Origin of the sequence: Marinobacter maritimus, assembly GCF_007671675.1 — a bacterium.
In the GTDB taxonomy this organism is placed as follows: Bacteria; Pseudomonadota; Gammaproteobacteria; order Pseudomonadales; family Oleiphilaceae; genus Marinobacter; species Marinobacter maritimus.
This window is the reverse complement of sequence record NZ_VCGW01000001.1, coordinates 1,379,541-1,494,883: the sequence shown is the minus strand read 5'-3', so window position 1 is coordinate 1,494,883 and position 115,343 is coordinate 1,379,541. Positions and strand designations below refer to the sequence as shown.

Annotated in this window: 103 protein-coding genes, 5 tRNA genes, 2 pseudogenes and 1 riboswitch (2 of these 111 cut by a window edge); of the genes and pseudogenes, 67 read left to right on the top strand and 43 right to left on the bottom strand. The window is 54.3% G+C overall.

Annotated features, from left to right (window positions below; genetic code table 11):
• Window positions 1-2,100: the 5' portion of a bifunctional diguanylate cyclase/phosphodiesterase gene (locus FFI90_RS06830; RefSeq protein ID WP_144777108.1), read on the bottom strand. It extends 318 nt beyond the left edge of the window; the window shows 2,100 of its 2,418 coding nt (coding positions 1-2,100); it begins with the start codon at window positions 2,098-2,100; the stop codon falls past the left edge of the window.
• Between the two features lie 245 nt (window positions 2,101-2,345).
• On the opposite strand from FFI90_RS06830, the gene ccoM reads away from it, so the two are divergent.
• The gene (gene ccoM, locus FFI90_RS20100; RefSeq protein ID WP_186317924.1) at window positions 2,346-2,501 is read left to right on the top strand and encodes a cytochrome c oxidase subunit CcoM; all 156 of its coding nucleotides are present in this window, start codon (window positions 2,346-2,348) and stop codon (window positions 2,499-2,501) included.
• 70 nt (window positions 2,502-2,571) lie between these two features.
• Here ccoM and FFI90_RS06825 read toward each other — a convergent pair.
• From FFI90_RS06825 to FFI90_RS06815, 3 genes are all read right to left on the bottom strand, one after another.
• Window positions 2,572-2,647: transfer RNA gene (locus FFI90_RS06825), tRNA-Glu, on the bottom strand.
• Window positions 2,648-2,738: 91 nt separating this feature from the next.
• Entirely contained in the window at window positions 2,739-3,641 is a 903-nt protein-coding gene (locus FFI90_RS06820; protein ID WP_144777107.1) for a TIGR01777 family oxidoreductase, read from the bottom strand.
• 17 nt (window positions 3,642-3,658) lie between these two features.
• Window positions 3,659-4,030, bottom strand: coding sequence for a sirohydrochlorin chelatase (locus FFI90_RS06815; protein ID WP_144777106.1), 372 nt, complete (start codon window positions 4,028-4,030; stop codon window positions 3,659-3,661).
• Window positions 4,031-4,131: 101 nt separating this feature from the next.
• Between FFI90_RS06815 and FFI90_RS06810 the strand changes: the two genes are divergently transcribed.
• The 4 genes from FFI90_RS06810 to FFI90_RS06795 all read left to right on the top strand — a co-directional run bounded on the left by FFI90_RS06810 (window position 4,132) and on the right by FFI90_RS06795 (window position 7,742).
• The gene (locus FFI90_RS06810) at window positions 4,132-4,734 is read left to right on the top strand and encodes a DUF924 family protein (RefSeq protein WP_144777105.1); all 603 of its coding nucleotides are present in this window, start codon (window positions 4,132-4,134) and stop codon (window positions 4,732-4,734) included.
• Between the two features lie 78 nt (window positions 4,735-4,812).
• A tRNA-Gly gene (locus tag FFI90_RS06805) sits at window positions 4,813-4,888 on the top strand.
• A gap of 98 nt (window positions 4,889-4,986) precedes the next feature.
• Window positions 4,987-5,781, top strand: coding sequence for an MOSC domain-containing protein (locus tag FFI90_RS06800; RefSeq protein ID WP_186317923.1), 795 nt, complete (start codon window positions 4,987-4,989; stop codon window positions 5,779-5,781).
• Window positions 5,782-5,789: 8 nt separating this feature from the next.
• Window positions 5,790-7,742, top strand: a complete 1,953-nt coding sequence (locus FFI90_RS06795; RefSeq protein ID WP_144777103.1) for an ATP-binding cassette domain-containing protein — start codon at window positions 5,790-5,792, stop codon at window positions 7,740-7,742.
• Between the two features lie 85 nt (window positions 7,743-7,827).
• On the opposite strand, the gene FFI90_RS06790 is transcribed toward FFI90_RS06795, so the two are convergent.
• Complete coding sequence (locus FFI90_RS06790) at window positions 7,828-8,259, bottom strand: universal stress protein (RefSeq protein ID WP_144777102.1); 432 nt, start codon at window positions 8,257-8,259, stop codon at window positions 7,828-7,830.
• A gap of 75 nt (window positions 8,260-8,334) precedes the next feature.
• Window positions 8,335-9,150: a hypothetical protein gene (locus FFI90_RS06785; protein WP_144777101.1), complete on the bottom strand. Its 816-nt coding sequence runs from the start codon at window positions 9,148-9,150 to the stop codon at window positions 8,335-8,337.
• A gap of 425 nt (window positions 9,151-9,575) precedes the next feature.
• Between FFI90_RS06785 and fadB the strand changes: the two genes are divergently transcribed.
• The 3 genes from fadB to topA all read left to right on the top strand — a co-directional run bounded on the left by fadB (window position 9,576) and on the right by topA (window position 15,841).
• Complete coding sequence (gene fadB / locus FFI90_RS06780) at window positions 9,576-11,723, top strand: fatty acid oxidation complex subunit alpha FadB (protein WP_144777100.1); 2,148 nt, start codon at window positions 9,576-9,578, stop codon at window positions 11,721-11,723.
• 33 nt (window positions 11,724-11,756) lie between these two features.
• Window positions 11,757-12,932: an acetyl-CoA C-acyltransferase FadA gene (fadA, locus tag FFI90_RS06775; RefSeq protein ID WP_144777099.1), complete on the top strand. Its 1,176-nt coding sequence runs from the start codon at window positions 11,757-11,759 to the stop codon at window positions 12,930-12,932.
• 269 nt (window positions 12,933-13,201) lie between these two features.
• Window positions 13,202-15,841 (top strand): type I DNA topoisomerase, encoded by a 2,640-nt coding sequence (gene topA / locus FFI90_RS06770; RefSeq protein WP_144777098.1) that lies wholly within the window; start codon window positions 13,202-13,204, stop codon window positions 15,839-15,841.
• A 78-nt stretch (window positions 15,842-15,919) separates the two neighbouring features.
• On the opposite strand, the gene FFI90_RS06765 is transcribed toward topA, so the two are convergent.
• Window positions 15,920-16,792 (bottom strand): NAD(P)-dependent oxidoreductase, encoded by an 873-nt coding sequence (locus tag FFI90_RS06765; RefSeq protein ID WP_144777097.1) that lies wholly within the window; start codon window positions 16,790-16,792, stop codon window positions 15,920-15,922.
• A gap of 132 nt (window positions 16,793-16,924) precedes the next feature.
• Window positions 16,925-18,199 (bottom strand): citrate synthase, encoded by a 1,275-nt coding sequence (gene gltA / locus FFI90_RS06760; protein WP_144777096.1) that lies wholly within the window; start codon window positions 18,197-18,199, stop codon window positions 16,925-16,927.
• A 478-nt stretch (window positions 18,200-18,677) separates the two neighbouring features.
• On the opposite strand from gltA, the gene sdhC reads away from it, so the two are divergent.
• The 13 genes from sdhC to rluB all read left to right on the top strand — a co-directional run bounded on the left by sdhC (window position 18,678) and on the right by rluB (window position 33,917).
• Window positions 18,678-19,055 carry a succinate dehydrogenase, cytochrome b556 subunit gene (sdhC, locus tag FFI90_RS06755; protein ID WP_144777095.1) on the top strand — a complete coding sequence of 126 codons (378 nt, stop codon included), beginning with the start codon at window positions 18,678-18,680 and terminating at the stop codon, window positions 19,053-19,055.
• Complete coding sequence (sdhD, locus tag FFI90_RS06750) at window positions 19,046-19,393, top strand: succinate dehydrogenase, hydrophobic membrane anchor protein (RefSeq protein ID WP_246123375.1); 348 nt, start codon at window positions 19,046-19,048, stop codon at window positions 19,391-19,393. Before sdhC ends, sdhD begins: the two co-directional genes overlap by 10 nt.
• A gap of 3 nt (window positions 19,394-19,396) precedes the next feature.
• Window positions 19,397-21,169, top strand: coding sequence for a succinate dehydrogenase flavoprotein subunit (gene sdhA / locus FFI90_RS06745; protein ID WP_144777094.1), 1,773 nt, complete (start codon window positions 19,397-19,399; stop codon window positions 21,167-21,169).
• 14 nt (window positions 21,170-21,183) lie between these two features.
• A complete protein-coding gene (locus FFI90_RS06740; protein WP_144777093.1) occupies window positions 21,184-21,888 on the top strand; it encodes a succinate dehydrogenase iron-sulfur subunit in 705 nt (234 codons plus the stop codon).
• A 315-nt stretch (window positions 21,889-22,203) separates the two neighbouring features.
• Window positions 22,204-25,041: a 2-oxoglutarate dehydrogenase E1 component gene (locus FFI90_RS06735; RefSeq protein ID WP_144777092.1), complete on the top strand. Its 2,838-nt coding sequence runs from the start codon at window positions 22,204-22,206 to the stop codon at window positions 25,039-25,041.
• A 25-nt stretch (window positions 25,042-25,066) separates the two neighbouring features.
• Entirely contained in the window at window positions 25,067-26,317 is a 1,251-nt protein-coding gene (gene odhB, locus FFI90_RS06730; protein WP_144777091.1) for a 2-oxoglutarate dehydrogenase complex dihydrolipoyllysine-residue succinyltransferase, read from the top strand.
• Between the two features lie 35 nt (window positions 26,318-26,352).
• Complete coding sequence (gene lpdA, locus FFI90_RS06725; RefSeq protein WP_144777090.1) at window positions 26,353-27,795, top strand: dihydrolipoyl dehydrogenase; 1,443 nt, start codon at window positions 26,353-26,355, stop codon at window positions 27,793-27,795.
• Window positions 27,796-27,991: 196 nt separating this feature from the next.
• Entirely contained in the window at window positions 27,992-29,158 is a 1,167-nt protein-coding gene (sucC, locus tag FFI90_RS06720) for an ADP-forming succinate--CoA ligase subunit beta (RefSeq protein ID WP_144777089.1), read from the top strand.
• Complete coding sequence (sucD, locus tag FFI90_RS06715; RefSeq protein ID WP_144777088.1) at window positions 29,158-30,030, top strand: succinate--CoA ligase subunit alpha; 873 nt, start codon at window positions 29,158-29,160, stop codon at window positions 30,028-30,030. Before sucC ends, sucD begins: the two co-directional genes overlap by 1 nt.
• A 121-nt stretch (window positions 30,031-30,151) precedes the next feature.
• Entirely contained in the window at window positions 30,152-31,366 is a 1,215-nt protein-coding gene (locus tag FFI90_RS06710; protein ID WP_144777087.1) for a tryptophan--tRNA ligase, read from the top strand.
• A complete protein-coding gene (locus FFI90_RS06705; RefSeq protein ID WP_144777086.1) occupies window positions 31,359-32,159 on the top strand; it encodes a segregation and condensation protein A in 801 nt (266 codons plus the stop codon). The genes FFI90_RS06710 and FFI90_RS06705 overlap by 8 nt, the downstream gene beginning before the upstream one ends.
• 45 nt (window positions 32,160-32,204) lie before the next feature.
• A complete protein-coding gene (scpB, locus tag FFI90_RS06700) occupies window positions 32,205-32,846 on the top strand; it encodes an SMC-Scp complex subunit ScpB (protein ID WP_144777085.1) in 642 nt (213 codons plus the stop codon).
• 39 nt (window positions 32,847-32,885) lie between these two features.
• On the top strand, window positions 32,886-33,917 hold the full coding sequence (rluB, locus tag FFI90_RS06695) for a 23S rRNA pseudouridine(2605) synthase RluB (RefSeq protein WP_144777084.1): 1,032 nt from the start codon (window positions 32,886-32,888) through the stop codon (window positions 33,915-33,917).
• Between the two features lie 29 nt (window positions 33,918-33,946).
• On the opposite strand, the gene FFI90_RS06690 is transcribed toward rluB, so the two are convergent.
• Entirely contained in the window at window positions 33,947-34,873 is a 927-nt protein-coding gene (locus FFI90_RS06690; protein WP_144777083.1) for a GGDEF domain-containing protein, read from the bottom strand.
• 301 nt (window positions 34,874-35,174) lie between these two features.
• On the opposite strand from FFI90_RS06690, the gene FFI90_RS06685 reads away from it, so the two are divergent.
• From FFI90_RS06685 to FFI90_RS06665, 5 genes are all read left to right on the top strand, one after another.
• Window positions 35,175-35,858: a GntR family transcriptional regulator gene (locus FFI90_RS06685; RefSeq protein ID WP_144777082.1), complete on the top strand. Its 684-nt coding sequence runs from the start codon at window positions 35,175-35,177 to the stop codon at window positions 35,856-35,858.
• Between the two features lies 1 nt (window position 35,859).
• The gene (gene smc, locus FFI90_RS06680; RefSeq protein ID WP_144777081.1) at window positions 35,860-39,360 is read left to right on the top strand and encodes a chromosome segregation protein SMC; all 3,501 of its coding nucleotides are present in this window, start codon (window positions 35,860-35,862) and stop codon (window positions 39,358-39,360) included.
• Between the two features lie 147 nt (window positions 39,361-39,507).
• Entirely contained in the window at window positions 39,508-40,539 is a 1,032-nt protein-coding gene (gene zipA, locus FFI90_RS06675) for a cell division protein ZipA (protein WP_144777080.1), read from the top strand.
• 77 nt (window positions 40,540-40,616) lie between these two features.
• The gene (gene ligA, locus FFI90_RS06670; protein WP_144777079.1) at window positions 40,617-42,647 is read left to right on the top strand and encodes an NAD-dependent DNA ligase LigA; all 2,031 of its coding nucleotides are present in this window, start codon (window positions 40,617-40,619) and stop codon (window positions 42,645-42,647) included.
• Window positions 42,648-42,838: 191 nt separating this feature from the next.
• Complete coding sequence (locus FFI90_RS06665; protein ID WP_144777078.1) at window positions 42,839-45,550, top strand: Calx-beta domain-containing protein; 2,712 nt, start codon at window positions 42,839-42,841, stop codon at window positions 45,548-45,550.
• A 16-nt stretch (window positions 45,551-45,566) separates the two neighbouring features.
• On the opposite strand, the gene FFI90_RS06660 is transcribed toward FFI90_RS06665, so the two are convergent.
• The 3 genes from FFI90_RS06660 to FFI90_RS06650 all read right to left on the bottom strand — a co-directional run bounded on the left by FFI90_RS06660 (window position 45,567) and on the right by FFI90_RS06650 (window position 48,856).
• A complete protein-coding gene (locus tag FFI90_RS06660; RefSeq protein WP_144777077.1) occupies window positions 45,567-46,199 on the bottom strand; it encodes a CBS domain-containing protein in 633 nt (210 codons plus the stop codon).
• Between the two features lie 75 nt (window positions 46,200-46,274).
• Window positions 46,275-48,206 carry a bifunctional tRNA (5-methylaminomethyl-2-thiouridine)(34)-methyltransferase MnmC2/FAD-dependent 5-carboxymethylaminomethyl-2-thiouridine(34) oxidoreductase MnmC1 gene (gene mnmC, locus FFI90_RS06655; protein WP_144777076.1) on the bottom strand — a complete coding sequence of 644 codons (1,932 nt, stop codon included), beginning with the start codon at window positions 48,204-48,206 and terminating at the stop codon, window positions 46,275-46,277.
• Between the two features lie 2 nt (window positions 48,207-48,208).
• Window positions 48,209-48,856 carry a peptidylprolyl isomerase gene (locus tag FFI90_RS06650; RefSeq protein ID WP_144777075.1) on the bottom strand — a complete coding sequence of 216 codons (648 nt, stop codon included), beginning with the start codon at window positions 48,854-48,856 and terminating at the stop codon, window positions 48,209-48,211.
• A 217-nt stretch (window positions 48,857-49,073) separates the two neighbouring features.
• On the opposite strand from FFI90_RS06650, the gene FFI90_RS06645 reads away from it, so the two are divergent.
• Window positions 49,074-49,817: a cyclic di-GMP-binding domain-containing protein, MshE-related gene (locus tag FFI90_RS06645; RefSeq protein ID WP_144777074.1), complete on the top strand. Its 744-nt coding sequence runs from the start codon at window positions 49,074-49,076 to the stop codon at window positions 49,815-49,817.
• Here the strand turns inward: FFI90_RS06645 and FFI90_RS06640 are convergent, their stop codons facing one another.
• From FFI90_RS06640 to flgA, 3 genes are all read right to left on the bottom strand, one after another.
• Complete coding sequence (locus tag FFI90_RS06640) at window positions 49,818-50,288, bottom strand: flagella synthesis protein FlgN (protein ID WP_144777073.1); 471 nt, start codon at window positions 50,286-50,288, stop codon at window positions 49,818-49,820.
• Window positions 50,289-50,295: 7 nt separating this feature from the next.
• Window positions 50,296-50,616 carry a flagellar biosynthesis anti-sigma factor FlgM gene (gene flgM / locus FFI90_RS06635; RefSeq protein ID WP_144777072.1) on the bottom strand — a complete coding sequence of 107 codons (321 nt, stop codon included), beginning with the start codon at window positions 50,614-50,616 and terminating at the stop codon, window positions 50,296-50,298.
• A 206-nt stretch (window positions 50,617-50,822) separates the two neighbouring features.
• Window positions 50,823-51,524: a flagellar basal body P-ring formation chaperone FlgA gene (flgA, locus tag FFI90_RS06630; protein WP_144777071.1), complete on the bottom strand. Its 702-nt coding sequence runs from the start codon at window positions 51,522-51,524 to the stop codon at window positions 50,823-50,825.
• A 188-nt stretch (window positions 51,525-51,712) separates the two neighbouring features.
• Between flgA and FFI90_RS06625 the strand changes: the two genes are divergently transcribed.
• The 6 genes from FFI90_RS06625 to FFI90_RS06600 all read left to right on the top strand — a co-directional run bounded on the left by FFI90_RS06625 (window position 51,713) and on the right by FFI90_RS06600 (window position 56,738).
• Complete coding sequence (locus FFI90_RS06625) at window positions 51,713-52,642, top strand: chemotaxis protein CheV (RefSeq protein ID WP_144777070.1); 930 nt, start codon at window positions 51,713-51,715, stop codon at window positions 52,640-52,642.
• Window positions 52,643-52,681: 39 nt separating this feature from the next.
• Window positions 52,682-53,509 carry a CheR family methyltransferase gene (locus FFI90_RS06620; RefSeq protein ID WP_144777069.1) on the top strand — a complete coding sequence of 276 codons (828 nt, stop codon included), beginning with the start codon at window positions 52,682-52,684 and terminating at the stop codon, window positions 53,507-53,509.
• 3 nt (window positions 53,510-53,512) lie between these two features.
• Window positions 53,513-54,700: an MFS transporter gene (locus FFI90_RS06615; RefSeq protein WP_144777068.1), complete on the top strand. Its 1,188-nt coding sequence runs from the start codon at window positions 53,513-53,515 to the stop codon at window positions 54,698-54,700.
• A 12-nt stretch (window positions 54,701-54,712) separates the two neighbouring features.
• On the top strand, window positions 54,713-55,636 hold the full coding sequence (locus FFI90_RS06610) for a LysR family transcriptional regulator (protein WP_144777067.1): 924 nt from the start codon (window positions 54,713-54,715) through the stop codon (window positions 55,634-55,636).
• 86 nt (window positions 55,637-55,722) lie between these two features.
• A complete protein-coding gene (locus FFI90_RS06605) occupies window positions 55,723-56,073 on the top strand; it encodes a DUF7352 domain-containing protein (protein WP_144777066.1) in 351 nt (116 codons plus the stop codon).
• A gap of 119 nt (window positions 56,074-56,192) precedes the next feature.
• The gene (locus FFI90_RS06600) at window positions 56,193-56,738 is read left to right on the top strand and encodes a lipocalin family protein (RefSeq protein ID WP_186317922.1); all 546 of its coding nucleotides are present in this window, start codon (window positions 56,193-56,195) and stop codon (window positions 56,736-56,738) included.
• A gap of 7 nt (window positions 56,739-56,745) precedes the next feature.
• Here the strand turns inward: FFI90_RS06600 and FFI90_RS06595 are convergent, their stop codons facing one another.
• Both FFI90_RS06595 and FFI90_RS06590 read right to left on the bottom strand, forming a co-directional pair.
• Window positions 56,746-57,396 (bottom strand): cupin domain-containing protein, encoded by a 651-nt coding sequence (locus FFI90_RS06595; protein WP_144777065.1) that lies wholly within the window; start codon window positions 57,394-57,396, stop codon window positions 56,746-56,748.
• A gap of 77 nt (window positions 57,397-57,473) precedes the next feature.
• Window positions 57,474-58,004, bottom strand: a complete 531-nt coding sequence (locus FFI90_RS06590) for an isochorismatase family protein (protein WP_144777064.1) — start codon at window positions 58,002-58,004, stop codon at window positions 57,474-57,476.
• A 210-nt stretch (window positions 58,005-58,214) separates the two neighbouring features.
• Between FFI90_RS06590 and FFI90_RS06585 the strand changes: the two genes are divergently transcribed.
• Window positions 58,215-58,305, top strand: a tRNA-Ser gene (locus FFI90_RS06585).
• Between the two features lie 111 nt (window positions 58,306-58,416).
• Here FFI90_RS06585 and FFI90_RS06580 read toward each other — a convergent pair.
• Window positions 58,417-60,975 carry an EAL domain-containing protein gene (locus FFI90_RS06580; RefSeq protein WP_144777063.1) on the bottom strand — a complete coding sequence of 853 codons (2,559 nt, stop codon included), beginning with the start codon at window positions 60,973-60,975 and terminating at the stop codon, window positions 58,417-58,419.
• Between the two features lie 101 nt (window positions 60,976-61,076).
• Here FFI90_RS06580 and FFI90_RS06575 point away from each other — a divergent pair, with 101 nt between their 5' ends.
• Complete coding sequence (locus tag FFI90_RS06575; RefSeq protein ID WP_144777062.1) at window positions 61,077-61,286, top strand: hypothetical protein; 210 nt, start codon at window positions 61,077-61,079, stop codon at window positions 61,284-61,286.
• 106 nt (window positions 61,287-61,392) lie between these two features.
• On the opposite strand, the gene FFI90_RS06570 is transcribed toward FFI90_RS06575, so the two are convergent.
• A complete protein-coding gene (locus FFI90_RS06570) occupies window positions 61,393-62,262 on the bottom strand; it encodes a LysR family transcriptional regulator (RefSeq protein ID WP_144777061.1) in 870 nt (289 codons plus the stop codon).
• A gap of 93 nt (window positions 62,263-62,355) precedes the next feature.
• On the opposite strand from FFI90_RS06570, the gene FFI90_RS06565 reads away from it, so the two are divergent.
• The gene (locus FFI90_RS06565; RefSeq protein ID WP_144777060.1) at window positions 62,356-62,856 is read left to right on the top strand and encodes a lactoylglutathione lyase family protein; all 501 of its coding nucleotides are present in this window, start codon (window positions 62,356-62,358) and stop codon (window positions 62,854-62,856) included.
• Here the strand turns inward: FFI90_RS06565 and FFI90_RS06560 are convergent.
• Window positions 62,850-63,539, bottom strand: coding sequence for a haloacid dehalogenase type II (locus FFI90_RS06560; protein ID WP_144777059.1), 690 nt, complete (start codon window positions 63,537-63,539; stop codon window positions 62,850-62,852). The genes FFI90_RS06565 and FFI90_RS06560 overlap by 7 nt on opposite strands.
• 164 nt (window positions 63,540-63,703) lie before the next feature.
• Between FFI90_RS06560 and FFI90_RS06555 the strand changes: the two genes are divergently transcribed.
• Window positions 63,704-64,318, top strand: coding sequence for a TetR/AcrR family transcriptional regulator (locus FFI90_RS06555; RefSeq protein WP_144777058.1), 615 nt, complete (start codon window positions 63,704-63,706; stop codon window positions 64,316-64,318).
• A 70-nt stretch (window positions 64,319-64,388) separates the two neighbouring features.
• Here FFI90_RS06555 and yghU read toward each other — a convergent pair whose 3' ends face one another.
• The 3 genes from yghU to FFI90_RS06540 all read right to left on the bottom strand — a co-directional run bounded on the left by yghU (window position 64,389) and on the right by FFI90_RS06540 (window position 67,088).
• Window positions 64,389-65,264, bottom strand: coding sequence for a glutathione-dependent disulfide-bond oxidoreductase (gene yghU / locus FFI90_RS06550; protein ID WP_144777057.1), 876 nt, complete (start codon window positions 65,262-65,264; stop codon window positions 64,389-64,391).
• 77 nt (window positions 65,265-65,341) lie between these two features.
• On the bottom strand, window positions 65,342-65,896 hold the full coding sequence (locus tag FFI90_RS06545; protein WP_144777056.1) for a carboxymuconolactone decarboxylase family protein: 555 nt from the start codon (window positions 65,894-65,896) through the stop codon (window positions 65,342-65,344).
• Window positions 65,897-66,152: 256 nt separating this feature from the next.
• Complete coding sequence (locus FFI90_RS06540; RefSeq protein ID WP_144777055.1) at window positions 66,153-67,088, bottom strand: LysR family transcriptional regulator; 936 nt, start codon at window positions 67,086-67,088, stop codon at window positions 66,153-66,155.
• A 122-nt stretch (window positions 67,089-67,210) separates the two neighbouring features.
• Here FFI90_RS06540 and FFI90_RS06535 point away from each other — a divergent pair, with 122 nt between their 5' ends.
• The gene (locus tag FFI90_RS06535; RefSeq protein WP_144777054.1) at window positions 67,211-68,248 is read left to right on the top strand and encodes a zinc-binding alcohol dehydrogenase family protein; all 1,038 of its coding nucleotides are present in this window, start codon (window positions 67,211-67,213) and stop codon (window positions 68,246-68,248) included.
• A 122-nt stretch (window positions 68,249-68,370) separates the two neighbouring features.
• Here the strand turns inward: FFI90_RS06535 and FFI90_RS06530 are convergent, their stop codons facing one another.
• Window positions 68,371-68,691 (bottom strand): 2OG-Fe(II) oxygenase, encoded by a 321-nt coding sequence (locus FFI90_RS06530; protein ID WP_144777053.1) that lies wholly within the window; start codon window positions 68,689-68,691, stop codon window positions 68,371-68,373.
• 207 nt (window positions 68,692-68,898) lie between these two features.
• On the opposite strand from FFI90_RS06530, the gene FFI90_RS06525 reads away from it, so the two are divergent.
• The 3 genes and pseudogenes from FFI90_RS06525 to FFI90_RS20505 form a co-directional block, all read left to right on the top strand.
• Window positions 68,899-69,351 carry a MarR family winged helix-turn-helix transcriptional regulator gene (locus tag FFI90_RS06525; protein ID WP_144777052.1) on the top strand — a complete coding sequence of 151 codons (453 nt, stop codon included), beginning with the start codon at window positions 68,899-68,901 and terminating at the stop codon, window positions 69,349-69,351.
• Complete coding sequence (locus FFI90_RS06520; RefSeq protein ID WP_144777051.1) at window positions 69,351-70,091, top strand: siderophore-interacting protein; 741 nt, start codon at window positions 69,351-69,353, stop codon at window positions 70,089-70,091. Before FFI90_RS06525 ends, FFI90_RS06520 begins: the two co-directional genes overlap by 1 nt.
• 3 nt (window positions 70,092-70,094) lie before the next feature.
• Window positions 70,095-70,193 (top strand): annotated as a pseudogene (locus FFI90_RS20505) (hypothetical protein); the annotation flags it as partial.
• Here the strand turns inward: FFI90_RS20505 and FFI90_RS06510 are convergent.
• Window positions 70,194-70,634 (bottom strand): GNAT family N-acetyltransferase, encoded by a 441-nt coding sequence (locus FFI90_RS06510; protein WP_144777050.1) that lies wholly within the window; start codon window positions 70,632-70,634, stop codon window positions 70,194-70,196.
• Window positions 70,635-70,948: 314 nt separating this feature from the next.
• Here FFI90_RS06510 and FFI90_RS06505 point away from each other — a divergent pair, with 314 nt between their 5' ends.
• Both FFI90_RS06505 and FFI90_RS06500 read left to right on the top strand, forming a co-directional pair.
• Complete coding sequence (locus FFI90_RS06505; protein ID WP_144777049.1) at window positions 70,949-72,103, top strand: TAXI family TRAP transporter solute-binding subunit; 1,155 nt, start codon at window positions 70,949-70,951, stop codon at window positions 72,101-72,103.
• A 69-nt stretch (window positions 72,104-72,172) separates the two neighbouring features.
• Window positions 72,173-74,167 carry a TRAP transporter permease gene (locus tag FFI90_RS06500; RefSeq protein ID WP_144777048.1) on the top strand — a complete coding sequence of 665 codons (1,995 nt, stop codon included), beginning with the start codon at window positions 72,173-72,175 and terminating at the stop codon, window positions 74,165-74,167.
• Between the two features lie 86 nt (window positions 74,168-74,253).
• Here FFI90_RS06500 and FFI90_RS06495 read toward each other — a convergent pair whose 3' ends face one another.
• Both FFI90_RS06495 and FFI90_RS06490 read right to left on the bottom strand, forming a co-directional pair.
• Window positions 74,254-74,853 carry a DUF938 domain-containing protein gene (locus FFI90_RS06495; RefSeq protein WP_144777047.1) on the bottom strand — a complete coding sequence of 200 codons (600 nt, stop codon included), beginning with the start codon at window positions 74,851-74,853 and terminating at the stop codon, window positions 74,254-74,256.
• Between the two features lie 45 nt (window positions 74,854-74,898).
• Window positions 74,899-75,846, bottom strand: coding sequence for an AEC family transporter (locus tag FFI90_RS06490; protein WP_144777046.1), 948 nt, complete (start codon window positions 75,844-75,846; stop codon window positions 74,899-74,901).
• Window positions 75,847-75,978: 132 nt separating this feature from the next.
• Between FFI90_RS06490 and FFI90_RS06485 the strand changes: the two genes are divergently transcribed.
• Window positions 75,979-76,383, top strand: a complete 405-nt coding sequence (locus FFI90_RS06485; protein WP_144777045.1) for a DUF1330 domain-containing protein — start codon at window positions 75,979-75,981, stop codon at window positions 76,381-76,383.
• A 9-nt stretch (window positions 76,384-76,392) separates the two neighbouring features.
• On the opposite strand, the gene FFI90_RS06480 is transcribed toward FFI90_RS06485, so the two are convergent.
• Both FFI90_RS06480 and FFI90_RS06475 read right to left on the bottom strand, forming a co-directional pair.
• Entirely contained in the window at window positions 76,393-76,743 is a 351-nt protein-coding gene (locus FFI90_RS06480) for a branched-chain amino acid transporter permease (protein WP_144777044.1), read from the bottom strand.
• Window positions 76,736-77,440, bottom strand: coding sequence for an AzlC family ABC transporter permease (locus tag FFI90_RS06475; RefSeq protein WP_144777257.1), 705 nt, complete (start codon window positions 77,438-77,440; stop codon window positions 76,736-76,738). Before FFI90_RS06475 ends, FFI90_RS06480 begins: the two co-directional genes overlap by 8 nt.
• A 119-nt stretch (window positions 77,441-77,559) precedes the next feature.
• Between FFI90_RS06475 and FFI90_RS06470 the strand changes: the two genes are divergently transcribed.
• The 4 genes from FFI90_RS06470 to pgsA all read left to right on the top strand — a co-directional run bounded on the left by FFI90_RS06470 (window position 77,560) and on the right by pgsA (window position 80,975).
• Entirely contained in the window at window positions 77,560-77,811 is a 252-nt protein-coding gene (locus tag FFI90_RS06470) for a YheU family protein (RefSeq protein WP_144777043.1), read from the top strand.
• Between the two features lie 99 nt (window positions 77,812-77,910).
• The gene (uvrY, locus tag FFI90_RS06465; protein WP_144777042.1) at window positions 77,911-78,570 is read left to right on the top strand and encodes a UvrY/SirA/GacA family response regulator transcription factor; all 660 of its coding nucleotides are present in this window, start codon (window positions 77,911-77,913) and stop codon (window positions 78,568-78,570) included.
• Window positions 78,554-80,416, top strand: coding sequence for an excinuclease ABC subunit UvrC (gene uvrC, locus FFI90_RS06460; protein ID WP_144777041.1), 1,863 nt, complete (start codon window positions 78,554-78,556; stop codon window positions 80,414-80,416). The genes uvrY and uvrC overlap by 17 nt, the downstream gene beginning before the upstream one ends.
• A 7-nt stretch (window positions 80,417-80,423) precedes the next feature.
• Window positions 80,424-80,975: a CDP-diacylglycerol--glycerol-3-phosphate 3-phosphatidyltransferase gene (gene pgsA / locus FFI90_RS06455; protein WP_144777040.1), complete on the top strand. Its 552-nt coding sequence runs from the start codon at window positions 80,424-80,426 to the stop codon at window positions 80,973-80,975.
• Here pgsA and FFI90_RS06450 read toward each other — a convergent pair.
• Genes FFI90_RS06450 through thiB form a run of 7 tightly spaced genes read right to left on the bottom strand, consistent with a single transcriptional unit; the run spans window position 80,930 to window position 87,931 of the window.
• Entirely contained in the window at window positions 80,930-81,598 is a 669-nt protein-coding gene (locus FFI90_RS06450) for an ABC-type transport auxiliary lipoprotein family protein (RefSeq protein WP_246123374.1), read from the bottom strand. The genes pgsA and FFI90_RS06450 overlap by 46 nt on opposite strands.
• Window positions 81,595-82,533 carry an MlaD family protein gene (locus FFI90_RS06445; protein ID WP_144777039.1) on the bottom strand — a complete coding sequence of 313 codons (939 nt, stop codon included), beginning with the start codon at window positions 82,531-82,533 and terminating at the stop codon, window positions 81,595-81,597. Before FFI90_RS06445 ends, FFI90_RS06450 begins: the two co-directional genes overlap by 4 nt.
• A gap of 6 nt (window positions 82,534-82,539) precedes the next feature.
• Window positions 82,540-83,367, bottom strand: a complete 828-nt coding sequence (locus tag FFI90_RS06440) for an ABC transporter ATP-binding protein (RefSeq protein WP_144777038.1) — start codon at window positions 83,365-83,367, stop codon at window positions 82,540-82,542.
• 3 nt (window positions 83,368-83,370) lie between these two features.
• On the bottom strand, window positions 83,371-84,549 hold the full coding sequence (locus FFI90_RS06435) for an ABC transporter permease (protein WP_425463088.1): 1,179 nt from the start codon (window positions 84,547-84,549) through the stop codon (window positions 83,371-83,373).
• Between the two features lie 36 nt (window positions 84,550-84,585).
• The gene (locus FFI90_RS06430; RefSeq protein ID WP_144777037.1) at window positions 84,586-85,200 is read right to left on the bottom strand and encodes an ATP-binding cassette domain-containing protein; all 615 of its coding nucleotides are present in this window, start codon (window positions 85,198-85,200) and stop codon (window positions 84,586-84,588) included.
• Window positions 85,193-86,884, bottom strand: a complete 1,692-nt coding sequence (gene thiP, locus FFI90_RS06425) for a thiamine/thiamine pyrophosphate ABC transporter permease (protein ID WP_246123372.1) — start codon at window positions 86,882-86,884, stop codon at window positions 85,193-85,195. The genes FFI90_RS06430 and thiP overlap by 8 nt, the downstream gene beginning before the upstream one ends.
• Before the next feature lie 6 nt (window positions 86,885-86,890).
• The gene (gene thiB, locus FFI90_RS06420) at window positions 86,891-87,931 is read right to left on the bottom strand and encodes a thiamine ABC transporter substrate binding subunit (protein ID WP_246123371.1); all 1,041 of its coding nucleotides are present in this window, start codon (window positions 87,929-87,931) and stop codon (window positions 86,891-86,893) included.
• 31 nt (window positions 87,932-87,962) lie between these two features.
• Window positions 87,963-88,060: riboswitch (TPP riboswitch) on the bottom strand.
• Between the two features lie 52 nt (window positions 88,061-88,112).
• Between thiB and FFI90_RS06415 the strand changes: the two genes are divergently transcribed.
• From FFI90_RS06415 to fhuF, 15 genes and pseudogenes are all read left to right on the top strand, one after another.
• Window positions 88,113-89,246 (top strand): metallophosphoesterase family protein, encoded by a 1,134-nt coding sequence (locus tag FFI90_RS06415; RefSeq protein WP_144777036.1) that lies wholly within the window; start codon window positions 88,113-88,115, stop codon window positions 89,244-89,246.
• Window positions 89,243-91,894, top strand: coding sequence for an AAA family ATPase (locus FFI90_RS06410; protein WP_144777035.1), 2,652 nt, complete (start codon window positions 89,243-89,245; stop codon window positions 91,892-91,894). Before FFI90_RS06415 ends, FFI90_RS06410 begins: the two co-directional genes overlap by 4 nt.
• Before the next feature lie 111 nt (window positions 91,895-92,005).
• Window positions 92,006-92,081, top strand: a tRNA-Gly gene (locus FFI90_RS06405).
• A gap of 64 nt (window positions 92,082-92,145) precedes the next feature.
• Window positions 92,146-92,219, top strand: a tRNA-Cys gene (locus FFI90_RS06400).
• Window positions 92,220-92,501: 282 nt separating this feature from the next.
• On the top strand, window positions 92,502-93,134 hold the full coding sequence (gene maiA / locus FFI90_RS06395; RefSeq protein WP_144777034.1) for a maleylacetoacetate isomerase: 633 nt from the start codon (window positions 92,502-92,504) through the stop codon (window positions 93,132-93,134).
• Window positions 93,135-93,154: 20 nt separating this feature from the next.
• Window positions 93,155-94,231 (top strand): 4-hydroxyphenylpyruvate dioxygenase, encoded by a 1,077-nt coding sequence (gene hppD, locus FFI90_RS06390; RefSeq protein WP_144777033.1) that lies wholly within the window; start codon window positions 93,155-93,157, stop codon window positions 94,229-94,231.
• Between the two features lie 45 nt (window positions 94,232-94,276).
• On the top strand, window positions 94,277-95,581 hold the full coding sequence (gene hmgA, locus FFI90_RS06385; RefSeq protein ID WP_144777032.1) for a homogentisate 1,2-dioxygenase: 1,305 nt from the start codon (window positions 94,277-94,279) through the stop codon (window positions 95,579-95,581).
• A gap of 3 nt (window positions 95,582-95,584) precedes the next feature.
• Window positions 95,585-96,886 (top strand): fumarylacetoacetase, encoded by a 1,302-nt coding sequence (fahA, locus tag FFI90_RS06380; RefSeq protein WP_144777031.1) that lies wholly within the window; start codon window positions 95,585-95,587, stop codon window positions 96,884-96,886.
• 181 nt (window positions 96,887-97,067) lie between these two features.
• Entirely contained in the window at window positions 97,068-98,291 is a 1,224-nt protein-coding gene (gene sstT / locus FFI90_RS06375; RefSeq protein ID WP_144777030.1) for a serine/threonine transporter SstT, read from the top strand.
• 34 nt (window positions 98,292-98,325) lie between these two features.
• A complete protein-coding gene (locus tag FFI90_RS06370; protein ID WP_144777029.1) occupies window positions 98,326-98,847 on the top strand; it encodes a shikimate kinase in 522 nt (173 codons plus the stop codon).
• Between the two features lie 17 nt (window positions 98,848-98,864).
• The gene (locus FFI90_RS06365) at window positions 98,865-99,770 is read left to right on the top strand and encodes an ROK family protein (RefSeq protein WP_144777028.1); all 906 of its coding nucleotides are present in this window, start codon (window positions 98,865-98,867) and stop codon (window positions 99,768-99,770) included.
• A 121-nt stretch (window positions 99,771-99,891) separates the two neighbouring features.
• Window positions 99,892-100,695, top strand: coding sequence for an enoyl-CoA hydratase-related protein (locus FFI90_RS06360; protein ID WP_144777027.1), 804 nt, complete (start codon window positions 99,892-99,894; stop codon window positions 100,693-100,695).
• Window positions 100,696-100,918: 223 nt separating this feature from the next.
• Window positions 100,919-101,170 (top strand): annotated as a pseudogene (locus FFI90_RS20500) (CLCA_X family protein); the annotation flags it as partial.
• 32 nt (window positions 101,171-101,202) lie between these two features.
• On the top strand, window positions 101,203-101,316 hold the full coding sequence (locus FFI90_RS20495) for a hypothetical protein (RefSeq protein WP_425463080.1): 114 nt from the start codon (window positions 101,203-101,205) through the stop codon (window positions 101,314-101,316).
• 111 nt (window positions 101,317-101,427) lie between these two features.
• Window positions 101,428-102,189: a siderophore-iron reductase FhuF gene (fhuF, locus tag FFI90_RS06350; RefSeq protein ID WP_246123370.1), complete on the top strand. Its 762-nt coding sequence runs from the start codon at window positions 101,428-101,430 to the stop codon at window positions 102,187-102,189.
• A 12-nt stretch (window positions 102,190-102,201) separates the two neighbouring features.
• On the opposite strand, the gene FFI90_RS06345 is transcribed toward fhuF, so the two are convergent.
• Genes FFI90_RS06345 through FFI90_RS06330 form a run of 4 tightly spaced genes read right to left on the bottom strand, consistent with a single transcriptional unit; the run spans window position 102,202 to window position 108,137 of the window.
• Window positions 102,202-102,969: an ABC transporter ATP-binding protein gene (locus tag FFI90_RS06345; protein WP_144777026.1), complete on the bottom strand. Its 768-nt coding sequence runs from the start codon at window positions 102,967-102,969 to the stop codon at window positions 102,202-102,204.
• A 50-nt stretch (window positions 102,970-103,019) separates the two neighbouring features.
• The gene (fhuB, locus tag FFI90_RS06340; protein ID WP_186317921.1) at window positions 103,020-105,023 is read right to left on the bottom strand and encodes a Fe(3+)-hydroxamate ABC transporter permease FhuB; all 2,004 of its coding nucleotides are present in this window, start codon (window positions 105,021-105,023) and stop codon (window positions 103,020-103,022) included.
• Entirely contained in the window at window positions 105,020-105,955 is a 936-nt protein-coding gene (locus tag FFI90_RS06335; protein WP_144777024.1) for an ABC transporter substrate-binding protein, read from the bottom strand. Before FFI90_RS06335 ends, fhuB begins: the two co-directional genes overlap by 4 nt.
• Window positions 105,956-105,959: 4 nt before the next feature.
• Window positions 105,960-108,137: a TonB-dependent receptor gene (locus FFI90_RS06330; protein WP_144777023.1), complete on the bottom strand. Its 2,178-nt coding sequence runs from the start codon at window positions 108,135-108,137 to the stop codon at window positions 105,960-105,962.
• A 150-nt stretch (window positions 108,138-108,287) separates the two neighbouring features.
• Here FFI90_RS06330 and FFI90_RS06325 point away from each other — a divergent pair, with 150 nt between their 5' ends.
• Window positions 108,288-108,470, top strand: a complete 183-nt coding sequence (locus FFI90_RS06325; RefSeq protein WP_144777022.1) for a hypothetical protein — start codon at window positions 108,288-108,290, stop codon at window positions 108,468-108,470.
• A 45-nt stretch (window positions 108,471-108,515) separates the two neighbouring features.
• Here FFI90_RS06325 and FFI90_RS06320 read toward each other — a convergent pair whose 3' ends face one another.
• Complete coding sequence (locus FFI90_RS06320) at window positions 108,516-108,743, bottom strand: hypothetical protein (protein WP_144777021.1); 228 nt, start codon at window positions 108,741-108,743, stop codon at window positions 108,516-108,518.
• 183 nt (window positions 108,744-108,926) lie between these two features.
• Between FFI90_RS06320 and FFI90_RS06315 the strand changes: the two genes are divergently transcribed.
• Window positions 108,927-109,793, top strand: a complete 867-nt coding sequence (locus FFI90_RS06315; RefSeq protein WP_144777020.1) for a LysR substrate-binding domain-containing protein — start codon at window positions 108,927-108,929, stop codon at window positions 109,791-109,793.
• Between the two features lie 98 nt (window positions 109,794-109,891).
• Window positions 109,892-110,965, top strand: coding sequence for an endonuclease/exonuclease/phosphatase family protein (locus FFI90_RS06310; RefSeq protein WP_144777019.1), 1,074 nt, complete (start codon window positions 109,892-109,894; stop codon window positions 110,963-110,965).
• 74 nt (window positions 110,966-111,039) lie between these two features.
• On the opposite strand, the gene FFI90_RS06305 is transcribed toward FFI90_RS06310, so the two are convergent.
• A complete protein-coding gene (locus FFI90_RS06305) occupies window positions 111,040-112,662 on the bottom strand; it encodes a M28 family metallopeptidase (RefSeq protein ID WP_144777018.1) in 1,623 nt (540 codons plus the stop codon).
• A gap of 283 nt (window positions 112,663-112,945) precedes the next feature.
• On the opposite strand from FFI90_RS06305, the gene FFI90_RS06300 reads away from it, so the two are divergent.
• On the top strand, window positions 112,946-114,520 hold the full coding sequence (locus tag FFI90_RS06300) for a DUF4139 domain-containing protein (RefSeq protein ID WP_144777017.1): 1,575 nt from the start codon (window positions 112,946-112,948) through the stop codon (window positions 114,518-114,520).
• A 69-nt stretch (window positions 114,521-114,589) separates the two neighbouring features.
• Here FFI90_RS06300 and FFI90_RS06295 read toward each other — a convergent pair whose 3' ends face one another.
• Window positions 114,590-115,343, bottom strand: the 3' end of a protein-coding gene (locus tag FFI90_RS06295; RefSeq protein ID WP_144777016.1) for an FGGY-family carbohydrate kinase. The gene runs 806 nt beyond the window's last position; the window shows 754 of its 1,560 coding nt (coding positions 807-1,560); its start codon lies off the right edge, out of view — the gene reads right to left on this strand; it ends in the stop codon at window positions 114,590-114,592.

Sequence of the window (115,343 nt, the reverse complement as noted above, 5' to 3'; positions counted from 1 at the left end):
CAGGCGTACTCCTGCACGGTCAAGCTCCCTGAGAATCTCTGCAGTTTCTATTGAATTATCAAGAAGCAGGCGCTCTGTTATTTCGAGCTCCAGCCTTTCGGGGGCGAGGTCGTTGCTTGAGAGGGCGTTCATCACCGCTTTGGTGAAATTGGGGTCGCGGAACTGACGCGGAGACACGTTAACGGATATGCCAATGTCCTGACCGGTTATCGCTGTCCATTCGGTTGCTGCACGGCAAGCTTGCTCAAGTACCCATTCACCAATGGGGAGAATAAGGCCCGTCTCTTCGGCCAGCGGTATAAACCGATCAGGCATAATCATACCCATAACCGGATTGTTCCAGCGTAGGAGTGCCTCTACAGCGTGCAGGGTGCCGGTTTCTGTATCCACAATTGGCTGGAAGTAGAGCTCCATCTCCTGTAATTCGAGCGCCCGCCGCATGCGGGATTCCATTTGCAGGCGTTCATGGGACACTTCGGACATTTCCGGAGTGAAGTGCGCGTAGGAGCTTTTGCCCTGGTGTTTAGCCTGATACATGGCGGCGTCCGCGTGTTGGAGCAGGGTGCCGCTGTTGTCGGAATCTGTCGGGAAAATGGCAATGCCAATACTGGTGCTGACGAACACTTCCTGGCCGTTCAGCGAGTAGGCCGGAGAAAAGTTCTCCAAAATTCGTTCCGCAACCTGCGAGGACGATTCCGGGCCAGTAAGGCCTGGCAGTATAACAAGAAATTCGTCGCCTCCCAGTCGTGCCACCGTGCTGGTTCCGCGCAGGCAGCTGGAGATTCTCCGGGCTGCTTCAATCAACAGGTTGTCTCCAGCGTCATGGCCCAGCGTATCGTTGATATGCTTGAAGTTGTCAAGGTCAAGAAACATGACGCCAACCATAGAGTTCTCGCGTCTGGCCTGCGCCAGGGCCAGTTTAAGTCGGTCCAGAGCAAGCATGCGGTTAGGCAGGCCGGTCAGGATGTCGTAATTGGCCTGACGCAAAAGTTGCTGCTCATAGCGCTTGCGAATACTGATGTCCTCGCCAAGTATGAGGTGGCCTGTGGTTTCACCTGCCGCATCCTTTATCGGCGTTACGATCAGCTGCTCCCAGAACCGCTCACCATTGCGTCTTACGCTGTTAACTTCACCCTGCCAGACGCCAACACGCTGAACCTGCAACCTGATGGATTGCCACAAATGGCGGTTTTCGCGGTTTTCCGCATGGTTGTCGTTTAACGCACCGGGGTGCCGGCCGACTATGGATTTCGAGTCATACCCCGTGAGCTGTGTGAATTTGTGGTTGGCGAACTCGACCCGCCACTGACGATCGCAGATAACAACGGAAGAGGGGCTTTGCTCAATGGCTTTGGAGAATTTGTGGATTTCCGCTGCATCTCGTTCCTGGCGCACCATGTCGTCGTTTAATCGTTCGCGCATCTGGTTAAACGCTTCGGTTACTCGCCCGATTTCATCGTTGCGGTGTGAAGGCGTATCCGGGCGATCGAGTGTGAGTGGTGTGCTGAGATTTGCCAGGGAGAAGTCTTTGGCGTAATTCGCCATCGCCGTAAGGTGGCGAGTAACAAAGTGCTGGAACACCCATATGATCAATATGGATACGAAAAAGGTCTTGAGGAACTGGGTGGCCATGATAATGCCAACCTTTACCTTCAGGTTTTGATAAATGCGATCCAGATCTGCTGTTACTGTGAGCTCGCCAAGCTTGAACGCGTCATCGCCCTGGTGAATCAGATCGAACTTGTGTGACTGGGTGTTGGCTCCCCGGGGGATTTCGCCCATGACCAATTCGGAGTCGGGTTCAATGCCCAGCCGTAGATGAACAATGTCGGGAAGACTGAGAATGCCCTCCATTTGGGTTTGGAGCAGTTTCTGATCAAGGGCCCAGAGACTTCTGGCAAGACTGGAGGCATATCCGGACTCTACGACCTGCATGCGGCTGTCAATCTGGGAGAGATCTTTGCGATAGTCGGAATAGATCTGAATAGCAGAAGCGATCAGGGTGAAAACCGAGCTGAACAGAAGTATCCAGGCAAGCAACCTGAAGGAGAGGGGAGAGCCCTTGCGAAAACGTTGAAGACGCGTCGGTAATTTCGGCATGTTGTAACTTCAGCCACCCGGACCGGTTGATAAATGCTGACAGCCTATCAGTAGGGAACTATAACAGCCCCGCGTACTAAATTCCCTGAAAATACATGAAAAGACTGGTGAAATGTGATGCCTCGGTGTTTGCCCGATGTTTCGGTTTCAAGAGTGATGTCGTCCATTGACACAGATCAATATCGGTATTTAGCGGTGCCGTAACCTGAGCTTAATCAAGTTTGATATTGGGAAGGAGAAAAATTATGTATATGGACGCAGTCGTAGTCGCTGGAATTGCAACAGTTGTACTGGTGGTCCTATTTTTTGTTGGCGTGGGGATATTCGTGATGCGCGATCAAAAGGCGCATGGAAATAAACAGCAAAAGAAAGATATGGAAGCGGGCAAGAAAGCGGCCTGAAAAGGCTGCTTTGAACTTTTACAGTTAAAAAGATTTTTGCTTCAGGATTCGAAAATCTGAAAGGCAAAAATGGCGTCCCCTAGGGGGTTCGAACCCCTGTTGCCGCCGTGAAAGGGCGGAGTCCTAGGCCACTAGACGAAGGGGACGCAACGCTTTAAAACCGTGCCTCGTCGAGGTGGCGCGTATATTAAGAAAGCCTCCCTCACCTGTCAACGCTTTTATTGAAAAAAGAGCGTTTTAGCCTGCGGCCTCTTCGAGTGCCATCTCGAGTGCAGGGTAGCGAAACCTGAATCCGGAATCGGTCAACCTTGCGGGAACGGCGCGCTGGCCTGTCAGTAAGAGGCGTGACATTTCTCCGAGCGCTACTTTAAGTACCGGTGCAGGTGCCGGGAATATTGCTGGCCGTTTGAGCACACTTGCCAGGCAGCGTGTGAATTCCCGGTTTGTCGCCGGATTGGGGCTCACCACATTGTATGCGCCCGAGGCTTCAGGGGTCTCCAGCATCCAGATAAGCGCAGCCACAACGTCATCGCGGTGAACCCAGGGCATGTATTGATGGCCATCACCTATGCGCCCGCCCAGTCCGAGCTTGAAAGGCAGAACCATACGCTGCAGAAAGCCGCCCCCGGGACCCGCCACAACGCCTGTTCTGGACAGGCATACGCGCACAGGAAGGGATCTTAGCTTGACGGCAGCGTCTTCCCAGTCCCTGCACAGCCGGTGGCTGAATTCATCATGGGGCGGCGTTTCTTCAGTAACCAGAGTGCTGCCTTGATCACCATAGAAACCAACCGCAGACCCCGAAACCAAAACCTTTGGCGGCTTGGCCCAGCTGGCAACGATCTCTGTGAGGCTGTTGGTAAGGCCTATGCGGCTATCCCGCAACACCTGTTTTCGCTGATCGGTCCAGCGTTTTTCAGCGATGCCTTCGCCTGCGAGATTGATCACGGCCTCGTAACCAGAGTGAGATCTCAGGCTTTCGAGGTCAGAGATGACATCTACCTTGCCGCACAGAGCGCGTACCTTATCTGCAGGCTGCCTGCTCAGCACTGTCAGTTCATAGCCTCGTGTCAGCATCTCGCGGCAGAGCACATGGCCAATAAATCCGGTGCCGCCAGTAATCAGTACGCGCTTGTTCATGGCTGTATTTCCTATTGTTAGGTGCTCTGGCCAAGCTGGAGAGCAACAACATCCTTGATGGCTTGCCCTAATAGAGGATTTTCTCCAATAGGTGGGGAAAGCTCGATGCTGGCTCCGGTAGATCGCTCCAGCGCCTCTATCATGGCTGGCACATCTTTTCGCAGGTGACGCCCGGCTGCCAGAAACAAAGGTACGACGGTAAATTCACGTGCACCTTCAGCAACCCCTTCTCGAATAACTGTGTCCAGCGATGGTTCAGCCAACTCCATATAAGCGATTCTGGAATTACTGACAGCCTCCAGAGTCGGCTCTGCAAGGGATTCGAATGTGTCACGCCAGCGTTTGTCACTGCTACCATGTGCTAAAAGAATAATGCGGCGGCTGTTCATTAATGCTCCCGGATAATCGTTTAGAGGGTGCCTGTCGTAAAAATTGCTGTGGGCCGGTATTCTCTCCAGTCCCGTTAATCAAGATAACAGGGTGTTCTGTAATGTTCGATTGGAAAGAGATTCTGGATTTCTGGTTTGGAGATCTTGATGAGCACGGATTGCCTGACAGGCTTCATCGCAACCGCTGGTTTCGCTCAAGCAAGAGGTTTGATCAGGAAATTCGACGTCGATTTCTTTCCATGGTCCTGTTTGCCTCTGAGCAGGGGCTTGATCACTGGCGCAAGGCGGCCGGCGGCAGTCTTGCCGAAATAGTACTGCTTGATCAGTTCTCCAGAAATATATTTCGAGGCGGCACGCTCGCCTTTGAGCAGGACAAGCTGGCGAGCAAACTTTGCAAAGAAGCCATGCGCAAGGGTCATGATATGGCGCTTCCACCGATCCAAAGGGCGTTCATCTACATGCCCTTGGAGCACTCTGAGCGAATTGAAGATCAGGCTCTCTCCGTTGAGTGTTACGAGCAGTTGGTCGCGTCTACTTCGGGGATGCTCCAAGACTTGTTGAAGAGCTTTTTGCAATCTGCACAGGATCACCAGGAGATCATCGAGCGTTTTGGTCGTTTTCCCCATAGAAACCAGGCTATCGGGCGTTCATCTACCGAAGAGGAAAAGGAATATCTGGGTACTGCCCGCCGTTTCGGGCAATAAAATTTTGGAAATGAGGTTGACGAAAGGGGCGGGATGCGTAGAATACTGTTCCGTTGTCGGCACAAGCTGGTCAACACTGCGGGAATAGCTCAGTTGGTAGAGCACGACCTTGCCAAGGTCGGGGTCGCGAGTTCGAATCTCGTTTCCCGCTCCAGATTCCGGAAGCCCGGCCTCGTAAGAGGTCGGGTTTTTTGTTTTTGTTATACTGGGTCGCCTCGCCAACATAAACACTCTTCTCCGGAGATGCGCCTTGTGAAAATCCTTTCCCTCCACGTTTACCCGGTCAAATCTCTCGCTGGCATTCAGGTTTCATTGTTTGGAATGGATGACTTCGGCCCAAAAGGTGACCGGCGCTGGATGATCGTTGATGCGGATCGGAACTTTATTACCCAAAGAGCCTTTCCTGAACTGGCGAAGGTTTCTGTATCTTTTGTGGAGAATGGTGTCAGCGTCCATATTCCTGGCGAGGGTAATTTCACGCTGAAGGCAACGGACGAGGAAACGCGAGTGCTGGTCTGGCGCGACTGGGTAATGGCTCAGGTAGGGGAGTCTGTTGCCAATCAGGCGTTGAGCCGTTTTTGTGGTAAAGACGTGTGCTTTGTCTACATGCCAGATTCGTCGTTCCGGCGCGTTGATGCCGGACGTGTAAGCGAATACCGTCGTGTAGGTTTTGCCGATGGGTTCCCCCTTTTAATCACTAATCTGGCGTCACTGGAAGAGCTGAACGGGCACCTTGACGTACCGGTGGATATGCGCAGATTTCGGCCCAATATCGTTGTTGAGGGCTCTGCGCCGTGGGAGGAAGACCATTGGCGCAAGCTTGAAGTGGGAGGGCTGCAGTTTGATATTGTAAAGCCCTGCTCCCGCTGTGTTCTGACAACCGTTGATCCGGATACCGGGGTAAAAGACCCTGGCCTGCAACCACTGAGGACACTCTCAAGCTATCGCAGAACGGCCGATGGTGTGATTTTCGGCCAGAACGCAATTCACGAATCACCGGGAGTTATCCACGTGGATGATTCCGTCACTGTTATTGAATCGGAGTAGAACGCAACGTGCCACTGTTAACGCTGGACTCGATTTCCCTGGCCTTCGGGATGCACCCACTACTGGATCAAGCGTCTCTCAATATCGATGCCGGAGAGCGGGTATGTTTGTTGGGACGCAACGGTGAGGGCAAATCAACCCTGCTAAAAATTGTCAGTGGTGAGGTGGTGCCTGATGGCGGCAAAGTGCGCCTTGAGGATGGGGCTGTGTTGGCCGTATTGCCACAGAACCTTCCATCGGACGATTCCAGGACGGCTTATGAGGTGGTAGCTGGCGCGTTTCCTGAAACCGGCATGCTGTTGACAGAGTTTCATGCTTTGACGCAGCAGGTCGATGAAGCCAGCCTTGACCGGATGATGAAAGTGCAGGAGCGCATCGAAGCGCTTGATGGCTGGCGACTTGATCAGAAGGTTACAGCGATTCTGGCGCAGTACGGTATAGATCCGGATCAGCAACTCAACACGCTCTCTGGAGGTTGGCAGCGCCGGGTGTTGCTGGCCAGAGCTCTCGTAGGAGAGCCTGATATTCTGTTACTGGATGAGCCGACCAACCACCTTGATGTGCCCGCGATTGCATGGCTTGAGGAGGCGCTTGCAGCCTTCCGTGGGGCGATGCTTTTCGTGAGCCACGACCGTGCATTTATAAGGCGTATGGCCACCCGGGTGGTGGAGCTGGATCGCGGTAAACTGGTCAGTTTTGCCGCCTCTTACGACCGATATCTGGAGCTCAAGGAAAAGGCGCTTGAAGAAGAGGAGCGGGAGAACGCGCTTTTTGACAAGCGCCTGAAACAGGAAGAAACCTGGATTCGCCAGGGTATCAAGGCGCGCCGTACTCGCAATATGGGACGGGTGAGGGCGCTTAAAGCGATGAGGGAAGAGCACCGACAGCGTCGTGTCCGCGGCGGAACGGCGACCTTTGCAGTGGAGGATGCGACGCGCTCTGGCAAGCTCGTAGTTGAGACTGTTGATGCCGGTTTTGCTTATCCTGATGGAACGCCGATCATCCGCGATATGGACCTGACCGTGTTCAGGGGCGACAAAATCGGCCTTGTGGGAGAAAACGGAACGGGCAAAACCACGCTGGTGCGATTGCTTCTGGGAGATCTCCAACCCACAGAGGGGGTTATTCGCCTCGGAACCAACCTCAAAGTGGCCTACTTTGATCAGCTTCGTGGTGAGCTGGACCTGAGCCGTAATGCCCTTGATAACCTGTCTGAAGGGCGTGAGTTTATTGATATTAACGGCCAGAGTAAGCATGTGCTCGGATATTTGCAGGAGTTTTTGTTTACACCGGAGCGGGCGCGGTCTCCAGTGAGTGTATTTTCGGGCGGTGAGAGGGCGAGGCTTTTGCTGGCCAAGCTGTTTAGTAAGCCCGCAAATATTCTGGTGCTCGATGAGCCAACAAACGATCTGGATGTTGAAACACTCGAACTGCTTGAAGAGCAGCTTGCTGAATTTGCCGGCACCGTGATTGTTATCAGCCACGACCGCGAGTTTCTGGATAATGTGGTAACGGAAACCGTTTTTCTGGATGGTTCAGGAAGCGTCTTTGAATACGTTGGAGGTTATAGCGACTGGCGCCGACAGGGCGGTTGCTTTCCGTCCGAGGCAAGCGGCGCGCGTCCCGACAGGCATGATAAAGCGGCGAAGTCTGGTAAACACAGTGGCGGCGGAAAAAAGAACAGCTCGGTAAAAAAGGATGCTCCCAGCGAATCAAAGAGCCAGGCTAAACCGGTCAAACTGAGCTACAAGTTAAAGCTCGAGCTTGAGCAGTTGCCAGGGCAGATAGAAACGCTTGAGCAGGAAGTCGCCAGCATCCAGGGGCGTATCTCGGCAGCGGATTTTTATTCCGGAACGCCCGAAGAGGTCGCATCGACATTGGACGAGCTTGAGAAAAAGGAAGCGCGCCTTGAGAAAGTAATAGCGCGTTGGATGGAGCTTGAGGAGCAGGCACTGAGCTAAACTTCCTGCAGATAAAAACAAGCCTGGTGGCAGAATGAATGTGCCCCGGGCTCGTTTTATCCGGAATCTTTATTAACGGAAGCTATCAGCGGATCCGGATTGCCAGAACGTCGCATTCGGTTCCATGTAGAACACCGTTGGCAGTTGAGCCCAGAAGTAGCTGGAACCCCTTTCTGCCATGGCTTCCCACAATCACCAGGTCCGCCTCCTGTTCTTTCACCAGGCGGTGGATTTCAGACTCCGGCCGACCTACAGTCACAATCTGATTGGTCTTATCGACACCATACTGATCACCGTAGGCAGCAAGCTGCTCGCGGGCGGCTTTATCAAGCTGATCCTGTAGCTCTGTCAGGTCCATGGGGATATCACCACCGTAGGCGTAGCCCACAGGCTCTACAACGTGAATCAGAACCAGATTTGCCCCATGCGCATCACACATCGCTCTGGCCTTATCCAGAACCTGTGGCGCTTCTTCCGTAAGATCTATGGCGACAAGCATTTTCTTGTATGCAGACATCCCTAACTCCTTTGTGTTCAGGCTTTGTTACAGCATAATACGCGAACCAGTCCGGGGAAAGAGGTACCTGGGTTCTCAGGCCGTTTGCTGAAGCAGTCCGATAACCGTGGTCAGGCTCTCAAGGATCCGTTTGGAGTACCTGTCGATTACAAAGCCAACATTGTTTTCGTTGTAATTGATGTAAGAGCCGCGAATGAACTGCCATTTGGCCGCGACGTCCTTCAGAATGACATCCAGCTCATCGTCGCTTTTGCCTTTAGCAACAATCGCCAATAGTTGGTCAAACTCTCTTGCCTGCTCGTCAAGAGGCGCCTCAGTAGATGAGCCCTGAAACGTCTGGGCAACGGATGAGTTGGTTCGAACGGAGTATTTCGCCATCATCTGGGCAATCTTTACGGCGCCCATTCGGGCCGCTTCCAGCCGCGGACTGGTCTCTGTCTGGGAGTTTTCCTGGGCAATCTGGTACAGCTCTGTTGCTGAATCGTTCATGGTCAGAGCCTGGTTGGCCATATCGGAAACCAGCCGCAAGTCCGGGTAACCGGTATTGCGCACATCATTGATGTTGTCACGCATCAAGGCCTTGAACTTGTCGAACTCGCCGTTGAGCGCTTCAATCTGTTCCGCTGTCAAAACGCCACTCGTACTTTTTGCGAGCAGATTCATGGCGTCGTTGGCGGTGTTGATACCTGCTACGATCTCGTTGAGGGTAGTGGTAGTGCCGCTTCCGATGAATCGGTAGTAGGCATCAAGAGAAATGTAATTGCTGACACGAAAGCTGTGAAGCTGAGCCAGGAAATCGTCAGCGTCCTGCGCTCGGACACTCATGGATGTGAGCATAAATATTAGCAGTGCAGAGACCAGGGAATGCGTCCGCAGGCGGGTGGTCTTCATCGGATGAGTCTCCGTGATGCGTTTATTATTGTGTACCAAAGTCGTAGATCGAAGGTAAAGTAACTTCTCTGGCCAATCAAGCGGTTTTGCAGGTGTTGGCCCGGGGAAATGTAAACATTTTTGAAATTTGCGTGATGAAGTTCAAGTTTTTTCTCTGTAGTACTCGTAGTTGCCTGAAAAATAGGGGCTATGCGCTAAAAAAACATCGGAATGTTGGCCATATGGCGGCGGCAAGAAAGAAACAAATTGACAAACGTGTTGTTTTTTCTCATCGTGTGCCCTAACGATTCAAACGGCTGTATGAATTTTTAAGTCGATTAATCGGGCAGTGACCGAAATCTCGCTGCATGAACAGCTCTGGCAACTCGCGTTTGAGTTCAGGCCAGAGTTGAAGGCAGTTCCAAACACAGACTGGAGATCAGTTGATGATTTACGAAGGTAAAGCCATCACGGTTAAAGAGATCGAAGGCGGGATCGCTCAGTTGGACTTCGACTTGCAAGGCGAGTCGGTAAACAAGTTCAACCGTCTTACTATTGAAGAGCTCCACGCCGCGACTGATGCACTTAAAGCACAGAAGAAACTCAAGGGTCTGGTCGTGACCAGCTCCAAAGACAGTTTCATTGTTGGTGCCGATATTAACGAGTTCACCGACCTGTTTGCCGGTTCTGAAGAAGATCTGGTAGCCAACAACCTCCGAGCCAATGCCATTTTCAGTGCGGTTGAGGACCTACCGTTCCCGACAGTAACGGCTATTAACGGAATCGCTCTGGGTGGCGGTTTCGAAATGTGCCTGGCTACGGACTACCGGGTTATGGCTCCCAAGGCTAAGGTTGGTCTGCCGGAAGTGAAGCTGGGCATTTTCCCTGGTTTTGGCGGAACCGTTCGCTTGTCCCGCCTGGTGGGCGTGGACAACGCCGTTGAATGGATATGTGGTGGCGCTGAAAATCGTGCCGACGCAGCGCTGAAAACTGGCGCAGTAGACGCGGTCGTTGAGCCTGCAAAACTGGTTGAGGCTGCGGTGGCCATTATCAATCAGTGCAATGAAGGCAAGCTCGATTACGAAGCGCGCCGTGAAGAGAAGAAAGGCAAGATCAAGCTGAATGCCATGGAAAGCATGATGGCGTTCGAGATCTCCAAAGCATTTGTCGGTGGTAAAGCGGGTAAGAACTACCCTGCACCGGTAGAAGCGATCAAGGTAATGCAGAAGCACGCTGGCTTGACCCGCGACAAGGCGATTGAAGTAGAGGCCAAAGGCTTTGCCAAAATGGCGAAGACGAACGTGGCTGCTTGCCTTGTGGGCTTGTTCCTGAACGATCAAGAACTGAAGAAGAAAGCCAAGGCGTGGGAAAAAGAAGCGTCTGAAGTGAAACTGGCCGCTGTACTGGGCGCCGGAATCATGGGTGGTGGTATTGCTTATCAGTCTGCACTGAAAGGCACGCCAATCATCATGAAGGACATCAACCAGGACGGCATTGCGCTGGGCCTCAAAGAAGCCAAGAAGCAGCTGGCAAAGCGTGTTGATAAAGGTCGCATGAATGCGGGGCAGATGGCTGATGTTCTTAACAGCATTACGCCAACCCTGAACTACGGTGACTTCAAGAACGTAGATCTGGTTGTTGAAGCTGTTGTTGAGAATCCCAAGGTAAAAGACGCGGTTCTGCGTGAAGTTGAAGAGATGACCCGCGATGACGCCATTCTGACGTCCAACACATCGACTATTTCTATCGATCTTCTGGCCAAAAACCTCAAGCGTCCGGAAAACTTCTGTGGCATGCACTTCTTCAACCCGGTTCCCATGATGCCGCTGGTTGAGGTTATCCGCGGCAAGAAGACAAGTGATCGAGCTATTGCAACAACCGTTGCTTACGCAAAGGCGATGGGCAAGACCCCGATTGTTGTAAACGATTGCCCGGGCTTCCTGGTTAACCGCGTTCTGTTCCCTTATTTCGGTGGGTTCTCCGGCTTGGTTCGTGACGGTGCCGACTTCCAGAAAGTTGACAAAGTCATGGAGAAGTTTGGTTGGCCGATGGGGCCTGCCTACCTGCTTGACGTGGTTGGCATGGATACCGCAAAGCACGCCAACGAAGTAATGGCTGAGGGTTTCCCGGAGCGTATGAAGGCAGACTACAAGTCCGCTGTTGAAGTGATGTTCGAGAACGATCGTTACGGTCAGAAGAACGATAAGGGCTTCTACAAGTACGAACTGGACCGCAAGGGCAAACAGAAGAAGGTTGTCGATGAAGAAACCTACAAGCTGATTGAGCCTGTTGTTCAGGGTAAGAACGATTTCAGTGACGAGGATATCATTGCTCGCATGATGATTCCCCTGTGCCTTGAAACCGTTCGCTGCCTGGAAGACGGCATTGTTGCAGACCCGGCTGATGCCGATATGGGTCTGATCTTCGGTATCGGCTTCCCGCCGTTCCGCGGCGGTGCCCTGCGTTATATCGATGATATGGGCGCAGACAAGTTCGTAGAACTGGCAGACAAGTTCGCAGACCTCGGTCCTTTGTACCACCCGACTGAGAAGCTGCGTGAAATGGCCAAAACTGGCGAAAAGTTCTTTGGCTAACCCTGAACGAGATTTCCGAACGGAGAAAGATCTATGAGCCTTAATCCGAGAGACGTTGTCGTCATCGATTGCGTGCGGACTCCGATGGGTCGTGCCAAAAATGGCTGTTTCCGCAACGTGCGTGCGGAGACCCTGTCGGCAACGCTGATTGACGCGTTGTTTGAGCGCAATCCAAAGCTCGACCCGAAAGAAGTTGAAGATGTGATCTGGGGCTGTGTAAACCAGACCAAGGAGCAGGGTTTTAACGTGGCCCGGCAGATTTCTCTGCTGACCCGTATCCCTCACGAGTCTGCAGCCCAGACCGTAAACCGTCTGTGTGGCTCCGCGATGAGCGCGATCCATACAGCGGCACAGGCCATCATGACCGGTAACGGTGATGTGTTTATGGTTGGTGGTGTAGAGCACATGGGACACGTTCCCATGACCGAAGGCTTTGACCACAACCCTGCGGCTTCCAAGTATTCTGCCAAGGCCTCCAATATGATGGGCCTGACCGCAGAAATGCTGGCCAAAATGCACGGCATTACCCGTCAGCAGCAGGATGAGTTTGGCGAGCGTTCGCACCGTCTGGCCCATGAAGCGACGCTGGAAGGCCGCTTCAAGAACGAAATCGTTCCGATCGAAGGTCACGATGAGAATGGCTTCAAGGTGCTGATAGAGCACGATGAGACCATCCGCCCACAGACCACTGTTGAATCACTCGGCCAGCTCAAGCCGGCGTTTGATCCGAAGAATGGAACCGTGACGGCGGGTACCTCTTCTCAGCTGACTGACGGTGCCGCAGCAATGGTACTGATGTCTGCGGAGCGTGCGGAAGCGCTGGGGCTGAAGCCGATTGCGAAGATTCGTAGCATGGCGGTAGCCGGCTGCGATCCCGCAATCATGGGTTACGGCCCTGTGCCAGCAACCAAAAAGGCGCTCAAGCGTGCAGGCCTGAAAGTTGAAGATATCGACTTCTGGGAGCTGAACGAAGCGTTTGCAGGCCAGTCTTTACCTGTACTGAAAGACCTGAAACTGCTGGGTGTAATGGAAGAGAAGGTTAACCTGAACGGCGGCGCGATTGCTCTTGGCCATCCGCTGGGCTGCTCTGGTGCCCGTATCTCCACCACTCTGCTGAACGTAATGCAGGCCAAAGGCGGTAAGCTTGGTGTTTCCACCATGTGTATCGGCTTGGGTCAGGGTATTGCGACGGTCTGGGAGCGCCTGTAATTCGCTAGACGGATACAGTAACGCTTTCACGGAAGGCCCGGCACGCGCCGGGCCTTTCTGCTTTCAGGGCAGTCTCAGGGCGCGTCCTGAGAACTCGAAAAGCATGGCTGAAACAAAGAATGGGTTGTCTTGCTATTCCTGACCCTGTAAAACAGTGAGCCTATACATAATGGCGGCTCCTATAGTTTTTCCAGCCGATTGATTTTACAGCGAGTTTCCGGTCCGCTTATTTACTGACCGATTTATCGCCAAGGATACAGATCTCCGATATGGGTAAAAGTCTCGTTATTGTCGAGTCACCAGCGAAAGCGAAGACCATCAACAAGTACCTGGGCCCTGACTTCATTGTGAAGTCGAGCGTTGGGCACATTCGTGATCTTCCCGTCAGTGGCAGCGGATCCCAGTCTGATCCGAAAGAGCGTGCCAGGCAGGCCGCAGTCACTCGCAAGCTCAGCCCCGAAGACAAGATTGCGCATAAAAAACGCAAGGCCCGGGAGCAGTTGGTTGCCCGGATGGGTGTTGACCCTGACAATGACTGGAGCGCCCGTTATGAAGTTCTTCCTGGCAAGGAAAAGGTTGTCAGCGAGCTCAAACGACTTGCAAAAAATGCTGACCATATCTATCTCGCGACGGATCTTGACCGCGAAGGGGAGGCCATTGCTTGGCATCTCAAGCAAACCATCGGTGGTGAGCCAGAAAAGTACCGTCGCGTGGTGTTCAACGAGATCACCAAGCGCGCGATCCAGGAAGCGTTTGAGAATCCGGGAAGTCTCGACAACAATCAGGTGAATGCGCAGCAGGCACGGCGTTTTCTCGACCGTGTTGTGGGTTACATGGTTTCGCCACTGTTATGGGCCAAGCTTGCCCGTGGACTTTCGGCAGGCCGGGTTCAGTCGGTTGCAGTGCGGTTGATTGCAGATCGAGAGCGGGACATACGGGTGTTTGTGCCGGAAGAATACTGGCAGCTGTTTGCAGGGCTGGGTGCAAAGGCAAGCGATCAACCCGTTCGGTTTGAGGTTACCCGCTACAAAGACAAGCCATACCGTCCGGTTAGCGAGCAGCAAAGTATTGAGCACGTAGAGCGCCTCAAAACAGGCAGCTTTGAAGTATCGAAGCGGGAAGACAAACCCACCAGATCCCGCCCGGGCGCTCCGTTTATTACGTCTACCCTGCAGCAGGCGGCAAGCAACCGGTTGGGGTTCAGCGTCAAGAAAACCATGATGCTGGCTCAGCGCCTCTATGAGGCTGGCTACATCACTTATATGCGTACCGATTCGACAAATCTGAGCCAGGACGCCATCAATGGCTGCCGTGATTACATTCAGGATCAGTTCGGTGACCGCTATTTGCCAGAGAAGCCCAAGGTTTATGGCAGCAAAGAAGGTGCTCAGGAAGCCCACGAAGCCATTCGCCCCACAGAAGTAACTCGTCAGGCTGTTGCTATCAGTGGTCTGGAAAAAGATGCCGAGAAGCTTTATGAGCTGATCTGGCGGCAGTTTGTAGCCTGCCAGATGTCAGAAGCTGAGTTTCTCAGTACATCGATTGCGGTCGCCAACGGCGACTACGAACTGCGCACACGCGGCCGCATTATCAAGTTTGATGGTTTCCTCAAGGTTGCGCCTCAGTCGGCCAAGAAAGAAGAAGATGTCGCCCTGCCAGACATCAAGGTAGGAGAGGCTCTGAGTCTCGAAAAACTGGATCCAAGCCAGCATTTTACCAAGCCAGCGCCTCGTTATACGGAGGCAAGCCTGGTCAAAGAGCTGGAAAAGCAGGGTATTGGCCGCCCATCGACCTACGCATCGATTATCTCGACCATTCAGGATCGGGGCTATGTGCGTCTGCAGAACCGGCGTTTCTACGCTGAGAAGATGGGTGAGATTGTTACCGATCGGCTGTGTGAGTCGTTTTCCAACCTGATGGATTTTGATTTTACAGCAAAGATGGAAGGCGACCTTGACCACATTGCCGAGGGTGATGTGGAGTGGAAAAAGGTTCTTAATGATTTTTACGCTCGTTTCCGTCAACAGCTGGAGTCAGCAGAGGCTGCCGATGACGAGGGCGGTATGCGCCCGAACGATCCGACCGAAACCACTATCCCGTGCCCGACTTGCAGCCGCAATATGCAGATTCGGGTGGCTAGTACAGGTGTGTTCCTTGGTTGTTCCGGTTATTCGTTACCGCCGAAAGAGCGCTGCAAAACCACTATCAACCTGATTTCAGGCGATGAAGTGGTCAGCGCCGATGATGACGTTGAAGGTGAGGGCGAAACACGGTTGTTGCGCAAAAAGCGCCGCTGCCCGAAATGCTCCACAGCGATGGACAGTTATCTGGTAGATGAAACCCACAAGCTCCATGTATGCGGTAACAACCCGGACTGTTCGGGCTATGAAGTGGAGGAGGGCACATTCCGGATAAAAGGCTATGACGGCCCTACATTGGAATGTGACAAGTGCGGCTCCGAGATGCAGCTCAAAACAGGTCGCTTTGGCAAGTATTTTGGTTGCATGAGTGATACCTGCAAAAACACCCGCAAGCTCCTGAAGAATGGAGAACCGGCACCGCCCAAGATGGATCCGGTTCCCATGCCAGAATTGAAGTGCCAGAAAGTGGATGACACTTACGTTTTGCGTGATGGCGCATCCGGAATGTTTTTGGCGGCCAGCAAGTTCCCGAAAAACCGTGAGACTCGCCCGCCTCTGGTTATGGAAATTAAACCGCACCGGAAGGAAATCGATCCAAAACACGATTACTTGATGGAGGCCCCGGAGCGTGATCCAGCGGGCAACCCTACGGTCATTCGATACAGTCGCAAGACGAAAGAACAGTACGTGATGTCGGAAAAAGACGGTAAAGCGACCGGCTGGTCCGCTTGGTATGTGGATGGGAAGTGGCAGCCCCGCGAGAAATAGCAGCGGCTGTGCATTTGATCGAAAAAACCGGTCAGAGTATCTGCTCTGACCGGTTTTTTTTCCCCGACCGCTTTTGGCTTATCTGAACTTTCGTAATCTCTGAATCAATGAAGATGTGTCCCAGCGTTTTCCGCCCATCTCCTGAACATCGCCATAGAACTGATCCACCAAGGCTGTAACCGGCAGTGAGGCGTTCACTTTACGGGCCTCATCCAGGCAAATGCCCAGATCCTTGCGCATCCAGTCCACGGCAAACCCATGATCAAACTCACCATCGATCATGGTTCCTGAGCGATTTTCCATCTGCCAAGACTGAGCGGCTCCCTTGGAGATGACGTCCACAACTTTTCTGACATCAAGGTTAGCCTGCTCGGCAAAGTGCAGGGCCTCGGAGAGCCCTTGGACCAGGCCGGCAATCGCAATCTGATTCACCATTTTTGTTTTCTGGCCGCTGCCAGCCGGGCCCATCAGGTTCAGCGCCTTGGCATAGTGTTGCAGCAATGGCTGAGCTTTGGCGAAGTCTGCGTCGGAGCCGCCACACATGATGGTAAGTAGGCCATTCTGTGCCCCTTGCTGGCCACCGGAAACCGGTGCGTCAATAAAGCCCATGCCGGCTTTGCGGGAGGACTCGGAGAGCCTTTCTGCAACCCCTGCTGATGCGGTTGTGTGATCGACGAGAATGGCGCCTGACTGCCCGTGCGCCAGAATGCCATCATCGCCTTCATAGACAGCAATCAGGTCCTTGTCTGCGCCGACGCAGGTGAAAACGAAATCTGCACCGTCCACGGCCTCAGCGATGGTCTGGCAGGCGGTTCCGGGGTACTCCTTCGCCCATTGCCGGGATTTTTCCGCTGAGCGGTTCCATACGCGAACGGTTAGGCCGGCGTTGGCCAGATGGCCGGCCATGGGATACCCCATAACGCCAAGGCCGATAAAGGTTGCGGTTGTCATTGTTGTCTCCTTTTAAGTTATGGCACTTAACTTAGCACAGAGTTAAACGGTTGCCGGGTGAAAAGCGGTTTTCACCGGTACAAAAAAAGGCCGCTGAATCAGCGGCCTTTCGGTTTCCGGGGAGCTCAGGAATTACTTTTTCGGGTAATCCCTTGCCGGAGAGCCGGTATAAAGCTGGCGCGGACGGCCAATGCGATAGTCGCCGCTGACCATTTCGTTCCAGTGAGAGAACCATCCAATGGTTCGGGACATGGCGAAAATCACTGTGAACATGGAGGTCGGAATTCCAATAGCCTTGAGGATCAGGCCAGAATAGAAATCCACGTTCGGGTAGAGCTTACGATTGACGAAATACTCGTCTTCAAGGGCGATCTGCTCAAGGCGCTGGGCGATTTTCAGGAGCGGATCGTCTTCCAGTCCAAGTTCGCTGAGAACTTCGTGTGCAGTTTCAGCCATTACCTTGGCGCGAGGATCGAAGTTCTTGTAGACCCTGTGGCCAAACCCCATCAGGCGGAAAGGATCATCTTTATCCTTGGCCCTGGCAATGAAGGTATCAATGTTGGACTCGTCGCCAATTTCCGCGAGCATGTCCAGAACGGCCTCGTTGGCACCCCCGTGAGCCGGGCCCCAGAGTGCTGCAATGCCGGATGCAATGCAGGCGTATGGGTTGGCGCCAGAGGATCCGGCTAGCCGAACGGTAGACGTTGATGCGTTCTGTTCGTGGTCAGCATGCAGAATGAAAATCTTGTCCATGGCTTTCGCCAGGATCGGGTTTGGCTTGTATGTCTCGCAGGGGACACCAAACATCATTTGCAGGAAGTTTTCCGAATACGAAAGATCGTTCCTCGGATACACGAACGGCTGGCCAATGCTGTACTTGTAACACCAGGCTGCGATCGTCGGCATCTTCGCTATCAGGCGATGGGCGGTGATTTCGCGCTGATGTTCGTCAGTAACGTCCATCTGGTCGTGATAAAACGCAGAAAGCGCTCCGACAACACCACACATGATCGCCATTGGGTGGGCGTCCCGGCGGAAGCCGTGGAAAAAATTGCGCATCTGGTCATGCAGCATGGTGTGGTTTTTGATTGTGTCATGGAACTGACTGTTTTCTGCGGCAGTAGGCAGTTCGCCTTTCAGGAGCAGGTGGCAGACTTCCAGATAGTCTGAGTGCTCGGCGAGCTGTTCAATGGGATAACCCCGGTGCAGAAGAACGCCGTTTTCGCCATCAATGTAGGTGATCGCCGACTCGCAGGCTGCTGTTGAGACAAACCCCGGGTCGTAGGTGAAAACGCCGTGCTGGACTAGGCCTCGTACGTCGATGACGTCAGGGCCAACGGTGCCGGAATAAACCGGTAGCTCAATGGACTCGTCCCCCACCGAGAGCGTGGCTTTCCTGTCGGTCATAGTGCTCTCCTGTTTATCAGCTTGAACAGCATAGGCTGCCTTTATAGTTGCATGAGAAGGCGCGTATTATCGCAAAACTGGCGGCAAAATATAGGGTGTTGGCTTTTTTTGTCAATGAAAGAGTGAGGGAGACTGCTGATGCTGTCCTTGTTGTAAATCAGGGATATCACGAATAACGCGGCTTGCAGACAAAAATAGTGTTTGTCAATACGTCTTATAGCTTGCTCTGCTACCGCCTTCGGGTGGCTTTTGCATGGGTTGCGCGTTTGTAATTATACGGGCGCCTCCTTATAATCCGTAGCCCGGAATCGGGGATTCATTCTCACAGGGGTTTGTTCATAGCAAGCTACCTGTTTGGTGTCCGCCCTCCTGAACCAATCGGCTGTTGATCCCGTATCCTACATCCGATCGTTACATACCAACTATCCGCTACCGGTTCGCCGGCTTTGCGGTATCAAAAAGAGAGTGTGAGAGCGCTGTGAATAGCAAACGACCAGTAAATCTCGATCTCGGCAAGTTTCATTTTCCGCTGCCAGCCATTACGTCCATATTGCACCGCGTCAGCGGCATCATCATTTTTGTTGGTGTTGCATTTATGCTTTACGGACTTCAGCTTTCCCTTTCCGGGGAAGAGGGCTTCAGTCAGGTCAGTGAATTGCTGAACGGCTTCCTTGCCAAGCTGATTATCTGGGGCATCCTGTCTGCTCTGCTTTACCACCTGGTTGCTGGCATCAAGCACCTGCTCATGGATATGGGTATAGGTGAAGAGCTTGAGAGCGGGCGTGCGGCCGCCAAAATCACAATTGCAGTTTCCGTCGTCCTCATTGTTCTGGCAGGAGTCTGGGTATGGGCATGAATAGCGTCACCAATATTGGCCGTAACGGAATTCAAGACTGGATTATCCAGCGCGTTTCTGCCTACGTATTAGCCTTCTATACTCTGTTTCTGCTTGGCTTTTTTGTAACGACCGATGTGGATTACCAGTCGTGGTCAGCTCTGTTTGATCAGGCTTGGTTCAAGATCTTCACGTTGCTTGCTTTGCTTTCGATTGGTGCCCATGCCTGGGTCGGGCTTTGGACAGTTTCTACGGACTACATCAAATCCGCTATGCAACGGTTTCTTTTCCAGGCGGCATGCATTCTCGTGATTTTCGTGTATGTGGTTTGGGGTATTCAGATTATTTGGGGGCTTTAATTGATGGCTAATATCAAGACCATGTCGTACGACGCTATTGTTATTGGTGGCGGTGGTGCCGGTATGCGAGCAGCCCTGCAGTTAACCGAGTCGGGCGTTAACACTGCGTGTATCACAAAAGTTTTTCCGACCCGCTCGCACACAGTGTCTGCCCAAGGTGGCATCACTTGTGCGATCGCAAGCGCTGATCCCAATGATGATTGGCGCTGGCATATGTACGACACCGTTAAAGGGTCTGACTATATTGCCGACCAGGACGCTGTTGAATATATGTGTTCAGTGGGCCCTCAGGCCGTTTTCGAGCTTGAGCACATGGGGCTGCCATTTTCGCGCACGGAGCAGGGGCGTATCTATCAGCGCCCGTTCGGTGGTCAGTCCAAGGGGCCGGACAACCCGACTCAGGCGGCGCGTACTTGTGCTGCTGCCGACCGTACTGGTCACGCGCTGCTACACACGTTGTATCAGGCAAACCTCAAAGGCGGCACTACTTTCCTTAACGAGTGGTACGCCGTTGATCTGGTCAAGAACAGTAAAGACGAAGTTGTAGGTGTTGTAGCCATTGAAATTGAAACTGGCGAAGTGGCTTACATCAAGTCCAAGGCCACCGTCCTGGCAACAGGCGGAGCAGGCCGCATCTATGCTTCCACAACCAACGCGCTGATCAATACTGGCGACGGTATCGGCATGGCACTGCGTGCCGGTTTCCCGATGCAGGACATGGAGATGTGGCAGTTCCACCCAACCGGAATCTACGGTGCCGGTACGCTGGTAACGGAAGGTTGTCGGGGTGAGGGCGGTTACCTGATCAACTCTGAGGGCGAGCGCTTCATGGAGCGTTATGCTCCGAATGCGAAAGACCTTGCTGGCCGTGACGTTGTTGCGCGCTCCATGGTTATCGAGATTCTTGAAGGTCGCGGCTGTGGTCCGGACAAGGATCACGTTCTGCTGAAGCTGGATCACCTGGGTGAAGAAACTCTGAATCTGCGCTTGCCGGGTATCTGTGAGTTGTCTCGTACATTTGCTCACGTAGATCCCGTAAAAGAGCCGGTCCCGGTTGTTCCAACCTGTCATTACATGATGGGCGGCGTCCCTACAAATGTAGGTGGTCAGGCGCTGACTCAGGACCAGGATGGTAACGATCAGCCGATCCCGGGGCTGTTTGCCTGTGGTGAGGCGGCGTGCGTTTCTGTTCACGGAGCGAACCGCCTTGGTGGTAACTCGCTTCTGGATCTCGTTGTTTTCGGTCGTGCGGCGGGTCTGCACATTGAGGAACAACTGCGTGGGGGCTTTGAGACTGACGGTGCGACCGATGAAGATATCAAGCGCGCCATGGCCCGACTGGATCGTCTGAACAGCGCATCAGAAGGTGAAAGCGTTGCAGACGTTCGCAAGGATCTTCAGAATTGCATGCAGCTTTATTTCGGTGTATTCCGTGACGGCAAGAGCATGGAAGAGGGTCTGGCAAAGCTGGAAGCCATCGGTCAGCGTGTTCGTAACACCAAACTGGCAGACACCAGTAACGCGTTTAACACCGCGCGCATTGAAGCGCTGGAACTGGATAACCTTTTTGAAGTGGCCCAGGCTACCGCGATTGCTGCAAACGAGCGTAAAGAGAGCCGTGGTGCCCATGCCCGCAACGACTTCACTGAGCGTGATGACGAGAACTGGTTGAAACACTCTCTCTACTTCCCGCTGGACAAGCGAATTGGCAAGCGTGACGTAAATTTCTCGCCAAAAACCGTCGAAACCTTCCAGCCGAAAGTCCGGACTTACTAAAGGGGACATGCATTATGTTGGTAAGCCTTTACCGTTATAACCCGGAAACTGACAACGCCCCGTATATGCAGGACGTTGATGTGGAGCTTCCGGCAGGAAAGGATCTGATGGTTCTTGACGTGCTCAATCTCATCAAGGAGAACGATCCGTCAATGGCCTATCGCCGCTCATGCCGTGAAGGTGTTTGCGGTTCTGATGGCATGAACATGAACGGCAAAAATGGCCTTGCGTGCATTACGCCAATGTCTCAGGTCGTCAAGAATGGCAAGCTGGTACTGCGCCCGTTACCAGGTCTGCCGGTTATTCGTGACCTGGTCGTTGATATGAGCCTGTTTTACAAGCAGTACGAAAAAGTGATGCCGTATCTGATTAACGACAACCCGGCACCCGCCATAGAGCGTTTGCAGTCACCGGAAGATCGCGAGAAGCTGGATGGCCTGTACGAGTGTATTCTCTGCGCATGCTGCTCAACGTCTTGCCCGTCTTTCTGGTGGAACCCGGATAAGTTCATTGGTCCGGCGGGACTGTTGCAGGCATATCGCTTCCTTGCAGATAGCCGCGATACGGCTCAGGCAGAGCGGCTTGCCGATCTGGATGACCCGTTCAGTGTATTCCGCTGCAGGGGCATCATGAACTGTGTTAGCGTTTGCCCGAAAGGCCTTAACCCCACAAGGGCAATTGGCCACATTCGGAACCTTTTGCTGCACCGGGCTACTTAAGCGGCAAAAATACAGACAGGCGCTATACTGATCTGATCAGGTTGGAACCCGGAAGGCCTCGCATTTATGCGGGGCCTTCAACCAAAGGCTTATAGTTAAAAGTCTTACTCGGGTGCACACTACGCAAGCCGTGGCGGGAACTTACCATGTTTTCTTGCGGTGTTGCTGAGTACAAAAAAATCATTGGGGAACGGAAAACATCCGTGTTGGGTGTGGTTGCCACAGTCGATCCCGTAAAAACCCGTATTGACTGATAATTACCCCTGGCCGACCATACTTGGCTCCCCCGCACCAGCCCAAGGTGAGCTATTCAAAATGCAAGAAAGCATGATGGAGCAGTTATGGCAGACGTCCCACTTGCAAGGTGGAAATCTGGCCTATGTCGAACAGCTTTTTGAAACCTACCTGACAGACCCGAATGCCGTCCCGGAAGAGTGGCGTAGCTATTTTGACAAGCTTCCAAGCGTTGACGGCTATCAGGGTCGTGACGTTATTCACTCCTCGATCCGTGAGCAGTTCGAGCACATAGCCCGCAATCAGCGTTTTCTTGCGAGTAACGGCGTGCCTGTCAGTGCAACATCGGATGCTGATAAAAAGCAGACCCGTGTTCTCCAACTTATCAACGCTTATCGCTTTCGCGGTCATCAGGAAGCAAAGCTTGACCCTCTCGGAGTTTGGCAGCGTCCAAAGGTAGAGGATCTTGATCCGTCTTTTCATGAATTATCAGAATCCGATCGGGATCTGACCTTCCAAACGGGCTCCCTGAGTTTTGGCTCTGAGACCATGAAGCTCGGAGACATCGTCGACGGACTGCAGCAGACTTATTGCGGCAGTATTGGCGCTGAGTACATGCACATAGTTGATACCCGCATCAAGCGCTGGTTTCAGCAGCGTATGGAGCCTGTTCGCTCTGAGCCGGGTTATGAACCCAATACCCGAAAACACATTCTGGAACGCCTCACGGCAGCTGAAGGCCTGGAAAAATACCTCGGTTCGCGTTATCCCGGCGTCAAGCGGTTTGGTCTAGAGGGCGGTGAAAGCCTTATCCCTTGTATGGACGAATTGATCCAGCGCGCTGGCCACTATGGTGCCAAGGAAATTGTCCTGGGCATGGCCCACCGTGGTCGCCTGAATATTCTGGTCAATACGCTGGGTAAAAACCCCAAAGAGCTTTTTGACGAATTTGAGGGTAAGAGGCTGGCCGATTCAGGCTCCGGTGACGTGAAGTATCACCAGGGCTTTTCATCCAACGTGATGACAGAAGGCGGCGAGATACACCTCGCGATGGCGTTTAACCCATCTCACCTTGAAATTGTATCTCCAGTGGTAGAAGGTTCTGTGCGCGCCCGTCAGACCCGTCGTGCTGACACAGAAGGTAACCAGGTTGTTCCTGTTATCATGCACGGTGATGCGGCATTTGCTGGCCAGGGCGTGGTAATGGAAACGTTCCAGATGTCCCAGACCCGCGGGTTTGGGGTGGGCGGAACCATCCACATAGTTATCAATAATCAGGTTGGCTTTACGACCAGCAAACAGGAAGATGCCCGATCGACGGAGTACTGTACTGACGTTGCCAAAATGGTTCACGCGCCGATACTCCACGTGAACGCGGACGACCCTGAAGCCGTTGTGTTTGTGACTCAAATGGCGATGGACTATCGTAATGAGTTCAAGGGCGACGTGGTCATCGATCTGGTTTGTTATCGCCGCCGTGGACACAACGAAGCGGATGAGCCTGCCGCAACCCAGCCGATGATGTACGAAAAGATTCGCAAGCTGAAGACGACCCGCACTATTTACGCAGAGAAGTTGGTCGCTGCGGGTGTTCTGAGCGAAGACGAAGCCAAGCAGATGGAAAATGATTATCGTGACGCGCTGGATAATGGCGAGCACGTGGTCAAGTCCCTGGTCAAAGAGCCCAATAAAGATCTGTATGTGGACTGGACGCCTTACCTGGGCCACCAATGGACGGCCAAGTGCAAATCCAGCGTAGCGCTGAAAACTATTCAGAAGCTGGGTAAGAAACTGACCCAGGTGCCGGAAGGGTTCAGTATTCAGCGCCAGGTTTCGAAGATTGTCTCGGATCGCGAGAAAATGACAGCGGGAGCCTTGCCCATCAACTGGGGCTACGGCGAGATCATGGCTTACGCAACGCTGTTGAATGAGGGGCATCCTATCCGGCTGACGGGCCAGGATGTGGGTCGTGGAACCTTCTCTCATCGGCATGCGGTTTTGCATAACCAGAAAGACGGATCCAGGCATATTGCTCTTGCGCAGCTTTCTGACAAGCAGCCGATGTTTGAAATTTATGACTCGCTTCTCTCGGAAGAGGCGGTTATGGCGTTCGAATACGGCTACTCCACTACCACGCCGGATACGCTGGTGGTCTGGGAGGCACAGTTTGGCGACTTCGCAAATGGTGCGCAGGTTGTTATCGATCAGTTCCTCACCAGTGGTGAGCACAAGTGGGGACGCCTGTGCGGGTTGACCCTGCTGTTGCCGCACGGCTATGAAGGGCAGGGGCCGGAGCACAGTTCTGCGCGCCTTGAGCGCTTCTTGCAACTGTCTGCCCAGCACAACATTCAGGTATGTGTGCCAACAACACCATCCCAGGTGTTTCACATGTTGCGTCGCCAGGTGAAGCGCCCGCTGCGTAAGCCGCTGGTCGCTATTACGCCCAAGAGTTTGTTGCGTCACAAGGAAGCAACCTCGGATCTGGATGACTTGACATCAGGCACCTTCCAGACTGTTCTTCCCGAGAAGGAACTGCCGGAACCGAAAAAGGTTGCCCGGGTTATTCTTTGCAGCGGCAAGGTCTATTACGATCTGCTGGAAAAGAAGAAAACCGACGAGCGCGACGATGTTGCCATTGTGCGCATTGAGCAGCTCTATCCGTTCCCCGGTGAGGATCTGGATGAAACTCTGGCCAAGTACTCAAAGTTGAAACACGCGGTTTGGTGTCAGGAAGAACCTATGAACCAGGGCGCCTGGTACAGCAGTCAGCACCATATGCGCAACGCGCTGCAGCGGCTGAACCCCAAGCTTCATCTTCAGTACGCCGGTCGTGAGGCCTCCGCTGCCCCGGCAGCAGGTCATATGTCTGTTCATATTGAAGAGCAGAAAAAACTTGTTAACGACGCGTTTGAAATCTGACGAGCTACCGAACTAAGGAACTGTAATGTCTACTGAGATAAAAGCACCCGTTTTCCCGGAGTCGGTCGCAGAGGGTACCGTCGCGACCTGGCACAAAAAACCTGGCGAAGCCTGCTCACGCGATGATCTGATCGTCGATATTGAAACCGACAAGGTTGTCCTTGAGGTTGTAGCGCCCGCTGACGGTGTTATTGAAGAGGTTGTCAAAGGAGAAGGTGACACCGTGGAAAGCGGTGAAGTCATCGGTAAATTCAAAGAAGGTGCCGTGGGTGACTCCGAGTCTGCTGATAGCAAGGGCAGTAAGGATAGCAAAGCCGACGCAGGTGCAGGTGGTGACGCTGACAAAGAAGAGGCCAAAGCTGATCAAAGCCAGACCTCGGGCGACGCCATTCTGAGCCCAGCAGCCCGCAAGCTGGCTGATGAGAACAACGTTGACCCGGGTTCCATCAAAGGCACCGGAAAAGACGGTCGAGTTACAAAGGAAGATGTTCAAAATCACGTAGATAACGCTAAGTCTTCAGGTGAGTCCTCGAAGTCCGAGGCTGCTATGCCAGAAGTCAACGTTGGTTCGGGTGAGCGCCCGGAAAAACGCGTTCCCATGACCCGCCTGCGGTCCAGCATCGCCAAGCGTTTGGTGAATGCGCAGCAAACCGCAGCCATGTTGACGACTTTTAACGAGGTCGACATGGGCCCGATCATGGAGCTGCGCAAGCAATACCAGGATAGCTTTGTGAAGCGCCACGACATCAAGCTCGGCTTTATGTCCTTTTTTGCCAAAGCTGCAACCGAAGCGCTCAAGCGTTTCCCTGCGGTCAACGCTTCCATCGACGGTAATGACATGGTTTATCATGGTTACCAGGATATCGGTGTCGCGGTCTCTACCGAGCGTGGTCTGGTGGTCCCAGTACTTCGTGATGTGGATGCATTGGGTCTGGCAGATATCGAGAAGAAGATTGTTGAGTACGGCACCAAGGCAAAAGGTGGCAAGCTCGGAATTGATGATATGACTGGTGGTACTTTCACCATAACCAACGGCGGCATTTTTGGATCGCTTCTTTCCACGCCGATCCTGAACCCGCCGCAAACGGCTATTCTTGGTATGCACAAGATCCAGGAGCGCCCGATGGCGGTCAATGGCAAGGTGGAAATCCGTCCAATGATGTACCTTGCCTTGTCTTATGATCACCGTATGGTCGACGGCAAGGAGGCGGTGCAGTTCCTTGTTGCAATCAAGGAAATGCTCGAAGACCCGGCGCGTATTCTGCTGGACGTCTGAGCCGACACTTAACGAATCGGAAAACAGGATTAACTATGTCTGATAAGTACGACGTAATCGTCATTGGCGCAGGCCCGGGTGGCTATGTTGCTGCCATAAAAGCCGCTCAACTTGGCCTGAAAACCGCGTGTGTCGAATCGTGGAGCTCGGAAGATGGCAAAAGCCAGGTGCTTGGCGGCACCTGTCTTAACGTAGGTTGTATTCCTTCGAAAGCGCTGCTGGAAATTTCTCACAAGTTTGAGGAAGCCAGCCACGACTACGAAATGCAGGGCATCATTGCCAAGGATGTCAAAATCGACATCGCCAAGATGATGGAGCGCAAGAGTGGCATTGTTAAACAGCTGACGGGTGGTATTGCCGGGTTGTTCAAGGCCAACGGAGTGACTTCCATCCATGGTCACGGCAAGCTTTTAGCCAATCGTCAGGTTGAAGTCACGGATAAAGACGGCAAGACAAAAACCTACGAAGCTGAGAACGTTATTATCGCTACCGGCTCCAAGCCCATTGATATACCGCCGGCTCCAATGACCGAAGGCTATATCGTCGACTCGGAAGGCGCACTGGAGTTTGATGAAGTTCCCAAGCGTCTTGGCATTATCGGTGCCGGGGTTATCGGTCTTGAGCTGGGCAGCGTCTGGGCGCGTCTGGGTTCTGAAGTAACCGTGCTTGAAGCGCAGGATACCTTCCTGCCGGCGGTTGATCAGCAGGTTGCCAAAGATGCGCTGAAGCAGTTTCGCAAGCAGGGCCTGAACATCGTTATGGGTGGTCGGGTAACTGGCGCCGAGGTCAAACGCAAGCTGGTCAACGTGAGCTACGAAGACAGCAAGGGCAAGCAGGAACTGAAAGTCGACAAGCTGATTGTTGCCGTTGGCCGCCGGCCTTACACCGATAATCTGTTGTCAGCAGATTCCGGCGTTAACATGGATGAGCGTGGCTTTATCTTTGTCGACGAAAAGTGCAAAACCGAGGCGCCAGGTGTGTGGGCCGTGGGCGACGTTGTTCGTGGTCCGATGTTGGCGCACAAAGCTTCGGAAGAGGGCGTCATGGTTGCCGAGCGTATCGCCGGCCACAAGCCGCAGGTTAATTATGACTGTATTCCTAACGTCATCTACACATCGCCGGAAGTGGCTTGGGTAGGTAAGACTGAAGAGCAGCTCAAGAGTGAAGGCGAAGCCTATAAGGTTGGTACTTTCCCGTTTGCGGCTAATGGTCGTGCGATGGCGGCAAACTCCGCCTCAGGCATGGTGAAAATCATTGCCGACGAGAAGACTGACCGGATTCTGGGCTTCCATGTTGTGGGTCCTCAGGCATCTGAAATCGTTGCTCAGGGCGTTATTGCCATGGAATTTGGCTCCAGTGCAGAAGATCTGGCTCTGACCTGTTTTGCACATCCGACTCTGTCCGAGTCTGTGCACGAGGCAGCGCTGGCTGTTAACGGTGGCGCAATTCATATTGCGAACCGTCGCAAAAAGAAGTAACGCAAACCAGGAAGCAGGGGCGCCCGTGATGGCGCCCCTTTACCATAAAAACAGCTGATTTCCTGTTGCGATCATGGTGAGCTGGCTTAAAACCCTGCTCGCCGAATGGAATTCGCAGTAAAGACTTCCCGGCTGGGAAGTCGCGGGTTCACTTTCCGTACGTGGTTATCCTCCATCAAAAAGCGGGACACTAACTATGAATTTGCACGAATATCAGGGCAAACAGCTCTTCGCTGAATATGGCTTGCCAGTATCGCAGGGCATTGCCTGCGATACTCCGGACGAAGCAGTAGCAGCTGCAGAAAAGATTGGCGGCAACAGCTGGGTTGTGAAGGCTCAGGTTCACGCTGGCGGCCGCGGTAAAGCCGGCGGTGTAAAGTTGGTCAAGAACACTGACGACATTCGCGCGTTTGCCGAACAGTGGTTGGGCAAGCAGCTGGTCACTTTCCAGACCGACGAGAACGGCCAGCCGGTCAGCAAAATTCTGGTTGAATCCCTGACGGATATTGATCAGGAATTGTATCTGGGTGCGGTTGTCGACCGTGGCACTCGCCGTATCGTATTCATGGCATCCACCGAAGGTGGTGTTGAGATTGAAACAGTTGCGGAAGAAACTCCGGAAAAAATCCTGAGAGCCGAAATTGACCCGCTGGTAGGCGCACAGCCATATCAGGGTCGTGATCTGGCATTCCAGCTTGGCCTGGAAGGCAAGCAGATTGGTCAGTTCACCAAGATCTTCATGGGTCTGGCGAAGCTGTTCGAAGACTATGACCTCGCGCTGATGGAAATCAACCCGCTGGTTATCACGCCGGCCGGCGATCTTCACTGCCTGGACGCCAAGATTGGTGTCGATGGCAACGCGTTGTACCGCCAGAAGAAGCTGCAGGAAATGCGCGATCCTTCACAGGAAGATGCCCGTGAAGCAGAAGCCGCAGCCTGGGAACTGAACTACGTTGCACTCGAGGGCAACATTGGCTGCATGGTTAATGGCGCTGGTCTGGCCATGGGTACCATGGACATCATCAAGCTGTCTGGTGGTCGCCCGGCCAACTTCCTGGACGTTGGCGGCGGTGCGACCAAAGAGCGCGTATCCGAGGCGTTCAAAATCATTCTGTCTGACGACAACGTTCAGGCAGTTTTGGTGAACATTTTTGGTGGTATCGTTCGTTGCGATATGATCGCTGAAGGCATCATTGGAGCGGTTAAGGAAGTGGGCGTCAAGGTTCCCGTGGTTGTGCGCCTTGAAGGCAACAACGCTGAGAAGGGCACCAAGGTACTCGCCGAAAGTGGCCTGAACATTATCGCCGCCACAAGTCTGGCGGATGCTGCAGAGCAAGTCGTTAAAGCCGCAGGGGGTAAATAATGAGCATCCTGATTAATAAAGACACCAAGGTAATCTGCCAGGGCTTTACCGGCGCACAGGGTACGTTTCACTCTGAGCAAGCTATTGAATACGGCACGAAAATGGTCGGTGGCGTAAGCCCGGGCAAAGGCGGTACCGAGCATTTGGGTCTGCCGGTGTTCAACACCGTGCGTGAAGCTGTGGAAAAGACCGGTGCTCAGGCTACCGTAATCTACGTTCCTGCTCCGTTCTGCAAAGACGCTATCATTGAAGCGGCGGATGCCGGCCTTGAGTTGATCGTGTGCATTACCGAAGGCATTCCGACCATTGATATGCTGTACGCCAAAGAATACGTTGATCGTAAAGGCGTTCGCATGATCGGGCCCAACTGCCCAGGCGTTATCACTCCGGGCGAGTGCAAAATCGGCATCATGCCAGGCCACATTCACAAGCCAGGTAAGGTCGGTATCGTATCTCGCTCCGGCACCCTGACTTACGAAGCGGTCAAGCAGACCACAGACTTCGGCTACGGCCAGTCTACCTGCGTAGGCATTGGTGGTGACCCGATTCCAGGATCCAACTTCATCGATATCCTCAAACTGCTGCAGGACGATCCGCAGACAGAAGCGATTGTGATGATTGGTGAGATCGGCGGCACCGCGGAAGAAGAAGCGGCTGCGTTCATCAAAGAGCATGTAACCAAGCCTGTGGTTTCGTACATTGCTGGTGTTACAGCACCTCCGGGCAAGCGTATGGGCCATGCCGGTGCCATCATCTCTGGTGGTAAGGGTACAGCGGATGAGAAATTCGCGGCTCTGAACGACGCCGGTGTTAAAACCGTGCGCAGTCTGGCTGAGATTGGCAAGGCTCTGCAGGAAGTGACTGGCTGGTAAAGCTGGTTTCTTTCACTAAAACCCCCGTTTCTGTTCTGCAGAGCGGGGGTTTTTTATTTATAATGCCGGGTCGTCTGATCTACTATGGGGCGAATCCCATTCAAAAGAAGGAGTTTGTGCTTTGAGTTCTGTAGATTCCCAGCAACGGGTTTTGTCCGGTATGCGTCCGACCGGCAAGCTTCATCTTGGTCATTACCACGGTGTGCTGAAAAACTGGGTGAAACTCCAGCACGAATTTGAGTGCTTCTTCTTTATCGCCGACTGGCATGCTCTGACGACACAGTACGATGACCCCTCCGGCATCGAGCAAAGCGTCTGGGACATGGTGATCGACTGGTTGGCCGCCGGGGTGAACCCCGGATCCTCCACCATGTTTATCCAGTCTCAGGTGCCTGAGCACGCTGAGCTGCACTTGCTGTTGTCCATGATCACCCCTCTGGGCTGGCTGGAGCGCATTCCCACTTACAAGGATCAGCAGGAAAAACTGCGCGAAAAAGACCTGGCAACCTACGGTTTCCTGGGCTATCCGCTTTTGCAAACTGCCGACATATTAATGTATCGCGCGGGCAAAGTGCCGGTAGGCGCAGACCAGGTATCGCATGTTGAAATTACTCGTGAGATAGCCCGCCGTTTCAATCATATCTACGGACGTGAACCCGGGTTTGAAGATCAGGCGGAGTCTGCCATCGTCAAGATGGGCAAGAAAAACGCCAAGCTCTACCGCACGCTCAAAAAGCGGTATCAGGAAGAGGGTGATCTGGAAGCTCTCGAAACCGCTCGCGCTTTGCTTATGGAACAGCAGAACATTTCCATCGGTGATCGTGAACGCCTGTATGGATACATCGAGGGTGGCGGCAAGGTCATTCTTCCGGAGCCACAGCCTCTGTTGACACCAGACTCCAAGATGCCGGGGCTGGACGGACAGAAAATGTCCAAGTCCTACAACAACTACATTGGCCTGCGGGAAGAGCCGGACAGCGTGGCTCAGAAAGTCCGTACCATGCAAACGGACCCCCAGCGGGTGCGACGGACAGATCCGGGGGAACCAGAGAAGTGTCCGGTATGGGGGCTGCATAAAGTCTACTCCGATGAAGCAACCAAAGAGTGGGTTCAGACCGGTTGTCGCAGTGCCGGCATCGGCTGCCTTGACTGCAAAAAGCCGCTTATAGATTCGATCATCGAAGAGCAGCGACCCTTGCGTGAGAGGGCTCTTGAATACGAAGACAGCCCCGATCTTGTGCATTCCATTTTGCAGGAAGGGCGTGAACATGCCCGGGACGCAGCCCGTGATACGCTTGAGGAAGTCCGGGCTGCAATGGGCTTGAGCTATCGCTAAGTCAGCCGAGCCAGAGCACGCCCCTTTGGCACGGGTTTCAGGGAAAGATCTGATTGATCTTCCTAGTGATCTGTATATCCCGCCAGATGCCCTTGCGGTGTTTCTGGAAGCCTTTGAGGGGCCGCTCGACCTTCTGCTCTACCTCATCCGTCGCCAGAATATGGATATTCTGGATATAGACGTGAGTGAAATAACCCGACAATACATGGACTATATCGGAGCCGTGGAAGCCATGCGCTTCGAGCTCGCTGCAGAGTATCTGGTGATGGCGGCCACGTTGGCGGAAATAAAATCCCGCATGCTTCTACCAAGGCACGAAAGTGATGAAGATGAGGAGATGGACCCAAGGGCTGAACTGATTCGCAGGCTGCAGCAGTACGAGCGATTCAAGCAGGCCGCTGAGGACATTGACGCATTGCCGCGTATGGAGCGAAACAGTTTTCCTGTATCGGCTTCGCTGCCGCAGTTACCATCGACCCAACAGCATCCCGATGTCGATTTTGTGGATATGCTTCTTGCACTTCGTGGCGTACTGGAGCGGGCGGACCTTTTCACCAGCCATCATGTGGAAAAGGAGAAACTGTCCACCCGGGAGCGTATGTCGGCCATTTTGTCCTTGTTGAAGGACGATCAGTTTGTTGCTTTTTCGAGCCTCTTCACTGTTGAAGAAGGACGGCTTGGTGTGGTGGTCACGTTTCTGGCAACGTTGGAACTGGTGAAAGAGCAGCTGATTGAAGTGGTACAGGCAGAAGTGCTGGGCTCGATTCACGTGCGTGCTCGGGCTGCTCGCTAGAGAATTCCGCATCGAGGGCCGGTGTGCCGAAAACGGATAGCCATCATGAATGAAGAACATCTTTCCCGAATTCAGGCAATAGTCGAAGCCGCGTTACTGGCTGCGGGCAAACCCCTGTCGCTTGACCAGTTACGGGACCTGTTTACCGAGGATGAGCGCCCGGCACGGCAGGTCATGGAACATGTGATGATGCTTCTTGGCGCGGCTTGTGAGGGTCGGGGTTTTGAGCTTCGTAAAGTAGCCAGTGGGTACCGGCTTCAGGTTCGTGAGGAGTTTGCGCCCTGGGTCAGCCGGTTGTTTGAGGAAAAACCTCAGCGCTATTCCCGGGCCCTGCTGGAAACGCTTGCATTAATTGCCTACCGCCAGCCCATTACCCGTGGCGAGATTGAAGACATTCGGGGTGTTACGGTAAGCAGCAATATCATTCGCACGTTACTTGAGCGAGAGTGGGTACGCATCGTCGGGCATAAGGACGTTCCTGGCCGGCCTGCGATGTATGCCACGACCCGACAGTTTCTGGACTATTTCAATCTTTCCAGTCTGGATCAGATGCCACCTTTGTCCGAGATCCGGGACCTGGAAGAAATAGGCAGGGAAATCGAAAAGAGTATTCAAGCCGAGATTGAGTTTGATTCAGCAGCGGCAAAGCCCGCGGGAGATAATCCTCCGGGCGAGACACTTCACTGATACCATTCGGGTATCAGTCAGCGATTAAGGATTATGTTCATGGCGTCAGAACGCCCCGGAAGAAAGGCAAAACCGGCCGCAGATACAGTGACTAACGCAGGCCCGGAGCGGGTCCAGAAGCTTCTCGCCCGTGCCGGTCTCGGCTCGCGTCGGGAAATCGAAGGCTGGATGGAAACCGGGCGCCTGACGGTCAATGGCGAGGCGGCGGTGCCGGGCCAGAAAGCAACGGTGAATGATCGGTTCGAGCTCGACGAAAAGCGGCTGGAAGTTGCAGCGGCTGCTGTGACTGTGCGCCGGGTGCTTATCTACAACAAGCCTGAAGGTGAAGTGACTACGCGGAAGGATCCTGAGGGGCGGCCTACGGTATTTGACCGTCTGCCCAGGCTCAAGGATAACCGCTGGATTTCGATAGGCCGGCTGGACATCAATACCACCGGGCTTGTGCTGTTCACTACCGACGGTGAGCTCGCCAATCGCCTGATGCATCCCTCAAGCCAGATCGACAGGGAGTACGCAGTCAGGGTTTTTGGCGAAGTTGATGACGCCATGATCGAACGCCTGATGGCAGGCGTGCTTCTTGAAGACGGCATGGCAAAGTTCAGTGATCTCAGTCCCGCTGGCGGCAGCGGAATCAACCGCTGGTTTCACGTTACGCTTCTTGAAGGACGTAACCGTGAGGTCAGGCGCTTGTGGGAGTCCCAGGGTGTGCGCGTAAGTCGCCTGAAACGTGTGCGATATGGGCCGATTTTTCTGCCCAGCAGGCTGACGCTTGGGAAATGGGAGGAGCTGGATCAGAAAGCCGTCGATTCCCTGAGCAAAACAGTCGGGCTTGAATCGATGGATATACCGCAAAAAACGCCGGATGAGCAGGCGGCCCACGAACGGCAGCGAAGAAAGAGCCCGGGGAGCGCTAACAAAAAGGCCGGAAGCCGGCGTTGGGATGTCAGCGATACCAAGCCGACTCGCAATGGAGGCTCCGAAAAGCCCCGCACCGGAGCGGGTAGGCCGAAGACAGGGTCTGGCCGGCCGCGTAAAGCTCATTCCGGAAGTGCTGGCAAGTCGGGTAGATAAGTCGGTGTTGTAATACTGAACCGGGCTGTTCAGCGAATGGTCGCGAACACCCGGGTGCAGTTCCGGCCCTGATCCTTGGCTCTATACAGCGCTTCGTCAGCGCGTGCTATCCACTGGTCCGGGGTTTCCTCTTGCATGTGCTGGGCCACACCGCAACTGACGGTTACCGACAGCTCAGTGCCTCCGCAGTCCACCCTGAGGTTTGCAATGGCACTGCGCACCCGGTCGGCTACGTCCCGGGCTTCCTGCTCGCCCGTATGGGGCAGCAAAATAGCAAACTCTTCCCCACCAAACCGGTAAACACTGTCTGAATTTCTGATTGCGGCCTCCAGTGCCTCAGCCGTCAATCGCAGCAAGTGATCACCCACCACGTGCCCGTGCTGATCGTTTACCGTTTTGAAATGATCCAGGTCGCAGAGAATCAAGGCGTACTCCTCTGCATGGCGTTGCGCAAGCAGGCTCGCGCGCTGAAGTTGTTCATCCAGGGCACGTTTGTTAGGAATTGCCGTTAGCGAATCAGTCAGCGCCGCCTGTTCAATGGCAATAAACTGGCAGGCATTGCGCAGCGGGCAGATGGCCGCGCTGATGATCATTTCAATGCCTTGCAGCTCCTCATCCGAAAATTTTTGGCGACGGCTCAGCGTCAAAGTTCCGTAACACACGCTTTCGAGATTAAGCCGATACTCACAGCGGTGAGGTCCACCGATACCGGTTGCATACACGAAATCACGATGAGCTATCTGATGGCGGTAAATCAGCGCGTCGAAGGGAATGATTCCGCCCAGTTCTTCCGCAAGAATACCAAGCTGGGTTTCCAGCGACAGTGTCGTGGAAAGCCGCCGGGTAAGTCTGCTGAGAGGATCGGGAGTGCTCGACCAGCCCTGATAGGCTTGTCGTAGCGCTGCCAGATCTTTTGGTTGAGAGGTGGATCTCTGTATCGACGGTATGTTTTTCACTGGGGTTCACTCTGCAGACAGAATCGATCATTCGCTTGCAGAGTGGTTAGCATTGTATGTGCCTATAACTAAAAAATGCATCTAAAACAATTTGATGTAATCGTTATTTAAAGTGCTTTGGGGTGCCTTTGAGCAAGTCCGGATCCAAGTGTCAAAAAAACGGCAAGCTCTTTCCGGAGGATGCGGTTACAGGCGCAAAATGCTGACCAAGGGGGTGGGGATGAAGAATCCCTGTGTTAAACTCTCGCAGTTATAGCATTAACTGAATCCCTGCTGTTTTCAGAAGTGAGCAACATTCCGTATGACGTTTCAGGCCCCAGAAAGTCTCTCCGAACAGATCGCCCAGCATCTCGAGCAGAGGATTGTCACGCGGGACCTGAAGCCCGGGAGTCGTATCCAGGAACTCAAGGTTTCGGGTGATCTCAATGTCAGCCGTGGTTCGGTGCGTGAGGCTTTGCTGATTCTGGAGCGTAGACATCTTATTGATATTTTCCCACGCAGAGGCGCGGTTGTTTCCAGCCTGACCGTGGCGAGTGTTAACAGTCTTTACGATATCTACATTGATTTGCTGTGCATGCTCGGACGCAAGGTTATCGAACGCTGGTCGGGTGATGAACTGGGCGGTGTTATGGGCCGGGTCCGGGAGGTTGAGGCGGTCATCCAGGCTGTAAACTCAACAGGGCCGGATGCGGCAGAAAAAGTGATCGATGCGGGCTTTGGCGTCATGCGTTACGCTTACGGGCTCGTGGACAACCCATTTCTGGAGGAAACTCTGGAGAACTTCCGGCCCGCTATCAGTCGCACCTATTTTGTTGCTCTGGAAAATTTCCGGGGAGGCATTGGGCAGACAGCTGTATTCTTCAGCCGCCTTGGAGACGCTGCGGTGAGTGGCGACGTTGACCGTATGCAGTCTGCTATAAAGGCCTTTGGCGAACATCAGCGTCAACAGGTACTGAGTACGCTCAAGGAGGAGGAGAGCGCGTGACATGCGCCTGAAGTCTATCAAGCTTGCCGGCTTCAAGTCATTTGTAGACCCCACTACGGTTCCGTTCCCTACGAATCTGACGGCAGTGGTTGGCCCCAATGGCTGCGGTAAATCCAATATCATCGACGCTGTCCGTTGGGTGATGGGAGAGAGCTCTGCCAAGTATTTGCGGGGCGAATCCATGACCGACGTTATTTTCAACGGCTCCAGCGCTCGCAAGCCAGTGGGGCAGGCATCCATCGAGCTTGTCTTCGATAACAGCGACGGTTCCGCTCCCGGAGAATTTGTCCGTTTCAACGAAATTTCAGTGCGCCGCCGGGTTTCCCGAGAGGGGCAGTCTGAGTATTTTCTCAACGGTGCGAAATGCCGCCGCAGGGATATTACCGATCTGTTTCTGGGCACCGGTCTCGGGCCTCGAAGCTACGCCATTATCGAACAGGGCATGATTTCTAGGCTGATTGAAGCCAAGCCGGAGGAGCTGCGAACGTATATTGAAGAAGCGGCCGGTATATCGAAATACAAAGAACGTCGCCGGGAAACTGAAAACCGGATGCGTCGCACTCAGGAAAATCTCGAGCGCCTGACCGATCTCCGCGAAGAACTCGGGCGTCAGCTGCAGCACCTGGAGCGGCAGGCCGCGGCTGCTGAGAAATACAAAGCCTATAAACATGACGAGCGCCAGAAAAAAGCCGAGCTGACCGTTTTGCGGTGGCAGGCACTGGACAACGACTTGCAAAGTTGGCGCGAAAAAATCCGCGACACCGAGCTGGAACTTGAAAAGCAGCTGACACAGCGTATTAGCCTGGAAACATCCCTCGAGTCTCTCCGGGATGGTCACCACGAACGCACCGAACACTTTAACCGTGCCCAGGCCCGCTATTATGAGGCGGGGGCCGATATTGCCCGCATCGAACAGAGCCTTGAACATCAGCGTGAACGCAGCCGGCAAACCGCTGCGGAGCTGGATCAGGCCATGGCTAACCAGCGAGAGCTCGCCCGCGAACTGAACCAGGACGAAGAAAAGCTGGCCGGAATTCATGAAGAGCTCGATATGATTGAGCCTGAACAGGAGGCGCTGGCCATCCGTTCGGAAGAGTCCGGTGAGAAGCTTCAGCAAGCGGAAGACGCCATGACCGAATGGCAGCAGCGCTGGGAAGAGTTCAGCTCACGTTCTGCAGATGCCCGCCGCGAAGCGGAGCTCGCTCAATCCCGCATCCGTTCCCTGGAACAGGCTATAGATCAGTTGCTGGCTCGCCAGCGCAAGCTTCACGATGAACAAGCCCAGCTGGATGGTCAGGTTGATCGAGCGGAGCTTGAGGCTTTGCAGGAACAGCAAGAGACACTGGAGTTGCAGCGTGAGGAAGCCGCTGAACGCATTGAAGCCGTGCACGATGAGCTACAGGATGCTCGTCATAACCAGCGTGATACTGAACAGAGCCTGGCTGACGCCCGCCAACGGGTTCAAACCCTGCAGGCGGCTCTGGATTCGCAGCAGTCTTTGCTCGACGAGCAGATGGGTGGGCAGGATGACGGGTTGCAGGCATGGCTGGCGGAACATGGCTTGGGTGATCTACCCCGGGTTGCCGGCAAGCTTCGCATAGACGATGGTTGGGAGTTCGCGCTGGAACAGGTTATCGGACGCTTCAGCCAGGGATTGTTGTTGCCGGACATTGATCAGCTGACTCAGGCTTTGCACGGCGCACCAAAGGGTCTGGCCGTTATTCAGTCTGGTTTTGGGGGCAGCGCTTCAACGCCGGCTCACGGGTTGGCAGCCAAGGTTGAAGGGATGGCTTCTGTTAACGCCATACTGGCGGGGGTCGGAACTGCGGAAGCCCTCTCTGAGGCCCTGTCACAGAGAACTGAGCTTGCAGAAGGCCACAGCATCATCACTCGTGAGGGTGTGTGGGTTGCCCGCGATTGGGTTCTGATGCCCGATTCCGACGCCGGCCAGATCGGCGTTATCGAACGACAGAAAAAAGTAGATGATCTGACGCAGCAGCTGGCCCGGGCGGAACAGTCTCTGGAGGAGGTAAGGGCTCGTTATGAAGCCTTGCAGGAACGAACAGACAGGGCAGAGACCGAGAGAGATGATGCCCAGGCCCGACTGAGCGACAATGATCGCGAGCTTGGCCAGGTTGTCTCGCGAATCAGTGGGCTCCGCGCCCGCGCCGAACAGATTGATGCCCGGCTCGAACGGATTCAGGAGGATGTTGCAGACGTAGCGCTGAATCTGGAAGAACAGCAGGAGAACCTTGGCATCGCTCGTGAAGAATGGCAGCAGGCACTGGTGCTGACCGAAGACGGGGATGATGAAAAAGAGCGACTGCTCGAGCAGCGCGACATGCTCAGAGAGAAGCTCGATGGTTTGCGTCAGGAAGCTCGCCACGACCGCGATCACGCGCATCAATTGCAACTGCAGCTGCAGTCACTCAGCAGCCAGCGCGATGGACTGAGGCAGACGATCGACCGCATGCAGCTGCAGAAGGAACGGCTGGAAGAGCGCCTGGAAATGCTCAGAGAATCCCGGGAAAGTGCGGAAGAGCCCGTGGAAGATCTGCAGATGCAGCTTGAAGGACTGCTGGATCGCCGGTTAGCGGAAGAAGAAAAGCTGCACGCAGCCCGTGATGCGCTGGAAGAAATTGATCGCGAGGTACGGGAAAAAGAGCAGGGCAGAAGCGGCACAGATCACCGGATTCAGGACGTCCGCTCAAAGCTGGAAAAACTGAAAATGGAGTCCCAGGCGCTCGAGATCCGCTCGGGCAACCATATTGAGCAGCTTGAAGAGCTGGATGTGAAGTTGCAAGACATACTCTCACAGTTGCCTGAGGATTCGAATCCGGACGAGTGGTCAGCGGAGCTTGAAAGAATCGGGAGCCGTATCCAGCGCCTTGGTGCGATTAACCTCGCGGCGATTGATGAGTATCAGGTTCAGAGTGAGCGTAAAACCTATCTCGATAGCCAGCACGAGGATCTGATGGAAGCGCTGGAGATTCTTGATACCGCAATCCGCAAAATCGATCGCGAAACCCGTCAGCGCTTCAAGGAAACTTTCGATCAGATAAACGAAGGCTTACAGGCACTGTTCCCGAAAGTATTTGGCGGCGGCAATGCCTATCTCGAACTGACGGGCGAGGATCTTCTGGAAACCGGCGTGACGATCATGGCCAGGCCGCCAGGCAAGAAGAACAGTACGATCCACCTGCTTTCCGGTGGTGAAAAGGCGCTAACGGCCATTGCGCTGGTGTTCTCTATTTTCCAGCTCAACCCGGCGCCGTTCTGTATGCTGGATGAGGTTGATGCGCCTCTTGATGACGCCAACGTCGGTCGCTACGCCAATCTGGTCAAGGAAATGTCAAAACAGGTACAATTTATCTACATAACCCATAACAAGATTGCTATGGAAATGGCAGATCAGCTTATGGGCGTTACCATGCACGAGCCTGGGTGTTCGCGTCTGGTTTCTGTGGATGTCGAAGAGGCCGCTGCTCTGGCAGAGGCCTGAAATCAGACTGACCAGAAAACCGCCAAGCATGACAAAAAGGCCATGTGATGCGGCTTTGCGTTGTATTCACTTCGTGGTTTTTTTAGAGTAGCAACCGGAGCCCTTTATTCGCTTCCGGATCTGATCTGCAAACAGGACAGCAGCACTATGTCACTTAGGGAATGGTTAATTGCCATCGGTACCCTGGTCATCATCGGCATTGTTATTGATGGTTTAAGGCGCATGCGCCGCGCCCGCAAGGAGTCTATTGCGATTTCTTCCGGTATGGGCGCCGATGACCTGAAAGATTCTCCTCTGGATGAACATCATAATCCTGAGCTCCCGAACGGTGGGGCGAGGACAATTTCGAAAGATACTCTGGAGGAGCGTGGCTACGTAAGGCGTGAAAAACCGTCACGTTCCCGTGCTCCGAAACAAAAGCCGACACGGCCCGTTCGTGAAGCTCTGTGGGAAGATGCAAACTTGCCCGACGATTCACTTGAAGGTGACGCTCAGGGCCCGGGAAGGGACGCAGTCGATAGCGGCGTGGGAGAGTCTGGTTTCTCCTCCGTGGAGCCAGAAGATCTGACCGGTGATACGGGCTGGGGGGCTGAAGATGATGAGTTGTCTCCGCCAGAACAACCTTCATCGGAGGACACCAGAAATGAGTCTTCTGCAAGCACGACTGACGTAGAACAAGATACGGCGCGCCGTGATCCTGTGGGCACCGGCCCGGAGCAACCTCTGGCAGGTGCCAACCGCCCGGAAGCCCGTGAGGTTATCGTGATCAATGTGCTCGCCCGTCAGGGAGAGGATTTTAGCGGGAGCGCACTGCAAAAGCTGTTTGAAGCTTGCGGCCTGGTGCATGGCGACATGAAGATATACCACCGCCATGAAGCCGAGGACACCATCAGCCCTGTGCAATTCAGCGTGGCGAACGCGGTTGAGCCAGGCACCTTCAGGCCCAATGACGTAGCTGCCATGACGACACCGGGTATCAGCTTTTTTATGAGTATGCCAGGGCCAACTAATGCATTGCAGGCCTTTGAATTCATGCTTGAAACTGCTCAGTGTGTTGTTCGCAATCTGGGCGGTGAATTAAAAGACGAGCGCCGTAGCGTAATGACGGCCCAAACGATAGAACACTGCCGGCAGCGTATTCGCGAATTTGAACGCAAACAGCGCTCGCCTCGCCACTGAGCCGGCCGGGATCAGAACTGAAATTACAATGCCCGGAGTAGTCCGGGCATTTTTTTGACAGCCAAGAGCACGAATCTATGAGTAAGGCGTCACCGGAAACGATCAAACTGGTAGAGGAGCTGCGATCTGCCCTTGATGAGCACAATTATCGGTATTACGTGCTGGACGATCCGGGTATCCCTGATGCGGAGTATGACCGTCTGTTCCGGGAGCTGCAGAAGCTGGAGACCGAATATCCCGAATTGGCATCGGACGACTCTCCGACCCGGCGCGTGGGCAGCAGTGCAGAAACCAGCTTTGAGGAAGTGGTTCACCGGTTGCCGATGCTGTCGCTGGATAATGCATTCAGTGAGGACGAACTCCGCGATTTTGATCGTCGGGTGAGGGAAAGGCTTGGCACCGATGGCGAAGTTGAATACGTCTGTGAGCCGAAGCTGGACGGGCTTGCTGTGAGCCTGCATTACGAGCAAGGCTCACTTACGCGGGCTGCGACCCGGGGCGACGGTTACGCCGGGGAGGACATCACGGCAAACATTCGCACCATTCCATCTGTACCGCTGCGGTTGAGAGGCAACGACGTTCCGGATCTGGTGGAAGTCCGGGGCGAGGTGTATATGCCACGGGCTGGCTTTGAAGCATTGAACAGCCGGCTGACAGATCAGGGTGAGAAAACATTCGTAAACCCACGGAACGCCGCAGCTGGCAGCTTGCGCCAGAAAAAGTCCACGGTCACCGCGCGACGACCTCTGGAAATGTGCGCCTACAGTGTTGCGGTCACAGACGAAAGCCTGTTGCCGGATACGCAGTGGGAAAGCCTTCAGCAAGTGCAGCGCTGGGGGTTCCGGATCAATCCGGAGATGCGCAAAGCCCTGGGAGCCGCTGAATGCCTTGAGGCTTACGAAGAGTTGATGCAGAAGCGGGATGCTTTGCCCTATGAGATAGATGGCATCGTGTTCAAGGTCAACCGGCTGGACTACCAGGAAACTCTGGGGTTTGTGTCCCGGGCGCCGCGCTGGGCTATTGCCCACAAATTTCCCGCACAGGAAGAACTGACGGTTATTGAGGATGTGGAGTTTCAGGTGGGTCGTACCGGAGCGGTTACACCGGTTGCGCGCCTTAAGCCGGTTTTTGTCGGTGGTGTGACGGTAAGCAACGCCACACTTCATAACATGGACGAGATCCGCCGCCTGGACGTTCGTATCGGCGATACGGTATTTATTCGCAGGGCCGGTGATGTTATTCCAAAAGTTGTGAAGGTGGTTCTGGAAAAACGCCCGGCAAACGCTGAATCTGTTGAGCTCCCCAAACAATGCCCGGTCTGCGATTCAGATGTTATCCAGATTGAAGGCGAAGCCATCGCCCGTTGCACTGGCGGTCTGTTTTGCCCTGCTCAGAGAAAGGAGGCAATTCGGCATTATGCGTCCAGAAAGGCGCTGGACATTGAAGGCCTGGGGGACAAATGGATTGATATCCTGGTTGATCAGGGCATGGTGAAAACCGTTGCGGATATCTACCTCTTGACCACTGCGGATCTTACCCGACTGGAGCGCATGGGTGAAAAATCTGCCAGTAATCTGGTAACAGCTATTGATCGCGCCCGTGAGCCAGTGCTTTGGCGCTTTCTTTACGCATTGGGTATCCGGGAAGTGGGTGAGGCCACGGCGAAGTCATTAGCGTCGCATTTCGGTACGCTTGAAGCGGTGGCAGAGGCGGATGAGGAAGCGCTGATTGCGGTACCGGATGTGGGACCGATTGTCGCCGGTCATATTCGCAGCTTCTTTGAACAGGTCCATAACCGGGAAACACTCGACGCCCTTCGTGAAGCCGGCGTCAGGTGGCAGGAAGAGGAGATTACGGCCGGCGCAAAGCCGCTTCAGGGCCAGACCTGGGTGCTGACAGGCACCTTGTCGCAATTGACCCGTGATGAGGTCCGGGAAAAGCTGGAAACGCTGGGGGCGAAAGTCGCTGGCAGTGTTTCGAAGAAAACGACCTGTGTAGTGGCAGGTGAAGCCGCCGGATCCAAGCTCGCCAAGGCTGAACAGCTTGGCGTGCGGGTGATGGACGAGCAGGCGTTACTGGATATGTTGAAGGAGCATGACCTGCTTTAAGTACTGGAGTCACAGTTTGCGGGGAACACTACCCGCACTGCGGCGGCAGCAGATGAATCTGAGAACTCGCGCAGATACCCCGTTTCCGAAACTGGCTAACATGGCGTTGTTCTGTAACGGTGTGTAAGTCACTGGTTTTTATCAACGTGCACGCACTGCCATAACAACAACGTTCTGAAACGGATTTTTTCATGCGCGCCGAGTTGTTTCCTCGCACTGTTATCGCCTTGCAGGTGGCTGTTGTCCTGCTGTTTGCTTTTTCCGCTTCCGGCTGTAAAACCGAGAAAGATCCGGATCAGCCGACGATTCTGGGTATACCACCGGCGACTGCCTATCTGGGTGTGGAGTACTACTACAACTTTGGTGCTTACGGCGGGGAGGATATTCTCGACTATACCTTGACGAATGCGCCGTCGTGGCTGGCTCTTGAAGATACCAGCAACAAAGCGCGGCAAGGTGTCATCATGCGGGGTGTACCAGGCCTCAGCGGCGGCGCCCGGGGCGATGCTGATCTTGGCAAACTGACCGATATTAATCTGGTGAGCACAGACGGCCAAATGGCTGGCGCCCAGCCGTTCGATATAGAGGTCAAATATAACGCCCTGTCCCTGGAAACTGATACGTTTACCGAAGGTGTCTCTCCGACTATTCCGGATACCCTCCGAGAACGTTGCGAGTTGCCCGTTCTGGAAACGCCCGGTGAACACAGCTTTACCGTCAATACCTATGATGCAAACGGCGCTGTTTCCGGTACTCGCGATCTAACGTTGCCTACCCGCGCGGTTTTCGTAAAAGTACTGTTGGATCGGCCTTCAGTAACCCGCGTGGCGGTTGCGTTCGAACTGACATCGAGTTACGACGCTTCCCGCTGCGATCCTGGTAATACTGCCCCGCATCAACGCTGTGATCACAGCAAGGCCAACGCCGGTGATGCCATTCCCGGGCTGGATATCGTTACCTTGGGCAGTGGCAGTGATGCGCTATTGGAAAGCCCTTCCTACCTGACCTATGAAGCGGATAACGCGGGGGTGTATACCAGTGGGGTTCTCACATTCGAGCCTGGGATTACCGAATGTTATATCCGCCTGGAGGTCGTGGATGACAGCTTTCCCGAACCCTCTGAAGCATTGCAACTCGATCTTACGGAAGTACGCTCTGGCCTCGCCGGGCTGGGTGAGACCAATGACGGTGTTCGTACCACGCTGGTGATTGATGACAACGAGCCGAGGGTGCGTCTTGAAACCATGGCCAGTGGCATACGAGACACGCTGAATGTTGGCGACTCCCGGGGATATGTGGCGCGCCTGTTCGGAGAGCGTGAGGGGATAGTTCGAGCCAAGCTGAGTCATTCGGAGGATTCCACTGCCCGACTTGGCACCGAGTTCAGCACGAGCCTGCCAGGAGATGAGCTTGTATTTCCGGATGGGGTAGATACGGTCGAATTCTCAATCACTGTGGCCGACTCTAGCACCTATTCCAATCCCGATCTGGATGATCGTTTTATCTTGCTGGGTCTGGACGAGGGCTTTCAGGTTGGGCGTGAGAATTATGCCCGGGCGGCGGAAGATGAAACACTTCGGGTCAGTATTAATGAGCTTGTATCACCCCTGGTTTTTGGTGTGGGAAACAGCTTCGTGGCTACGGATGTAGCGGTGGGACATGCCGGCATCATGTTTGTGGCCGGATACGACAGTATGGATAGCGACCGGGTAAAAGTCCTTTTATTCAGCCAGAAAGGTGGCTTGCTTCAATTACTTGAGGTATCCGCTCCCGGAGATCAATTGTTGGCACCAGAGCCGGTTATCAGCGTGGTTAAGCGCCAGGTGACAAAGGACAACATCAAGAGTGACCGCTTCGAGCTTCTGGTGGCCTACAGCACAGACAGGCCGGTGGATGGCACCACAGAGCAGGGCGGTATAGATGTTGTCAGCACATTGTACTGGTACGACGAATCAATTAATGGCGGCGAGTACGTGGAAACCTGGACGACTCGAACCGGTACCACTGGAGACGATCTGGTTCGCTGGGCGGGCATAAATGCTGCAAGGGGCTACGTTGTGCTTGCCGGCGAGACTGATGGTGTGTGGCCAGGGCAAACAGCGGCTGGAGGCTTCGACAGTTATCTGCAGCGGATCGATTCATTGGCGGATGGAAACGGCTTCACTCCGGCGCTGGCGTGGACCCGGCAGGCCGGTGCGGCCGCAGATGATCATGTAGCTGGAGCAAGTGCTGACGGCACCAGTCCGTTACTGTTCGGATCCGCTCGCGGGGCTGTGAACGGTGAGCCTTCACTGGGGGGTGAGGATCTCCATTTTTATACCACGGCATCAGGAGACGGCAACCTCACGGTAAACCAACGAGGCACAGACGCGGATGAACAGATTACAAGCGGCGTGGTGATCGGAAGTACCCTATGGTTGCTTGGCAATGGCAGCAATGAGTACACCGTTGAGCAAGATGAGGAAGATAACCTGAGCCTGACCACTCAACCCGACTCCAGCGCAAGTGGTTTCGTGCTTGGGTACACCATCGGTGGCGAGGTTGTAAGGGCGTTTAATCTGAATGACGAGGGAGATACTTCCGAAGAGCAGTTTGCTGCATTAACCAGCTTTGCCGGTGATCTGGTCGCTGCTGGCGTTACCAATGGCGACTTCACTGGCTCTGCGGGAACCAGTGGTATTCGTTCTGCTATCGTCGCTCGAGTGTCTATGACGCCCGAAGCCGAGCCAGATGAGGAAACCACTGTGTTCCGAAACGAGTGGCGTTTCCAGATAAACTCTGTTGATTCAGAAGCTACGGGGCTGGCCAATTATCGGGACGACGAAATTGTGGCTTTGACACGCGAGGGAACAGGCTGGAAGGTGCTGCTGATCAGCCCTGAGGGTGAGCTACTGACTCCTTAGGATTCTAGCTAAAGTTTTAAACGCTGCCATGTTGCCCACCGACACTGGCATATAGGCGCAGGTAGTCCGTGCTGGTTACGACACCTACAGGCTCACCCTGAGTGTCTACAACCAAAGCGGCATTGAGCTGATGTGCCAGCATCAGCCTGGCAAGTTGGTGGGCATCGGTTTCAGGAGAGGCTGTCAGAAAGGCCGGTAGCTCGATATGAGTCAGGGTCTGGCTCATGGCGTTGGTTTGATGTTCGTGGAGCCATGCCAGCAGCCATTGCTGCGCTACCAGACCGGCAACGTTTGTGTCTGCGGTAACCACAAGGTGATTGGCGCCGTGTTCGTCCATCATGGTGATTGCCTCGGCCACCGTTGCCGTGGCGGGTATCGAGTAAAGTGCCGGGGAGCATATCGAGGAGACAGGCAGATAGGGCCGTTGGTCTTTGCGTTCGCCTGCAGCGGCCGCGCCGTACTCCTCCAGAGCGCGATGCCGGCCCGATTGAGCTGCTAACTGAAATTCGGCGTCCGTGGCCTCACCGCGGCCGGGATCTGTCGGCTGGCTCTCGGTCAGCTCGCTAACATCACCCACGCGTCGACCCCGGAACACTTCGGGCAATCTTGTCCCTAGGGGACGGCCTGGCTCGCTGACAAAAATGGACACTTGTCTTACCCTCTGAAGAACACGCCTGTCAAACAGTGTATCGGCACCAGGGCGCGGATCATTAGCGGTAATTCGTTACGAAGCCGCCACCTCTGGCTGGTGCATGCGACCGGTCGCCAACCTTCTGGCCAAAGTCACTGGCAGAGCGGAGGGTTGCCCCATTATCTCGTCTGCAACAAATTCCGCTAGCAGGGGGGCATAGGTGAGGCCTTTACTGCCGAGGCCGGTTAAAAGATAAAGGCCCTCCTGCGCTAGCCCTTCTGCACCGATTAATGGCCCTGCCGCTGGCTGGTAGTCGTGGGTTGTACAGCGAAATCCGACACGCCCCGCAAGCTGCTCCGACACATCACTGGTTTCCAGATTCGCTGATAGCATTTGTGGCACCATGGCTGAAAGCGCGCGGATATTCTCGCGGTGGCTCTCCGTCGTGGGGTGAGGGTTATCGTTGCGAAGATCAAACGTTGCGCCCACAACGGCCAGCTTTTGGCCTTGAGGACCATAGGCGGGGTTCAGGTAGCGGGCCCCACAGATCACTGCAGCAGGGCTGGTTGTCAGCGTCTCAGGCATGTGAGTTACTTGCCCGCGAATCGCCTTGAAGCGAAGCCTGCCCGAGCCGGGAATGAGTTGTGGGCTCAGATGTCCTGCACAGATCACAACGCAATCTGCCTGAATGTCAGGGGTATCCGAGCCTATTGTGGAAAGATACCATTGGCCATCAGAGAGCGTCATTTGCTCTATTGAACGCCCCAGAATTTTATGAACCCCTGGATGCAGGGCAAGTGATTTACACAGCTTGCCAGGCTCTAGCCAGCCGCTGCCGGGAAACCATAATCCGCCGCTCTCAAGGCGAGCTCCGGTGAGTGTTTCGGCTTCCTGTCTGGTGACCGGACGTAAAAGGTCTTCAGGGTAATGGTTGCGCTCGATAAACCGGCGTTGACGATCCTGTTCACTGTCACTCCAGGCCAGTTGCAGCAGGCCGGTAGGATGCCAAAGCTTATCGCGGTATGAGTCGTAGTAGCGCTGACTAAACATCAGGGCAGAGAGGGCAAGCTCCGTCTGATGGTTAAATTCCACGCCAAGTTTCACGTACATGGCGCCTTGAAGATTGCCGGATGCAGCTGAGCCAGCCTGCTCTGCGGAATCGATCAGCGTAACGACGCAACCTCTTCGTGCAAGATTGTTTGCGAGCAGGCAGCCCGCGATACCTGCGCCAATGATAGCAACGGATCTGACTGATTTCTCAGCGGTTTCAGGTGGGGTGAGCGGTGTAATATCCGGTCGGTAAACTCCGCGCTGCACAGTTTGATCAGGCCGAGGGCCATCACACTCCTGCATATGGAAGCCCAAGCACTCCAGTGTGCGCCGTACCGCATCCTCGGAGGTGAGCGCGGCCACCGTGGTGCCGGGTTTGCAGTGCTGGCGGACTCTGGCGATGGTTTTTCCTTGCCACATTTCCGGATTAACCGCAGGTGTAAAATCATCCAGAAACCATGCGTCGGCCTGAAAATAAAGCGTGTCCAGAGCATCGTTTGCGTGGCCAAAAAAAAGAGTAAGGCGAACCCGGCCACCGGCCAGAACAAGGCGATGGGCACCCTGCACCAATGATGGGTAACTCGCAATCAGCTCACCCGCTAGGTCACCAAGCTCCGGCCAGCACGAAAGGGCTCTTTCGAGATCCTGAAGGGTTAGCGGGAAACGTTCAATGGCGATGAAATGGAGTGTCGCTGCATGGGATGGTCCAGAAGATTCCCAGGCTAGCCAGGTGGCAAGGAAGTTCAGGCCTGTGCCGAACCCGCTTGCCGCAACCACGAAGGATCCGGCCTCGGGAACTGCGGCAAAACGGGCTTCCAGATCGTTCTGTGCGATAAACACGCGGCGGGATTCATCCAGCCCATGTTGGGGGCTGAAATAGGCGACTCCGAACAGCTTGGACTCGGGTATGCCGTCGTGCCAGACCAGCTCCGCGGGCTCAACAGCTGGCGGGCTGGCAGGGAAAGGAGCACGCACCGTTATTCCAGCAGGGTAACGCTTTCGATCACCACTGGATTTACCGGCACGTCAGCCATGCCCCGAACACGAGCTGTGTTTACGCCAGCAATGGTGTCAACCACGCCCATACCTGCGGTTACTTTTGCAAAGACCGCATAACCTGCGCCCCGCACGCCAGCGTTGAGGAAATCGTTCTTTGCTACGTTAATGAAAAACTGGGACGTTGCAGAGTCCGGGGCATTGGTCCGCGCCATGGCAACGGTGCCACGCAGGTTGGGAAGGGTTGAAGTCGCTTCATTCTTGACGGGCGCACGGGTTTCCTTGCGTGCCATATTGCTGGTAAACCCGCCCCCCTGAATCATGAAGCCCGGGATAACCCGGTGGAAGATTGTACCGTCAAAAAAACCATCGCGGGCGTATTGCAGAAAGTTCGCCACCGTCTCGGGAGCCACATCAGGGCGTAGCTGCAGTTCAATGGCGCCCTCGCTGGTAAGAATCCGCACCTTCGGCAGCTCGTTATTCGGCTTTTCAGACGTTTCTTCGGTTCCCCCGGCTTTTACGCTACTGGTATCGGTCTGTGCATGAGCCTGGAGGGGCAAAAGGGAGAGGCCAAGGACCATAATCAGGACATGCATCACATTACTCGCGGGTTTTGCCAAATTTGTCATTACCGGGGCTCTCTGTCGGTTAGCGGCAGGCAGAATTCCTGCAATAATCAATTGAATTCGAACGTGTCCCGATCTTAACAGATTTATTTCATGGTTCGGGAAGCGCGTCTGCGCGAAATTGACGGCCATCAGCTAATCTTTTTGGCACTGCTTGCGCAGGAATTAGCTCACCGGGCCGGGTTGTACGGTAATCACTGTGAGAAAAGGGAGATGCTTAGTGAGATTCCGTAAAGGGTTTGAGGAAAAGTCCCGGCTTGGCCGATTGCTGGTCAATCGTGGTTACTTGTCTGAGGACCAGGTTGAGGAAGGCCTCAGGCTGCAGCGTGAAAGCGGTCAACGCCTGGGTGAAGTGTTCATTACGGCTGGCTGGATAACAGACCGAGAGCTCGGTCGGGTACTGAAACACCAATCCCGCTATCGCGGTGCAGCGGCAATGGTCACCATGGCAACTCTGCCTTTTCAGCCATTGGTCACTTTTGCTGCGAGTAATAATGCGAATGCCGCTCAAGCGGCAGAAGCCGGGGAGCTTTTCAGCGCAGCTGGGATGTCGCCACTGACGGAAGACGAGTTGTCTGGGGTTGTCGGGCAGGGCGATAACTCGTTGCTGGATCGCATTGGTCTCGTTGCAGGTATGGCTGAACGCGGCGATTCCGAAGCTGGAGGCGGCCCGACGGAGCCTGATGTCATTGAAGGCTTGAAGCTCACGTCAAACGTGTTCTTCCCCGTGCTCAATGTTCTGGATTCAGATTTTTCGATTTCCGGCGTACATTACCGCGAAGGAGAACCTCGGTACGTTGTAAGTGAAAGCGGCGGGGTGACTATGGCTCTACCAGAGCGTATTGAGGAAATTCGCCTGGACAATATCCGGGTCAGCGGTGGGGGCAGTCCTGCCATGGGTAACGTAAGTATCCAGGACATTCGCTTCCACCCTGATTCCAGAATGACGATCTACACTCGCTGATCAGGCGCTGGCAAGAACCGTACGGCTTGATACGGTGGTTTGCTGACCTTTTGCGCCGTAAAGCTTCTGTTGGTTGGAAGCGCCCCGGAGAATGTCGGTAAGCCGGGTCAGGCGTTTCTGCAGGTGGTTGATAATTCGCCCGTTGTCTTCATTAAGAAGGTGGCACTCCCGAAGCTTTGTATCGGCTTCGTGCCAGAGGGCATAGAGATCATTGAGGCCAGCACTGCGGATGAAGCGGGAAGGTTCGCCGCTGTCTGGCCGAAAGCCCATCGCAACCAGCAGGCGTATTTTCTGCTTCGCACGCATACGAATCTCTTCGAGAGCGGCGTTCTTTTGCCGAGTCAGTGTTTCAAGCGCTTTGGAATCGGAATTGGAAAGGCAGGACTTTTCCTGTCGCAAGATTTCCACCAAGGTTTCGAGCTGGCGGATATCCTGGGACAGAAGGTTTTTCAGATCGTCAATTGCAGCCATGATTTAATCACCCGAATATGCTTTTATCCATATCAAGCATCTTTTGGGCCAGCTTTTCTGCATCAACTTTATAAGTACCATCTGCGAGCGCTGCACGAATTTCTTCGATCCGCTCGTCATCCATCTCAGGATAATCGCCCAGCTTCTGTTCAAGCTGCTTGAGATTCCTGGCCTGGCTACTCAGGTTTACGTTTTCGCCGCGCGCACCCTGTGCCTTGGCCTGCTCGGGGGCAGTTTGCCCTGCATTCTGGCTGTTTGCGGGCTTGTCGGCCGTTGTTCTCTGGGTGTTGACCTGGCCTTGGCCAATTCCATTTAAGTCAACTGACATATCATTACCTGCTTTACAGTTGAGCCACACAGACGTGGGCTGACTCGGGTTTGTATCCGCTTATCGGCATAGTGCCGGATTACTTTAGGGGCAAAAATACACTTTTTGTTAACATTTCGTCACAGTTTTAATTGGCTCTGGGGCAGTGGTCGTCCGGTGGCAGTTTTTTGCCGGCGGAAAGGATCTGCCAGTCAGTTCCGAGCCATTTACATCGGCACCTCGACGTGCCCGGGGGCAATAACGTTGGCTTTGACGGTTCGCGACGAGGCAAGGTTTTCTACCAGAACCTGCTCGCCAACGGACGCATTAGCCAGAGCTTTGCCGCGGGAGCGAACCGAAAAGGACCCGCTGCGGGCGGAGATAATAACATGGTCGCCCCTTGAGACGGCGTCTGGTGCTTCAAGGAGATCCGCTGTCAGGGTAGAGCCGGCGTTAATCGGCCTGCGCACAACCATACCCTCTACAAGGGCGGAATCGGTTATTATTCCTCGCCGACTGGCATTCACCAAGACAGTGCGAGTCTCAAGCATGCCTTGGGTTATTCTCTCGCCACGGCCAAAAGGCCGTGCTGCGACAAGCGCAGGGCCGCTGACAGAAACCGTGGTTGTGACGAACATGCGCCATGGCCGTTCGCCGCTGCAGGCCACTTGCACGGAGGGGTGCTCACTTTTCCAGGGGTCACCGGAAAACTCAACCGCAAGAGGTGCCGAGCAAGGTGCGAGGGATAGCCTGCTATCAATACGGCCGGTCTCAAATGTGACCTGATATCCTGCACTGGCCTGTTCGCGGGCAAAGGCAGCCAGGAACGATGTTGTCGCCTTGCGAATTTCGTTTGCAGTCGTTTCCGCCAGAACTGAGTTGGCCAAGGCCGACATAAACAAGAGCGAGACTAAAAGCGTGGTGCGCATATGGCGTGGTTTGTCCTATGCTGTCAGTAATACGGCGAAATTTGGTGTAAACGCCTAATGGTTGCGGTGTTCCGGCCGTTAAACTGGCTTGTCCGCATGTGGGTGACATTATTCTGTCGTCCAGGCAACTCACATTAAAGAACAGCAAAATGCATGCCGGCGCATACGATCGGCCAGGGGAGACTGTAATGGCAGGGGTATTGGACAGTGTTAACCAGCGTACTCAGCTGGTCGGACAGAATCGCCTTGAGCTTCTTCTTTTTCGCTTGCGTGGGCGCCAGATATACGGCATCAACGTGTTCAAAGTTAAGGAAGTGCTCCAGTGTCCCAAGCTGTCCTCCATACCGAACAGCCGCGCAGTTGTTCGCGGTGTGGCGCACACCCGTGGTGAGACCATTCCGGTCATCGACCTGGGTATGGCCATCGGCTTGCCGGGAATTCCTCAGGAAGAGCTGCCAAACAGCTTTGTGATCATTACCGAGTACAACCGCAAAACCCAGGGGTTTCTGGTAACCGCCGTAGACCGGATCATGAACATGAACTGGGAAGATATTCTCCCTCCTCCCAAGGGTACTGGTAAGGACATCTATCTTACGGCGGTTACAAAAATTGATGACAAACTGGCAGAAATCATCGATGTCGAGAAGATTCTTTCGGAGGTTTCTCCGCTCCGGGAAGATGTCACCGAGGAACTCCGCAGCCGGAGCGCTGCACGGGCTCCAGGGCATCTGCCAGTTTTGGTTGTTGATGACTCCTCAGTAGCGCGCCGACAGATTGAGCGCTGCCTCATCGCGATTGGCATGCAAGTCGTAACCCGGAATGACGGCAAACAGGCCCTTCAATACCTGCAAGAAATCACGGAGGACGGTTCAAAAGCAAAGGACCACCTTTCACTGATAATTTCCGACGTGGAAATGCCCGAAATGGACGGCTATACCCTGGTCACGAGGGTTAAAAGTGATCCTGCACTCAGCGATCTGTTTGTTATGCTTCACACATCATTGAGCGGTGTGTTCAACAAGGCTATGGTTCAGAAGGTGGGAGCGGATGATTTTATGGCAAAGTTCAGTCCCGATGAGCTCGCGGAGCGAATCATGGAAATTGTTGATAAAGGCTGATCTATTATTGGCCGGAAATTCATTCAGAACCGAGAACCAATGAAAGCGGAAATAACGCCACAGGAATATGAAGCCTTCAAAACGTTCCTGCAGGATGCATGTGGTATTTTGTTGGGCGAAAACAAGCAGTACCTTGTTAAAAGCCGGTTGCGGCGGATTCTTGAAGAGAATGGCCTGAATTCCCTTGGGGAATTGCTTGAACGCCTGAAAAAGCCGGGCCGTGCCAGCCTCAAGGAAGTGGTTATAGATGCTATGACCACCAATGAAACACTCTGGTTCCGGGACAATCATCCGTTCCGTATCCTGCAGGACAAACTGCTTCCGGAGTTTGCCGCACGGTCTTCTGTCGCTCCCTTGAGAATCTGGTCTGCTGCCTGTTCTACCGGACAGGAGCCTTACTCTGCGGGCATGACCGTTGACGAGTTCAGACGCCAGAAACCCGGAAAACTGCGAGATGTAAAAATTACCGCCACGGATATATCAAAAAGCGTGCTCGAAGTGGCGCGGCGCGGTGAATACGAGATGATCGCCATTGGTCGCGGGCTATCCCCGGAGCGGCAGAAACAGTTTTTCACACCTTCTGCGAGCGGGGGCTGGCAGATCCGCCCACAGATTAAAAGCATGGTTGAGTTCAAGGAGCTGAACTTGCTCGAGCGCTACATGCTGGGCAAGTTTGACATAGTGATGTGCCGCAACGTGCTGATCTACTTCTCTGCAGACCTTAAAAAAGACATTCTGACCCGCATACATGCCACCTTGAATCCTGGCGGCTACCTGATACTGGGCGCCTCGGAATCCCTTAACGGCTTGCCGAACCTTTACGAGATGGTGCAGTGCCAGCCGGGAATCATTTACAGGAAGAAATGAGCAATGCCCTTTAACGTATGGGTTTTGGTGGCCGCCCAGGCGCTGGCTATGTGCACCGCGCCGTTTATCGTGTTTATCGGAAGCATTCAGGGACGCCTTCTCGCGTCGGCCCCGGAATACGCCACCTTGCCGGTGGGGTTGGTTGTTTTAGGTACGGTTCTCACTATCAAACCTGCGACCTGGCTGATGGAAAGGTTTGGGCGCAAGCGGGTGATGCTCCTGGGTACATGCATGGGCATGATCGCGGGAGGGTTTGGTGCCCTGGCTTCCTGGCTTGGATTGTTTCCGTTACTTTGCCTCGCTGCCGCGGTGGGCGGCACTGGGCTTGCGGTGGTTCATCAGTACCGCTTTGCGGCTATGGAGTCTGTGCCAGACAACATGGCGGGATCAGCTGCTGCACGAGTGTTACTCGGGGGGCTCGTAGCCGCATGGCTCGGGCCTGAAATCGCCGCGTTTGGCAGTGGTATCGAAGCAAATTATCCTTTTCTTACAAGCTGGCTTGGCCTGGCGGCTGTCCAGCTCGCGGCGCTGGTGATAATCGCCATAGGTTACCGGGGCCGGGCTGAGCGGGTAAGGGAAACCCATGCTGGCGGTGGTAGGCCGTTAGGGGAAATACTCGCCAACCCTCTGGTTTGGGCCGCTATCAGTGCGGCAGCGATTGGCTATGCGGTGATGAGTTTTATCATGACCGCGACGCCACTGAGCATGACTGAAATTGCCGGGCATGATCTGGATGCCGCCAAACGGGTTATACAGCTACACATTATGGCAATGTATCTCCCGTCGCTCATCAGTGGTTGGCTGACACGGGTTGTAGGCATTCCGCTGATGATGGCAGCCGGACTGCTGGCGTATTTGGGGTGTGTTGTGCTGGCGGCCAGTGGTGTCAGTTTTCACCATTATCTCTCGGCATTGCTATTGCTGGGAGTTGGCTGGAACTTCCTGTTTGTGGGCGGCACGACACTGTTGCCCCGTGGCTACACAGATGCCGAGCGTTTCCGGGTTCAGGGCCTGAACGACATTTTCGTATTTGGCTCGCAGGCAACGGCCGCCTTGTCGGCTGGCGTTATTCTCTCCTGGCTTGGCTGGTCCTCTCTGGTAATGATTGCGGTGCCGTTTCTTGTTATTCATGCTGTGTTTATGATGCTTTGGTTAACCCGGCGAGAGGCCAAAGCTGGTGAATCCCTATGATCCCGGGGGCCTATGGATCAGCTTAATCTTCGTCATCTTTACTATTTCTGGGTAATAAGCCGTGAAGGCTCTATTGCCAAAGCCAGCGATGTTCTTGAGCTGGCGCCTCAAACCCTTAGCGGTCAGCTGGCGACTTTCGAAGCTTCCGTCGGTGGCCGCCTGTTTCTGCGGGAAAATCGCAAGCTCATCCTGACTGACCTGGGGCGGCTCATACTCGGCTACGCCGATGATATTTTTGCGCTGACCGGGGCATTAACTGAAACCTTGCGCTCAGGTCCAGCAGATCGCCCGCTGGCCCTCTCAGCCGGCATTTCCGCTTCCATCCATAAACTGATCGTTTACTACCTTTTGCAGCCCGCTATGGCGATTGACCGACCGATTCAGCTTGAATGCCAGACCGGCCGAACTCAGGGGTTGATCCTAAGTCTAAAGCGAAAAGAACTCGATGTTGTGCTTACAGATCGTATGCCGGATATCCAGAAAGAGGCAGACCTGACGGTTCATCCAATCGCCCGCTCCAGTATCAGCCTTTTTGCAGCGCCGGCCCTGGCTCAAAGATTAAGGCCCGGTCTGCCAGCATCACTCAACGGAGAGCCATTTCTCGCCAATGGTACTGATGTGCCTTACTTTGAGCGCCTGATGAACTGGTTTTCGCTGAATGGAGTGCGTATGAATCTCGTAGCGCGAGTGGACGACAGTGCGTTGATCAAGGTGTTCGGGCGTGAAGGTTTTGGTGTTTTTGCCGCGCCTACCGTAATTCGGGAGGAGGTTTGCCGGCAGTATGAGGTGGAACATCTCCTTGCTATTGATGATGTGACCGATGAACTGTTCGCCATCACCCGCGGCAGCAGACTGAGCCACGAAGGCGTCCGTGCTATTTGTGAGGCGCGCATAGACTTCAGGAATGCTAAAGATACATCGAAAAAATCGATGTAAAATGATCAATAAAACTTATTTTATCGAGCTTAAACTGACGGCATTATGGAGACGTAAAAGGCAGCAACCCAAAAGGAGAGGCAGCCATGAAAACTATCCATAAATTCCGTCTTGAGCCGGGCAAAGAGCCGACCACGTTATCGCTAACTGAGGGATACCGGGTAGTTCGTTGCGAATACATTGTTCCACATAAAGCAGTTTACCTGTGGGTGGAGCAACCGCTGAATGTGGGCACTCCTGCACTGAAGCGGCAATTCCGGGTAGCCCTTTCCGGGGAACCAGTGCCAAGAACCTATGAGTACCTCGACACAGCACTGGATCAGTTTGGCCCCGAGGCGTATCACGTGTTTGCAGTCCCTGCCGAAGGCCAGGCAGGAGGCGTCAAACCTGAGAGTGACGCCCCGATCAACCAACCTTTGGCAGCGTCGGATTGGTGAAGCAGTTGTAGCTTCTGAATTCCATCCCTTCTTCATGAGCCCTTCGGGGCTCTTTTTTTCTTTATTGATCAATGCGTAAAATGAGATTCCGGATCTTTTCATACCATCAGGGGCTATCTATGGAAATTTTACGCGATCGTCTGAAGTTTCTGTTTCTTTTATCGCTTCTTTTTCTGATAGTGGCCTGCACAGGCGTACCCAAAGGTATACAGCCGGTCACCGGGTTAAATGCAGATGAGTACCTGGGTAAGTGGTACGAAATTGCCCGGCTGGATCACTCCTTCGAAGAAGGTCTAAACCGGGTAACCGCCGAATACGAACTGAAAGATGATGGCAGTATCAAGGTAACCAACCGGGGGTACGATGCCGAGGCCGGAGAATGGAGTGTCGCTGAGGGCAGGGCGGTGTTTGTAGGCGATGACAGTACCGGGCATCTCAAGGTCTCTTTCTTCGGCCCCTTCTATGCGTCTTACGTCATCTTTGAGCTGGATAAGGAAGAGTACCAGTACGCTTTTGTTACCGGCTACGACCGCGACTATCTGTGGTTCCTCTCACGGACACCTGACGTGAGTGAGGAAGCGATTGCGCGGTTCAAGCAAGTAGCCTTGAAGGCTGGATTTGATATTGAGGAGCTTGTAGTTGTGGATCACAGCCCGGCGAAATAGCTTTCTATCAAAAGGGTAAGTGGCCGGTTTTTACCCAGATAATCGTTTCTCGTTCCACGAAAGGGTGGTGCTGACTCAAGTGAGGGCTTCTTAGCCAAGAGCCCTCGGGGTAGCGTCCGTGCTCATCACAGAACTCTCCGGAAAGCACAAAAACCTCCTCGCCTCCGAAGTGCCTGTGCGGCTGAAACGTTTCATTGGCAGGCCATTTAACGAGCGCCACATGTTCGTGTTCAAATTCGTGAAGTGGCATGACCTCAAGGCCACCGATACCAGGCAGCCAGTCGCTGTTTCTGGTATCAACGCGAACCGCCATCAGATCGCGCTCATTGAACTGATGCAGCTTTACCAGCAGCGTGCAGCCGGGCTTGCTGAAAGGCGTGTGCCCGCTTCCCGGTGGGTTGCGCAGGTAGGTGCCAGCAGGGTAATCGCCATTTTCATCCGAAAACACGCCTTCCAGAACCAGTATTTCTTCCCCAAGAGGGTGCTCATGGCGGTTGAAGGAGGCGCCAGGCTCGTAACGAACAACGCTGGTGGCATGGCCGCGTTCAGCTTCTTCCCTGGCCAGCGGTTTTCTGACCACTCCGGTGGCTGGGCTCGGGGCCAATTCCTGTTCGCCTGTGCGAACCATAACCCGTTTGCCAAAATCCATGTTCAGCATTGCGTACCCCTTTAATGGAAATAAAACCAAAACACTCGCTACGATGCAGAACTGCCAGTGGATGAATAGCCTTGTGCCTACTTGATCAACATCTGCACATCACGGAACGCAGAGTGCTTGCAGTGTCGCATCCATTCAAAAGCCACCATCTCGGTCGTTACGATCCGTGCGCCACTGTCACTGAGCCGATCAAGGGCAACGTCCCGGTCGAATTCGTTGCGAGAGCCTGTCGCATCCGCAACAACCCAGACCTTATAGCCAGCATCAATCAGACTGAGGGCGGTCTGCATCATGCAAACGTGAGTCTCGCAGCCCGCAATAATAATGTGTTGCCGGCCTTCCGGAAGGTTTTCAACCAAACCGTCAGGGCAGGCGTCAAAGTGGTGTTTGGCCAGCGTTCGCTGGCAAAGTTCCTTCACGACGTCCACGTTTGGTCCCAATTTTTCCGGCAGCTGCTCAGTTGCCAGAACAGGAATATCCAGAAGCCCTGCAATCGTCGCGAGAATGACACATTGGTTGACTACATCTTGCCCGTGGGTGATGGCAGGCATCAGCTTTTCCTGAACGTCTATCAGCAACAGGGTTGATTGTTCCGACTTTATGAGCATTGATGGCCTCCAGGCCTGGTTAAGATGTTGAACAGATTAGAGATACCCTTGAGCTAGAAGTGTGAGCGGCGAATACCTTACAGGTTATTATTGGCGCAAACCGGAAAAATTGCCGGGTTTTATAGTAAGGGAGTTGCCAAGCGCCTTCAAAACCATTAAAGTTTGCGCCCTCAAATGAGCGACGATATTGCTGATTTGAAACAGGTTATTGGAGAGGTGGCCGAGTGGCTGAAGGCGCACGCCTGGAAAGTGTGTAAACGTTAATAGCGTTTCGAGGGTTCGAATCCCTCTCTCTCCGCCATATTAAAGCCCTGATTTTCTCAGAGAAGATCAGGGCTTTTTTCGTTTCTGGGCAGAGTCAGTATTCTCCTGGCCTTATTAATATAGTGTTCGTGAGTGACGCCTTGCGCACTCACGTCACCAAATGTTCTGACTCTTGCTCTGAAATCAGAAATCGAGCCTCAAACTCGGTTGCCGGTAATGCTGGGGCAAACAAATACCCCTGGAAAAGGTCGGAGCCATAGTTGCGCAGTGCATCGAACTGGGAGCTTTTTTCCACGCCCTCGGCAACCACCTGCAAATTCAGTTCTTTAGCCAGTCTGATTAGCGCAGATACAATCGCTGCATCAGGCGCGTTATCAAGCATGTCACGGACAAAACTGCGATCTATCTTCAGCCGATCTAACGGAAAGCGCCTCAGGTAAATCAGCGCGGCATAGCCGGTGCCAAAGTCATCCAGAGCAAGTGAGACACCCAGATCTTTCAGGTCCTGCAAGCGTGCTCCGGTTATTTTATCCATGAGCACGCTCTCGGTCAGCTCGAAAACCAGCTGTGCTGGCAATATCCTGTTTACTTCCAAAGTTTCTTTGACGCGGTTGATGAAGTTATGATCGCGCAACTGTCGCCCCGATACGTTTATCGAGATTTCAGGCAGCATTAAGCCTTTATTCTGCCAGCGTGCTATCTGCTCTGCTGCCTGGCGAAGAACGAAATCGCCTATGGGAATAATCAAGCCGCTCTCTTCGGCCAGAGAAATAAAACTCTCGGGGGGGATAAATCCATGCTTCGGATGGTGCCAGCGCAGCAACGCTTCGGCGCCTGCCAGTTGACCCTGACTATCCATGAGTGGTTGATAATAGAGTTGGATCTCGCCATTTTCCAGCGCTTGACGCAGGCTGAGCATCAAGGTCAGGTGATCATCTGAATGAAGGTGCGCGACTGGAGCATGCGCACTCAGACCGTCCCGGCCGTTGCTCTTGACGTCATACATCGCCCCATCGGCATGTTTCAGCAGCGTTTCCCGGTCGACCCCGTTGTCGGGATAGACGCTTATCCCCAAGCTACAGGTCTGCACAAGATCCCGACCCTGGATCAACAACGGAGTGCGCACGGTTTCCATAATACGTCTTGCCGTTTGACGAACACTTTCGACACTCTCTGGCTCGCTGAGAACGATGACAAACTCATCTCCGCCCAACCGGGCGACAGTATCGTTCTCTCGCACACAGAGCTCCAGTCGCCGCGCTTGCTCAACCAACAGTTCATCACCGGCGCCATGACCCAGGCTGTCGTTCACATGCTTGAAATGATCAAGGTCAATAAATATGACACCGACAAGCGTCCCGTGGCGGTGAGCCTGCGCTATAGCCATATCCAGACGGTCATCAAGCAGTCGTCGGTTTGGCAGGTCCGTGAGAGGATCGCGATAGGCCATGTTGCGAATACTTTCTTCACTCGCCTTGAGCTTGGTAATGTCGTTGAACATGGCAGCATAGTGGCTGACTTGGCCATCTTCGCCATGAATGGTGGTAATGCTAAGGTATTCCGGCAGGAGCTCTCCATTTTTCTTACGATTCCAGATTTCACCTTGCCAGTGACCGTGCGCGTTCAGATCGCGCCACATATTTAGATAAAAGCTCTCCCCATGACGGCCGGAACTAAGAATCCCCGGGGTTTTGCCAATAACTTCTGCCTCTGTATAACCGGTTATCTTGGTAAATGCCGGATTAACACTCAGGATGCGGCCACGTAGATCGGTGATGATGACGCCTTCCAGTGTGTTTTCGATAATCCGTTCGGCCAGTTGCAAGTTACGACGTGAGGTTGAGAGTGCGCAGTCACGAACCTGAAGAGCGTCCTGTAGTTCGCGCACGTAAGCGACCTCGATATCCGACATTATTTCGCTGAAGCTCACTAAACCAAGTAACTCCGTGTCACTGGTCACACCCACATGTCGAATTCCGCTTTCCGTAAGGACATTACGCGCCCGGTACAAGCTCATGTCATGAGGGAGGCTTTGCAATGGCCTGCTAGCCAATTCCCCGATGCTTTGACTGTTTGGCCGTTGGGCAATCAAGCGCACAAGGTCGCGTTCGGTAAGAATGCCGTAACTGTCGTCGGGGTAGGACACCAGAATGGCATCCGTTGACCGTTGCTGCATTTTGCGCACAGCATCCATCAGCGTTGATTCCGCTGGCAGCTGGGGGGTACCCTTACGAACGACAGAACCAACGGTGCGAAGATGCAAATAATGCTCTAACACCTGGTGCTCCACTACGTCCGTTTGCGATAGGATCCCCAAAAGCTTGTCATCATCATCTACAACAAGAAAATGCCGCAGCTTATTCTGTTGGAAAAGGGCCGCCATAGATCGCAGCATCGTATTTGAGCGAATAGTGGCAACGGGCTTGCTCATCACTTGGCTAATGGGGCGGGTGAACTGAGAGGGGTCCTCGAAGTCGATGGAAAGCGTATCGCGTTCGGTCCAAATGCCAGCGGGGTGCCCGTCTACCATAACCAAAATAGAGCTACATTGGCGCTCCTGCATTGCTGCCGCAGCCTCGTTGAGCTGAGTGTCAGGAGAGCAGTACAGAATATCCGACTGAACGACTTCCCCGACTGAAAGGTCGGCCGGAAAAGAGAGTGACGTTTCGAGCTTGTCGCCAGAATCGTTCAGGAACTGCAGTGGCATGGAATCTCCAGATGCATGAAGTTTTTTTAGTGGGCTCTTGTGCTTTTAAGGTTACTTGAATTAAGCCGCATTGTACGTCATGACAAAATTCAAGCTATAAATTGAGCGCAAAATTTATACAAGTGCATGTTGCCGAACTGGCTGTGGATGACGAGGTCCAGATAATCGTGGCCAACTGCCTGGACAGCCATCTCAATCGCAATCATAACGGCTGTCTGGTACCACTGCTGGAGGAAGTCAAAGACGCCCTGGAACGTTACAACGAAAGCGGGTATAGCATACCAAAAATCCACCTGTGTGGGTGCCGGTGAGGCTTCCAAACGGCCACGAACTTGGCGTTAATCAGGGGTTGGTTTCTTTTATTGGGGCTATTACCGACAGCGCTAGCTGATTTTGAGGCTATTTCAGTTGGGGGGTTCAAAGATACTTTCTGGCTTCTGCAATCACGGTATTCATCCTGTTCTGCAAAGGCCTATCGCGTCGAATCGCAAGATGAAGTGTTTCATTAACCGGAACAGCAAGTTGGTGGATCCTGACAAGCTGCAGGTTCTGAAAGGCCTCAACCGCGTGAGCCGGTAATACTGTGAAGCCCAGCCCCATACTCACGGGTTCCAGAATCAAACCGATCTGATTCGAGAATCCTTTTTTCTTAAGGAAATTGCTGTGCTCAAACTCAGGATAATTGGCGCCAAGCAGCATGTCAGCATGGTGGGCGCCATCGGGGTGGTCAATAAACCCGAGCTTGGTTAAGGCTTCCCAGCTCGGCTCAACAACATCTGCAGGCGTCACCAGTTGCAGCGATTCTTTGGCAATCGGTCGACAGCTCACGTTTTCCAGAGTCGAAGCGCTGGTCATAAATCCGATATCGATCCTGTCGTTGGAGATAGACCGTTCAATATCCGTATTCGGTGCAAATCTGTAATCAATAACAAGCTTCGGGTACTGGCGCTGCAGTTCAAGAAGGAGAGGGTAGAGCTTGAGGCCCACGCTTCCGGGAGACATCACCCGAACCGGTCCCTCGTATGCGGGATCGTCGGCTACTCTTTGCTCAAGGTTCGACAGGGCCTGGATAATGGTGCGCCCTTCGGCGTACAGGCGTTGGCCCGCGTCTGTGAGTGAAAACTGTTTGCCTTCCCGGAACAGTAGGGCAGTTTCCAGCTGATCTTCCAGTTTTCGTATGTGCTGGCTAACCCCCGATTGCGTCATATGCAGGCGTTCGGCTGTACGGGTGAAGTGACTTACTTCTACGAGCGTACAGAAACTGCGTAACCATGTGGTGTTAATCATTACAATTCGAACTCATAACCATCAATACTTATAATTTTACGTAATCAGAGCCTGGTTGTAACCTGTTTTTACGTTCAAACAGGAGTGCAGGACATGAATAACGTTTATCCCAGAAATTTTTCACACATCGGTATTTCAGTTCCCAATCTGGAAGAGGCCGTCAAATTTTATACCGAGGTTATGGGCTGGTATCTGATCATGGCGCCGACCGAAATCGTTGAGGACGACAGCGCCATTGGTGAGATGTGCACCGAAGTGTTTGGCGAAGGTTGGGGGAGCTTTCGCATTGCTCACATGTCTACCGGTGACCGGATTGGCGTCGAGATGTTCCAGTTCAAGAATCAGACGAATCCGGAAGACAACTTTGAGTACTGGAAAACCGGCATCTTCCATTTCTGCGTACAGGATCCGAACGTCGAAGAACTTGCCGACCGCATCGTTGCGGCCGGTGGCAAGAAGCGCATGGAGAAGCCGCGTTATTACTATCCCGGCGAGAAACCCTATCGCATGATCTACATGGAAGACCCATTTGGAAACATTGTGGAGATCTATAGCCACAGCTACGAGCTGATTTACAGTGAGGGTGCTTACTGACGGCCGATAATCTGATCAGCGAGAACGGTCAGTTCGGAGGCAACAATATCCGGAATCGGAACACCAGATAACGGCAGCATGGCGTTGCCGGACCGGGTAAGAAACGCACCACGGCAGCCAGCGGCCTGAGCGCCTATCGTATCCCAAAGGTGACACGCTACGAGGCACAGATCCGACGTTTCGACTGACAGCTCCTTTGCTACCAGGCGATAGGTTTCGGGCGATGGCTTGAACTTGCTTGTTGTCTCGACACTGAAGGTTCGCTCGAAAAAATGACTTAACCCCGCCTTATCCATTGGAGTAGGCGAAGCTCCGCTGGCGGAGTTGGTCAGTGTCACCATCCGGAACCCGGCGTCGCGCAATCGGGTCAGGGCCGGTATGACGTCTGGATGGGCCGGCATTGTGCTCATCCGTTCCTTCAGCTCCGCAATATCACTCTCTTCGATGGTCACCTGATGAATATCGGCGACCATCCGCAGTGTCCCCACGCCGAGATCACCAAAGGGTATATAGATGTCGGATAGAGTCATTGTTTGCGAGTAGAGGATCAACTGGGCGAACCACTCCCTCAGGATCCGTTTATCGCTGAAAACGCGGTCAAACAATGGTTCGAGAGTCGTTATATCAAGAAGCGTTTCGTTAACATCGAAAACGATAATCTGCGGAAATTTTGTGTGTGGCATAGAACATCCTCTTTCGGTTACGGCGGATACAAGCGGCAGTCTGAATGATGGATTATCTTTTCGACTGTAGCTGGACGTGAGTGATCGCTCAAGATAAAATTGAGTAATCATTCAAGTTTATCGTCGCGTTGTATCGCGGCCCTGTAAAACACTGGAAATGGCTTATGGCGCGTGCATCAATCCACAATCGGCAAGACTCTCTGGAACGAGCCCTACAGCTGTTCTGGCAGAAGGGCTTTCATGCCACCTCGCTGAAGGATCTGGAAAAGGCCCTCGATATGCGGCCGGGTAGTATCTATGCCACCTTTGGCAGTAAGGATGGGCTTTTCCAGGAGGCCCTGGAGCGCTATTCCCGCCTTGGTCTGGTAGAACTGGAGCGTACGTTTCAAGCTTACGAATCACCGTTGGCAGGGTTGGCGGCCTATCTGCGTGGGCTCGGTGGGATTTGTGATAAGGAGTTGCCAAGCCGTGCATGCATGCTGGTTAAAAGCCTGCTGGAGCTCGGCGAACGAGAACAAGCCGCTCGGGATAAGGCTGAAGAGTTGCTGGCGGGTATGGAAGTGCGCTTTATTGATCGCTTTGCTGCGGCCCAGCGGGTGGGGGAGCTGGATAGCCGGCTTGATCCCGCTCTACTTGGCAGGCGGTTGCAGGCGGAGATAATGGGGTTGCGGGCTTTTGCCCAGCGTAACGTAGATAGTGCGACCGTACATGCGCTTGCGGAAGACATGGCGCGCTCTCTGGAAGCGATGCGCGCTGAAGAGGTTGCAGACACAGTCTGATGTTCAGTGCGTATTTGCCTGCCCTCATTGCTATGACGGCTGAGAGCAGGCTTTCACTCGGACAGGTTGTTCAGACTGTCGTTTCCGTTGCCAGTTTATCCTGAGTTTTCAGGTCAAAATCCGAGGCGTCATGGCGCTCATGTAGCTGCTCGGAAGGCTCCCCCGACGTACGATTTACTATGCGACCACGTTGGACAGCCGGGCGCTCGAGGATTTCTTTAGCCCAGCGCCGGAGGTTTTTGTAGCTCTCGACCTGCAAGAACTCACCTGCGCCGTACGCTTCGCCCAACACCAGGTTGCCATACCACGGCCAGGTGGCTATGTCGGCAATGGAGTATTCGTCTCCACCGAGATAACGATGCTCGCCGAGCTCCCGATCCAGTACATCCATCTGGCGTTTCACTTCCATGGTGAAACGATTGATCGGATATTCAAACTTTTCGGGCGCGTAAGCGTAAAAATGCCCGAACCCACCGCCCAGATAGGGCGCTGAACCCTGCAGCCAGAACAGCCAGTTCAGTGCTTCGGTACGTGCAGCTGCATCTTTTGGGAGGAAATGCCCGAACTTCTCTGCCAAATAAAGAAGGATCGCGCCGCTTTCAAAGACCCGACTACCGGTATCGGCATCAAACAATGCCGGGATTTTCGAGTTTGGGTTTAGCTCGACAAAACCTGAAGAGAACTGCTCGCCCTCGCCAATACGGATCAGGTGAGCGTCGTATTCTGCTCCCGTTTCACCGATGGCCAATAGCTCTTCGGCCATGATGGTAACTTTCTGGCCGTTAGGTGTGCCCAGCGAATAGATCTGTAAAGGGTGCTTGCCACGCGGCAGCGTCGCCTTATGTGTAGCGCCGGCGATGGGGCGGTTGGTTTTGGCCCATTCCCCGCCATTCTCGGCGTCCCAGGTCCAGACGCGTGGTGGTTCGTACTGTTTGGTGTTCGACATAATGCAGGCCCCATTCCAGGTTAGTTCAAGCTGCGACGAGTCGGAGCGCTGATTAACCGCTCCGACTCGTTGTCTTATTAATCAGCCTTGTGCCACTCAAATTTCTGGAAAGGCTTGTCTATCGGCGTGTCGGCGAGGTGATTGGTGTAGTTGCTCATGGTTTTCTGAGCCAAACCAAGAATGACCTCAAGAACCTGACGCTTGGTGAAGCCTGCCTCCAGAAATGCGGCCACAGTGCTGTCATCGACGTTACCCCGGCCACGAACGATGGCAAGTGTAAAGTCACGCAGAGCTTCCAGCCGATCTGTCGGTAGCGGTGTTTCGTTACGCAGCGCCTCGGTGATGGCATCATCAACGTTCATATTTTTGGCGATGCCGGTATGAGCAGGCACGCAGTAGTGACAAGCATGTTCAACGTTAATGGTCTGCCACACGACGGTGGTTTCCTCGTCATCGAAGCTGCTGTCCAAAAATAGCTGGTGAAGCTGTTGATATGCTTCAAGCAGTCCGGGCGCTTCGGCCATAACTGCGTGCAGGCCTGGAATCATACCGAAGGCTTTAACAGAGTTGTCGAGCAAGTCCTGGCTTTCTTTCGGAGCACTTTGCTTATCGTGAAGGGTAAACTTGGCCATGGAGTGGCTCCTTGGTAGTAAGACGAATGTGATGTGACTCGCATTGATTTGACGCCCCTTGTTTGAGTGATCACTCAATAAAAGGCAGCGTTATACAAAAGCGAGTTCAACGGCATTATCCTAACCTAACTTGAGTGATCGCTCAAGTTGTATGGGAATGACCACTCAAATTTGTCACTGCTTTAGAGTGAAAGTGCCGGTATACCATTTCTCGGATTGGCACCTGAGCTATAGCGGTTCGGTGCGTTCGCACCCTTCAACTGATTGAATTTTTGGACAGAATTCCCTTTTCTATCAGGTTGTTCAGAATAGTGGCGCATTTCATTTGCAGATAATCCCGTAGCAGACGCATCGCAGGCGTGATGGATTGGCGACTGGGACAAATGAGCCACAGCTCCGTGACGCGCGGTCGAAATTCGGACATGACGCTGACCACCCGACCGGTCAGCAGGTCATCAGACATATCGAGACAGGACTTGACCGCGAATCCCTTGCCAGCTGCACACCAGCGCCGTACCAGGTCGCCATCGTTGGAGGTACGGTCACCTCGCATTCGTACCTTGAACTGCTGGTCGCCGCGGGTGAATGTCCATATATCGTAGGGAATGTCCTGTAATTGGTAGAACAGGCCGTTGTGAGACGTCAGGTCGTGGGGGTGGCTGGGCGTTCCATGCTGCTCAAGGTACGCCGGCGTTGCGCATAGGATGCCTGGTACGTCACAGATTTTGAAACCGTACAGGCCGGCATCGTCGGGGGAGCCGTAGCGTAAGGCCATATCGACGGAGTCCCTGTAGAAGTCGATGTTACTGTCGCTAATATTGACGCGCAGGCTGAGGTGCGGATGGTTTTCCATAAGGTCATCCAGCCAGGGCAGCACACGATTACGCCCTAGATCAGAGGACACGGCAAGGCGTAGCTCACCATCCACCGAATCCTGGTCGCCCAGAATGTTATGACGTGCCTGCTCCAGCATATTCAATGCCTGCTCGCACTGCGGGAGGTATTTCTCACCCGCATTGGAGAGCCTCAGTTGCCGCGTTGTTCTTACAAAGAGTTCCACACCCAGTGCACTTTCCACTCTTTTCACCGCCGCACTGGCGGTCGCGGTGCGCATGTCGAGACTGGCCGCGGCGGCGGTAATGCTGCGAAACTCGGCCACCTTGAGGATTACTTTGAGGTCGTCAATCGTCATATTGTCAAAAATAATTTGATAGTGTTTCAGGAATTAAGCTGTTTTTGGCAGTTTAGTAAAGGTTCACACTGGTCACCAGTTAAACGCCATCATGGCATAAAGCAAACGCAGGAGATCAGCAGATGAAAGCCATAGGTTACAGCGAAGCGCTTCCCATTACCGATAAAAACGCGCTTATCGATATCGAGTTACCACAACCGATCGCCAGTGGTCGTGATTTGTTGGTCCAGGTAAATGCCGTTGCCGTTAATCCGGTGGACTACAAGATTCGCCAGAATGTGGCTGCTGAAGAAGGGGAGCACAAGGTAATTGGCTGGGACGCAGCAGGGGAAGTGGTTGCTGTTGGTGCGGCAGTGGCCTGGTTCAAGCCTGGCGATCAGGTTTACTATGCCGGTGACATTACACGCTCCGGTACCAACGCAGAGTACCAGTTAGTGGACGAGCGCATCGTCGGACATAAGCCGCGTAGCTTGTCCGATTCTGAGGCAGCAGCGTTGCCCCTGACGACGATTACCGCATGGGAACTTTTGTTTGAACACCTTCAATTAAAACAAAAAGATGCTGGTTCTTTAGAGAAATCAGATGAAGTGGTTCTGGTTGTCGGGGCTGCTGGCGGCGTCGGTTCCATTCTGATCCAGTTGGCCAAAACCCTGACCGGAGCAACGGTAATCGCCACCGCATCGCGTGAAGCTTCCAGAAACTGGGTGCGGGAGTTAGGTGCAGATTTTGTGGTGGATCACCGTGAGCCCCTGAAGCCTCAGGTTGATGCATTGATCTCTGAAGGACAGGTTGGGGCGGTAACTCATGTGGCCAGTCTTAATGCGACTGAACAGTACTTCGACAGCTACGTCGATATGCTCGTTCCATTTGGCAGAATTGCGCTGATAGACGATCCTGAGTCACTGGATGTGATGAAAATCAAGCCAAAGAGTCTGTCATTGCATGTGGAATTCATGTTCGCCCGTTCCATGCACCAGGCTGCGGACATGCATGCGCAGCACGATCTGTTGGAGCAAGTCGCAAATCTTGTGGATCAGGGGTATATCCGCACAACCGCAGGTAAGCATCTGGGCACTATCAATGCCGAAAACCTCAGGGCAGCACACGCGGAACTGGAATCCGGTCGTGCCGTAGGCAAGGTTGTTCTGGAAGGTTTTTGAACCTCCACACCCCGCATTTAACCCTTTTGAAAAGAGAGAACAAACGGATGAATAAGCTTACCATCATTGCCCATATCACGGCCCATGCCGGAACTTTGGAATAAGCCCCAGCGGTCATGCCTCTATTGCTGGGCTGCCGAACCCCACGGCGCGTGCAGCGCGATACTGAGCAGTACGCGCTTGCCACGCTTGATGGTTGACACGCTGTGATCGTATAGATCGGGCCGGAACAGGATGACACGATTGAAAAGGGAGAAGATGACGCGGTCGGTCTCGAAAATTCCGCCTTCTGCAGGCTTTATCACCACAAAGTTTAGTTTGTAGTAGCTTCCGTCACCCATGGGGTCATTGTGACGCCTTACGCGATGACCTTCGGGGTAAGTGACCAGATTGACGCTCAGGCGCTGGGTGCTGAGTAAGCTGCGGTTGGTGATACGGCCCATAGTGGCGTCTCCGAAAGAGAAAATAAACGGTATTTGATGGACTCTTGAGTGATCGCTCAAATGCTACACTTTTCGCTAAACCATCGCACGCCAGATTCAGCCGCTGATACCATTTGGTAATATTTTCCTCAGGGTAGCTTGGTTTTGGTTGACAGTTACAACCATTATTTTATATGGTTGATACTGTCTACTAGATAGAGGTTGCTTATGCCTGACAAGTCACTTAGCGAAGCCGTGCACCGGTTGATGCATGCATACACACACCTTCTACGCGAAGGCATCCGCAAACAACAGATCGAATTACCGGTCACGCATATCAGGGTGCTGAAAGGAGTCTGTCGTAACCGTAAGGCGACCGCGCAGTCGATCGCCAAACGAATGCAGCGCGACAAAGCGCAGATCACCCGCGCTTTGAACGACTTGATTGAAGCCAGCTTGATTGTTAAGGCAGATAATCCCCTTGACCGCCGGAGCCAGTTCCTGAAACCGACACCCAAAGGCAGGAAAGTGATGGCTCGAATTGATGCGGTGGAAGAGTGGGCTGTAGAACAAATGACTACAAAACTGGGGAGCGATGAGCTCACGCTGTTCCTCCGTGTCAGTCAGACCATGGCAGACAGCGCGGAACAGATTGCCAACGCTGAAGAAGGGGAGTCCTGATGTCTAAACCTGCGCCAAGAACTCTGGACGTGATTCGCTCCGCCTACATTACTCCACATATGCTGCGTGTAACGCTTGGTGGTTCGGGATTGGCCGACTTTCCGAAGGGTCAGGAAAGCGCTTATATAAAGCTGATTTTTCCGCAGCCCGGGGGATCGCGACCGTTGATGCGAACCTACACCATCAGCGGACAGCGCAGCGATGAGATTGATGTGGATTTTGTGCTTCACACGGCTGACGGGCCAGCATCGACATGGGCCCGCGGTGCGAGACCCGGTGATCAGATTCTCGTGGGCGGGCCGGGACTTAAAAAACTGGTCAATAACGACGCGGACTGGTATTTGTTGGTGGGCGATATGACTGCTTTGCCCGCAATCGCAGTCAATCTTGCTCAGTTGCCGGAAGATGCACGGGGTTACGCGGTTCTTGAAGTTGTGACCGACGAGGATATCCAGCCGCTGCAGCATCCGGAAAATATTGAGATTCACTGGGTTGTCAACGCCGTCCCGAATGTTGATACAAGCGCTCTGTTGAAACGCATTGAGCAGCTTGCCTGGCTACCGGGCCAGCCGGCGGTCTGGACGGCTTGCGAGTTTCACAGCATGCGGGCACTACGGACATATTTTAAGCAGCAGCGCCAAATGCCAAAAAGCCATCTGTACATATCGAGTTACTGGAAAATTAACAGTACCGAAGATCAACACAAAATTGAGAAACGAGATGATGCGCAGGCAGCGTAGTCTTGGTTATCTGAGCAGGTCTATGCCGATCGGCTAGCCCTGTGTCAGTTTCTGCCGGGGCCACTGTTTACCTTTGCATCCAACTCTGTTTTTTGGGCGCTGTTAACTGATTTCCATCAGAAAGTGGTTTGCCAGTCTCTCGATTTCCTGAAATCCCATTCGCGCGTACAGTCGCTTCGCATCCTGATTCGCATGCAAAACCTTAAGACGAAGCGGAACACCCCGTGTCCGGGCGTCTGCCAGCAGGTCTCGTAGAAGTGTCGTTCCCAGGCCTTGGCCCTGGTAGTTCGGGCAAATCTGGATCTCGTGTAGCCAGTCGCAATCTTCAAGTTGTTCCAGAATCACAACGCCGACCCTATCACTTCCTTTTTCGATAATCTGAGCCGGGCGCGGCTTTTCCCACTTTGAGAAAAACATCTGTCGCTGGAAAGCCTCATCCCACCTACCGAATTGTCGAACCACAACCTCAACGAAGGATTTCCTGTTCAACTCGTATAGCCACTCGATCTCGTCGGGCTGTGCTTTTCTTAGGGAGTAATTCATGGGATAGACACCGTTGTGGCCAATGGCCTCCTTTTTTAAGAATTCTCGAGTTTTTTGCGGGCATCATAACAACCATCTACTTTGACGGGCCCGAGATGCCCGAACAACCCCGAATATGGTTTCGCCAGACTGAGCTCAATTCTGAACTTCTAAAGAAATTTCATATTTTGATCATCGTGTATTGCTGAAACTAATCCGCCATCTGAAATTGACAGAATCTTCGATAATAAACTAAAGTCAAAGTGTAAAAATAAAATAACATTTCGCACAGCGGAAGAAGAAAGAAATACAATAATTAACAAGAGGATGAAAGAATGCTTAACCTCAAAAGAGGATTGCTTGCCGTGGCTGTGGCCTTGGCTCCTACCTTTGCCTTCAGCGCAGATGGTGTTGAATTACCTCAGACGCTGGGTATCACCGCCTATGGCACCGGTTCGACTGGGTATAGCCAGATGGCGTCCATGGGCAACTTGCTTAAGAACGAGTACGGCGTTTCTCTACGGATTCTGCCAGGTGAGAACGACGTGTCACGCATGACCCCCCTTAAAATGGGTCGTGTTCCTGTTTGCGCCTGCGGCATTGCAGCTTTTTATGGTGCAGAGGGGGTGCTCTTATTTGCAAATAAGAGCTGGGGGCCTCAGCCCATCCGTGTGATTACCACGTCTATTGCAGGCTTCGGCCTAGGTGTTGCGGTAGCCGGCGATATCGGAGCAAAAACGCCCTCTGATTTGAAAGGTAAGCGTGTGGCTTATTTGCGCGGTGATGATGCGAACAACCTGGGTACCGAAGCGATGCTGGCTTTTGGCAACTTGACATGGGATGACGTCGAGCGAGTTGAGTTTCCAGGTTACGGTCGGTCATTCGAAGGAATCGTCGCAGACCAGGTTGATACTGCGTTCACGTCAACCGTTGCCGGGGGGCCTCAACAGGTTGCTGCCGGCCCCCGCGGCATAACCTGGTTGACCCTGGACCCGGAAGACAAGGAAGGGTGGGCTCGCCTGAAGGAAGTCGCGCCCTACTTTCAGCCGCACAAGGTTACGGTGGGCGCTGGTATAGATAAGAATGACCCCTGGATTGGCTCAAGCTACCCATACCCCATAGTCGTAGCGAACGCTGATACAGATAAAACGCTGGTCAAGAGCCTGGTAAAAGTCTTTACAGAAGACTACGACAAGTACAAAGACGCTGCGCCTGGTAACTCGGGCTATGCTCTGGAAAACCAGAATATGCAGTGGGTGGTCCCCTTCCATGACGCCGTTGTGGACTATTACAAAGAGATTGGTCATTGGACTGATGTTATGCAGGAGCATCAGGACATGCTGGTACGCAGGCAGAAAACTCTGTTGGACGCTTGGGAACAGTTTACTTCCGGTAATACCCCCGATTCAGAAGACGAATTCCGTCTTGCGTGGATGAAGGCAAGAGCTGCGGCTCTCGAAGCAGAAGGTATGAGCCCGATTTTTATCTGACATCCAAACCATCGCTGGCGGGAGGCATATGCGCCTCTCGCCTGTATCGCTGACTGGAGTTTCTGCACAATGACGCAAACGCCCGCAATCGAACTGGACAGCGAAAGTGTGTCCGGTATCCGGCAATTGGTGGGGGGGTGGTTGTGGATTCCCCGCCTGTTTACATTGATCTTGACGTTACTGACAATCGACTACCTTTTTAACCTTCAACTGATCAACTTGGTCACTCAGGTCGAAAGCCAGTTCTTTTATACAGTCGTGGCACTCATGTTGCCGTTGGTTTTTCTTTTATGGCCGATGAATCGCTTCGCGGCCCGAAACAAAGTGCCTTGGTACGATGTTTTGCTCTTTGTGGCCTCAGCTGTGATCTGTAGCTTCTTTGTGTTCAATGCAGAGCAAATACTTGATCGGGGGTGGGAGTATGACGCACCCCATTATGCTGTGGTGATGAGCTTTTTGTTGTGGATTACGGTGCTGGAGGCGATACGGAGGGCAGGTGGTCTACCCATAGCGACAATTGTGGGGGTGGCAAGCCTGTACCCCATGTTTGCCGATATGGTGCCGGGGCCTATACAGGGTTTTCCGTCATCACCCGCGCAGACGGCGATATACATGGCTATGAGTCGTGAGGGAGTTATGGGTATTCCTCTTCAGGCTTTTGCTAATCTGGTCATCGGGTTCTTGCTGTTTGGTGTTGCGCTGCAAAAGACCGGTGGTGGCAAGTTTTTTATTAACCTGGCGTTCGCTTTGTTAGGGCACGTTCGGGGAGGGCCAGCTAAGGTTGCGGTTTTTTCCAGTGGTTTAATGGGCTCGATGAGTGGCAGTGTAATAACAAACGTTATGACTACCGGGGTCATGTCCATTCCAGCTATGCGCCGGGTCGGTTTCAGCAAATCTTACGCTGCTGGTGTAGAGGCCTGTGCATCGACCGGAGGCGTATTGATGCCACCGGTAATGGGAGCAACGGCCTTCATAATGGCTGCATTTCTGAACATTCCTTACGGAACTATTGCGTTGGCGGCGGTCGTTCCCTCAGTGCTTTATTTTCTCGGCCTGTTTATCCAAATTGATGCTTACGCTGCCCGTCATGACTTGAAAGGACTGCCGGCAGATGAGCTGCCTTCACTAAAAGAGACACTCAAGGAAGGTTGGTACTTTATTTTCGTATTCGGGTTGCTGATCTGGATGCTGTTTTTCTTGCGGCAAGAAGCAACAGCGCCTTTCTACGCCACGGCACTGCTGCTGATAATCAATCAGGTGCTGCCATATGAGCGGTGGGGCTGGCAGGACCTGAAGGATTTCTTTTCTGAGTCAGGGAAGCTGTTTGCTGAACTTATTGCCATTCTGGCTGGTGTCGGGTTATTGGTTGGTGCTCTGTCGGTTACGGGATTGTCGGGTACCATCGCCAACGATTTAATCTATCTGGCCGGTGGGGACATATTGGTGCTGCTGTTGATGGGGGCTCTGACCAGTTTCATTCTGGGAATTGGCATGACAGTGACAGCTGCTTATATCTTTTTGGCGGTGGCGCTGGCGCCCGCGCTCATTAACGGTGGGGGCATGGACCCGCTGGCGGTGCATCTTTTTATACTTTATTGGGGAATGCTTAGTTTCATCACTCCTCCAGTCGCCCTGGGTGCTTTTGCTGCTGCGACAGTGGCGGGAGCCAAACCAATGGAGACAGGTTTTCAGGCGATGCGGCTCGGCAGCGTTATCTATTTTATCCCTTTCCTGTTTGTGTTGAACCCTGCGCTTATTTTTCAGGGTAGCTGGGATGAAATTGTCGTGGTCATAATGCAAGCTTTGGCCGGCGTGATTCTGATTGCAGGCTCTATACAGGGCTGGTTGCTCGGTATCGGTAATCTTGTCCGCGGCGGTGTTATCCAGTGGCCGGTGAGGTTCGCCCTGATCCTCGGTGGCATGTTGTTGGCAATCCCCGGGGGTGGTCCAGTGCCTCTTACAAATCTACAGTTGTCGCTCGCAAGTGCGGCTCTGATCCTACCTGCTCTGGCCTTAGTGAAAATTATCCAATGGCGACAGCCTGCTGTTTCCATGAATGGTTGAATGATAAATGACGCAATCGTGCTTCCTGGATCGGCGCTTTAATAGCGCCGATCTTCGTAGGGAGAAGCGAATGGGGTCGCTACGGTCTAGCGGCGCTTCCACACCAATAGGCGATTGTTTGCCGGCATTTCAACATCGGTTTCCAGCACCAAATCGTTCAAGTCACCGACCTGATTCAGGTCGTCCATATCCCGAATGCCCATTGTCGGTTTCTGCCGCCTCAGCGAGGCGTCAAACTGCTGGTTGCTGGCACTGGTGAATCGCCCGTTGTAATTAAATGGCCCATACAGGCAGAAGGCTTCGCCCAGTTGGAGGTTCGCAGAAACGCCCTGAAACATCGCTTCAACCTCTTGCCACGACATGATATGCGCGGTGTTGGCGGAAAAAGCTCCGTTGATGGTTGGAAGTTGCCAGTCACTGATACTGACATTCAGGGGCAGAGGTTCGTTGATGTTTGGCAGGCGAGCCTCCCTTAGCCATGGCTTGCATAGCTGATAGTTGCTCGGTTGGTCACTTGGCTGCCAAGTAAGATGTGGCAGGTTGCGTGCAAAATGAACCGCGTGTTGTCCGGTGCCCGTTCCGATTTCCAGGACAGTTCCGGGGATGCTGAATATCGCCGCAAGTTTTTCGAGAATAACCTGCTTGTTGTTCTCGCAGGCTTGAGAAAATGGTTTTCCTTCAGTCATCGGGGGCCCTGGTTTGTCGCTGAATGTTCGGGGTTCAAGCTCTGTTTATATCAGTCCTGCACTTTTCAGGACAAATACCCCCAAGGTGATGGTGACACTCGCCATCAGTGTGGTGATGGCAATGATGTTCGCTGCAAGGCGGTCGTTGCCCCCAAGCGCCTTGGCCATCACAAAACTGGCGGCGGCGGTCGGGCTTGCGAAGAACAGGAACAGCAGGCCGAGCTCAGGCCCGGAGAAGCCCGCCGCCCAGGCTGCGCCGGTACATAGTACTGGCAAGACCACCATTTTCATCAGCGCGGAGCTGAAGGCGGTTGAGCTGTCACTGCGCAGGGCGCTGAGCGAAACGGTCGCGCCGATGCACAGCAGCGCCAGTGGCAGTGTGAGGGAGGCAAAATAATCACCGCTGGTCAGTACCCAGTCGGGCATCTGAAGATCAAGCCAGGCAACAGGAATGGCGGCGAACACAGAAAGTATCAGAGGGTTGCGCAGGATATCCTGAAGGATGCGGTGCCACTGTGCGGACTGCCCCGGTTGATAGGCTGTGAGTACGATTACCGAAAGCGCATTATAAGACAGGATGACTACCCCCAGCAGAATGCTGCCCGCCGAAAGCCCGAAGTCTCCGTATAGGTTGGCCGCCAGTGCCAGCCCCACAATGCCGCAGTTGCCCCGGAAGGCGCCCTGGACATACACGCCCCGATTTTCGTGAACAACGTTCCAGCGCGCCCATAACCAGGCGATCGCGAAGCTGGCGAGCGTCGCAAACAAGTAAAAAGTAAGCAGGCTCGGGTTCAGGGACGCACTGAGATCGGCTTTAATAATGCTGAGAAAAACCAGAGTCGGCAGTGTGGCTTTGAAAACCAGAGCGGAAGCGGTATGAACGAACGCGTCATCGATCCAGCCAATTCTTCGTAGGCCCAGCCCGATAAAGACCATGGCAAAGACCGGGAGGGTGGTTTCCAGTGTCTGTTGGAAAATGCTGATCAGGTCCATTAGGATTCGCCAAGGTTCTGAGGATTGATGCCCGTATCATAGATCTGACGGAAAGGTAATGAAATCACTTGCCGGCAGACATAAAGGGTGGGCTATAGTAGCGCGCAACTTATCATGAACGTGAGGGCCAGCATGAACGCCGTAAACCCCGCGCCGGAGCAGCTGAAAAAGGTTCTGGCAGACACGCCTAAAGATCAGCCCGTGGTAATGCTCAACCTGTTGCGGTTTCGCGACAAAGCTGACTACGCCGATGAGTCCGGTGACCGAAGCGGCCGTGAAGCCTACCAGCTTTATATGCGCGAAGCTGCTGCGTGCGTCAGTGCAGTGGGGGCCGAAGTTATATGGTCTGGTCGCAGTGTTGGCTCCCTTATTGCGCCGCCAGATGAGTCCTGGGATCAAGTATTGCTTGTGCGCTACCCGTCAATCGACGCGTTTATGGCAATGATCGAAAGCGCTGAGTACAAGGGGGTGGTTAAGCACCGCACCGCCGCTTTGAGCGACTCAAGGCTTGTTGCCAATCTTGAAGGTCAGCGCTGAGGCAGGGCCTCAGCCCGCAAGCCCTGAGTCCAGTATCCCCGTTTGACGTATCAGCATATACGCTGCTGTGCCCGCCGCGATGGAGAGCAGGGCATTGCGACGCCAAAGATGAATAACCACGACTAGCGCGCCCGCCAGAATGGTATCCAGCCCCGGCACTGTCGCTGACCAATCTCCTGAACGCTGTAAAAATACCGTTGCCAGTAAAGCCATAACGGCTGCCGGCAAATAGCGCCCCAGGTGTTTGATGAGCGGGTGCTCGGTATGACGCTCGAAAAACAGGAACGGTATGATTCTGGTCGCAAACGTCGCTATTGCCGCAACGCTGATGAAAGCAACAAGGTAGCCAGTTTCAGACATGGTTGTTGCCCTCAGCGCCGGACCGGGCTCGCAAATTCCGGTATTGCAGCAACAGCACAGCGGTAACGATTGCGATGGCGCCGATCAGTTGATGCGCCGGTGGTAGCAATATCATGGCGATACCGGCTGCGGCTGCGCCGGCCCACACCGGGAACGAATCTCCCAGAGCCTTGAGCTGTTCTATCGTCAGTACGATGAATAGCGCCACAAGCGCAAACTCGATTCCTGTGCTATCGAATGCCACGTTGCGGCCCAGAAGAGCCCCCAAAGTACAGCCAACCACCCAATAAACCTGATTGAATGCCGTGATCCGGAAATCAACGTCGAGCTCATGAAGTGTGTCTTGTGAGCGTGACCGGCTTGTGAGTAGCGAATAAGTTTCGTCTGTCAGGCCGAAAATCAGATAGAGCTTGCGCCAGCCCGCGCCACGGAACTGGCCGAGCAATGACAGGCCGTAAAAAAGATGGCGGGCGTTCAGCACGAACATGGCAATAAACACTTCCAGCAAGCCAGCGTTCGCTGCCAGCAGACTGACCGCGAGGATTTGACCGGCACCGGCATAGATTAGAATGCCCATGAGTGGAGCAGCCCACCATGCATAATCCAGCTGGGTTGCGAATAGCACCCCGAAAGCCATGCCGAGCGGCAGGTAACCGAACAGAATCGGGAGTGTGAGGCGAAAAACCGACGAGTTCATTAGCATCCAAACTTTCTTGAAACGACGGATAATAGAGAATCGTTTCGGCTTTTGAAAGGGGATAAGGGTTCTCCTTCGCCGACATAGTCCCTAAGATGGCGATCTTCACAGGAGATATTATGAGCGACGAAACCGGGCACCAGCCCCAATCTGATCCCCGCCAGGAAAAATTCATTGTAGACAGAGAGTTGCTCACGGAAGATCAATTGAACGGGTTGGCAGAAGAGTACTGCACCCGTTATCACGGGCTGAACGATACCGAGAACCCTCTGGCAGAGCGCAGCCGCGTGTTGGCGGCGATCGGCAAGGGGGATCTCGTGGTCTGGTTTGATCCGGTAGAGAACACAGCCGGGCTTGGTGTGCCGGAATGATCCGTTAAGCCCGAAGGCTATTTCGGTTTGCACCTACCCGGGGGCGTTTGTAAACGGTACAATCGCGCTGATTTCCGAACGCGGTGTGCGAGGTGACTTTTGATCAGGGTATTGGTTGTCGATGACCATGAGCTGGTTCGTTCCGGGATAACCCGGATGCTCGCGGACGATCCCGATATTGACGTTATCGGCCAGTCCTCATCTGGTGAAGACGCTATTGAGTTCGTGCGCAAAGATCGTCCGGATATCGTGTTAATGGATATTCGGATGCCGGGCATTGGTGGCCTGGAAGCCACACGGCGTATACTGAGAATCGACGACACGATCCGTGTGATCGTGGTAACCGTTTGCGCCGACGATCCTTACCCCGCTCGGGTAATGCAGAGCGGAGCCACAGCGTATATTACCAAAGGCGCTGATATCCGTGAGATGGTTCGTGCTATCCGCATGGCACACTCAGGGCAGCGCTATATAAGCCCCGAGATTGCCCAGAAAATGGCGCTTAAGCAGTTAAGCGGCGACAAGGATGAAGAAGGCGAGCTCTCGATGTTTGATCGCCTGTCCGAGCGCGAAATGCAGATAGCCATGATGGTGGTGGACTGCCAGAAAGTGCAGGATATTTCCGATAAACTCTGCCTTAGCCCGAAAACCGTGAACAGCTACCGCTATCGCATATTCGAAAAGCTGGAAATCTCCAGCGATGTTGAGTTGGCCCTGATGGCAGTGCGACTTGGGTTACTCGATGCCCACAAGGTCTGATTCCCCGAGCGATAGCAGCGGGGAGTTCGACAGTAAACACTTCCTGAAACAGCTGACTGAGCGGCCCGGCGTATACCGAATGTACGACGAGAGCGGTTCGGTGCTGTATGTCGGCAAAGCCGGAAGCTTGAAGAAGCGGGTCAGCAGCTATTTCCGCAAGACCGGCCTGGCACCGAAAACAGAAGCGTTGGTGGCTAAGATCGCGTCTATTGAAGTGACGATCACCGGCAGCGAAACGGAAGCGCTTCTGCTTGAGCAAAACTTGATCAAGTCACTGCGCCCGCCGTACAACATCCTGCTCCGGGATGACAAATCCTATCCCTATATCTACGTTTCTTCTCACAGCGATTACCCTTCGCTGACCTTCCGGCGTGGACGCACGAAAAAGGGAGGGGGAACCTGGTACGGGCCATTTCCAAGCTCGGGCGCTGTTAAAGAAAGTCTTAATGTTTTACAAAAAGTATTCCGCATAAGATCCTGTAGTGAAAGCTATTTCAGAAATCGTACGCGACCCTGTCTTCAATACCAGATCAACCGCTGTACGGCCCCTTGTGTGGGGTATATTTCGCCCGAGGATTATCAGCAGGATATCCGCCACGCCACCATGTTTCTGGAAGGCAAAAACCCGGCAATCATTCGTGATCTGATGGATGCCATGGAAGAGGCCGCCAAAAACCTCGAGTTCGAAAAAGCTGCTGCCTGCAGGGACCAGATTAATCATCTGCGTCACGTTCAGGAACAGCAGTCAGTAGATGGCGAAGGCGGTGATGCCGATGTTATTGCCATCGCACAAGATGCCGGCGTGGTGTGCATTGTGGTCATCATTGTGCGCGGTGGCAGCGTATTAGGAACCAAGGATTACTTCCCCCGCTACTCCCTGGAGCAATCGGAGGGGGAGCTTTTAAGCGCCTTTCTTGGCCAGTATTATTTTGGTGGCAACACGCGGCGTGAGATTCCAAGGGATGTGCTCGTTCCGGTTGATGTTGATGGTCAGGAGCTGCTTGCCCAGGCGTTGTCCGATGCAGCAAATCGTGAAACCCGCATACGTGGAAACGTGCGGGGAGAGCGCCGCCGCTGGCTGGAACTGGCCATGACCAACGCCCGGCAAACCTTGCTTACCCATCTTGCGAGCAAGGAAACGGTTTATCGTCGTTTGCTGGCGCTGCGCGACATGCTGGAGCTGGCGGAGACGCCTTCCCGGATGGAGTGTTTTGATATCAGTCACAGCCATGGTGAAAATACCGTCGCATCCTGTGTCGTTTTCGATGAGAATGGGCCCCTGAAAAGTGATTACCGGCTTTACAATATCGAGGGCGTTACAGCCGGGGACGATTACGGAGCCATGCGTCAGGTATTGACTCGTCGCTACCGCCGCATGGTTGCAGGTGAGGGCAAACGCCCGGATCTTGTGTTCATTGATGGTGGTAAGGGCCAGTTGAGCATTGCCAGGGAAGTGTTTGATGAACTTGGGGTTTCTGATATTCCCTTGATCGGTGTGGCCAAGGGCGTAACCCGGCGAGCAGGCATGGAGCAATTGATTGATGCCATGACGGGGAGCGTGTTCCGTGTGCCCGCGGATTCGCCTGCACTGCACCTGATTCAGCACATCAGGGATGAGTCCCATCGTTTTGCCATTACCGGGCACCGAGCAGGGCGCGACAAGAAACGCCGCCAGTCTACTCTGGAAGGTATTGAAGGCGTTGGCCCCAAACGTCGCCGGGAACTGATCCGGTATTTTGGTGGCATTCAGGAACTTCGCAAAGCCAGTGTTGATGAGATGGCCAAGGTTCAGGGCATCAGCAAATCATTGGCTGAAAACATATACGCAGCACTGCATGATGAGTAATAACAGTATGAATTTACCCAACCTGCTCACACTCTCCCGCATCATTATGATTCCGGTCTTTGTGGCGGTGTTTTATTTTCCCGTGGATTGGAGCTACATGGTCAGCGCGGCGATTTTTGCACTGGCGGCTGTAACTGACTGGCTTGATGGCTATCTTGCCCGCAAGCTGGACCAGAGTACGCCTTTCGGCGCGTTTCTCGATCCGGTGGCAGACAAACTGATGGTGGCCGTAGCGCTGGCACTGCTGATTCAGGAGTATTCGGCAATCCTGCTTACCATTCCGGCAACAGTGATTATCGGTCGGGAAATTGTGATCTCTGCATTGCGGGAATGGATGGCCGAAATCGGCAGCCGTGGAAGCGTTGCGGTGTCTTACATTGGCAAGATCAAAACCACGGCGCAGATGGCCTCCATTGTGGGTTTGCTGGCATTCCCTCCCGGCCAGTTTCTTTCAGACGTCGCCGTCGGATTGCTGTATATCGCCGCCATATTAACGCTTTGGTCGATGGGGCTTTATCTCAAGGCAGCCTGGCCGGATCTGTTTCCAGAGGAGGCCTGATCCGGGCTCGTTTCACAAGCCTTTGCCCAGCTAATAACGTCTTCCGCAAGCCTTTCTCCGGCGATGCCGAATGCCTGGACAATCGAGTCGATGCTGTTGTCTTCCGCAGGCGTGAAAATAATAAAGCGGTCAGAACAGAGTGTCATCCGTGAACGGTTATTGATCAGTTGCCCGTAGATGGCAATGGTTACTCGCGTGCTGTTGCCTTGGCTGGTCGTATGGAAAGCTGTAATCTCCGAGGCCAGTGTCAGGTCGGTATTTCCAGGCCCGGTATCCATGGATACGTTACGAAAGCTTGCGCTTGTCCTGAGTGCGTCTACAAGCATGTCCCTCAGGATAACCGGCACTGTATCCCGCCACCTTACGCCGCCGTATACCCTGAATTCCCAAGGTTCAGGCTTAGCCAGAATCCGTGTGCTGTTAAACGGCTCGGTGGCAAGGGGTGTGTCAACCCTCAAGCTCTGAGGGTTGATGGTTACACTCTTTTCCACATTCTGAGGTGCCGGGAAGTCCATCACCCTTGGTGCTTCCGGGGTCGGGAAAACCGTGCATGCGGTCATTATCCCGGTAACGACCAAGGCGGTACCCACAGTCCGGAAAGCCTTTGCGGTAGCGTTGTTCACTGGGGTACCTCCTTGATTGTGGGGCCGCCCCAGATGGTGCCCGTGGGATCTTCTTCCAGGCGACGGGTAAACTGATTCAGGTTTCTGAGTGTGTTGCGCAGCTCTCTCAGAGCCGGTGCCAGCTCGCCCATACCCTGGAGCCCGGAATCCAGAGCGCCTTCGTTATCGCGGGTTAAATGATCAATTCGCGCTGCCGTTTCCTGGAACGTTGTCATTGCTTTGTCCATGCTCGTCAGCAAGGATTTCCCTTCATTCTGTAATAGCGCATTGGCATTGTCGGATACGGCGGAAACCTTGCTTGCAGCTTCTGCTGCGCGTTTGCTCGCCTCGTCCATGCGTTCTAGCAGAGCGACCAGCTGCTCACGGCTCCCAAGCAGAGAGTCGCTTGCTTCCCGGGTGTTTTGCAAAATCACTGTCAGGTTTTCGGTGTTTTCCACGGAAAGCAGATTGTTGGCATTGGTGAGCAGCTTTTCTGCCTTGGTCAATAACACTTCGCCGTTGGTGAGGAGGCTGTTGAACGCCGAAGGCTCTGCGGTAATCATCGCTGGTTGTTCGCGGGTGCCTTCGAGTACGGGGCTGTCTTTACTACCACCGCTGAACTGAACACTCATGCTGCCGGTAATATTGGCCAGCACAAGCCCTGCACGGGTGTCGTTGCGCACCGGTACGCTTTGCTCTACACGCACAAGAACCCGTACGCTGCCGGGGTTGTCGAAATCCAGCTGAAGCTCAAGTACATCGCCTACTTCAACACCGCTGTAGAGAACGGGGTTGCCCTTGGCCAGCCCTCCAATGGCATGATCAAAAACGATTTCGTAATAGGCCCACTCGCGGTCTGCAGATGACTTGGCAAGCCACAGCGCAAACAACAGTGCTGCCACCACCGCAATCAGCGTAAAAACCCCGATGACCAGATGATGTGCTTTCGGTTCCATAGTCTCTTACTCCCGTAGCCGGCTCTGTTCCTGAGCCCGGAATGCGTAACTGGCTGCGCGCCCTCGGGGGCCCTGAAAATAATCCTGGATCCACGGATCGTCTGTGGCTGCGACGTTCTCGATCCGGTCTGCAACCAGAACCCTTTTTTGAGACAGAACGGCGACCCGATCGCAGGTTGTATAAAGTGTGTCCAGATCGTGGGTGACGAGAAACACGGTCAGCCCCAGTGCGTCTCGAAGTGTAACAATCAGCTTGTCAAAAGCGGCTGCGCCAATCGGATCAAGCCCCGCGGTTGGCTCATCCAGAAACAGTATTTCCGGGTCCATGGCTAACGCCCGTGCCAATGCGGCGCGCTTGACCATACCACCGGAGAGTTCCGACGGATACTTTCGGGCGGAATCGGCTGGCAACCCGGTTAATGCAAGCTTCATGCGGGCAAGTTCTTCTGCATCCGAGCGCGACAGGCTACAGTGTTCAATCAATGGCAATGCAATGTTCTGCAGTAGATTCAGTGATGTAAAGAGGGCGCCCCGTTGGAACAGGACGCCGAACCGCTGCTCGGTATCCGAGCGCTCTTTGGTACTCAACCCGGCAAGGTCTTTGCCGAATACGTGTATACGCCCCTCTGAGGGTTTATGTAGCCCTACAATGCTTCTGAGCAACACCGATTTACCGGTGCCTGAACCGCCAACGACCCCGAGAATCTCTCTCCTGAACAGGTCGAGATCAAGATTTTCATGGACGACATGGTTGCCAAAGCGGTTATCAAGACCCCGGACTTCAATAACTGAAGCGGTCTGGCTGCGGGATCCCTGAGCGGTTGCGTTCGTCATGATTTACCAGCCCATTTGCATAAAGAAGAGTGCAGCACCGGCATCCAGAAGAATCACCGCAAAAATGGATTGAACAACACTGGAGGTGGTGTGCACACCAACGGACTGTGCGCTGCCGCCTACCTTGAACCCTTCCAGGCAGCCGATGGCGGCAATCAAAAAGGCAAAAATGGGCGCTTTCGACATGCCTACGAGGAAATGTTTCAGCGCAATATCCCGCTCCATAATCGCCATGAACTGAGTCGGTGAAATATCCAGCGCAATCGCACAAACCATACCGCCGCCTACCAAACCCGCGAGCATTCCCACAAAGGTAAGAATAGGCAAACTGATCATCATCGCCAGAACCCTCGGGATGACCAGCAGCTCAACCGGATCCAGTCCCAGCGTGCGGATGGCATCCAGCTCCTCGTTGACCTTCATGGCGCCAATTTGTGCAGTAAAAGCACTGGCAGTTCGGCCTGCAAGCAGGATCGCAGCGAGCAGAACGCCGAACTCCCGAAGAAATGAGAAGGCGACCAGGTTGACGGTGTATATGGTGGCACCGAAGTCTTTCAGAACTGTAGCTCCAAGAAATGCCACCACGGCGCCCACCAGAAATGTGAGGAGGGCGACTATGGGGAGAGCGTTCAGCCCGGTATCCTGAATGGCGGCTACAAACGCCGTGACACGCCACCGCTTGGGTCTTGGCAGCACCGCGAACAGGGTTGCGAGAATCTGACCAACGAATCCTGATAACAGATAGATCAGGTGCCAGATGGCCTCTACCGTTTTGCCGGTTTCGGTAAGGAATTGCGAGATTGGTGCCAGGCCTTCGGGTTCGGGTGGCGGTTTATCATGGAGAGCGTCAGCCACCGCCTGGAGCAGTGCGCTTTGCTCTTGGGGCAGGGTGCCGCCCTGCTTTGTCAGCGCGCTAAGGGTTTTCGGGCCAAGCAGTGCAACCAGAAGTGAGGCGCCTGCCGTATCAACCCGTCCCAGTTCTTTGAGGTTGATGTCTTCGGTATTCCATTGTTGGCCAGAATATTCCAGCACCTTCTGTTTAAGCGTTTGATAGTCGGCCAGCGTCCAGTCGCCCCGAATTGCCAGGTGGTGGTTCTCGCCTGTCAGAGCCCCCTCTTCGCGACGGCTTTGCGATGAATTTTCATTATCCGGGGAACTGGCACTTATGGGCACGGGTGTCAGAATTCCAAAGGTTGATTGGTTTATTAGCTTACTAGCTTAGAGTCTACAAATGCTATCTGCCAATACCTGGCGGTCTTCGTCATCATGACTGGCCAGAACAATGAGTGAGCCCAAGGCTTTTTGTTCCAACAAGAGTTGCCGGAGAAGATCCCGGGTATCACTGTCGAGCCCGGTAAGTGGCTCATCCAGCAGCATCATCGGCTGTTGCCGTAAAATCGTGCGCAATAGCGCAACACGCTGGCGTTGGCCACCAGAAAGGTCACCGGGGATTCGCTTGCCAAAGCCGCCCAGGCCTACACTTTGCAGCCCGCGTTCAATGGCCAGCTGATCCTCCTGGGTGAGTTTAAGGCCTGGGTGAATACCGAGCCCTATATTGGCTTCCACACTCAGATGTTCGAACAGATTGTGCTCCTGGAACACACTGGTCATTGGCCGGTGCCATGGGGGGCGGTGGCGCAGGCTTTTGCCTTGCCAAAGAATATCGCCGGATTGCGGCTCCAGAAAACCGGCCAGCAGATTCATAAGGGTGGATTTGCCGGACCCGCTGGCGCCATGAATGGCGATGCACTGCCCCGGCGCCACAGAGAATTGAAAATTCCAGGGAGCCTTCTGGTCGGGATAGGCGAAAACCAGGTTTTTTACCTCAAGCATGTTCAGGCTCCGGAACAGTGCGGGATGATTTGGACGCCAAGCCGGCATTGAACAGGGGAGAACCCAGCCGGTTGAACAGGCTGAACAGCATCAGCAGAAGCAGTACAAGCCACAACCCGGTTGCGGCCGCGGCATCAATTCGGTAGCTGCCCAGTTGCTGGTAAAGCAGCACCGGAAGGGTGGGTTGGCCAAGGCTTCCAAACAGGGCGATAACACCGAAGTCTCCCAGCGATAAACCTGTGCCATAGGCCATTGCCAGTGCCAGTGGCCGTCGCATGCGCGGCCAGTGAAGCCAGCGCCAGCGATACCAGCCCAGTACGCCAAGCTGGTCAGCTTGCTGGCGGCTGGCTGAATCCAGATTACCCATGGGCCCTCTGAGCATCTGCAACACAAAAGGCAGAGCCATCATGGCGTTGATCAGCGTAACCAGAATAAGCCCTTCACTGGAGTTGCCAAGGTTTGGCCTGAACAGAAGGAACAGACCGGTGCCGAGAACCAGCGGGGGAACCATCAGTGGCAGATAGGCCGCAACATTTGTAAGCCGGGTAATGGCCGGCTGGGACGCTGCGGTTCCGCATGCCAGAATCAGGAGCGAAGCGCTCACGGACATAAGCCCGGCGGGTAGAGCGATTGCCAGGCTTCTCAGGGTGGCATCGAGTAAGGCGGGATTTACAGAGAACGAACCTTCCGGGAAAAATGCCGAACCTATGCCAGGCAGTCCCCGAAGCAAAATGGCAATCAGCGGCGTCACCAGAAACAGCACAAACAATCCCAGGGCTGCTGCATCTCCTGAGCGCGCCCAGAATGAGCTGCCGGCTTTGCTACGATGTGAAGCAACCTGTCTGTCCGGAAGTAGCGATGCAGTGAGCCCATCGCGGGCTGCCAGCCACCAGAGAAAGCCACAAATAGCCAGCTGAACCATGGCAAGAAGAGCGGCCTGGCCAGCATCAAATTCGAAGCGCAGTGACTGGTAGATGGCGACCTCAATGGTCGTGGCTGCCGGCCCTCCGCCGAGGGTCATCACGATGGCAAAGCTGGTAAAGCACAGGGTGAAAACCAGAGCGGCAAGGCCGGGCATGATCGGTTTGACGGCCGGCCATTCTACAGCACGCCAGTACCACCAGCGGCCAAGCCCGAGTTGCGCGGCAATCCGCAGTTGCGATGTCGGTGCGCTCTCAATCGCTTGCAGCAGAATCCGTGCAGCCAAGGGCGCGTTGAAAAACACGTGAGCCAGAACAATGCCGTTGATGCCGTAAAGGTTCCAGGATGCGCCCAGCCAGTCATTGGCAAAGCCCGTGAGCCAGCCTTGGCGGCCATAAACGCTGACGAGACCGGATACCGCCACAATTGAGGGGAGCACGAGGCTGAGTTCCATCAAACGTAGCAAAACAACGCGGCCCGGAAAGCCGGATTGCCTTGCCAGAATTCTGGCGACAGGAATGGCCACAAGCAGGCTGAGCACAACAGAAAGAAATGCCTGCCAGACCGTAAAGGCAACAACCGTACGAAGATAACGGCTGCGCCAGAGTTCATTCATATCCGGCAGTGAAGCTTCCCAGACCAGCGCGCCCAGCCCTGCCATCGCCAGCACCACCAGCGCACCGGCAATGGCCAGCCCCGGCCACAGGCGCCATCCAGGTCGGCTGAAAGGTGCGGAGGGTTGAAGGTTCATGGCATCGTTCACGCTGGTTTACCGTGTCATGGCATCCAGCCATTCATTCAGCCATTGCCGGCGGTTATCGGTCACCATTTTCGGGTCAAAATAGAGTGCCTCTGCCGGCTGAATCAGCTTATCGAACACTGCGGGTAACTCGTCGCCCAAATCCGTGGCGGGGTACATGACGTTTTTCAGAGGAATGTGGCGCTGAAAGTCTGCGCTCAACATAAAATCGAGAAAGGCCTGACCAAGCTCTTTTTGATCGGATGATTTCACCAGGGCGGCTACTTCAACCTGCAGGTAGTGGCCTTCTTCGAACTCCGCGGCCTGGTAGCGGTCGGTTTTGTCCACCGCCATGTGGTACGCAGGAGAGGTGCTGTAAGAGAGAATCATCGGTGCCTCGCCATTCATGAACAGCGAAAAATAGCCGTCGCTCCAGCTTTTGGTTGTTGTGAGAATCTTGCCCTTCAGTTGCTGCCATTTTTCCGGAGCCTGATCGCCGTATACTTGGCGCATCCACAGCAAAAGCCCAAGCCCTGGCGTGCTGGTTCTGGGATCCTGGATAATGATTTTAAGACTATCAGGTGCGGCAATCAGCGCTTCCAGACTCTTTGGAGGTTCCGGGAGTTGTTCGGTGTCGTAAACAAACGCAAAGTAGCCCCAGTCGTAAGGTACAAACACTGGGTCTTGCCAGTCCACCGGCAGATTCAGGGCTGACAAATCCGTTTTATGGCTGGCAAGCAAGCCGGTCTGCCGCGTCGTTTCCATGGTGCCAGTGTCCAGCCCAAGCACCAGGTCAGCCTCGGAGCTTTTGCCCTCAAGGCGCAGGCGCTGGAGAATGTCACCACCACTGTCGAGGACCACATAGTTGATCTGGCAGTTACAGGTCTGTTCGAAGGCGTCCTTTACAGCAGGCCCGGGGCCCCATTCTGCGGCAAATGAAGGGTGGGTATAAATCGTGAGAGTTGATACCTTCTCAGCGTTAGCAGAGACAGCGAGCAAGGTGAGCAGGAGCAATGTAAACGCTCGGATGAGCATGATGATGTAACCTCCGCAGCAGGTCAGGGTGGCCATTCAGAGGCAACCGTGCCGCGGGCCCCACCAAAGCCGGTGAGTGCTCAATCCCTTCGCCGGCATAATCCGGATCAGGTTCCGCGGGTATGGTCTCAGCCCGGCATTTGCCCGGCACCCCGTTGAGTTGAATAAAGTGTACCATGCTGGCGATTGGCAATGGTAAGAAGCAGGGAGAACGCAGGTGCCAAAGTTTTTACATACAGCAGACTGGCAAATGGGCCGAACCTACAGCCGGTTTGACACCGAAGACAGCGCCGCATTGGTGGAAGCCCGTTACGAGGCCATCGAACGATTGGCGGCGCTGGCAACCGAGCACCAGTGTGATGCCGTGCTGGTTGCAGGTGATGTGTTTGATGCCCAGACAGTTTCTGATCGCACTATCCGGCGAGTATTCAATGCCACCCGTGGCTTTGAAGGCCCCTGGGTAATGTTGCCCGGCAACCACGACGCGGCGCTCGCAGAAAGTGTCTGGACGCGGGCAAAACGGCTAGGCGCGGTGCCGGCTAACGTTCATCTGGCACTTGAATCCGGTGTTACGCAATTACCGGAGCAGGGCATCGCAGTGTTGGCAGCGCCCCTGACACAGCGCCATACATACGGCGATCTGACCCAGCCCTTCGACACGACAGAAACGCCCCCCGGGCTGTTGCGCATTGGCCTGGCCCACGGCAGCGTGCAAGGCGTGCTGCCTGACGATATTGACTCCACAAACCCCATCGCCCCGGATCGAACACAAACCGCAAAACTGGATTATCTGGCCCTGGGTGACTGGCATGGCGTGCGCGAGATTAACGAGCGTACCTGGTACAGCGGCACGCCGGAGCCAGAGCGGTTTCGCAATAACGATGCGGGGTACGTGTTGATTGTTGGTATCGAAGAACCGGGCGCTACGCCAAAGGTTACTCGATATGAAACCGCACGCTATCAATGGCACCAGTGGCGGGTGAGCTTGTCTGTGCCTTCTGATCTGGATGAGTTGCTGAATCGCATGAGCCAGTTGCCTGAGGCTTCGGTGCTGGATGTAAAGCTGGACGGCACGCTCACACTCGTTGGCGATCAAAAACTGGCGGATGCGCTGTCCATTGCGGAGGCGCGCTATCGCAGCGTTACCTGCGACCGTTCCGGGCTGCAATTGGAGCCAACGGACGAGGATATTGCCGCTCTGCATGCCGACGGCTACCTCGGAGACGTGGTTCAGGAGTTGCGGGAGAGCCAACGGGCGAGCGATGAAGGTGATGGTGCTGAGGTTGCACGGGATGCTCTGGCGATTCTGGCCAGCTTGCTCAAGCCGAAGGACCCGGAGGTGGCCAAGTGAAGCTTCAGCGCTTACGAGTTGAGCAGTTCCGCCAGTTCAGGCACGGACTGGAACTAGGCAACTTGCAGCCCGGGATCAACCTGATACACGGCCCCAATGAATCCGGTAAAAGCACGCTGGTGCGCGCCATTCGCGCAGCGTTTTTCGAACGTTACAGGTCCAAATCTGCTGAAGATCTGGCGCCGTGGGGGGACTCATCAGCCGCGCCTACCGTTGAGCTTTTGTTTGAACATAAAGGGCAGCGTTGGCAATTGGACAAGCGCTTCCTCAAGCGCCACCGCTGCGATCTTCTGGTAGACAGCACCGCCTTCAGTGGCGAAGAAGCCGAAGAGAAACTTGCGGAATTATTGGGTTATCAGTTCCCGAAAAAGGGTGCCAGCAAAGAAGAACACTGGGGCATTCCGGGCTTGCTCTGGGTTGAGCAGGGTACCGGTCAGGATATTGAAAAGGCCGTTCTGCACGCCGGCGGCCACCTGAAATCCGCTTTGAACAACCTCGTCGGTGAAGTCGCCAGTAGCGGAGGGGACGAAATAATTGAGGCAGTGGAACAGCAACGCAAGGAATTGCTGACATCGACCGGGAAACCAAGGGGCGAGTATCTTGATCTTGCGAATACCCGGGAAACGCTGCAGCAGCATAAGTCTGATCTACAGACACGGGTCGAACAATATAAAGATCAGGTAGACCGACTGGCCACTCTGGCGACGGAGCATGAACAGGCGAATCGGGAGCGGCCATGGGAGGAAGCCCGGCGCGAAATGCAGCGCGCAGAAATAAAATACCGGGACGTTGAGGCGCTGCAGGAACAGCAAGCCCGCGGGATGGACTCGCTGAAACAGCTGAGGCAAAACCTGACCTTGCTGCAGCAGAGCCAGACTCACTGGAAAAATCAGGGCGAACAGCTCGAGCTGCGCCTGAAAAACTATGAGAAAGCCAAAAAACAACTTGAGCATGAAGAACTCTCCAGCCCAGGGTTGGTGAAGGCGGTTGAGACTGCACGCAGCCAATATCAGCTCGCCACCGCAGCTCTGCAGCAGGCCCATCTCAGGGATAAACGGGAGCGCCTGCAGAAGGACTGCACGAGGCTGCAAGCGGAGTTAGCCAAGCTCAAACAAAGTCAGGAAAAAGCCAAGGTTATTCAGGCATCGCTGGACAGTGCCCGAAAACAAAAAAAGCAAAATCTTATTGATATCGGTGAGTTAAACCGACTTAAGCAGAATCAACGTGAACTGGATGATGCCAATATTCGAATCCAGACCGTAGCCACTCGTGTCACCTGGAACCTGAGCCCGGGCAAAGCTCTGGTTCTGGGTGGGCAGAATATTGAGGGGCAGGGCGACAAGCTCCTGCTGGAGCCAGGTGTTCTGGAAATTCCGGGCCTGGGTAGCCTTGGCATTCAGCCCGGAGGTGATGACCTGGCAAGTCTCCGCCGTCAACTTGAACGGCTGGAGCAATCCCTGTCTCCGCAATTAGTCGCTATGGCGGTTGAGTCCGTTGAGGCCGCTGAGTTGAAGCTGGGGCGGCTGCAAGATGCTGAGGCAAAGATACAGCGGTTCGATGATGTTCTGAAATCCCTGGCCCCGAACGGCGTTGAGCAGTTGAACTCGATGGGTGCGGAGGTGGAATCCGAGCATCTCGCCCGCAGCGCCGAACTCGAAGCCATGCCGGCGGTCGCAGCTAATATTGAGGGAAGCGATAAGCCCCTGAGCCTGGTGGAGTCTGAACTGAAGCAGGCAGAGGCGCGATTAACGGAAGCGGAGTCCAGACAGCGGGAGCAGGAAACCCTGTTGCAGAAAGCTCGGCATACTTGCGAGGCGGCCCACCGTGAGTGGCAGCGGATGCAGGATGAGCTGAACAGCGCTGAGCGCCAGCAGCAGATGGAAGAACTGGCCCGGGATATTGCCAATGCGGAAAAGCAGAGTGCAGCGCTTGAGTCTTCTCTGAAAGAGCGCGAAGCGCAAATTCGCGAGGCTCGCCCTGAGCTTCTGAAGCAGGATATTGAGCGTTACCGGGCCACCGCCGAACATCAGGAAAAGGCTCAGCAAAATCGCGCTCTGGAACTGAGTGAAATCCGGGCAAGGCTTGAGGCCTGGGGTGCCGAGGGGCTTGAAGAGCAACACAACGAACTGGTTGCCAGGCTGGAGCACGTTAGCCGCCGGTATCTTGAGTTGGACCGCAGGGCCAAGGCGCTGGATCTGCTGCTCAACCTGCTTAAAGAAAAACGCCAAGCCCTGACACGCCGACTGCAGGCCCCGCTACAGAAACACCTGGACCACTACCTGACGGTACTGTTTCCCGAGGCTAGCCTGGAAGTTGATGAAAACCTCATGCCCGGAAAGTTCAGCCGAGGCAGTGAACTGGGCCAGATGGCAGAACTGAGCTTTGGAGCGCGAGAGCAAATGGGGTTGATCAGCCGCCTGGCATACGCCGACCTGTTGCAGGAAGCGGGGCGCCCAACGCTGATCATTCTGGATGACACTCTGGTGCACAGCGATGCTGAGCGCCTGGATGGCATGAAGCGCATCCTGTTCGACGCTGCAACCCGGCATCAGATACTGCTGTTTACCTGCCACCCAGAAAAATGGCGCGATCTGGGCGTTGAACCCCGGGATCTCGAAACAATGAAATTAAAGGGAGGTGTTGGTTAAAATTTACTCGCAAACCGCCGGTAAAACAGAAACTTAAAAAAAGGTATTGACGGAGGAACCGTAATCCGTAGAATACGCATCCGTTGTCGGGGCATTGCTTCGGTAGCTTAAGCGGGAATAGCTCAGTTGGTAGAGCGCAACCTTGCCAAGGTTGAGGTCGCGAGTTCGAATCTCGTTTCCCGCTCCAATTTCTTCCAAGTCTCTCAATGCCAACCTGAGAGCACAAAGATTCGATTCCTTCGATCTTTTTAGGCGCGGTGGCAGAGTGGTCATGCAGCGGACTGCAACTCCGCGTACGCCGGTTCGATTCCGACCCGCGCCTCCATTTTTATCTTTATATCCCAGCAACTTACACCTTTTTATTGTTCGTTCCTTTTTCAATTGGAACAACACTGCACTGTTTTTCGTGAACCTCTGTGCGTTTTTTAGCGCCGTGTTGGCATGAAAACGGTCCTTTCTTGTATCCGCACTGCCATTTTCGACACTACCTCAGCGACTTGACACACACCATATTTGGACCCAAGTTGGATAGTAAGTTGAAGTATTGCGAATAAATTCTCCGCATCTAAGTGACGCACAAACGCTCTTCTGAGACAGGGCAGGCACGATGGAGCTCTACACTTACTACCGTTCAACTTCTTCCTATCGTTTACGCATTGCGTTGGAGTTGAAAGGGCTGGATTACCGTTCCATACCGGTCAATCTCGTTGGTGACGGTGGCGAGCAGCTCAAGCCTGCATACCGGACCCTCAATCCACAAGGCCGGGTACCGGCTCTGCGAGTAGAAAACAATCAGGTACTGATTCAGTCGTCGGCGATCATCGAGTATCTGGAGGAGTGTTATCCGCAGGTGCCGCTGTTACCAAAGGACCCCCTGAAGCGTGCCAGGCAGCGTGGTGTGGCGGCGCTGATTGGATGTGATATCCACCCATTGCACAACGTGTCGGTACTGAATCGGTTGCGTCAGATGGAACTCTCGGAGGCGGAGGTAGATAACTGGATCAGGCACTGGATTGGTCTCGGCTTCGATGCTGTCGAGGCGCTCATTGGTGATCATGACTTTTGTTTTGGTACGCCTGGGCTGGCGGATGTCTACCTGTTGCCGCAAGCCTATGCCGCGCGGCGCTTCGCAATTGATCTTAATCACTACCCGAGAATAGCGAGGGTTGAGCGCCTGGCTCTTGAGCATTTGGCATTCCGGCGCGCGCACCCCGATGCTCAAGCGGACAAGCCCGCTTGAGAAAATGAAGGAGCCAAACAATGACTGATCTGTTTGATAACCCTATGGGCCTGATGGGTTTCGAATTCATCGAGTTCGCGTCACCGACTCCAAATATTCTGGAGCCCATCTTTGCAATGATGGGGTTCACCAAAATTGCCTATCATCGTTCCAAGAACGCCTCGCTTTATCGTCAGGGTGAGATCAACCTGATCCTCAACAGCGAGCCCAAGAGCGCGGCGTCTTACTTTGCTGCGGAGCACGGGCCCTCCGCATGCGGCATGGCCTTTCGGGTCAAGAACGCCCAAGCCGCTTATGCCCGCGCCCTGGAGCTGGGAGCCCAGCCGATGGACATACCCACCGGGCCGATGGAATTGCGACTGCCAGCGATTAAAGGTATCGGCGGGGCGCCGCTGTACCTGATTGATCGCTTCGGTGAGGGCACTTCTATCTACGATATCGATTTCACGTTCATTGAGGGCGTTGATCGCAATCCGAAGGGCACCGGCCTGAAGGTAATTGATCACCTGACCCACAACGTGTACCGGGGACGCATGGCCTATTGGGCGAGTTTCTACGAGAAACTGTTCAATTTCCGGGAGTTCCGGTACTTCGATATTAAAGGCGAATACACCGGCCTCACCTCCAAGGCCATGGCCGCGCCGGACGGCAAGATTCGCATTCCGCTGAATGAGGAATCCCCGCAGGGTGCCGGGCAAATCGAAGAGTTTCTCATGCAGTTCAACGGTGAAGGCATTCAGCATGTGGCTTTTCTCACTGATGATCTGCTGAGTACATGGGATGCGTTAAAAGCCCTGGGCATGAGATTTATGACTCCACCTCCCGCCACCTACTACGAAATGCTTGATCAGCGACTGCCCGAACACGATGAGCCTGTTAATGAACTTCAGGCTCGCGGCATATTGCTGGACGGCAGTTCGACAGACGGCGATTGTCGTTTGTTGCTGCAGATTTTCTCGGAAGCCTTGATGGGGCCGGTGTTTTTCGAGTTCATCCAGCGCAAAGGTGACGAAGGTTTCGGGGAGGGGAACTTCAAGGCACTGTTCGAATCGATCGAGCGTGATCAAGTTCGCCGTGGTGTGCTGAAAACGACCTGAATTTGAAGTGCTTTCAGCGCAATCGTTGCGCGCAAAGAGGTGAACATGCGATCACAGTCTTCGTCCGATGCCCTTGTTTACCAATCTGGATTCGGCAATGAGTTCAGCACGGAAGCCTTGCCTGACGCATTGCCGCTCGGGCAAAACTCACCGCAAAAAGCCGCTTACGGGCTGTATACGGAATTGCTATCGGGTACGGCGTTTACGGTCCCTCGTGCCGAATCCCGGCGCACGTGGATGTACCGCATCAAGCCCTCCGCTACCCACCCGGAATACCATCGATTAACCCAACAGATCAGGGGCCGGGAACTGGGCCCCATCAACCCCAACCGCCTGCGCTGGAACCCCTTTGAGGTCCCGTCCGAACCCACTGACTTCCTGGCTGGTTTGACCACCATCGCGGCGACATCTCGAGCCGAGCTGGCCGACGGTGTCAGCGTGCACCTGTATCAGGCCAACGTGTCCATGACACGGGCGTTCTTCAACGCCGACGGCGAATGGCTGATCGTGCCACAAAAGGGCCGTTTGAAAATCATCACCGAGCTCGGTGTGCTGGCCATCGAACCGCTGGAAATCGCCGTGGTGCCCCGTGGTCTCAAGTTCCGCATCGAGTTACTTGATGCCACGGCCAGCGGCTATATCTGTGAGAACCACGGCTGCGCCCTGCGGTTGCCCGATCTAGGACCGATTGGCAGCAACGGGCTGGCCAACCCGCGGGATTTTCTGGCGCCGGTCGCTCACTACGAAAACCGTGATCAACCCGAGGTTCTGGTGCAGAAATTTCTCGGCGAACTGTGGGTCACGGAGCTCGATCACTCACCCTTTGATGTCGTTGCCTGGCACGGCAATAATGTACCGTACAAGTACGATCTACGCCGCTTCAACACCCTCGGCACAGTCAGTTTCGACCACCCGGACCCTTCCATCTTCACGGTGCTGACCTCGCCCGGTGTGGCTCAGGGGCAGGCCAATGTCGATTTTGTGATCTTTCCACCGCGTTGGATGGTGGCGGAGAATACCTTCCGGCCACCCTGGTTTCACCGCAACCGGATGAACGAGTTGATGGGTCTGATCGAGGGCACGTACGACGCCAAAGCAGAGGGCTTTGTGCCCGGTGGCGTTTCTCTGCACAACTGCATGAGCGCCCACGGCCCGGACAACTCCACCACCGAACGAGCCATCGCCGCCGACCTGGACCCGCTCAAGACCGATCAGAGCATGGCGTTTATGTTTGAAACCGGCAGCGTCTTGCGCGCCAGTCGCCATGCGCTCGAATGCCCGCAACGACAACAAGACTACGACGCCTGTTGGGCAGGCATGAGTAAAACGTTCGACCAAGGGAGTCTCTGAACAATGACAACGCAGCCGCACAAGAGTTGGATCGCTTCTGCCAACGGCCATCCCGACTTTCCCATCCAGAATCTGCCGCTGGGCATTTTCAGTCGTCCCGGTCAAAAGCCACGGGGCGGCGTGGCCATCGGTGACCAGATTCTCGATTTGCAAGTCGCCCTGGAGGCGGGTTTGTTCGTAGGTGACGCCGCCGTCGCGGCGGAAGCTGCTGGCCGGGAGCAGTTAAACCATTTCTTTGGGCTCGGTGCTTCCAGCCGGAAAGCCTTGCGAACAGCACTGTTGCAGTTGCTGGATGAGTACAGCGAGCAGCAAGCGACCATGCGGGCGCTCGGCGAGGCGTTACTGGTGCCGATGAGCCACTGTGAATTACATCTGCCGGCACACGTAGGCGACTACACCGACTTTTACGTCGGCATTCATCACGCCCGGAACATCGGAAAACTGTTCCGTCCGGACAACCCCTTGCTGCCTAATTACAAGCACGTGCCTATTGGTTACCACGGTCGCTCCTCGACGATCTGCATCTCCGGAACATCCGTGCGCCGGCCCAACGGCCAGACCCTGCCAGCGGGCCAGGAGACCCCCAGCTTCGGCCCCAGTAAACGACTGGATTACGAGCTGGAACTGGGTATATGGCTTGGGCCGGGCAATAATATGGGTGAGCCCATCGCTATTGGTGAGGCCAGCAACCATGTGGCGGGTTTCTGTTTGCTGAACGACTGGTCGGCCCGTGACGTCCAGGCCTGGGAATACCAGCCCCTCGGCCCTTTCCTGGCAAAGAACTTTGCCAGCAGCGTTTCCCCATGGGTAGTCACGCCAGAAGCGCTGGAGCCATTCCGCAAAGCCCAGCCTGTGCGCCCAGACGGTGATCCACAGCCACTGCCTTACCTGCTTGACGATGATGACCAGGCGGCTGGCGCCTTCGACATCGAACTTGAGGTGTTGCTGCTCAGTGAAGTCATGCGCGAACAGGGCTCGCCACCCCAACGGCTCGCGTTGAGCAATACGCTGAATATGTACTGGACGGTGGCCCAGATGATTGCGCATCACAGTGTCGGCGGCTGCAAGCTGCAACCCGGCGACCTGTTCGGTTCCGGAACCCTGTCGGGTCAGAATCCCGATGCGGTCGGCAGCCTGCTGGAAAGTACGGCCGGGGGCAAGCAGCCGCTTACCTTGGTCAGCGGCGAGCAGCGCACTTTTCTGGAGGATGGCGATGAAGTCATTCTGCGGGCGCGCTGTCGGCGTGACGGCTATCCGACCATTGGGTTTGGAGAATGCCGAGGTAGGGTGCAGCCCGCGTACTAGTCAGTGTCAGAACATCATCGCTTACATCCCGGAATTAATGAGCCCGACGTTATTTACAGCTTGCAACTTTGCGTTATCATAGCGCGCCAGATGCGTACTGCATCTGGGCCCGCCACGTCTACGACTTCTCTATGTGCCCACCGCATCATCCATTTCCTTATAACTGCAACGTGAGGTTTTCATGTTTTCTGCATTGAGCACCGTTTTTCGACCTCTAATGCGGCTGGGGCTTGTTGCTCAAATTGTCCTGGGCATTGTCGCTGGTGTGCTTCTGGTCATTATATCCCCAGAGGCCGCGAACTCGGTGGGTTTGCTCGGGCAGCTTTTCGTGAAAGCACTGAAAGCCGTGGCGCCGGTGTTGGTTTTCGTGTTGGTGGCTGCAGCCATCGCAGGTCACAAGCAGGGGCAGCCCACGCACATCCGCGGCGTGCTGCTTCTCTATATAGTAGGAACACTTGCGGCTGCGGTGGTCGCAGTGATCGCCAGCTTTCTGATTCCTACTGAACTCTCTCTGGACTTGAGCGGTGTAAGCGGTAATCCGCCTTCGAATATCGGCGAAATTCTGAATAACCTGGTGCTCAGTGCTGTAAACAATCCCGTCAAAGCGCTTCTGGAAGCCAATTTCATTGCCATATTGGTGTGGGCGGTTGGCCTCGGCTTTATGTTGCGCACCGCTAGCGACACGACGCGCCAAGGTCTCGAGGACCTGTCAGAGGCCATTTCCGGAATCGTTCGTGGTGTTATTCGTCTTGCACCTTTGGGTATTTTCGGGCTGGTTGCCAATACGTTGGCGGAGTCGGGCATAGGTGCTCTGCTTGGCTACGGCCAGCTGCTTGGCGTTATTGTCGGCTGTATGCTTTTCGTCGCGCTGGTAACCAATCCGTTGATCGTATTCTGGCAGATTCGCCGAAACCCGTATCCACTGGTGTTCGAATGCCTGCGGGGTAGTGCCATTACGGCCTTCTTTACACGCAGCTCGGCAGCCAATATCCCCGTCAATCTTGCGCTGTCTGAGCGCTTGAACCTGGATTCTGACACCTACTCAATTTCTATACCTCTGGGTGCGACCGTCAATATGGCCGGTGCCGCTATTACTATTTCCGTGATCACTTTGGCTACCGCCCACACTCTTGGCATCCCTGTGGATTTTGGTACCGCGCTGTTGCTTTGTGTGGTCTCGGCTCTGGCGGCTTGCGGCGTTTCCGGTGTCGCCGGCGGTTCCTTGCTTCTGATTCCTCTGGCAACAAGCCTGTTCGGGATACCAACGGAAGTGGCCATGCAGGCGGTTGCTATCGGCTTCGTCATCAGCGTGGTTCAGGATTCTGCCGAGACGGCCCTGAATTCCTCTACCGACGTATTGTTCACCGCCGCGGCCTGTCATCGGGCCGACGCAAGACAGGGCTGAGCGATGGGCGCCATGGTCGATAAGGATGAATGAGATGCTATCAGATTCCCGAAACCTCATATTTGTCGGTATGCCGGGCAGCGGAAAAAGTACCGTGGGTGTGTTGGTCGCCAAGCGACTCGGGCTTGGTTTTATTGACACGGATTTGCTGATTCAGCAAAAAGCCGGCTGTACGCTTCAGGATATTGTTAACCAGCGGGGGTACCTTGCCCTACGACTGGTCGAGGAGGAGGTATTACTGCAGCTGAACGTGGAGAAACACGTCCTCAGCACAGGTGGAAGTGCCGTTTACAGCGATGCAGCCATGACGCACCTCAAAATGGGGGGTATCGTCATATTTCTGGATATCTCATTGGATACCGTGGCGTCACGGATCGGTGATTACAGCCTGAGGGGCATTTCGAAGCGGCCCGAGCAATCACTCATAGAGTTATATGAAGAGCGCTCAGCATTGTATTCCCGCTATGCTGATATCACGATTCAGGGAGATGCTCTGAGCCAGGAGCGGGTGTGTGAGGTACTGATAGAGCGGCTGAGTGCATATCATGCACATTAAGCAAGGAATAATGCGCCATGCGAAAAGATTGGCTTATCGGTATCGATCTGGGTGGCACTAAAACCGAAGTCATCCTGATGGACCGGCAGAGTAACGAGCACTTCAGAAGAAGGGTATCTACGCCTGTCGACTACCACGCTACCCTTAACACCATTCAGTCACTGGTGCAGGCTGCAGAACTAAAGGCAGGTGTCAGTGGCTTGCCTGTGGGTATCGGAATACCCGGCAGCGTTTCGGGCATCACCGGAAAAGTCAAAAATGGCAACTCCACCTGGCTTAACGGGCAAGCTATGCAGGAGGGTTTGTGCACTCTGCTGCAAAGGCCGGTAACCCTCACCAACGATGCCAATTGCCTGGCGCTTTCTGAGGCCACGGATGGAGCCGGCAGAAACCACAACCTGGTATTCGCAGCTATACTGGGTACCGGCTGCGGAGCTGGCATAAGTGTCGGTGCGCGGGTTCTAACCGGCCCTAACGGCGTTGCGGGGGAGTGGGGCCACAATCCGTTAGCCTGGACCCCACAGGCTGAGCTGGAGCGTCGCCCTTGCTTCTGTGGCCGCCACGGATGCAACGAAACCTTCCTGTCTGGAACCGGCCTGTCACTAACGCACAACCTGCTGACTGGTCAGGAACTGCTCAGCCGCGACATCGCCGAAACTGCTTTGAATGGTGATAAAGAAGCGGCTGAAACTCTTGATCAGTATCTAGAACATCTCGCCCGTGGCTTGGCAACTGTTATCAATCTTCTGGACCCGGACATCATTGTGCTGGGTGGCGGTATGAGTAATACCGAACAAATCTATCGTGAAGTGCCGGCGAGGTTGGCGAAGTACGTGTTTGGTGGGGAGTGTGCAACGCCTGTGGTAAAGGCCCTCCATGGAGATTCCAGCGGCGCGCGTGGCGCTGCATGGTTATCTCTCTAGGTTCACTATCTGGCGTGCCGGTTGTGGTCGCGGGGAGATAATCCTCGATCGGTGGTTTATCCTAGTGACCAAACTTTGCCTGGCCTTGACCGGGCGCGAGCCAACCCGAAGGAATTTCCTGATGAGCAATCTTCCGAAACTCACCGACGCTCTGCTGACCCTTGAAGACCGGGTTGCGGTGCTTACCTTCAATCGACACGACCTGCGTAACGCCTTGACCGGCTCCCATCTGATTGACGACATCGTTAACACGGCCGACTGGGCCAATCACTGCGACGACGTGTCTGTGCTGGTTATTACCGGCGCCGGTTCTGCCTTCAGCGCAGGCGGCAACGTCCGCGATATGGCCGAGCGAGGCGGTGACTTTGCCGGCGACGTGGCCGAGTGTGCGGACCGGTATCGCAAAGGCATACAGAAGATCCCGCTGGCGTTGCAAGGCGTGGAAGTTCCCGTTATTGCCGCGGTGAATGGTCCTGCCATCGGTGCCGGTTTTGACCTTGCTAACATGGCCGACATACGCATCGCTTCGGAAAAGGCCAAATTTGGCGAAACCTTCCTCAATCTGGGGATTATCCCCGGTGACGGGGGTGCCTGGCTCATGCAGCGCCTGATCGGTTATCAGCGTGCGTTTGAACTTACACTTACCGGCCGTGTTGTGGAGGCGAGTGAGGCCAAGGAACTGGGCATTGTCCTGGAGGTGGTGCCGGCTGATGAGCTGATGCCGACTGTGATGAAGATAGCAAAACGCATCGCCAGTCAGCCCCCGAAGGCGACCCGCCTGACCAAACGCCTTATGAAGATGGCCCAGCGTATGGAGCTGAAGGACTTTCTGGACCTTTGTGCTGTGTTTCAGGGTATGTGTCACAACGAGCCGGAGCACCTGGAAGCGGTAAACCGGATGCTGGAATCCATGGCAAAGAGGTGAGGACAGAGGGGTAAGCTCAGCGACGCACCGGCGCCGCACCCAGGTGCGCTCCACTGTCGATTAGGATGGTTTCGCCAAATTTGGCCTTCTCCGCCGCCCGGGTCATCTGGTAGGGGCCGATAGTATTGACTCACACGATTTGCATGCTCAGAATACTGTATATATAAACAGTTCACGGCGTGTGCCCGGGCTTTTTCTGTGGCTGATTGGCTCGGTCGCTGAAATGTGGAGGGAAGTGATGACAGCACTAGCTTCGATGTCTTTTATAATAGTGAGGCGTCGGTTCGATTTCAGGAGTATCGAAGTAGGGCGCTGGGTAACTCCGCATGAGCGGGACAGGGCGGCTGGCCGGTTTTACTGGGCATTGACCGATCTGCTGGTCATTCTCAAGGGCCCGGAAGCACTTGTTTCCCTGCGAGGCTCATTGGGCCTTCAGTATGGCATCGGCGGGCGGCCCGGAGTCGCTGCACACTATACTCAGAAGAGGCCAAAGCCGGGCTCTATCCAATGGGCCGACACCGGCAGGACATTAATGCCGCTTTTAAACGATATTTTGAGAGCCTTGGCAGGGCCCTCTTTCGGGAGCAACCCCCTGCGGTCATTAGCGAAATAGATGGCTAACGACTCGTCATCCTCAGATTTTCATGTATAATGATAAGTGTTCGCATTATCGTTTGTTTTTGTGCCCAAGCCTCCTTAAGCAGTTCTACCCGAGAACCAGATAGATAAACCATGGCCATTCCCGCCCTTGCTCATCTTTTTGTCGGTGATTTCGAACGCTATCGGGATGTACTGGTATTGAAGGGGCAGGATCAGCGGACAGGAATACCCGCAATGGATCTTGTTTCCGCCGAGGGTGTGGCGCGACTGCTTTGCGAGTATCAAAAGTCGCATTCCGGGAATGATCAGCGAGCACTCATCTCTCTTTGGTCCAAACACTATTTTTCAAAGCTGATCGTACCTGTGGCGACTGCCAATCTGGTGGCTGGGCACGAGCTCCCCGTCGCCCTGAATCAGATTGAGGTGATTATCGGGGAAGGCGGTGTTCCTGAGGCGTTCCGGTTGCCTCATGGGGGGCGACCATTCCAGGTGCCTCCAGAGAATCCATTCGAGCGCTTCCGGGAGCTGATGGATAACAACTTCTCTCCACTGATTGACGGTTGGTGCGATCACATCAAGATTTCACGTCGTGTGCTGTGGAGCAACGCAGCCACCTATTTCGAGAGGCTCATCCGCACTCTGGAGGCCGGCAGTGTGCCGCATCAAATGCTTGCGGATGGCCGCCAACTGATCGAGCTGGATAGACGACCAAACGGGTCCGTGAATCCTATGGCCAGTCCGGTTCGTTACGTAGAACGCGGCGAAGGGTGTGAGCCGCAACTACAGCGGCGGCACTGTTGCATACGCTATCGGCTGCCAGGTATGGCGCTGTGCGGGAATTGCCCCCATATTGATCGCCCCCCGAAGGGGGCAGTTCTACCAGAAGAACGGTGAGCTGATCGTGCGTTATGCCACTGCGATACGAGCACCTTCGCGGTGAGGGTGGGCCAGTATGGACATAGTCACTCCATAAATATCTTTCAGGGTTTGCGGGTTCATCAATTCATCCGGTGAGCCTTGTGTTAGCAGTCGCCCACTGTGCAGGGCTACCAGATGATCGCAAAACCCGGCCGCCATGTTGATGTCGTGTAGCACCACGACAACACCTATATCCAGCTCCTTCCCCAGTTTGCGTACCAGCGAAAGCACCTCAATTTGATGAGCAACGTCCAAGGCGGAGGTAGGTTCATCAAGCAACAAGAAACGGGCATTCTGAGCTAGCAGCATAGCCAACCACACTCGCTGACGCTCGCCGCCAGAAAGTTCATCCACGCTTCTATCACCGAAGATCTCAGTGTCGGTGAGCGCCATGGCCTGACTCACCTGTTTTGCGTCTTCGGGTGAAAATCGCCCCAGCGCCCCATGCCATGGGTAACGACCGAAACGTACCAGTTCCCGGGCGGTCAGGCCGTCCGTAGCGGGAGGCTGCTGTGGCAGATAAGCTACCTCCCGCGCCAAGGGGCGATCACCCCACTGGTGCAAATCCTTTCCTTCCAGGGTGACCTGGCCGGAAGAGGGCTTTAGCTGGCGGGCCATCAGTTTCAGCAGTGTCGATTTGCCCGATCCATTATGACCGATCAGGCCTACCATTTGGCCATGATCGAGGCTGAGGTCAATGGGGTGGAGCAGCGTTTTCTCCGCCATTCTGTAGCTGACGGCATCCAGTTTAAACATGGCAAAGGCTCTCTTTATGAATTCGGTCTTTCAGCAATAATATTTCGAAATTAGTGCCGGCTTGGCATTCGGTACATGCGCACCAGAAAGTAGCCGCCGCCGATCAGGGTGGCCACCAGCCCTGCGGGCAACTCATGGGGATAAACCAGCGAGCGGGCCAACCAGTCGGCCCAGAGCATCAGCAAACTCCCGATAACGAAGGCGCCCAGCATTTGCGGCAAGGCTCGCTGGTAACCCAGCAGTCTTGCAAGCTGTGGTGCCATCAAGCCTACAAACGACAAGGGGCCGACAACCAAGGTGGCCGCGGCGGTCATGAGCGCCGCCAGTAATAAAAGCAGGAGACGAGCCGGTGCCAGTGGCAAACCCAGTGAGTTAGCAGCACTGTCACCGAGAGGCAAAAGATCCAGCCACCGGCTTGCCAGCATCGCCATCAGTGCGAGGACCGGTGTTGCAACGATAAGTGCCCAGGCGTCGGACTGGTCAGAGAGCCAGGTAGACCCCGCCAGCCAGTTAAGAAGCATGATGGACTGGGCGTCGCCCATGGCCAGGATCATTCGAATGCCGGCGTCCAGAAGGGCTGAAAGAGCAATACCTCCCAGTAGCAAGCGCTGTGGGGAAAAGTTGCTGCGCCTGCTCAATACCAGAAGCGCGAGCAAAACCAGAGCGCCCCCCGCACCTCCCGCGAGGATCTGCAATCCACGGCTGCTGGCGCCTATCGTAAGAATTAACAACACCATACCCATAGCTGCGCCGGTACTGATGCCCAGTAGTTCCGGGCTGGCCATGGGGTTGCGAGTTAATCTCTGAACAATTACGCCGGCGCCGGCGAGCAGGGCGCCGGCCATCAGTGCTGTGGTCATTCTGGGCAGGCGCATGGCCAGCACCGCCGTCTCGCCATTAAAGCCTGTCCAACGCCAGCCTTCCCAGGTGGGGCCGAGAGACAGGGTGATAGCCAGACTTCCCAAAGTGATCAAACCGAGCACAAGCAAGCCGGTTTTGGAGAGCCTGCGCCGGTGAGGAACCAGGGATACAGGCTGGGAGGGTCGGGCAGGTATCAATCGGTTGCGGGTCAATACCCATAACAGAACCGGCCCACCTATCAACGCCGTGGCGGCACCGGTGGGAAATAACAGCTGCCCGAACGCGAGAGTCAGTTGTTGGGCAATGCCATCGGCCACCAAACAAATCAGTGCACCTGTGAGGGCGCCGCCCAGCATACGTTGACGTAGAGTCCGTGCACCCAGCAGGCGAACGATGGCAGGCGCCGCCAGGCCAATGAAACCAACGACACCCACATGGCTTACTGTCAGCGCCGTGAGATAGACCGCTAACAAAAGTGCAAGAATTCGGATGACACCAGGGGATAACCCTAACGACCGTGCCCCCTCCGTGCCCAGGTCCAGCGCTTGCAGCGGGCGCCAGAGTGCCAAGGCAATGCTCGCGGCCACGAGTAAACGGGGGAGTAACTCGAGAGTGCTGTTCCAGTCATTTTGGCTGAGTTCCCCGGCTCCCCAAATAAACAGCCCAGCGAGTTGTTCCTCATTGAACAACAAAATAACCGTGTTTATGGCTCCCAGGTAGAGGCTGACAATCAGTCCGCACAAGGTTAGTGTAAGTGGATCGAACCCGCGCCGAGCACCCATGAGCAAGACCAGACCAAGGGATGCGAGGCCTCCAATCATAGCCCAGGCTTCCCGCCATACAAGGAGGGAGGGAGACAGAAGCATGACCAGCCCCAGTGTTAGCTGTGCGCCTGCGGCAACGCCCAATGTGGTAGGTGCAGCCAATGGGTTGCGCAGCACTTGTTGTACCAGTGTGCCCGCAAAGCCAAGGGCGGCGCCGGTAAGCAGCGCGATCGTCAGCCTGGGTAGCAGGGTGTAATGCAGCACGGCTTGTTCGAAAGTCGAAGACTTGTTCAGTGCAAGAGCGCCAGGTAGTTGATACAAATTCTCAATGCTGGTGGCGGGAGACAACAGCAATCCCGCCACCAGTAATGACAGTGCAAGAAGTACCAGCCCAAGCTGTGAAGGTCGCGGTAAAACGAGCTGATTCATGGCTGCAACTCCCGGGCACTTTCCAGCAGTTGATCGGCAAGCATGCGGGCCATTCGGGGCACGCTGACTACGCCGCCGAACGTCCAGACTGGCCCTACGCCGGTTATGCGGCCATTGCGGGCCATGGGTAAATATGGCCATAGTCCGCTTGCTTGCAGTCGCTCCCGGTCAGCTTCCGGCCATGGCCGTATGTAGATCAGCCAGGCATCCGGATGGCCTCCCAGATTTGCAACTGTTCCCGGTGTGAAGCCCCAGAGGTTTGTGCTGCGGTGCCAGGCATTATTCAGCCCTGCCTGCTCCAGCGCCTGATTGAGCATTGAATTGTCTCCGTGAATACGCAAACGCCGGTCGTCCAGAAAACGCACGATGAATGCCATCTGACCGGCCAGCCCGGCCTGAGACAGCTGCTCTCGGATGTCAGAAAGCTCCTGTTCGGCCTTCGCAATAACTGCCTGGGCCTTATCTTCGCGATTCAGTATTTTTCCAAGAGCAAGCAGATGTTCACGGGCTTTAACCCAAGGGTTTGAATCGGCTTCGTAAGTGGTCTGTACCAGTGTTGGCGCAATGTCTCGCAACGCTGGCACTGCTGCTTCCAGGTGGCCTGACACCAGAATCAGATCCGGTTTTAGCGATCGTATAGCTTCCAGATTGGGAGCCTGCCGACGACCCACCGACTTTACCGATTCTGGCGCCCGCGGCTCCACTACCCATTCCCGGTAGCGCTCAATTTCCGCCACGCCCACTGGCGTGACTCCCAGCGCCAGCAGGTGCTCTGCCAACCACCAGTTCAGCGCCACAACACGTTTGGGCGTTTCGCTCTGTTGCGGCTCGTCGACACGGTGTAAGACCAGATCATCTGCACTAACGGTGAGGCTTATCAACATGAGGACAAGGGCTCGCAGTGCGTGCCCCGGGTGCTTGCCAAACAGCATGCAATCAATAGTCCACGGAATAGGTCAGGGTGTACGTACGGCCCTGGCCCTTGAAATCGAAAAGATTTTCAAAGCCGTAGAACAGTTGGGCCCGTTGGCCCCAAACAGTATCGTACTGTTTATCCAGCAGGTTAGTGACAGAGAAATTGATACGCCCCAAGGGCAACTCCCGGGCTGTCAGCAAGTCAAATGTGGTAAATCCATTGATTTCATCGCCGGCATCGTCATCAATGTCGAACGCATGGGAACCCTGAAGGCGCGCAGAGTTCTGGCTGTCTCGCCACTGAACAAAAGCTGTGGCGTTAGGCAGGCTCGCAGCGGTTACAAGATTTTTCTGCCAGCTGCCGTCAGTATCTTTTATTTCAGAACGTACATAGTGTGCGGTTCCTCCCAGAGACCATTGTTCGTTTGCCCGCCAGGTGAGGGCGCCTTCCAAGCCGTAATCCCGGGTTTTGTTATCTTCTATATCTACTGTCAGAGTTGTGCGGTTGGTGACTGCCTCTTTATCAGACCAGGTGTAATAAGCGGCTACCTGGGCATCCCACTGTTTTTTGTAAGTGCGCCATCCCAGTTCCACCTGGTTGGTCTTCAGGCCGGGTATGGCGTTGTCGTCGATGTTCAGAGAGTCGGTTAACACGTAGCGGCCGCCAATCAGGCTGTAGTTACCCCGGCCGGCTACCTTACCCGGATCCGGGATTTCAAAGCCCTGGCTCACATTGGTCCAAATCTGCTGATCGTCATTCAGGTTATAGATCGCGCCCGCATTCAGCAGGGTTACATCGTAATCGTTTTCGCCCCCTGGAATGGCGTCCGCACCTGTTGCCAGCCCTCGCTCCACCTCGACCGCTTGCTGCGTACCTACGAAATCTTCCATATCGAGGCGCGCATGCCTCTGGCGGATGCCGGCATTTAACTGGAGCCTTTCGGTAGCCTGCCACTCAGCCTGGAAAAAGGCTGCGATACCTTCCACACGGTAATCCGGATAACGGTCGACCGTGAACTCCTCATCAAACGTCATGCCGCCACTGGGGAACGCGGTAGCATTGTCGAAAATCATCTGATTTGCGGAAAAATCTTCTCGATCAAGGTCTATACCGTAGTTGAGCCGAACGCTGCCAAAATTCTTTGCCAGTAGCCCTTTGAGCAGGTATTGACGGGTGTCCTGGCTTGAGGCGCCAAAGTAACTTTGGGGCAAGGTTGCGCGTTGATAAGGGTAGGGGTGAAAGCCGGATTCCTCGTTGCGCATCGAAGCCTGTACGTAAGCTGTGTGGCCGAGGAAATCCAGATGCTGCCATGCCAGATTGAACATGTAGCGTTCGGTTTGAGGGTCGCGGTCGCTGGAGAATCCATTACGAATTTCAGGATCGTTTATCTGAGAAAGGTAGGGACCAAGCCAGACGCCTTGGTCACCCTGGAAACCGGAGTTATAAAATTGGGCGGTCAAATCGAGATTCTGGTTTTCATTGATGCGAATTTGAGTGCTTCCCAACACGTCTACGCTGCGGTTGTACTGCAGATCAGTTTGGGAGATGTCCGGCATGATAGGGTTGCCATCACCGTCGTACATTGCACCATTGTCTTCGGTTGCAATAGCCAGGCGGCCCTTTATGGTGTCGTTACCACCGGCGATGGACTGACCAAAACGGAACGTACGATCCTCAGAGTTATTAAAGCCACTGGAAACACCTACTTCTGTGCTGAGCTGTGCACCGCCCGCCCGACCTTTCTTGGTGATGATGTTGACGATGCCGCCAGTGCTGCCTCCTCCGTAAACGGCCGTAGCACCAGAAAGCACCTCAATGCGCTCGATATTGAACGGATCAATCGAATCGAATTGCCGGCTTAGTCCGCGGGAGCCATTGAGTGATACACCATCTATCATCACCAGTACGCTGCGCCCACGCATGTTCTGGCCATAGTTGGTGCGGGTTTCCGGGGCGAGATCCATGCTCGGTACCAGTTTGCCAATAACTGTTTTCAGATCCTGGCCGGAGCGGAACTGCTCTTCCAGCTCCTCGTCTTCCAGAACCCAGACCGAACCAGGAATCTGGCTGATTTGTGCCGGGGCGCGGCTGCCAACTACAACCAGTTCATTCAGGGATTGTGGCGCAGCCTGAACAGCGAATGGTGCGGCTATCGCCAGCGACAGTAGAGTTCGGTATGCAGAGAGTCGGGCAGCCATTAAGTAGTTCTCCTGATAAAATCAAAACGCGATTGTAAATGATTATCAGAAAGATTCAATTGAAATGAAAGGATCACGATTACAATCAGTAGGAGGAGTAAGGGCAATTCTGGGGAAGGAAGCCTGGGGGCAGTTCTATCTGGTGAGAGTTTGCTTTTGCTGGCGCGAGTGGTGCTTGCTGGTGCAACAACGGTTGTCGAGATCTTTGAGGGCGTCTCCATTTTCGCCTTCGGAGCTTCCATACTCACCCCAGGCATGGAAGCCGGGTACGGCAATGCCAGCCTTGCGCGGTCGGAGAAGTTGCCGGGTGTTCAGCCGCAGAGATCCCGTTGACAACTTTTGAGCGTCGCTATTCCGGGCCTGGCAAGTATGATGAAATCAAACTCTGCGATGCTGTTCAAGATACCGCACAGCATCACTGCGCAGTGGCAGGTTCAGCGCATCGAAAAGGTCTCTGCGCTCGTAACCCAGGTCTGAGAGAACATCATCTTTCTCAGCCAGTAGTGACATAGCCATACGCCGAAACTGTTGGCGCCGGGAATAATTCTCCATCCAGGACAAAGAGCGTTGCCCGGTTAACTGGTCATTTCTTCTGATGCTCAGCATGGTCGCCACCCGCCTTCATACCTTCGCGAATTGAAAGCACTGGATTGTTCAGGAACGACATAATCCGTGCATTGTAATAACAGGGTGATGCTCTGAGACCATTCAATCAAACGAAAAGAATTTAACTCTGCATTCAAATATGCTTAAGTCAAAAGCCCGCATTCAAGAATGAGGCGTAATCACGTGACAATACCGTTGCTGGATAATGAGGTCCTCAGAACCTTCGTGGCTATTTCCGAGTGCGGTACTTTTACCGGTGCAGCCAAGTTGGTACACCGAACGCCTTCAGCACTCAGCATGCAAATCAAGCAGCTGGAGCAGAATCTTGGCAAATGCCTGTTTATTCGCGAGCCGCGACAGGTCCGCCTCACAGCTGAGGGCGAGGCGCTTCTGGACTACAGCCGTCGACTGTTGCGATTAAATGAGGAGGCAGTGCAGTATTTTCTGTCGCCGACTTTGGAGGGCAAGGTAGGCATAGGAACATCAGACGATGTTGGAACGCGAATTTTGCCCGAGGTGCTTGCCCAGTTTGCGCGTTCCTATCCGGCTGTGTTGGTGAATGTTGTCGTTGGCTCGAGTAAGCAAAACCTGGCTCGGCTGGATGCTGGCGAGCTGGATTTGGCTCTGGTTACCGTTGCGGATGAAGTCCGGGACATTCGCGGTGAGGTCGTTTACGAAGAGCCGCTGATCTGGGTAGGGCGGGAGGATGGTTCCGCATTTCTGAGAACGCCTCTTCCAGTAGCGGTGGCTCACGAAGGCTGTTCCTGGCGGCGAATGACACTGCGCGTGCTTGATAGTGCTGCAAAGCCTTACCGGATTGCTTACACCTGTGAACATTGCTCGGGCCAGGAGGCCGCTATGGTTGCGGATCTCGCCGTCGCATCTTTCCCCAAGAGTCTTGTACGCCCGCCACTCAAAGAGATAGTTAACCAGGGTTTACCCGAGATCGGCTCCTACCAACTGGCACTCGTTCGTAAGGGCTCCAACGAACTGAACGACGCATTGGCGCTTCATGTGAGGGAAGCATTCAGGAATCTGCAGAAATCTTGATAGCGCTCGGCTCAAGCGCGAAGCTGTGTGCCAAAGCGGGATTGGATCTGACGTCAGATAATAATCGCAGCACTTTTACGTTGCTGTACAATCAAATCATGACATTACTAATTTTGCTCTTTTTTACAGTTGCCATCGCAGTAGCGACTCTGTTGCCCTTGTGGCGTAACCCCCATTGGAGCGTTCGGAGTTTCGATTTTCCGCGTTTGCAGTTAGCGGTGTTGGCCTTGTTGTTGGTGTTTATTGATCTGTTTTTTCTGGATCTGAGTCGGCCTTTGAGTTGGGTGTTAATTGTTGTGGCAGGGCTATCGCTGGCCTCACAGCTTTGGTGGATTTTGCCCTATACAGCGATTTGGCCGAAGGAGGTCAAAGACGCGCGGGCGAAAAGCCCTGATCGGACCTTGGCCATTCTGACATCCAATGTACTCACGCATAATCGGAACGTCGAGGCATTGCTGAAACTCGTTGAACAGCACCAACCCGACATTCTTGTGACGCTGGAGTCCGATCAGTGGTGGGAAGACCGGTTGGTGGCGTTGGAAAACGAAATGCCTTACACCATCAAGTGCCCGCTGGATAACCTGTATGGCATGCACGTGTTCTCCCGGTTGCCGCTGTACGAGCCTGTAATGCGCTTTCTGATTGAAGACACGGTGCCCTCCATGCATGCCCTGGTTGAGCTTCGATCCGGTGATAAGGTGAGAGTGCATTTTGTGCATCCTGCACCGCCCAGCCCCACGGAAAACGACGAATCAACAGAACGGGATGCAGAACTGGTTATTGTCGGGCGCAGCGTTGCCGACAGTGATGAGCCGGTGATTGTAACGGGTGATCTGAACGACGTGGCCTGGTCGCCGACAACTCGTTTGTTCCGCAAGATAAGCGGTTTGCTCGATCCAAGGGTAGGGCGAGGGTTTTACAGCACGTTTCATGCTGATTATCGGTTGTTAAGGTGGCCCCTGGATCATTTGTTTCACAGCCATCATTTTACGCTTGCCTCCATTACCCGTTTGCCCTCGATAGGATCGGATCACTTTCCATTGCTCACCCGTGTGATGTTTGCTCCAGCTCACGGACAAGATCAGGAACCGTTGCGACCCGATGGCGATGATCGTGGCCGGGCGCAGGAAATTGCCCAGAGTAAGAGGGCCAGTAAGAAGGATGTGCCCTAGCGGGGTCGATAACTTATCAGGAGAAAGGGCCCCTCTTGCGAGAGGCCTTTTTTTGCGATCTTCCTATAGAACGACTACTTGATCCACTTATCACCCCAATGGGTAATGTCGTACTTTGGTTCAACTAGTAATGAACGCGCATTTGCTGCAGGTTGTGCGTCCTCGGCTGCCGCAATTTCTCTGTCGATCACTCTGGTTGAAAGCGACAGCCAACTGGTGACAAACGCTGCGGCATCGCCGTGGATCTCCAGCGCGAGTTCGTCCACGTTGGTGATGTCATCACACGCTGCGTGATAGCAAGCGTCGTATGGCGCGCCTGCCTCACCGCCATATTTGGCAGCCTGCTCTTCGGTTTTTATCCCTTCCGCGCCAGTAAACAGTCCCCCAAACGCAATACCGACCTCAAAGAACCGGGCGTAGTCAGACCGGAAGCTTATCTCGGTACCCTCCGATGCTATGCCACGCAGGCTGAAGTATTTTTCAAAAAGCGCCTCAGTGGCCGCCGAGCCCGGAGGGCCGGCAAGGTCAAAATCAGAGCCATCACCATCGTAGATAAAGTTGCCAAAGTTGGGCGAACCAATCATGTCGTAGTTCAGGTATACCTTGATATTGTCCTGTTCTTGCTGAGAGAGGCTGTTTACATAGAAGGTCGAACCTACCAGGCCAGCTTCCTCGGCGCCCCACCAGGCAAAGCGAACCTGGTTACGAGGGCGCGCCCGTTTCATTTGCAGGGCCAGTTCAAGCAAGGCGGCGCTGCCGGACCCGTTGTCGTTTATACCGGCGCCTTCAAACACAGAGTCAAGATGCGCACCGGTCATTATTACGTTATCGGGTTTGCCGCGGCTGGTTTGAGCTAGCACGTTGAAAGTTTCGGTTTGCTCCCTCACTACGTTAGCGACAATTCGGAGCTCCAGGTCAGGTTGGTCGACCCAACCCGCACCTATGTCGTAGGTCGTAAACAAAACCGGAATCCCACCGGCGTAATCGTCGCCCAGAGTGGCATTAATCAAACCTTTGCGGTCGTCGGTGTTGCCCTGATTAAAAATAACCACGCCAATGGCGCCGGCATTAGCTGCATTGGTGGCTTTGATTCCAAAGCCACAGAGGCCCCGTTGAACAATGGCAATGGAGCCTGCCGGGAAGTCTATAAAGTCATCTGCTTCACAGCCGCTCGTCGACGTATTATCGGAGCCGAGCTGCACCGCGACAGGCACTGCAGTGCCTGATACATCACCGGGCTCGGTCTGAGAGAGGTAAGTGAAATCCTCGTCCCATACATAATCCGTTGGAGTGGGTGCTATCACTTGTAGTACGCCATCACCGGCAGGATAAAATGCGTTGAATGGGAAAGGCTGGATGGTGACCTCGTACCCGGCGCCCTCAAGCGTGGTTTTGATGTAATCAACCGACGCCTGGTAACCGGATAATCCGGCAGCCCGGTTGCCATCGTTAGCTTGAGCAATGCCGTAGAGCATATCCAGATGATACTGAATGTTGCTGGCTTGCATACAACGAGGCAAGCCGAGCGGGGTGCTGTTGAGAATGCCGAATCGACACTCGAACGGACTTATGTGGCCAGGGCTCCAGAAGGCATTATATAGGTCGGCGGTGGATCTGTTGCCTGAGCTGGCCAGGGCGGTTGTGGCGAATAAAAAAGATCCTATCGCCACGGTGCGGCTTAGGGTGCTGATGTTCATTTGAGTTCTCCAATCCTGGGAGGTTTTTTTGTTAAGTCCGCTGGTAGCGGACTGTCAGCACAGGGTGCCTGACTGGCTTGTAAACGGGCCCCCGAGCACCACAGCTTCCTTCGATGCCATCGGTAAGCCTAGTTCGGAATATTTTGTCCTGCCAGACGAAAAACATTAAAAAAAATACCGCTAATTCATAGACATGTCGCTGTTAAAGGAGTGTTTATCCTGTACGTTACTGAGCACAGTTATTGTCTCCACTTAAACAGACGCTACCCTGAGGGGCCTCCTGATGAAAAAGCACTGCCTGCTTGCGATTGCCATTGCGACCATGCCACTGATGGCACAGGCCGAGATTACAACGGCGACCTTATATCCTTCCCATGCGGAACTTACCTGGGAGCAAAGTGCAAACGTAACGTTCGGCCCGGGAACCGTTGAGATTGAGGGGCTGCCGGTTAGCCTTCAGGATCAGAGTTTGCAAGTAGCGTTTGAAGGGGGCGCGGGATCACAGGTTCGGCAGGTTCAGATCAGTCGTGTGGAGCAAGCAGAATTTGTGGCAGGAGAAACTCGGAGAATCCGCGATGAGTTGTCTGCTGTAACCTTGCGGATTCAAGAACAGGAGGATTCGATTCGAGCCTGGAACCAGCAGGTTACCCTTATGAGCAAAGCAGCGGAGTCTCCGCACGAACTGTCGGCTTCAGAGCTGAATGACATGGCTGCCGCGTTGAAGAACACAACACAGAGTGCGTTGTCGGAAATACGGACGATTCGTACAAGAATGACCGACGATATTGCCTTGAAGGACCGTTTAATCCGCGAGCTGTCCCAGGTTAAACAGAGTGCAAGGACAACCAAAAAGGTTGTGGTGCACTATCTGGCGCTCAAAAATGGCGAGCTGCAGGTAAAGCTCAGGTTTCAAACGCCCGATGCCAGTTGGCGGAGTGAATACAATGCCCGCCTGAAAACAGAACTTGAAGGTGGGGCTGGTGACGGAGTTAATGGAGAGGTGACGCTTGAGCACCTCGCTGTTGTGCAGCAATCAACCGGAACCAACTGGGAGGATGTTGAACTGCGCCTCGCGACTGCAAACGCCCGACGGGGCACCGCCATGCCGCCGCTGTATTCCTGGGTTGTTAGCCCTCAGCCGCCCCAGGCCTACCGCTCGAAGACATCGGCGCCGATGGCTGATATGGAGGCGGAGATGCTCATGGGAAGCAGTGTGGCGGTTGTCGAGCGTCAAAGCACGTTTACACAGAGCTACAAGGTGCCATTGCCGGTTGATATTCCCAGTGGCAGTTCAGGGCAGCGGCTGACAGTTGCAGAACACGTGATTCCGGTTAAGGTTGCGACCTGGACGGCGCCAGTCATGGACACCACTGGTTATTTGCATGCAACTGGTACATTCCAGTCGGAGGCACCCATACCTGCCGGCCGTTTAACGTTATATCGGGATGGACAAAGTGTGGGTGAAAGCCAGTTGCCGGAGCTGACAGGCGGCGAAGAACTTACGCTCGGGTTCGGAGTAGATGAAGGCATCCGGGTCGCTGTTGTGAACGAACTGGAACGCACCGGAGAGGAGGGTGTGTGGAAGAGCGAGAACGTTCAGCGTCGACAAAACCGGTTTGAGATCACGAACCACCACTCGAAAGCTGTGCAGGTACGAATTTTTGACCGGCTTCCTGTGTCGCAGAAGGATATTCTTATCGTTAAGCCACTGGAGATCAGTGAGCCCGTTGAACGGAATGTTGATGACGAAAAGGGTGTCCTGGCGTGGAATCGCGAAGTGCCCGCCGGTCAGACCGTTAATGTGAAATCGGGGTTTGAGATTCGGGTTCCTGAGGGGACCGCACTACCAAGACTTTAACGGCTGAGGCAGGGCGCATTGGCTGCGTATTATGCAGCCAATGCAAAGCTGCAGCCTGTGCACAGAAACCTACTTCGGATAGCCGGTTATATCCCGGATTTTCTGGTACAGCGGCTGAAGTTGTGGGTACATGCGCAGGTAAACTTCGGAGTAGAGCCTTTCATATAGCTCGCGCGCTTCGGGGCTTGGTTGGAACACATCGCCAACCCGGGTCATCTCCGCTACAGCGGTTTTAAAATCAGGGTGAAGGCCCAGGCCAACAGCGGCATCAATCGCAGCACCGAGCCCCGAGGTTTCATAGGTGTGGGGGCGCTCGGCCGGCAAACCGAATACGTCGGCGGTTAACTGCATCGCCGCATCGCTTTGAGAGCCGCCACCCGCAACCCGAAGTTTCCGGATTTTAACGCCGCTGCGCTTTTCGATCTTTTCTTTGCCTTCTCGCAGTGCGTAAGCCAGGCCTTCAAGAATGGCTCGGTAGATATGCGCGCGGGTGTGAACATCGCCGAAACCAATGATAGAGCCTTTGGCTTCCGGCCCGGGCTGGCGCACACCAGGTGACCAGTAGGGCTGCAGCATCAGGCCCATGGAACCCGCTGGTACAGCTTGAACCAGTTCATCAAACAGCTCTTCCGGTTCAATACCGCGTTGCTCGGCAATTTTACGCTCTCGTAAACCGAATTCGCGTTTAAACCAGCTCACCATCCAGAAGCCCCGGTAAATCATCACTTCTGTGGAGTAATGCCCGGGCAATGCGGAAGGATAGGGCGGCATCAGACGTACCGGTTCCACATAGCGTTTGTTGGTGGCATTTATAGTCGCGGTT

Bases quoted from the DNA above. Each gene is read 5' to 3' on its own strand.
- ccoM (WP_186317924.1), top strand. From the start codon at position 2,346: ATGTATATGGACGCAGTCGTAGTCGCTGGAATTGCAACAGTTGTACTG.
- FFI90_RS06820 (WP_144777107.1), bottom strand. From the start codon at position 3,641: ATGAACAAGCGCGTACTGATTACTGGCGGCACCGGATTTATTGGCCAT.
- FFI90_RS06815 (WP_144777106.1), bottom strand. From the start codon at position 4,030: ATGAACAGCCGCCGCATTATTCTTTTAGCACATGGTAGCAGTGACAAA.
- FFI90_RS06810 (WP_144777105.1), top strand. From the start codon at position 4,132: ATGTTCGATTGGAAAGAGATTCTGGATTTCTGGTTTGGAGATCTTGAT.
- FFI90_RS06790 (WP_144777102.1), bottom strand. From the start codon at position 8,259: ATGTCTGCATACAAGAAAATGCTTGTCGCCATAGATCTTACGGAAGAA.
- FFI90_RS06785 (WP_144777101.1), bottom strand. From the start codon at position 9,150: ATGAAGACCACCCGCCTGCGGACGCATTCCCTGGTCTCTGCACTGCTA.
- fadB (WP_144777100.1), top strand. From the start codon at position 9,576: ATGATTTACGAAGGTAAAGCCATCACGGTTAAAGAGATCGAAGGCGGG.
- fadA (WP_144777099.1), top strand. From the start codon at position 11,757: ATGAGCCTTAATCCGAGAGACGTTGTCGTCATCGATTGCGTGCGGACT.
- topA (WP_144777098.1), top strand. From the start codon at position 13,202: ATGGGTAAAAGTCTCGTTATTGTCGAGTCACCAGCGAAAGCGAAGACC.
- FFI90_RS06765 (WP_144777097.1), bottom strand. From the start codon at position 16,792: ATGACAACCGCAACCTTTATCGGCCTTGGCGTTATGGGGTATCCCATG.
- gltA (WP_144777096.1), bottom strand. From the start codon at position 18,199: ATGACCGACAGGAAAGCCACGCTCTCGGTGGGGGACGAGTCCATTGAG.
- sdhD (WP_246123375.1), top strand. From the start codon at position 19,046: ATGGGCATGAATAGCGTCACCAATATTGGCCGTAACGGAATTCAAGAC.
- sdhA (WP_144777094.1), top strand. From the start codon at position 19,397: ATGGCTAATATCAAGACCATGTCGTACGACGCTATTGTTATTGGTGGC.
- FFI90_RS06740 (WP_144777093.1), top strand. From the start codon at position 21,184: ATGTTGGTAAGCCTTTACCGTTATAACCCGGAAACTGACAACGCCCCG.
- FFI90_RS06735 (WP_144777092.1), top strand. From the start codon at position 22,204: ATGCAAGAAAGCATGATGGAGCAGTTATGGCAGACGTCCCACTTGCAA.
- odhB (WP_144777091.1), top strand. From the start codon at position 25,067: ATGTCTACTGAGATAAAAGCACCCGTTTTCCCGGAGTCGGTCGCAGAG.
- lpdA (WP_144777090.1), top strand. From the start codon at position 26,353: ATGTCTGATAAGTACGACGTAATCGTCATTGGCGCAGGCCCGGGTGGC.
- sucC (WP_144777089.1), top strand. From the start codon at position 27,992: ATGAATTTGCACGAATATCAGGGCAAACAGCTCTTCGCTGAATATGGC.
- sucD (WP_144777088.1), top strand. From the start codon at position 29,158: ATGAGCATCCTGATTAATAAAGACACCAAGGTAATCTGCCAGGGCTTT.
- scpB (WP_144777085.1), top strand. From the start codon at position 32,205: ATGAATGAAGAACATCTTTCCCGAATTCAGGCAATAGTCGAAGCCGCG.
- rluB (WP_144777084.1), top strand. From the start codon at position 32,886: ATGGCGTCAGAACGCCCCGGAAGAAAGGCAAAACCGGCCGCAGATACA.
- FFI90_RS06685 (WP_144777082.1), top strand. From the start codon at position 35,175: ATGACGTTTCAGGCCCCAGAAAGTCTCTCCGAACAGATCGCCCAGCAT.
- smc (WP_144777081.1), top strand. From the start codon at position 35,860: ATGCGCCTGAAGTCTATCAAGCTTGCCGGCTTCAAGTCATTTGTAGAC.
- zipA (WP_144777080.1), top strand. From the start codon at position 39,508: ATGTCACTTAGGGAATGGTTAATTGCCATCGGTACCCTGGTCATCATC.
- ligA (WP_144777079.1), top strand. From the start codon at position 40,617: ATGAGTAAGGCGTCACCGGAAACGATCAAACTGGTAGAGGAGCTGCGA.
- FFI90_RS06665 (WP_144777078.1), top strand. From the start codon at position 42,839: ATGCGCGCCGAGTTGTTTCCTCGCACTGTTATCGCCTTGCAGGTGGCT.
- FFI90_RS06650 (WP_144777075.1), bottom strand. From the start codon at position 48,856: ATGACAAATTTGGCAAAACCCGCGAGTAATGTGATGCATGTCCTGATT.
- FFI90_RS06640 (WP_144777073.1), bottom strand. From the start codon at position 50,288: ATGGCTGCAATTGACGATCTGAAAAACCTTCTGTCCCAGGATATCCGC.
- flgM (WP_144777072.1), bottom strand. From the start codon at position 50,616: ATGTCAGTTGACTTAAATGGAATTGGCCAAGGCCAGGTCAACACCCAG.
- flgA (WP_144777071.1), bottom strand. From the start codon at position 51,524: ATGCGCACCACGCTTTTAGTCTCGCTCTTGTTTATGTCGGCCTTGGCC.
- FFI90_RS06625 (WP_144777070.1), top strand. From the start codon at position 51,713: ATGGCAGGGGTATTGGACAGTGTTAACCAGCGTACTCAGCTGGTCGGA.
- FFI90_RS06620 (WP_144777069.1), top strand. From the start codon at position 52,682: ATGAAAGCGGAAATAACGCCACAGGAATATGAAGCCTTCAAAACGTTC.
- FFI90_RS06615 (WP_144777068.1), top strand. From the start codon at position 53,513: ATGCCCTTTAACGTATGGGTTTTGGTGGCCGCCCAGGCGCTGGCTATG.
- FFI90_RS06610 (WP_144777067.1), top strand. From the start codon at position 54,713: ATGGATCAGCTTAATCTTCGTCATCTTTACTATTTCTGGGTAATAAGC.
- FFI90_RS06605 (WP_144777066.1), top strand. From the start codon at position 55,723: ATGAAAACTATCCATAAATTCCGTCTTGAGCCGGGCAAAGAGCCGACC.
- FFI90_RS06600 (WP_186317922.1), top strand. From the start codon at position 56,193: ATGGAAATTTTACGCGATCGTCTGAAGTTTCTGTTTCTTTTATCGCTT.
- FFI90_RS06595 (WP_144777065.1), bottom strand. From the start codon at position 57,396: ATGCTGAACATGGATTTTGGCAAACGGGTTATGGTTCGCACAGGCGAA.
- FFI90_RS06590 (WP_144777064.1), bottom strand. From the start codon at position 58,004: ATGCTCATAAAGTCGGAACAATCAACCCTGTTGCTGATAGACGTTCAG.
- FFI90_RS06580 (WP_144777063.1), bottom strand. From the start codon at position 60,975: ATGCCACTGCAGTTCCTGAACGATTCTGGCGACAAGCTCGAAACGTCA.
- FFI90_RS06570 (WP_144777061.1), bottom strand. From the start codon at position 62,262: ATGATTAACACCACATGGTTACGCAGTTTCTGTACGCTCGTAGAAGTA.
- FFI90_RS06565 (WP_144777060.1), top strand. From the start codon at position 62,356: ATGAATAACGTTTATCCCAGAAATTTTTCACACATCGGTATTTCAGTT.
- FFI90_RS06560 (WP_144777059.1), bottom strand. From the start codon at position 63,539: ATGCCACACACAAAATTTCCGCAGATTATCGTTTTCGATGTTAACGAA.
- FFI90_RS06555 (WP_144777058.1), top strand. From the start codon at position 63,704: ATGGCGCGTGCATCAATCCACAATCGGCAAGACTCTCTGGAACGAGCC.
- yghU (WP_144777057.1), bottom strand. From the start codon at position 65,264: ATGTCGAACACCAAACAGTACGAACCACCACGCGTCTGGACCTGGGAC.
- FFI90_RS06545 (WP_144777056.1), bottom strand. From the start codon at position 65,896: ATGGCCAAGTTTACCCTTCACGATAAGCAAAGTGCTCCGAAAGAAAGC.
- FFI90_RS06540 (WP_144777055.1), bottom strand. From the start codon at position 67,088: ATGACGATTGACGACCTCAAAGTAATCCTCAAGGTGGCCGAGTTTCGC.
- FFI90_RS06535 (WP_144777054.1), top strand. From the start codon at position 67,211: ATGAAAGCCATAGGTTACAGCGAAGCGCTTCCCATTACCGATAAAAAC.
- FFI90_RS06530 (WP_144777053.1), bottom strand. From the start codon at position 68,691: ATGGGCCGTATCACCAACCGCAGCTTACTCAGCACCCAGCGCCTGAGC.
- FFI90_RS06525 (WP_144777052.1), top strand. From the start codon at position 68,899: ATGCCTGACAAGTCACTTAGCGAAGCCGTGCACCGGTTGATGCATGCA.
- FFI90_RS06520 (WP_144777051.1), top strand. From the start codon at position 69,351: ATGTCTAAACCTGCGCCAAGAACTCTGGACGTGATTCGCTCCGCCTAC.
- FFI90_RS06510 (WP_144777050.1), bottom strand. From the start codon at position 70,634: ATGAATTACTCCCTAAGAAAAGCACAGCCCGACGAGATCGAGTGGCTA.
- FFI90_RS06505 (WP_144777049.1), top strand. From the start codon at position 70,949: ATGCTTAACCTCAAAAGAGGATTGCTTGCCGTGGCTGTGGCCTTGGCT.
- FFI90_RS06500 (WP_144777048.1), top strand. From the start codon at position 72,173: ATGACGCAAACGCCCGCAATCGAACTGGACAGCGAAAGTGTGTCCGGT.
- FFI90_RS06495 (WP_144777047.1), bottom strand. From the start codon at position 74,853: ATGACTGAAGGAAAACCATTTTCTCAAGCCTGCGAGAACAACAAGCAG.
- FFI90_RS06490 (WP_144777046.1), bottom strand. From the start codon at position 75,846: ATGGACCTGATCAGCATTTTCCAACAGACACTGGAAACCACCCTCCCG.
- FFI90_RS06485 (WP_144777045.1), top strand. From the start codon at position 75,979: ATGAACGCCGTAAACCCCGCGCCGGAGCAGCTGAAAAAGGTTCTGGCA.
- FFI90_RS06480 (WP_144777044.1), bottom strand. From the start codon at position 76,743: ATGTCTGAAACTGGCTACCTTGTTGCTTTCATCAGCGTTGCGGCAATA.
- FFI90_RS06475 (WP_144777257.1), bottom strand. From the start codon at position 77,440: ATGAACTCGTCGGTTTTTCGCCTCACACTCCCGATTCTGTTCGGTTAC.
- FFI90_RS06470 (WP_144777043.1), top strand. From the start codon at position 77,560: ATGAGCGACGAAACCGGGCACCAGCCCCAATCTGATCCCCGCCAGGAA.
- uvrC (WP_144777041.1), top strand. From the start codon at position 78,554: ATGCCCACAAGGTCTGATTCCCCGAGCGATAGCAGCGGGGAGTTCGAC.
- pgsA (WP_144777040.1), top strand. From the start codon at position 80,424: ATGAATTTACCCAACCTGCTCACACTCTCCCGCATCATTATGATTCCG.
- FFI90_RS06445 (WP_144777039.1), bottom strand. From the start codon at position 82,533: ATGGAACCGAAAGCACATCATCTGGTCATCGGGGTTTTTACGCTGATT.
- FFI90_RS06440 (WP_144777038.1), bottom strand. From the start codon at position 83,367: ATGACGAACGCAACCGCTCAGGGATCCCGCAGCCAGACCGCTTCAGTT.
- FFI90_RS06430 (WP_144777037.1), bottom strand. From the start codon at position 85,200: ATGCTTGAGGTAAAAAACCTGGTTTTCGCCTATCCCGACCAGAAGGCT.
- thiB (WP_246123371.1), bottom strand. From the start codon at position 87,931: ATGGCCACCCTGACCTGCTGCGGAGGTTACATCATCATGCTCATCCGA.
- maiA (WP_144777034.1), top strand. From the start codon at position 92,502: ATGGAGCTCTACACTTACTACCGTTCAACTTCTTCCTATCGTTTACGC.
- hppD (WP_144777033.1), top strand. From the start codon at position 93,155: ATGACTGATCTGTTTGATAACCCTATGGGCCTGATGGGTTTCGAATTC.
- hmgA (WP_144777032.1), top strand. From the start codon at position 94,277: ATGCGATCACAGTCTTCGTCCGATGCCCTTGTTTACCAATCTGGATTC.
- fahA (WP_144777031.1), top strand. From the start codon at position 95,585: ATGACAACGCAGCCGCACAAGAGTTGGATCGCTTCTGCCAACGGCCAT.
- sstT (WP_144777030.1), top strand. From the start codon at position 97,068: ATGTTTTCTGCATTGAGCACCGTTTTTCGACCTCTAATGCGGCTGGGG.
- FFI90_RS06370 (WP_144777029.1), top strand. From the start codon at position 98,326: ATGCTATCAGATTCCCGAAACCTCATATTTGTCGGTATGCCGGGCAGC.
- FFI90_RS06365 (WP_144777028.1), top strand. From the start codon at position 98,865: ATGCGAAAAGATTGGCTTATCGGTATCGATCTGGGTGGCACTAAAACC.
- FFI90_RS06360 (WP_144777027.1), top strand. From the start codon at position 99,892: ATGAGCAATCTTCCGAAACTCACCGACGCTCTGCTGACCCTTGAAGAC.
- FFI90_RS20495 (WP_425463080.1), top strand. From the start codon at position 101,203: ATGGGCCGACACCGGCAGGACATTAATGCCGCTTTTAAACGATATTTT.
- fhuF (WP_246123370.1), top strand. From the start codon at position 101,428: ATGGCCATTCCCGCCCTTGCTCATCTTTTTGTCGGTGATTTCGAACGC.
- FFI90_RS06345 (WP_144777026.1), bottom strand. From the start codon at position 102,969: ATGTTTAAACTGGATGCCGTCAGCTACAGAATGGCGGAGAAAACGCTG.
- fhuB (WP_186317921.1), bottom strand. From the start codon at position 105,023: ATGAATCAGCTCGTTTTACCGCGACCTTCACAGCTTGGGCTGGTACTT.
- FFI90_RS06335 (WP_144777024.1), bottom strand. From the start codon at position 105,955: ATGCTGTTTGGCAAGCACCCGGGGCACGCACTGCGAGCCCTTGTCCTC.
- FFI90_RS06330 (WP_144777023.1), bottom strand. From the start codon at position 108,137: ATGGCTGCCCGACTCTCTGCATACCGAACTCTACTGTCGCTGGCGATA.
- FFI90_RS06320 (WP_144777021.1), bottom strand. From the start codon at position 108,743: ATGCTGAGCATCAGAAGAAATGACCAGTTAACCGGGCAACGCTCTTTG.
- FFI90_RS06310 (WP_144777019.1), top strand. From the start codon at position 109,892: ATGACATTACTAATTTTGCTCTTTTTTACAGTTGCCATCGCAGTAGCG.
- FFI90_RS06305 (WP_144777018.1), bottom strand. From the start codon at position 112,662: ATGAACATCAGCACCCTAAGCCGCACCGTGGCGATAGGATCTTTTTTA.
- FFI90_RS06300 (WP_144777017.1), top strand. From the start codon at position 112,946: ATGAAAAAGCACTGCCTGCTTGCGATTGCCATTGCGACCATGCCACTG.